At 71.8% G+C, this 113675-nt stretch carries 104 protein-coding genes, 1 tRNA gene and 2 pseudogenes (1 of these 107 running past the window's edge); 47 read left to right on the top strand and 60 right to left on the bottom strand.

Annotated features, from left to right (window positions below; all coding sequences use genetic code 11):
* Nucleotides 1–43: the final stretch of a hypothetical protein gene (locus tag ACIGNX_RS15365; RefSeq protein WP_396540339.1), read on the top strand. The gene continues 764 nt to the left of window position 1, outside the view; the window shows 43 of its 807 coding nt (coding positions 765–807); its start codon lies off the left edge, out of view; it ends in the stop codon at nt 41–43.
* A 200-nt stretch (nt 44–243) separates the two neighbouring features.
* Nucleotides 244–3690: a hypothetical protein gene (locus tag ACIGNX_RS15360; RefSeq protein WP_396540337.1), complete on the top strand. Its 3447-nt coding sequence runs from the start codon at nt 244–246 to the stop codon at nt 3688–3690.
* Between the two features lie 68 nt (nt 3691–3758).
* Here ACIGNX_RS15360 and ACIGNX_RS15355 read toward each other — a convergent pair whose 3' ends face one another.
* The 11 genes from ACIGNX_RS15355 to ACIGNX_RS15305 form a co-directional block, all read right to left on the bottom strand.
* Nucleotides 3759–4541: a diguanylate cyclase domain-containing protein gene (locus ACIGNX_RS15355; protein WP_396540335.1), complete on the bottom strand. Its 783-nt coding sequence runs from the start codon at nt 4539–4541 to the stop codon at nt 3759–3761.
* 66 nt (nt 4542–4607) lie between these two features.
* Nucleotides 4608–5492, bottom strand: coding sequence for an exonuclease domain-containing protein (locus ACIGNX_RS15350; RefSeq protein ID WP_396540333.1), 885 nt, complete (start codon nt 5490–5492; stop codon nt 4608–4610).
* A gap of 25 nt (nt 5493–5517) precedes the next feature.
* Nucleotides 5518–6075, bottom strand: a complete 558-nt coding sequence (locus ACIGNX_RS15345) for a TetR/AcrR family transcriptional regulator (RefSeq protein WP_396540331.1) — start codon at nt 6073–6075, stop codon at nt 5518–5520.
* 101 nt (nt 6076–6176) lie between these two features.
* Nucleotides 6177–6365 carry a helix-turn-helix transcriptional regulator gene (locus ACIGNX_RS15340; protein WP_396540329.1) on the bottom strand — a complete coding sequence of 63 codons (189 nt, stop codon included), beginning with the start codon at nt 6363–6365 and terminating at the stop codon, nt 6177–6179.
* Between the two features lie 85 nt (nt 6366–6450).
* Nucleotides 6451–6861, bottom strand: a complete 411-nt coding sequence (locus tag ACIGNX_RS15335) for a VOC family protein (protein WP_396540327.1) — start codon at nt 6859–6861, stop codon at nt 6451–6453.
* A 49-nt stretch (nt 6862–6910) separates the two neighbouring features.
* The gene (gene dnaB / locus ACIGNX_RS15330) at nt 6911–8272 is read right to left on the bottom strand and encodes a replicative DNA helicase (protein ID WP_073897890.1); all 1362 of its coding nucleotides are present in this window, start codon (nt 8270–8272) and stop codon (nt 6911–6913) included.
* Between the two features lie 417 nt (nt 8273–8689).
* Nucleotides 8690–9148, bottom strand: coding sequence for a 50S ribosomal protein L9 (gene rplI / locus ACIGNX_RS15325; RefSeq protein WP_396541043.1), 459 nt, complete (start codon nt 9146–9148; stop codon nt 8690–8692).
* Nucleotides 9149–9161: 13 nt separating this feature from the next.
* The gene (gene rpsR, locus ACIGNX_RS15320) at nt 9162–9401 is read right to left on the bottom strand and encodes a 30S ribosomal protein S18 (protein ID WP_015805710.1); all 240 of its coding nucleotides are present in this window, start codon (nt 9399–9401) and stop codon (nt 9162–9164) included.
* Nucleotides 9402–9452: 51 nt separating this feature from the next.
* A complete protein-coding gene (locus ACIGNX_RS15315) occupies nt 9453–9947 on the bottom strand; it encodes a single-stranded DNA-binding protein (RefSeq protein ID WP_396540324.1) in 495 nt (164 codons plus the stop codon).
* Between the two features lie 13 nt (nt 9948–9960).
* Nucleotides 9961–10293, bottom strand: a complete 333-nt coding sequence (gene rpsF, locus ACIGNX_RS15310; protein WP_396540322.1) for a 30S ribosomal protein S6 — start codon at nt 10291–10293, stop codon at nt 9961–9963.
* Nucleotides 10294–10408: 115 nt separating this feature from the next.
* Nucleotides 10409–11419: a hypothetical protein gene (locus ACIGNX_RS15305; RefSeq protein WP_396540320.1), complete on the bottom strand. Its 1011-nt coding sequence runs from the start codon at nt 11417–11419 to the stop codon at nt 10409–10411.
* A 156-nt stretch (nt 11420–11575) separates the two neighbouring features.
* Here ACIGNX_RS15305 and ACIGNX_RS15300 point away from each other — a divergent pair, with 156 nt between their 5' ends.
* The 3 genes from ACIGNX_RS15300 to ACIGNX_RS15290 are packed head-to-tail and all read left to right on the top strand — an operon-like array spanning nt 11576 to nt 15379.
* Nucleotides 11576–12346, top strand: coding sequence for a deoxyribonuclease IV (locus ACIGNX_RS15300; RefSeq protein WP_396540318.1), 771 nt, complete (start codon nt 11576–11578; stop codon nt 12344–12346).
* A complete protein-coding gene (locus tag ACIGNX_RS15295; protein WP_396540316.1) occupies nt 12343–13740 on the top strand; it encodes a glycosyltransferase 87 family protein in 1398 nt (465 codons plus the stop codon). Before ACIGNX_RS15300 ends, ACIGNX_RS15295 begins: the two co-directional genes overlap by 4 nt.
* 34 nt (nt 13741–13774) lie before the next feature.
* A complete protein-coding gene (locus tag ACIGNX_RS15290; protein WP_396540314.1) occupies nt 13775–15379 on the top strand; it encodes a hypothetical protein in 1605 nt (534 codons plus the stop codon).
* Here ACIGNX_RS15290 and ACIGNX_RS15285 read toward each other — a convergent pair.
* From ACIGNX_RS15285 to ACIGNX_RS15275, 3 genes are all read right to left on the bottom strand, one after another.
* A complete protein-coding gene (locus ACIGNX_RS15285) occupies nt 15367–16950 on the bottom strand; it encodes a glycosyltransferase family 87 protein (protein ID WP_396540312.1) in 1584 nt (527 codons plus the stop codon). The two genes, ACIGNX_RS15290 and ACIGNX_RS15285, sit on opposite strands and share 13 nt — an antisense overlap.
* A 128-nt stretch (nt 16951–17078) precedes the next feature.
* On the bottom strand, nt 17079–19745 hold the full coding sequence (locus tag ACIGNX_RS15280) for a transglycosylase domain-containing protein (protein WP_396540310.1): 2667 nt from the start codon (nt 19743–19745) through the stop codon (nt 17079–17081).
* A 382-nt stretch (nt 19746–20127) separates the two neighbouring features.
* Nucleotides 20128–20532, bottom strand: coding sequence for a DUF5318 domain-containing protein (locus ACIGNX_RS15275; protein ID WP_396540308.1), 405 nt, complete (start codon nt 20530–20532; stop codon nt 20128–20130).
* Nucleotides 20533–20697: 165 nt separating this feature from the next.
* On the opposite strand from ACIGNX_RS15275, the gene ACIGNX_RS15270 reads away from it, so the two are divergent.
* Both ACIGNX_RS15270 and ACIGNX_RS15265 read left to right on the top strand, forming a co-directional pair.
* Nucleotides 20698–21243: a PadR family transcriptional regulator gene (locus ACIGNX_RS15270; RefSeq protein ID WP_396540306.1), complete on the top strand. Its 546-nt coding sequence runs from the start codon at nt 20698–20700 to the stop codon at nt 21241–21243.
* A 43-nt stretch (nt 21244–21286) separates the two neighbouring features.
* Nucleotides 21287–22378: an inositol-3-phosphate synthase gene (locus ACIGNX_RS15265; RefSeq protein ID WP_396540304.1), complete on the top strand. Its 1092-nt coding sequence runs from the start codon at nt 21287–21289 to the stop codon at nt 22376–22378.
* Between the two features lie 83 nt (nt 22379–22461).
* Here ACIGNX_RS15265 and ACIGNX_RS15260 read toward each other — a convergent pair whose 3' ends face one another.
* Together ACIGNX_RS15260 and ACIGNX_RS15255 are read right to left on the bottom strand one after the other, a co-directional pair.
* A complete protein-coding gene (locus ACIGNX_RS15260; RefSeq protein WP_396540302.1) occupies nt 22462–23190 on the bottom strand; it encodes an SDR family NAD(P)-dependent oxidoreductase in 729 nt (242 codons plus the stop codon).
* An 11-nt stretch (nt 23191–23201) separates the two neighbouring features.
* Complete coding sequence (locus ACIGNX_RS15255; protein ID WP_396540300.1) at nt 23202–23843, bottom strand: HAD family hydrolase; 642 nt, start codon at nt 23841–23843, stop codon at nt 23202–23204.
* 65 nt (nt 23844–23908) lie between these two features.
* Between ACIGNX_RS15255 and ACIGNX_RS15250 the strand changes: the two genes are divergently transcribed.
* The 4 genes and pseudogenes from ACIGNX_RS15250 to ACIGNX_RS15235 all read left to right on the top strand — a co-directional run bounded on the left by ACIGNX_RS15250 (nt 23909) and on the right by ACIGNX_RS15235 (nt 28774).
* The gene (locus ACIGNX_RS15250; RefSeq protein ID WP_396540298.1) at nt 23909–25072 is read left to right on the top strand and encodes an MFS transporter; all 1164 of its coding nucleotides are present in this window, start codon (nt 23909–23911) and stop codon (nt 25070–25072) included.
* A gap of 14 nt (nt 25073–25086) precedes the next feature.
* Nucleotides 25087–25692 (top strand): annotated as a pseudogene (locus ACIGNX_RS15245) (PhoX family protein); the annotation flags it as partial.
* A gap of 163 nt (nt 25693–25855) precedes the next feature.
* Nucleotides 25856–27937, top strand: coding sequence for a PhoX family protein (locus tag ACIGNX_RS15240; RefSeq protein ID WP_396540296.1), 2082 nt, complete (start codon nt 25856–25858; stop codon nt 27935–27937).
* A 150-nt stretch (nt 27938–28087) separates the two neighbouring features.
* Entirely contained in the window at nt 28088–28774 is a 687-nt protein-coding gene (locus ACIGNX_RS15235; protein WP_396540294.1) for an SDR family oxidoreductase, read from the top strand.
* A 3-nt stretch (nt 28775–28777) separates the two neighbouring features.
* Here ACIGNX_RS15235 and ACIGNX_RS15230 read toward each other — a convergent pair whose 3' ends face one another.
* A complete protein-coding gene (locus tag ACIGNX_RS15230; protein ID WP_396540292.1) occupies nt 28778–30079 on the bottom strand; it encodes an amidohydrolase family protein in 1302 nt (433 codons plus the stop codon).
* A 173-nt stretch (nt 30080–30252) separates the two neighbouring features.
* Between ACIGNX_RS15230 and ACIGNX_RS15225 the strand changes: the two genes are divergently transcribed.
* Nucleotides 30253–31116 carry a hypothetical protein gene (locus ACIGNX_RS15225; RefSeq protein WP_396540290.1) on the top strand — a complete coding sequence of 288 codons (864 nt, stop codon included), beginning with the start codon at nt 30253–30255 and terminating at the stop codon, nt 31114–31116.
* A 34-nt stretch (nt 31117–31150) separates the two neighbouring features.
* Here the strand turns inward: ACIGNX_RS15225 and ACIGNX_RS15220 are convergent, their stop codons facing one another.
* From ACIGNX_RS15220 to ACIGNX_RS15205, 4 genes are all read right to left on the bottom strand, one after another.
* Nucleotides 31151–32311 (bottom strand): sensor histidine kinase, encoded by a 1161-nt coding sequence (locus ACIGNX_RS15220; RefSeq protein ID WP_396540288.1) that lies wholly within the window; start codon nt 32309–32311, stop codon nt 31151–31153.
* A 272-nt stretch (nt 32312–32583) separates the two neighbouring features.
* Entirely contained in the window at nt 32584–33708 is a 1125-nt protein-coding gene (locus ACIGNX_RS15215; protein ID WP_396540286.1) for a nitric oxide synthase oxygenase, read from the bottom strand.
* A 145-nt stretch (nt 33709–33853) separates the two neighbouring features.
* On the bottom strand, nt 33854–34495 hold the full coding sequence (trmB, locus tag ACIGNX_RS15210; RefSeq protein WP_396541041.1) for a tRNA (guanosine(46)-N7)-methyltransferase TrmB: 642 nt from the start codon (nt 34493–34495) through the stop codon (nt 33854–33856).
* A gap of 92 nt (nt 34496–34587) precedes the next feature.
* On the bottom strand, nt 34588–35184 hold the full coding sequence (locus tag ACIGNX_RS15205) for a hypothetical protein (protein WP_396540284.1): 597 nt from the start codon (nt 35182–35184) through the stop codon (nt 34588–34590).
* Between the two features lie 232 nt (nt 35185–35416).
* Between ACIGNX_RS15205 and ACIGNX_RS15200 the strand changes: the two genes are divergently transcribed.
* Nucleotides 35417–36619, top strand: a complete 1203-nt coding sequence (locus tag ACIGNX_RS15200; protein ID WP_396540282.1) for a S8 family serine peptidase — start codon at nt 35417–35419, stop codon at nt 36617–36619.
* 51 nt (nt 36620–36670) lie between these two features.
* On the opposite strand, the gene ACIGNX_RS15195 is transcribed toward ACIGNX_RS15200, so the two are convergent.
* The 4 genes from ACIGNX_RS15195 to ACIGNX_RS15180 form a co-directional block, all read right to left on the bottom strand.
* A complete protein-coding gene (locus ACIGNX_RS15195; RefSeq protein WP_396540280.1) occupies nt 36671–37579 on the bottom strand; it encodes an ABC transporter ATP-binding protein in 909 nt (302 codons plus the stop codon).
* 142 nt (nt 37580–37721) lie between these two features.
* Nucleotides 37722–38480: a hypothetical protein gene (locus ACIGNX_RS15190; protein ID WP_396540278.1), complete on the bottom strand. Its 759-nt coding sequence runs from the start codon at nt 38478–38480 to the stop codon at nt 37722–37724.
* 6 nt (nt 38481–38486) lie between these two features.
* Nucleotides 38487–39407, bottom strand: coding sequence for an ABC transporter ATP-binding protein (locus ACIGNX_RS15185; RefSeq protein WP_396540276.1), 921 nt, complete (start codon nt 39405–39407; stop codon nt 38487–38489).
* 194 nt (nt 39408–39601) lie between these two features.
* Nucleotides 39602–40396 carry an HAD family hydrolase gene (locus tag ACIGNX_RS15180; RefSeq protein ID WP_396540274.1) on the bottom strand — a complete coding sequence of 265 codons (795 nt, stop codon included), beginning with the start codon at nt 40394–40396 and terminating at the stop codon, nt 39602–39604.
* A 50-nt stretch (nt 40397–40446) separates the two neighbouring features.
* Here ACIGNX_RS15180 and ACIGNX_RS15175 point away from each other — a divergent pair, with 50 nt between their 5' ends.
* Together ACIGNX_RS15175 and ACIGNX_RS15170 are read left to right on the top strand one after the other, a co-directional pair.
* Nucleotides 40447–41019: a TetR/AcrR family transcriptional regulator gene (locus ACIGNX_RS15175; RefSeq protein WP_396540272.1), complete on the top strand. Its 573-nt coding sequence runs from the start codon at nt 40447–40449 to the stop codon at nt 41017–41019.
* Nucleotides 41019–41930, top strand: a complete 912-nt coding sequence (locus tag ACIGNX_RS15170) for an SDR family oxidoreductase (protein WP_396541039.1) — start codon at nt 41019–41021, stop codon at nt 41928–41930. Before ACIGNX_RS15175 ends, ACIGNX_RS15170 begins: the two co-directional genes overlap by 1 nt.
* Before the next feature lie 95 nt (nt 41931–42025).
* Here ACIGNX_RS15170 and ACIGNX_RS15165 read toward each other — a convergent pair whose 3' ends face one another.
* The 3 genes from ACIGNX_RS15165 to ACIGNX_RS15155 form a co-directional block, all read right to left on the bottom strand.
* Nucleotides 42026–42682, bottom strand: coding sequence for a response regulator transcription factor (locus ACIGNX_RS15165; RefSeq protein ID WP_106616155.1), 657 nt, complete (start codon nt 42680–42682; stop codon nt 42026–42028).
* 28 nt (nt 42683–42710) lie between these two features.
* A complete protein-coding gene (locus tag ACIGNX_RS15160; RefSeq protein WP_396541037.1) occupies nt 42711–43874 on the bottom strand; it encodes a sensor histidine kinase in 1164 nt (387 codons plus the stop codon).
* A 109-nt stretch (nt 43875–43983) separates the two neighbouring features.
* The gene (locus ACIGNX_RS15155; RefSeq protein WP_396540270.1) at nt 43984–44472 is read right to left on the bottom strand and encodes a hypothetical protein; all 489 of its coding nucleotides are present in this window, start codon (nt 44470–44472) and stop codon (nt 43984–43986) included.
* Nucleotides 44473–44558: 86 nt separating this feature from the next.
* Here ACIGNX_RS15155 and ACIGNX_RS15150 point away from each other — a divergent pair, with 86 nt between their 5' ends.
* The 4 genes from ACIGNX_RS15150 to ACIGNX_RS15135 all read left to right on the top strand — a co-directional run bounded on the left by ACIGNX_RS15150 (nt 44559) and on the right by ACIGNX_RS15135 (nt 49064).
* The gene (locus ACIGNX_RS15150; protein ID WP_396540268.1) at nt 44559–46091 is read left to right on the top strand and encodes a dynamin family protein; all 1533 of its coding nucleotides are present in this window, start codon (nt 44559–44561) and stop codon (nt 46089–46091) included.
* Nucleotides 46088–46480 (top strand): nucleotide exchange factor GrpE, encoded by a 393-nt coding sequence (gene grpE, locus ACIGNX_RS15145; RefSeq protein ID WP_396540266.1) that lies wholly within the window; start codon nt 46088–46090, stop codon nt 46478–46480. The genes ACIGNX_RS15150 and grpE overlap by 4 nt, the downstream gene beginning before the upstream one ends.
* Nucleotides 46477–48294, top strand: a complete 1818-nt coding sequence (locus ACIGNX_RS15140) for a dynamin family protein (protein ID WP_396540264.1) — start codon at nt 46477–46479, stop codon at nt 48292–48294. The genes grpE and ACIGNX_RS15140 overlap by 4 nt, the downstream gene beginning before the upstream one ends.
* A gap of 77 nt (nt 48295–48371) precedes the next feature.
* The gene (locus ACIGNX_RS15135) at nt 48372–49064 is read left to right on the top strand and encodes a hypothetical protein (RefSeq protein ID WP_396540262.1); all 693 of its coding nucleotides are present in this window, start codon (nt 48372–48374) and stop codon (nt 49062–49064) included.
* 58 nt (nt 49065–49122) lie between these two features.
* Here the strand turns inward: ACIGNX_RS15135 and ACIGNX_RS15130 are convergent, their stop codons facing one another.
* The 3 genes from ACIGNX_RS15130 to ACIGNX_RS15120 all read right to left on the bottom strand — a co-directional run bounded on the left by ACIGNX_RS15130 (nt 49123) and on the right by ACIGNX_RS15120 (nt 50908).
* Nucleotides 49123–49785 carry an esterase/lipase family protein gene (locus tag ACIGNX_RS15130; protein WP_396540260.1) on the bottom strand — a complete coding sequence of 221 codons (663 nt, stop codon included), beginning with the start codon at nt 49783–49785 and terminating at the stop codon, nt 49123–49125.
* Nucleotides 49786–49862: 77 nt separating this feature from the next.
* Nucleotides 49863–50045, bottom strand: a complete 183-nt coding sequence (locus ACIGNX_RS15125) for a DUF397 domain-containing protein (protein ID WP_396540258.1) — start codon at nt 50043–50045, stop codon at nt 49863–49865.
* Nucleotides 50042–50908: a helix-turn-helix domain-containing protein gene (locus ACIGNX_RS15120; RefSeq protein WP_396540256.1), complete on the bottom strand. Its 867-nt coding sequence runs from the start codon at nt 50906–50908 to the stop codon at nt 50042–50044. The genes ACIGNX_RS15125 and ACIGNX_RS15120 overlap by 4 nt, the downstream gene beginning before the upstream one ends.
* 101 nt (nt 50909–51009) lie before the next feature.
* On the opposite strand from ACIGNX_RS15120, the gene ACIGNX_RS15115 reads away from it, so the two are divergent.
* Complete coding sequence (locus tag ACIGNX_RS15115) at nt 51010–51273, top strand: hypothetical protein (RefSeq protein WP_396540254.1); 264 nt, start codon at nt 51010–51012, stop codon at nt 51271–51273.
* 658 nt (nt 51274–51931) lie between these two features.
* On the top strand, nt 51932–53743 hold the full coding sequence (locus ACIGNX_RS15110) for a phosphoenolpyruvate carboxykinase (GTP) (RefSeq protein ID WP_396540252.1): 1812 nt from the start codon (nt 51932–51934) through the stop codon (nt 53741–53743).
* 387 nt (nt 53744–54130) lie between these two features.
* Here the strand turns inward: ACIGNX_RS15110 and ACIGNX_RS15105 are convergent, their stop codons facing one another.
* Entirely contained in the window at nt 54131–54961 is an 831-nt protein-coding gene (locus ACIGNX_RS15105) for a septum formation family protein (RefSeq protein ID WP_396540250.1), read from the bottom strand.
* A gap of 4 nt (nt 54962–54965) precedes the next feature.
* On the bottom strand, nt 54966–56252 hold the full coding sequence (locus ACIGNX_RS15100) for a hypothetical protein (RefSeq protein WP_396540248.1): 1287 nt from the start codon (nt 56250–56252) through the stop codon (nt 54966–54968).
* 362 nt (nt 56253–56614) lie between these two features.
* On the opposite strand from ACIGNX_RS15100, the gene ACIGNX_RS15095 reads away from it, so the two are divergent.
* Both ACIGNX_RS15095 and mctP read left to right on the top strand, forming a co-directional pair.
* The gene (locus ACIGNX_RS15095; RefSeq protein WP_396540246.1) at nt 56615–56881 is read left to right on the top strand and encodes a DUF3311 domain-containing protein; all 267 of its coding nucleotides are present in this window, start codon (nt 56615–56617) and stop codon (nt 56879–56881) included.
* Entirely contained in the window at nt 56881–58515 is a 1635-nt protein-coding gene (gene mctP / locus ACIGNX_RS15090; protein ID WP_396540244.1) for a monocarboxylate uptake permease MctP, read from the top strand. Before ACIGNX_RS15095 ends, mctP begins: the two co-directional genes overlap by 1 nt.
* 58 nt (nt 58516–58573) lie before the next feature.
* Here the strand turns inward: mctP and ACIGNX_RS15085 are convergent, their stop codons facing one another.
* From ACIGNX_RS15085 to ACIGNX_RS15060, 6 genes are all read right to left on the bottom strand, one after another.
* Complete coding sequence (locus ACIGNX_RS15085; protein WP_396540242.1) at nt 58574–60754, bottom strand: hypothetical protein; 2181 nt, start codon at nt 60752–60754, stop codon at nt 58574–58576.
* Between the two features lie 54 nt (nt 60755–60808).
* Nucleotides 60809–61573, bottom strand: coding sequence for an amino acid ABC transporter ATP-binding protein (locus tag ACIGNX_RS15080; RefSeq protein ID WP_396540240.1), 765 nt, complete (start codon nt 61571–61573; stop codon nt 60809–60811).
* Complete coding sequence (locus tag ACIGNX_RS15075; protein WP_396540238.1) at nt 61570–62394, bottom strand: amino acid ABC transporter permease; 825 nt, start codon at nt 62392–62394, stop codon at nt 61570–61572. The genes ACIGNX_RS15080 and ACIGNX_RS15075 overlap by 4 nt, the downstream gene beginning before the upstream one ends.
* 75 nt (nt 62395–62469) lie before the next feature.
* A complete protein-coding gene (locus tag ACIGNX_RS15070) occupies nt 62470–63288 on the bottom strand; it encodes a transporter substrate-binding domain-containing protein (protein WP_396540236.1) in 819 nt (272 codons plus the stop codon).
* Between the two features lie 156 nt (nt 63289–63444).
* Nucleotides 63445–66126 carry an MGH1-like glycoside hydrolase domain-containing protein gene (locus tag ACIGNX_RS15065; protein ID WP_396540234.1) on the bottom strand — a complete coding sequence of 894 codons (2682 nt, stop codon included), beginning with the start codon at nt 66124–66126 and terminating at the stop codon, nt 63445–63447.
* A gap of 195 nt (nt 66127–66321) precedes the next feature.
* Nucleotides 66322–67734 (bottom strand): M20/M25/M40 family metallo-hydrolase, encoded by a 1413-nt coding sequence (locus ACIGNX_RS15060; protein ID WP_396540232.1) that lies wholly within the window; start codon nt 67732–67734, stop codon nt 66322–66324.
* A gap of 441 nt (nt 67735–68175) precedes the next feature.
* On the opposite strand from ACIGNX_RS15060, the gene pdhA reads away from it, so the two are divergent.
* The 4 genes from pdhA (at nt 68176) to ACIGNX_RS15040 (ending at nt 72815) form a co-directional block, all read left to right on the top strand.
* Nucleotides 68176–69369, top strand: a complete 1194-nt coding sequence (gene pdhA / locus ACIGNX_RS15055; RefSeq protein ID WP_396540230.1) for a pyruvate dehydrogenase (acetyl-transferring) E1 component subunit alpha — start codon at nt 68176–68178, stop codon at nt 69367–69369.
* Entirely contained in the window at nt 69369–70400 is a 1032-nt protein-coding gene (locus ACIGNX_RS15050; RefSeq protein WP_396540228.1) for an alpha-ketoacid dehydrogenase subunit beta, read from the top strand. The genes pdhA and ACIGNX_RS15050 overlap by 1 nt, the downstream gene beginning before the upstream one ends.
* Before the next feature lie 10 nt (nt 70401–70410).
* A complete protein-coding gene (locus ACIGNX_RS15045; protein ID WP_396540226.1) occupies nt 70411–71802 on the top strand; it encodes a dihydrolipoamide acetyltransferase family protein in 1392 nt (463 codons plus the stop codon).
* A 104-nt stretch (nt 71803–71906) separates the two neighbouring features.
* On the top strand, nt 71907–72815 hold the full coding sequence (locus ACIGNX_RS15040; RefSeq protein ID WP_396540224.1) for a MerR family transcriptional regulator: 909 nt from the start codon (nt 71907–71909) through the stop codon (nt 72813–72815).
* A gap of 3 nt (nt 72816–72818) precedes the next feature.
* Here the strand turns inward: ACIGNX_RS15040 and ACIGNX_RS15035 are convergent, their stop codons facing one another.
* The 4 genes from ACIGNX_RS15035 to ACIGNX_RS15020 all read right to left on the bottom strand — a co-directional run bounded on the left by ACIGNX_RS15035 (nt 72819) and on the right by ACIGNX_RS15020 (nt 75698).
* Entirely contained in the window at nt 72819–73187 is a 369-nt protein-coding gene (locus tag ACIGNX_RS15035) for a VOC family protein (RefSeq protein ID WP_396540222.1), read from the bottom strand.
* 31 nt (nt 73188–73218) lie between these two features.
* Complete coding sequence (locus ACIGNX_RS15030) at nt 73219–73689, bottom strand: carboxymuconolactone decarboxylase family protein (protein WP_396540220.1); 471 nt, start codon at nt 73687–73689, stop codon at nt 73219–73221.
* Nucleotides 73690–73831: 142 nt separating this feature from the next.
* Nucleotides 73832–75046 carry an acyl-CoA dehydrogenase family protein gene (locus ACIGNX_RS15025; RefSeq protein WP_396540218.1) on the bottom strand — a complete coding sequence of 405 codons (1215 nt, stop codon included), beginning with the start codon at nt 75044–75046 and terminating at the stop codon, nt 73832–73834.
* A gap of 7 nt (nt 75047–75053) precedes the next feature.
* Nucleotides 75054–75698 (bottom strand): SCP2 sterol-binding domain-containing protein, encoded by a 645-nt coding sequence (locus tag ACIGNX_RS15020; protein WP_396540216.1) that lies wholly within the window; start codon nt 75696–75698, stop codon nt 75054–75056.
* 101 nt (nt 75699–75799) lie between these two features.
* Here ACIGNX_RS15020 and ACIGNX_RS15015 point away from each other — a divergent pair, with 101 nt between their 5' ends.
* Nucleotides 75800–76483: a TetR/AcrR family transcriptional regulator gene (locus ACIGNX_RS15015; RefSeq protein ID WP_396540214.1), complete on the top strand. Its 684-nt coding sequence runs from the start codon at nt 75800–75802 to the stop codon at nt 76481–76483.
* Nucleotides 76484–76486: 3 nt separating this feature from the next.
* Here ACIGNX_RS15015 and ACIGNX_RS15010 read toward each other — a convergent pair whose 3' ends face one another.
* Nucleotides 76487–77413: an alpha/beta hydrolase gene (locus ACIGNX_RS15010; protein ID WP_396540212.1), complete on the bottom strand. Its 927-nt coding sequence runs from the start codon at nt 77411–77413 to the stop codon at nt 76487–76489.
* A 127-nt stretch (nt 77414–77540) separates the two neighbouring features.
* Here ACIGNX_RS15010 and ACIGNX_RS15005 point away from each other — a divergent pair, with 127 nt between their 5' ends.
* On the top strand, nt 77541–77972 hold the full coding sequence (locus ACIGNX_RS15005; protein WP_396540210.1) for a MarR family winged helix-turn-helix transcriptional regulator: 432 nt from the start codon (nt 77541–77543) through the stop codon (nt 77970–77972).
* Here ACIGNX_RS15005 and ACIGNX_RS15000 read toward each other — a convergent pair.
* Both ACIGNX_RS15000 and ACIGNX_RS14995 read right to left on the bottom strand, forming a co-directional pair.
* Entirely contained in the window at nt 77962–78774 is an 813-nt protein-coding gene (locus ACIGNX_RS15000; protein WP_396540208.1) for a MaoC/PaaZ C-terminal domain-containing protein, read from the bottom strand. The genes ACIGNX_RS15005 and ACIGNX_RS15000 overlap by 11 nt on opposite strands.
* A complete protein-coding gene (locus ACIGNX_RS14995; RefSeq protein WP_396540206.1) occupies nt 78774–80090 on the bottom strand; it encodes a 3-oxoacyl-ACP reductase in 1317 nt (438 codons plus the stop codon). Before ACIGNX_RS14995 ends, ACIGNX_RS15000 begins: the two co-directional genes overlap by 1 nt.
* Before the next feature lie 86 nt (nt 80091–80176).
* Here ACIGNX_RS14995 and ACIGNX_RS14990 point away from each other — a divergent pair, with 86 nt between their 5' ends.
* Complete coding sequence (locus ACIGNX_RS14990) at nt 80177–81445, top strand: acetyl-CoA C-acetyltransferase (protein WP_396540204.1); 1269 nt, start codon at nt 80177–80179, stop codon at nt 81443–81445.
* A gap of 152 nt (nt 81446–81597) precedes the next feature.
* Nucleotides 81598–82641, top strand: coding sequence for a hypothetical protein (locus ACIGNX_RS14985; protein ID WP_396540202.1), 1044 nt, complete (start codon nt 81598–81600; stop codon nt 82639–82641).
* A 6-nt stretch (nt 82642–82647) separates the two neighbouring features.
* Here ACIGNX_RS14985 and ACIGNX_RS14980 read toward each other — a convergent pair whose 3' ends face one another.
* Nucleotides 82648–83268 carry an SIMPL domain-containing protein gene (locus tag ACIGNX_RS14980; protein ID WP_396540200.1) on the bottom strand — a complete coding sequence of 207 codons (621 nt, stop codon included), beginning with the start codon at nt 83266–83268 and terminating at the stop codon, nt 82648–82650.
* A 352-nt stretch (nt 83269–83620) separates the two neighbouring features.
* Between ACIGNX_RS14980 and ACIGNX_RS14975 the strand changes: the two genes are divergently transcribed.
* Together ACIGNX_RS14975 and ACIGNX_RS14970 are read left to right on the top strand one after the other, a co-directional pair.
* Nucleotides 83621–83767: a hypothetical protein gene (locus ACIGNX_RS14975; RefSeq protein ID WP_170191759.1), complete on the top strand. Its 147-nt coding sequence runs from the start codon at nt 83621–83623 to the stop codon at nt 83765–83767.
* Between the two features lie 441 nt (nt 83768–84208).
* Nucleotides 84209–84586 (top strand): NTP pyrophosphohydrolase, encoded by a 378-nt coding sequence (locus tag ACIGNX_RS14970; RefSeq protein WP_396540198.1) that lies wholly within the window; start codon nt 84209–84211, stop codon nt 84584–84586.
* A gap of 24 nt (nt 84587–84610) precedes the next feature.
* Here ACIGNX_RS14970 and ACIGNX_RS14965 read toward each other — a convergent pair whose 3' ends face one another.
* Nucleotides 84611–85183: a PIN domain-containing protein gene (locus ACIGNX_RS14965; protein ID WP_396540196.1), complete on the bottom strand. Its 573-nt coding sequence runs from the start codon at nt 85181–85183 to the stop codon at nt 84611–84613.
* Between the two features lie 3 nt (nt 85184–85186).
* The gene (locus tag ACIGNX_RS14960; RefSeq protein ID WP_396540194.1) at nt 85187–85663 is read right to left on the bottom strand and encodes a helix-turn-helix domain-containing protein; all 477 of its coding nucleotides are present in this window, start codon (nt 85661–85663) and stop codon (nt 85187–85189) included.
* Nucleotides 85664–85772: 109 nt separating this feature from the next.
* On the opposite strand from ACIGNX_RS14960, the gene ACIGNX_RS14955 reads away from it, so the two are divergent.
* From ACIGNX_RS14955 to ACIGNX_RS14940, 4 genes are all read left to right on the top strand, one after another.
* A complete protein-coding gene (locus tag ACIGNX_RS14955) occupies nt 85773–87608 on the top strand; it encodes an NHL domain-containing thioredoxin family protein (protein ID WP_396540192.1) in 1836 nt (611 codons plus the stop codon).
* A gap of 36 nt (nt 87609–87644) precedes the next feature.
* Entirely contained in the window at nt 87645–87938 is a 294-nt protein-coding gene (locus ACIGNX_RS14950) for a GroES family chaperonin (protein WP_396541035.1), read from the top strand.
* 99 nt (nt 87939–88037) lie between these two features.
* Nucleotides 88038–90254: a VanW family protein gene (locus ACIGNX_RS14945; RefSeq protein ID WP_396540190.1), complete on the top strand. Its 2217-nt coding sequence runs from the start codon at nt 88038–88040 to the stop codon at nt 90252–90254.
* 67 nt (nt 90255–90321) lie between these two features.
* A complete protein-coding gene (locus ACIGNX_RS14940; RefSeq protein WP_396540188.1) occupies nt 90322–91110 on the top strand; it encodes a DUF1206 domain-containing protein in 789 nt (262 codons plus the stop codon).
* Between the two features lie 90 nt (nt 91111–91200).
* Here the strand turns inward: ACIGNX_RS14940 and ACIGNX_RS14935 are convergent, their stop codons facing one another.
* Both ACIGNX_RS14935 and ACIGNX_RS14930 read right to left on the bottom strand, forming a co-directional pair.
* On the bottom strand, nt 91201–93039 hold the full coding sequence (locus ACIGNX_RS14935) for an acyl-CoA dehydrogenase (protein WP_396540186.1): 1839 nt from the start codon (nt 93037–93039) through the stop codon (nt 91201–91203).
* Nucleotides 93040–93168: 129 nt separating this feature from the next.
* On the bottom strand, nt 93169–93858 hold the full coding sequence (locus ACIGNX_RS14930; RefSeq protein ID WP_396540184.1) for a response regulator transcription factor: 690 nt from the start codon (nt 93856–93858) through the stop codon (nt 93169–93171).
* A gap of 267 nt (nt 93859–94125) precedes the next feature.
* On the opposite strand from ACIGNX_RS14930, the gene ACIGNX_RS14925 reads away from it, so the two are divergent.
* The 3 genes from ACIGNX_RS14925 (at nt 94126) to ACIGNX_RS14915 (ending at nt 96572) form a co-directional block, all read left to right on the top strand.
* On the top strand, nt 94126–95643 hold the full coding sequence (locus ACIGNX_RS14925) for a sodium:solute symporter family protein (protein ID WP_396540182.1): 1518 nt from the start codon (nt 94126–94128) through the stop codon (nt 95641–95643).
* A 93-nt stretch (nt 95644–95736) separates the two neighbouring features.
* The gene (locus tag ACIGNX_RS14920) at nt 95737–96186 is read left to right on the top strand and encodes a MarR family winged helix-turn-helix transcriptional regulator (RefSeq protein ID WP_396540180.1); all 450 of its coding nucleotides are present in this window, start codon (nt 95737–95739) and stop codon (nt 96184–96186) included.
* Complete coding sequence (locus tag ACIGNX_RS14915; RefSeq protein WP_396540178.1) at nt 96183–96572, top strand: DUF5313 family protein; 390 nt, start codon at nt 96183–96185, stop codon at nt 96570–96572. The genes ACIGNX_RS14920 and ACIGNX_RS14915 overlap by 4 nt, the downstream gene beginning before the upstream one ends.
* Nucleotides 96573–96843: 271 nt before the next feature.
* On the opposite strand, the gene ACIGNX_RS14910 is transcribed toward ACIGNX_RS14915, so the two are convergent.
* The 6 genes from ACIGNX_RS14910 to ACIGNX_RS14885 form a co-directional block, all read right to left on the bottom strand.
* The gene (locus ACIGNX_RS14910; protein WP_396540176.1) at nt 96844–97419 is read right to left on the bottom strand and encodes a Uma2 family endonuclease; all 576 of its coding nucleotides are present in this window, start codon (nt 97417–97419) and stop codon (nt 96844–96846) included.
* A gap of 771 nt (nt 97420–98190) precedes the next feature.
* Entirely contained in the window at nt 98191–98802 is a 612-nt protein-coding gene (locus tag ACIGNX_RS14905; RefSeq protein WP_396540174.1) for a hypothetical protein, read from the bottom strand.
* Nucleotides 98803–98817: 15 nt separating this feature from the next.
* Nucleotides 98818–100467, bottom strand: coding sequence for a restriction endonuclease (locus ACIGNX_RS14900; protein ID WP_396540172.1), 1650 nt, complete (start codon nt 100465–100467; stop codon nt 98818–98820).
* 7 nt (nt 100468–100474) lie between these two features.
* A complete protein-coding gene (locus ACIGNX_RS14895; protein WP_396540170.1) occupies nt 100475–102814 on the bottom strand; it encodes an ATP-binding protein in 2340 nt (779 codons plus the stop codon).
* 123 nt (nt 102815–102937) lie between these two features.
* A complete protein-coding gene (locus ACIGNX_RS14890; protein WP_396541033.1) occupies nt 102938–103336 on the bottom strand; it encodes a very short patch repair endonuclease in 399 nt (132 codons plus the stop codon).
* A 383-nt stretch (nt 103337–103719) separates the two neighbouring features.
* Entirely contained in the window at nt 103720–105033 is a 1314-nt protein-coding gene (locus tag ACIGNX_RS14885; protein ID WP_396540168.1) for a DNA cytosine methyltransferase, read from the bottom strand.
* A gap of 323 nt (nt 105034–105356) precedes the next feature.
* Here ACIGNX_RS14885 and ACIGNX_RS14880 point away from each other — a divergent pair, with 323 nt between their 5' ends.
* Nucleotides 105357–106232, top strand: coding sequence for a GIY-YIG nuclease family protein (locus tag ACIGNX_RS14880; protein ID WP_396540166.1), 876 nt, complete (start codon nt 105357–105359; stop codon nt 106230–106232).
* 238 nt (nt 106233–106470) lie between these two features.
* Here the strand turns inward: ACIGNX_RS14880 and ACIGNX_RS14875 are convergent.
* Nucleotides 106471–106541: transfer RNA gene (locus ACIGNX_RS14875), tRNA-Gly, on the bottom strand.
* A gap of 70 nt (nt 106542–106611) precedes the next feature.
* Between ACIGNX_RS14875 and dcd the strand changes: the two genes are divergently transcribed.
* Nucleotides 106612–107193, top strand: a complete 582-nt coding sequence (dcd, locus tag ACIGNX_RS14870; RefSeq protein ID WP_396540165.1) for a dCTP deaminase — start codon at nt 106612–106614, stop codon at nt 107191–107193.
* Here dcd and ACIGNX_RS14865 read toward each other — a convergent pair.
* Nucleotides 107190–108173 (bottom strand): cation diffusion facilitator family transporter, encoded by a 984-nt coding sequence (locus ACIGNX_RS14865; protein WP_396540163.1) that lies wholly within the window; start codon nt 108171–108173, stop codon nt 107190–107192. The two genes, dcd and ACIGNX_RS14865, sit on opposite strands and share 4 nt — an antisense overlap.
* A 143-nt stretch (nt 108174–108316) precedes the next feature.
* Between ACIGNX_RS14865 and ACIGNX_RS14860 the strand changes: the two genes are divergently transcribed.
* Nucleotides 108317–108700: a phage holin family protein gene (locus ACIGNX_RS14860; RefSeq protein ID WP_396540161.1), complete on the top strand. Its 384-nt coding sequence runs from the start codon at nt 108317–108319 to the stop codon at nt 108698–108700.
* A gap of 63 nt (nt 108701–108763) precedes the next feature.
* Here ACIGNX_RS14860 and ACIGNX_RS14855 read toward each other — a convergent pair whose 3' ends face one another.
* Nucleotides 108764–111037, bottom strand: a complete 2274-nt coding sequence (locus ACIGNX_RS14855; protein ID WP_396540159.1) for a (Fe-S)-binding protein — start codon at nt 111035–111037, stop codon at nt 108764–108766.
* 139 nt (nt 111038–111176) lie between these two features.
* Between ACIGNX_RS14855 and ACIGNX_RS14850 the strand changes: the two genes are divergently transcribed.
* The 4 genes and pseudogenes from ACIGNX_RS14850 (at nt 111177) to ACIGNX_RS14835 (ending at nt 113584) form a co-directional block, all read left to right on the top strand.
* Nucleotides 111177–111509, top strand: a complete 333-nt coding sequence (locus ACIGNX_RS14850; protein ID WP_396540157.1) for a DMT family transporter — start codon at nt 111177–111179, stop codon at nt 111507–111509.
* Nucleotides 111496–112034: pseudogene (locus tag ACIGNX_RS14845) on the top strand (TetR/AcrR family transcriptional regulator). Before ACIGNX_RS14850 ends, ACIGNX_RS14845 begins: the two are co-directional and overlap by 14 nt.
* 23 nt (nt 112035–112057) lie before the next feature.
* Complete coding sequence (locus ACIGNX_RS14840; protein ID WP_396540155.1) at nt 112058–112627, top strand: hypothetical protein; 570 nt, start codon at nt 112058–112060, stop codon at nt 112625–112627.
* Nucleotides 112628–112795: 168 nt separating this feature from the next.
* Nucleotides 112796–113584, top strand: a complete 789-nt coding sequence (locus tag ACIGNX_RS14835) for a DUF4097 family beta strand repeat-containing protein (protein WP_396540153.1) — start codon at nt 112796–112798, stop codon at nt 113582–113584.
* Nucleotides 113585–113675 lie beyond the last annotated feature (91 nt).

Here is a 113675-nt window from a genome sequence, read left to right as displayed (position 1 = left end):
CCACGTGATGCCCGGCAAGCAGCCCGGCATCACGCCCGACTGACCACAGCGCGCGGTCCGCGGCAGCTCATCGTCGAGCTGACCCGGTAAGTCGACCGTCGCGCTGCTTCCGCGTGCGCTCCGACCCGGTCGACACACCGCGCCTGCGCCCCCTGAAGAACCGGGTGGTCGTCGTCTCCCACGCGGCAGCCGCGTCCGACCACCCCACCACCTCCCGCCAGGGAACCGGAAGAAGGAGATCCCATGCAAACCTGGGCCAAGCGCGGTTTGAAGACCGCACTTGTCACGGGTGGTCTGCTGATGCTCGGCACGGGCATCGCTTCAGCCCAGGAGAACGTCAACCCCGACGCGCCGCCGAACCCGCTCGACGCGAGGCTGCGCGTCCCGGTCGACGTCGACCACAACAACCTGGGCACCCCGGTCGGCAACCACGACCTGCCGACCCTGCACCAGGAGATCGGCACGCCGAGCGCCACCGACGGCCCGCTGCGCGACCTCGACCTCCAGGGCAACCCGCTGGTCCGCACCACGCACGAGCGGCTGACCGGCGTCGACGCCTCGGGCCTGGCCCGCGGCAACACCGCCGACGCCGACGTGGTCGTGCCCGTCAGCGCGTGCGGCAACGCCGTCGGCGCGGGCGGCAACGCCTACAGCGACGGGCTCTGCGCCCAGTCGGCCACCAGCTCCGGCGACATCCGGACCGACGGCTCCTACGGCCCGCTGGCCGGCAACGTGGCGCACGGCGCCGCCGCCGTCTCGCCGCAGGTCAACGGCAACGCCATCGCCGCACTGGCCAACGCCGAGTCGCGTTCGGCCTCCTACCAGCGCGCGGTCGCCGGCGACAACATCGAGACCTCGGGCCGCGACGGCTCGCTGTCGGGCAACATCGCCGCCGTCCAGGGCGCGGTGCCCGCCCAGGTGACCAACAACGCCGTCGCCGCCGGCGGCAACGCCCACAGCGAGGCCACGTCGTCCAACGACGCGCAGGCCACCGGGTGGCTGAGCACCACCGGCGACCGCAGCACCGGCGGCGGCAACGTCGTCGGCGTGCCGGCCGCGCCCGTCGTCGCGGTCACCGGCAACGGCATCGGCGCCGCCGGCAACGCGGACGCCGCCACGGAGAACCAGGCGAGCGCCGACGCGGGCACCACCACCCGCGAGCGGACCGACCTGCCGATGTGGACGGTCACCTCGGGCAACGACGGCACCGCCGCCGGCAACGTCGTCCAGCCGGCGTTCGCGGGCCCGGTCGCCGCCGGCGACAACACGCTGACGGGCCTGGGCAACGCGCGGGCCACCAACGCGATGGCCCACGACGCGGAGGCGGGCGGCAACAGCTTCACCTCCAGCCAGGACTCGGTGCTGTCGGGCAACTACGCCGACACCCCGGTCGCCCTGCCGGTCTCCGGCGCGGGCAACGCGCTGTCCGGCCTGGGCAACACCTCGTCCCGGCACGCCAACGAGGCCACCGCGGTCGCGGGCGGCGACACCTACGCCAACGGCGACCGGTCCGTGCTGTCGGCCAACTCGGCGAACCTGCCCCCGGCGGGCGCGGCCGACCTGTGCGGCAACGGCGTGACCGGCGGCGGCATCGCCGACGCGGAGTGCCGCAACGACGTCCTCGCGGACTCCGGCGGCTACAACGGCACGACCGGCAACGACGCGGTCGGCTCCGGCAACATCGCCCAGGCGCCGCTCGGCCTGCCCGCCGAGGGCTTCGGCAACGGCGTCGGCGCGGCGGGCACGCCCACCGGCCGGGCCACCGAGAACAAGTCCGTGCGCTCCGGCCGGGTCGCGAACAGCGTCGACGACAACGGCACGGTGTCCAGCAACGTCGTGTCGACCCCGACCGCCCTGGGCGGCCAGGTCTTCGGCAACGCGGGCGGCGCGGTCGCCAACCCGACGTCGCAGACCGACAGCGACACCGAGATCGACCTGGGCAACCCGCCCCGGGCCAACGGCAAGCACGGTTCGGCGTCCGGCAACATCGTCCACGTGCCCACCTCCAACCCGGCCCAGGTGTTCGGCGACTCCGCCGTCGCGGTCGGCAACGGCTCGTCCGACACCGACAGCAGGCTCGACTCCCGCTCCGGCGGCTCGGCGATCACCACCGGCGACGAGGGCTCGCTGTCGGGCAACGTGCTGTCGGTGCCCGAGGCGTCCTCGCCGCAGGTGTTCGGCAGCGCGGTCGGCGCGGGCAGCAACGTCGAGTCCGAGAGCCGCAACCAGTTCGGCTCGTACTCGGGCGGCGACGTGCAGACCTCCGGCGACGACGGCTCGTTCTCGGGCAACGGCATCGGCACGCAGCACTCGGTGCCGCTGCAGGTGTTCGGCGACGCCGTGACGGCCGCGGGCAACGGCCAGTCGCAGACCGACAACCGGACCGGCCTCGTCGCGGGCGGCGGGCACCTGACCTCCGCCGAGGACAGCGCGTGGTCGGGCAACCTGCTCACCGCGCCCACCGGCGTCACCCCGACGCTGCACGGCGACGCGGTGACCGTCGGCGGTCTCGCGGACGCCGCGAGCGGCAGCCGGTCCACCAGCGAGTCCGGCGGCGTGACGACCACCGAGGGCCGCGGCCCGGTCAGCGCGCACGACGTCGAGGTGCCGACCGAGGCGTTCGCCCGGCTGTTCGGCATCCCGGTGGACGTGCTCGGCACCGCCACCGCGAACGCGCAGGACCACAACGACGTGCGCACCGGCGACGACCGCGGCGACGACGCCAAGGTCACCGAGGCGAACCGGGGCATCCAGCTCCCGGCGAGCGTCGACAGCCTGCTGCGCGCCACCGAGCTGCCGGACCTCGGCCTGGTGAGCCGGCTGGGCCAGTACACCGTGCCGCTGGGCACGCCGGGCCTGGACGAGCTGCGCGGCCTGCCGATCCAGGGCGTCCACCGGCTCCGGCTGCCGGGCAGCGGCCTGCTCGCCCGGGCGGTCCCGACGCCCGACGCCCCCGACCTGGACGCCCCCGACTTGGACGCCCCCGACGCGGCCGCGCCCCTCCACGCGCTGTCGCAGGCCCGCACGCCCGAGGCCGGAGGCCCGATCTGGGCCCTGTCGCAGGCCAAGCTGCCCAGCGCGGAGGGCCCCGTCGGGGCGCTGTCGCAGGCCAAGCTGCCCGCGGCGGTCAGCGGTCCCCTCTCCGCGTTGGCGCAGGGCGACCTGCCGACCCAGCAGCTCCCGAGCCTGGCCGCGGTGTCGTACCTGACCGAGGAGCTGCCGGTGGTCGGCGGCGTCGAGCAGGCCCGGCGCGTCCTGCCGCCGGTCGCCGGCGCCGTCCGCGCGGTGCCGGTCGTCTCGACCGTGACCCGCGCCGCGCGGTCCGACGTGGACGAGCGCTCGTTCGGCGGCACCCTGCCGGTGGCCGGGGACCTGGCCACCACGCAGGGCATCCCCGCGGTCGACGACGTGCCGGTGCACAGCCTGGGCGGCGGTCGCACGGTGTCGTCGCTGCCCGTCGCCGCGCCGGCCGGGCTGCCGTTCGTGCTGCCCGTGCCCGGTGTCGCGCAGCCGCGCAGCGAGGCCCCGCTGGTGCCGCCGATGGCGTTGAGCGGCCTGAACGTCAACCCGCTCCAGGGTGCGGCCGGCCCCGCCCGGTTCACCGACACGCAGGCCCCGGCCCTGGCCGACATGGACGCGCGCACGCTGTTCACGGCGCTCGAGGACACCGCCGTGCTGCCTCGCATCTGATCCGCCCCGCACCCCACCACCGGACCCCCGGCGCGCACCGCGTGCCGGGGGTCCGGTCGCGTCCGGGGTCAGTGGCGCAGCAGGTCCTCGACGTGCGCGACGACCGAGTGCACCGGCGCCTCGCCGTCGCTGGTCACCCAGCACACCCGCACGCCGGTCCGCACGCGCTCGCCGCCGAGCCGGACCGCCCGCCCGGCCAGGTCGCGCACCCGGGCCGCGACCTCCTCGCCGCTGCCGTCGGCGTGCTCGGCGACCACGGCGAACGAGTCGCCGCCGTACCGCGCCACCGTGTAGTCCGCGCGCAACCCCTGCCGCAGCCGCTTCGCCAGCACGGTCAGCATCTCGTCGCCGCGGGCGAAGCCGTGGGCCGCGTTGACCGCCGCCATCCGGTGCACGTCCGCCAGCACCAGGGACGCCAACGTGCCGTGCGTGCGGGCGCGGGTCAACGCCTGGTCCAGCCGGTCGAGCAGCAGCGCCCGCCCCGGCAGGCCGGTCAGCGCGTCGAGCAGCCCGGCGCTGTGCGGCACGTCCGCCTGCACCGGCCGCAGCAGCACCAGCACCTGACCGCGCACCACGATCGGGTAGTACTCGGCCCACACCTGGGCGTGCGGCAGGACCACCGGGATCGTCAGCGGCGACCCGGTGCGCAGCACCTGCGCGGCCAGCTCGGCGCAACTGGGCAGCAGCGCGCCCGAGTCGTCGCGGGCGCGGGCCGCACCGAGCAACGAGGACGCCATCGGGTTCGCGGCGAGCACCGTGCCGTGCTCGTCCTGCAGCAGCACCCCGACCGGCAGCCCGGTGACGAACTCGTCCCACACCGCGCGGGAAGCCGTGGTCTGCCCGGTACTCATAGGACTCGTGCCCTCCGCTGAGGCATGGCCTGTCCGTGAAGAGCCTCCCCGCGGGTAGCGGGCATTTCAATAGGCCCGACGCCACCCGGTCCGGTGATCTTTGGCCGGTGGTGTAACGCCCAGCCGGTCCAGCATCCCGGCGAAGTCCTCTTCGGACACGATCGGCACCCGGTACGCCCGCGCCCGCCGCGCCTTGGTCGACAGCGTGAACGGGTCGGCGGCCACCACCACGCGGGTCGCCCTGGTCACGTGGCCCTGGCTGACGAGACCCGCCGACGCGGCCCGGTCCACCCACTCCTCGCGCGGTGCGGCCATGCGCCCCGTGAACACGACCCGGTCGCCGTGCGCCAGCGCCACCGACCCCGGCCGCCACGACACCGGCACGGCCGACCCGCGCCGCACCTCCACCACGTCGTCGGGCAGCGGCAACCGCGGCGCGGGCTCCGCCTCCGGCACGCCGAACCCCAGGTAGTGGGCGAACAGCCGGGCCGTGGCGCGGGCGTCGTGCAGCGCGGAGTGCGCCGAGTCGAGCACCACCCCGGCCGCCTCGCAGCACGCCCGCAGCGACCGGCCGGCCAGGCCCGGCAGGTACCGGTCCGCCAACCGCATGGTGCACAGGCCCGTCACCGCCAGGTCGACCCCGGCGCGGGCGAACTCGGCGGTCAGGAACCGGGCGTCGAACGACAGGTTGTGGGCGACGACCACCCGCCCGGCGAGCCGGGCCGCCACCGCGCCCGCGGCCCGGGCGAACGTCGGCGCGTGCCACACGTCGGCCGCGCGGATGCGGTGCACGTGCTGCGGCCCCAGGTCCCGGCCGGGGTTGACCAGGGTGCACCACTCGTCGACCACCCGGCCCGCGCCGTCCAGGCCGACGACGGCCACCTCCACCACCCGGTCCGCCCCGCCCGCGGCGAACCCGGTCGTCTCCACGTCGACCACCGCGTACCCCATGATCGACGAACCCTACCGAGCACGGTCACCGGCCCAGCGCGCGGAGCACGAGGTCCACCACCAGGTCGGCGAACCCACCGGTCAACGGCGCCGCCCGCAGGAACCACCGCTGGTAGACCGGCCCCACCAACAACTCCACCGCCGCCGACACGTCGACGTCGGCCCGCACCTCCCCCGACCGCTGCGCCCGGTGCAATCGCTCCTCCAGCGCCATCCGGCGCGGCACCAGCAGCAGCATCACCAGGTCCGTGCGCTCCTCGTGCACCAGCAACCGGCACACCTGGTCGAACCGCCGTTCGGCCAGCTCCTCGACCACCGCCCGCAGCTCGCGCCGCAGGTCCGCGTCGAGCCCGCCGCCGACGGCGTGGTCCACCGCGGCCGGTCCGAACTCCACCAGCGCGTCGAACAGCAGCGGTCCCTTCGACGGCCACCACCGGTAGATCGTCTGCTTGCCCACCCCGGCCCGCGCCGCGACCGCCTCGACGGTCAACCGCGAGTACCCGAGCGCCTCGACCAACTCCAACGCGGCCACGAGGATCGCCCGCCTCGAACGGTCGCTGCGCCGCGCCGCGTCGGGTGGCATCTTTCGATCGTAAGCGCATTGCCGCGGTCGCAACGACGTGCGAACGAGCGGTGAACGGCTCGTGAGCGCCGTGGTCGGGCGGCCGGGTGGAGCCGTCGGCGTCACGCGGGCGGTGCTCCCCGAGCCCCGACCGGTCCGGCCGCGCGCCGCGCGACGACGCAGGCGTGGGGCGACAGGCCGTACGCGCGGCGGAACTCGCGGCTCAGCAGGCCGGCCGGCACCCCCGCGTCCCGCGCGAGCGCCACCACGTCCAACGGCCGCGCCGGCTCCCGGTCGATCCGGTCCCGCACCCGGCGCAACCGGGCCAGGTCCGCCAGGCGCCGCGCCTCGGCACGGGCGCGCGCCCACCCCGGCAGGCACCTGACCGCGCCCCCGTCAGCCGAGTTCCCGGATCCGGACGAGGTTGCCCGCCGGGTCGCGGACCGCGCAGTCCCGCACCCCGTACGGCTGCCGCGTCGGCTCCTGCACCACCTCGGCGTCCCCCGCCCGCACCCGCTCGAACGTGCCGTCGAGGTCGTGGGTGGCGAGCTGGATCCAGCCGTAGGTGCCCTTGGCCATCATCTCCGCGATCGTCCGCCGCTCGTCCTCGGTGACGCCGGGGTCCGCGCCGGGCGGCGCGAGCAGGATGCACGTGTCCGGCTGCCCGACGGGCCCGACCGTGATCCACCGCATCCGGCCCTGGCCGACGTCGCCGCGCACCTCGAAGCCGAGGGTGTCGCGGTAGAAGGCGACGGACGCGTCCGGGTCGTCGTGCGGCAGCACGCTGGTGTGAATCGTCAGGTCCATGCCGGTCAGGCTAGGTGGGCCCGCCCGGCCGGCGCTTCCCGATCCCTGATCAGCCCTGGGCCAGGTCGGCGAAGCGGCTGTAGTGCAGCTGGTGGGCGACGGTGATGGTGGCCGTCGGGCCGGCGCGGTGCTTGGCGATGATCAGGTCCGCCTCGCCGGCGCGCGGGTCGTCGCGCTCCCACGCGTCGGGGCGGTTGATCAGGATCACCATGTCGGCGTCCTGCTCCAGCGAGCCGGACTCGCGCAGGTCCGACAGCTGCGGCCGCTTGTCGGTCCGCTGCTCGGGACCGCGGTTGAGCTGGCTGATCGCGATCACCGGCACCTCCAGCTCCTTGGCGATGAGCTTCAGGTTCCGGGAGAACTCCGAGACCTCCTGCTGGCGGGACTCGGTGCGCTTGCCCGACGACATCAGCTGGAGGTAGTCGACGACCACCAGCCGCAGGTCGTGGCGCTGCTTCAACCGCCGCGCCTTCGCCCGGATCTCCATCATGGTCAGGTTCGGCGAGTCGTCGACGAACAGCGGCGCCTCGCTGATCTCGCTCATCCGCCGCGCCAGCCGCGTCCAGTCGTCGTCGCTCATCCGCCCACCGCGCATGTCGCCGAGCCGGATGCGCGCCTCGGCCGACAGCATGCGCATGACGATCTCCGTGCGCGACATCTCCAGCGAGAAGATCGCGCTGGTCAACCCGTGCTTCACCGAGCACGACCGGGCGAAGTCCAGCCCCAGCGTCGACTTGCCCACGCCCGGGCGGGCGGCGACGATGATCATCTGGCCGGGGTGCAGGCCGTTCGTCAGCTCGTCCAGGTCCGCGAAGCCCGTGGGGATGCCCAGGGACGAGCCGCCGCGCGAGGCGATCGCGTCGATCTCGTCCATGGTGGGCTGGAGCAGCTCCTCCAGCACCACGTAGTCCTCGGTGGTGCGGCGCTCGGTGACCTCGTAGATCGCCGCCTGCGCCCGGTCGACCACCTCGTCCACGTCGGCGCCTTCCGCGCCGTTGTAGCCGAGCTGCACGATCCGCGTGCCCGCCTCGACCAACCGCCGCAGCACGGCCTTCTCCGCCACGATCTCGGCGTAGTAGGAGGCGTTGGCGGCCGTCGGCACGGTCGCGATCAGGGTGTGCAGGTACGGCGCGCCGCCCACGCGCAGCAGCTCGCCCCGGCGCTCCAGCTCGGCGGACACGGTGATCGGGTCGGCGGGCTCGCCGCGGCCGTACAGGTCGAGGATGCAGTCGTACACGGCCTGGTGCGCGGGCCGGTAGAAGTCGTTGGGCGCGAGGACCTCGACCACGTCGGCGATGGCGTCCTTGCTCAGCAGCATCCCGCCGAGCACCGACTGCTCGGCGGCGAGGTCCTGCGGCGGCTGCCGTTCGAAGCCGGGCTCGGCCATGCCCCGGTCGTCCACCAGCGCCACCGTGAGCTCACCCCAATCTGCTGCCGTGCGGTTTGTTGTACCTCGTGGGTCCGACAATGTCCGCCACGCCACGCCCGTGGTCCAGCGACGCTAGAGCCACCTGGATGGCGTAGGCAAACCCACCTGTGGACAAGCCGGTGGACAGCTTGGGGATGGTCGCGCCGAGCTGACCACAGGGCTGGGGAAAGCTGTGGACAACCTGGGTACAACTCGGGCCCAGACAAAAGTCTGCGCAGCTCAGGGCCTGTGGATAACTTTGTGGAAAAGTCGTTGGTCACACCGTCGGCGTGTCGCGTGTAACCGGCGGCACGGCGTGTCGCGCCCAACGTGTCACAGGAGTTGTCCACAGCCGGACGCGCGAAGGCGCCGCCCGGCCAGAACACCTGGTCGAACGGCGCCTCCGCCGCGTGGTGCGGGTCAGATCGCGTTCGCGACCTCGACCGGCAGCGCCACGGTGACCTCCGGGTGGAGCCGGACGTTCACCGAGTGCCTGCCCAGGGTCTTGATGTGACCCGAGATCTCGACGGCCCGCTTGTCCAGCGTGGGGCCGCCGGCCGCGCGCACGGCCGACACGACGTCGGCCGAGGTGACGGAGCCGAACAGCTTCTTCGAGCCGGCCGCCGCCTTGGCCTTCAGCGTCACGGAGCCGAGGCCCTCGAGCGACGCCTTGATCTCCTTGGCGTGGTCCAGGTCGCGGACCCGGCGGGTCTCCTGCGCCCGGCGGATGACCTCGACCTGCTTGGCCGCGCCCTTGGTGGCGGCGATCGCCAGGCCGCGGGGCAGCAGGTAGTTGCGGCCGTAGCCGTCCTTGACCTCGACGATGTCGCCGGGGCCGCCGAGGCCGGTCACGTCAGCGGTGAGGATGAGCTTCACGATGCCGTCCCCCTTCTCAGCGAGCGGTCGAGGTGTAGGGCAGCAGCGCCATCTCGCGGGCGTTCTTGACGGCGACCGCGACGTCGCGCTGGTGCTGGGAGCAGTTGCCGGTGACCCGGCGGGCGCGGATCTTGCCCCGGTCCGAGATGTACTTCCGGAGCAGGGTGGTGTCCTTGTAGTCGATCAGGTTGGCGTTCTTGTCCTTGCAGAACGCGCAGACCTTCTTCTTGGGCTTGCGCACAGGCGGCTTGGCCATGTGTGGACTCCTGGTATTACGCAGTGAGGTGTGGGTGGACCGGGTGCCGGTCTAGAAGGGGGGCTCGTCGGCGAAGCCACCGGAGCCGGCCGGGGGCGCGGAACCCCACGGGTCGTCGGCCGGGGCGCCACCGCCGCGGGACTGACCGCCGCCGCCACCGAAGCCGCCGCCGCCGTCACCTCGGCTCACCTTGTTGACCTTCGCGGTCGCGTAGCGCAGCGAGGGGCCGATCTCGTCGACCTCCAGCTCGATGACGGTGCGCTTCTCGCCCTCCTTCGTCTCGAAGGAGCGCTGGCGCAGCCGCCCGGTCACGAGCACGCGCGAACCGCGGGTGAGCGACTCGGCCACGTTCTCCGCGACCTGCCGCCACACGTTGCACCGCAGGAACAGCGCCTCGCCGTCCTTCCACTCACCGCTCGCCCGGTCGAACGTGCGGGGGGTGGAGGCCACGGTGAAGCTCGCCACCGCGGCGCCGGACTGGGTGAAGCGGAGTTCGGGGTCGGCGGTCAGGTTCCCGACCACCGTGATCGTCGTCTCGCCTGCCATCGTCGGGTGGCCCCTAGGCCTTGACGGCGGTCTTGGCGGAACCCCGCGCGCCTGCCTTGGCGGGCTCGCGGCGGATGACCTTGGTGCGCAGCACCGTCTCCTGGAGGCCGAGCTGGCGGTCCAGCTCCTTCACCGCGTCGGGGGTCGAGATCAGGTCGAGGACGGCGTAGATGCCCTCGGAGTTCTTGTTGATCTCGAAGCTCAGCCGGCGCTTGCCCCACACCTCGACCTTCTCCACGTTGCCACCCGTGGTGCGGATGACGTTGAGGAACGTGTCAAGGGACGGCGCGATCGTGCGCTCGTCGAGACTGGGGTCGAGGATGACCATCACTTCGTAATGACGCATGAAGACCACTCACCTCCTGTGGACTCGGCGGCCACGGACGTTCCGTGGCAGGAGGGTCGTCGCGTCAGCAACCCGTCCAGGGTAACAGGCGGTGAGAGGTGCCCTTGACCTGGTCTCAGGCGGCGGCCCGGCGCAGCACCCAGGTGCGCACCAGCGCGCCGGTCACGCACGACAGCAGCAGCACCGCCAGCAGCACGGGCGCGGCCACGCCACCGCCCATCCGGCCGGAGCCGGGCAGCGCCTGGGCCCGCCCCGCGGTCTGCACGCCGTCGGAGTCGTCCGCGCCGGGCACGCCGTAGCCGGGCCGGTAGCCGCTCACGCCGCCGCCGTAGCGCACGCCGGGCGAGGGCGCGAACTTGCCGGGCACGGCGAACGGCAGGGAGCCGTAGCCGAACAGCGGCACGCGGCCGAAGTTGCCGCCCCACGGGTTCGAGCCGTACAGCGGCAGGTCCAGCGCGCCGACGCCGCCGGTGGGCCGGTCGGCCGGGGTCTGGCCGGCGGGCTCGCCCGCGCCGGGCCGGGACGTGCCGGGGTCGGTGCCCGGCTGACCGGTCTGCGGCGGCTGGGTGGGCGCGGGCCTGTCCGGCTGCCCGGGCAGGCCGGGCAGCTGACCGGTGGCCTGCCCGGAGGCGTCGGCGAGCGCGCGCGACCCGTCCTGCACGGGCGCCGCGGCGGCGTTCACGCCCTGCACGGTGATGCCGCACAGCTTGGTCAGCTCGGTGCGCACCCCGTTGGAGAGCGTGACGATGATCGGTCCGAGCAGCGGCAGCTTGGCCAGCTCGGCGTTGACCTTGTTCGCGATCTCACCGCCGGTGATCACGCCGGAGCCGGTGGGGATCGCGCCGACCGGGATGGGCGGCAGCGCGGAGAACGCCTGGCGGAACGGCTCGGCCAGCGGCGGGCCGAGCAGCGGGATGGCCCGGATGACCTGCGCGACCGGGTCCAGCACCGCGCCCGGGCTCAGCGCGACCGGGGTGCCCGGCGCGCCCTGCACGGTGGTGGCGCAGCTGCCCACGACGACGGGTTCGGCGGCGGCGGCCGATCCGGAGCCCGCGACGGCGCCGGCCGTGCCGACCGCGAGCACGACGGTCGCCGCGCCCACCAGCCGAGTGAGCCGGATCCGCATGTCTGGACCTCCTGGCCTGGTGCCCGCGCTTCCCGTTTCCTACTTACAAGTAACGAGCGTAGGTGCTGATAGTGACGCGGGCCATCCCCTCCGCTGACAATTTTGTCATCGCCGGCGGTGGGCGGGGCGTTGCAGCGCCCGACTACCCTGCACGGCATGCGCATCGGGGCCCACGTCCGCGACGACGACCCGCTCGGCGCCGCCGCCGAGCGCGACGCCGACGTGGTCCAGTTCTTCCTGGCCGACCCGCAGGGGTGGAAGGCGCCCAAGCCGCACCCCCAGACCGACGGGTTGCTGGCCTCCGACCTGGACGTCTTCGTCCACGCGCCCTACCTGGCCAACGTCGCGTCGCTCAACAACCGCATCCGCATCCCGTCGCGCAAGATCGTGCTCCAGCACGCCGAGGCGGCGGCGAAGGTCGGCGCGAAGGGCCTGATCGTGCACGGCGGGCACGTCACCAAGGGCGAGGACCCCCGGGAGGGCATCGCCAACTGGCGCAAGATGTTCGAGCGGCAGGCGGAGAGCGGCGGCTTCGCGGTCCCGATCCTGATCGAGAACACCGCGGGCGGCGAGAACGCCATGGCGCGCACGTTCGACATGCTCGCCAGGCTGTGGGACGCCGTCGGCGAGTTCGACGCGGGCTTCTGCCTGGACACCTGCCACGCGTTCGCCTCCGGGGAGGACCTGGTCGGCATCGTGGACCGGGTCAAGGCCGTCACCGGCCGGATCGACCTGGTGCACCTCAACAGCTCGCGCGACGGGTTCGGCTCCGCGCGCGACCGGCACGCCAACATCGCCACCGGCACCATCGACCCGGACCACCTCGTCGCGGTGGCCGCCGCCGCGGGCTCGCCGGTGCTGGTGGAGACACCGGACGAAGGGCAGGCGGCGGACATCGCGTTCCTCCGCGAGCGCCTGGGCGGGTGAGCGTGGCGCGGGAGGTGGCGGCCGGACCGGGACGGGCGGGCGCCGGGTCGCCCCCGCCGCGCTTCGGCCGGGCGGCCCTCGCCGCGGTCGTCCTGCTGTGCGGGTTGACGATGTTCGCCGGGTTCCTCAACAAGGACCGCTGCACCGGGCCGGAGTTCGACCAGTGGGGCCGCAGCGCGCCGGACTACGAGAAGCGCAACAAGGCCGACGTCTGCTACTCCGACATCCAGCACCTGTGGATCGGCCGTGACGTCGACCGGCACGTGTTCCCGTACGTGCACGGCGGCATCGACGACCGGGGCGTGCTGGTCGGGGGCGCGGTCGAGTACCCGGTGCTGACCGGGCTGCTGATCTGGGCCGGTGCCGTCCCGGCGCACGACGACGCGCAGTTCCTGCTGTTCTCGGCGCTGCTGCTGGCGCCGTTCGGGCTGGCGACCGCCTGGCTGCTGGGCGGGTTGAGCCGGTGGCGCGCGTTGGTCTGGGCGCTCGGGCCGCCGCTGGTGCTGTACGCGTTCCACAACTGGGACCTGCCGGTCGTGTTCTGCGCCGTGGCGGCGGTGTACGCCGTGCACCGGGGCCTGCGGGACCGACCGCTGGTCGACCGCGCGGTGGTCGCGGCGGTGCTGCTGGGCCTGGGGTTCGCGCTCAAGCTCTACCCGGCGCTCTTCGTCGTGCCGCTGGCGCTGTACGTGCTGACCGGCGGTCCCGGCGGGCGGGAGCTGCCGCGCGGAGCGCGCTACGACGTGGCCGGCGCGGTGAAGGTCGTGACGGCGGCCGTCGTGACGGTGGCGCTGGTGAACCTGCCGTTCATGGTCGCCGGGCTGGAGGGCTGGCAGGCGTCGTTCGCGTTCCAGGGCCTGCGGCGGGTCGACATCACCACGAACTCGATCTGGTTCTGGGGGCTGCGGCCGTTCCTGCCGGAGCCGCAGATGCAGGCGCTGGTCGGCGTGCTGTCGCCGGTCGCGATCCTGGCCTCGTTCGGGCTGGCGGTGTGGCTGGGTTGGCGGCGGCACCTGCGCGAGGGCACCTACCCGTGGGTGCAGGTGTCGGCGGCGATGCTGTGCGGGTTCCTGCTGCTGCACAAGGTGCACTCCCCGCAGTACACGCTGTGGCTGGTGCCGATGTTCGTGCTGCTGCGGGTGCACTGGGGCTGGGTGGTGGCGTACTTCGCGGCCGACCTCGCCATGGGCGTGGGCATCTTCCGCTGGTACTACGCCCTCCAGTTCGGCGAGCCGTCGGGGATCTACGACGGGTTCTCGGCGCAGGCGGTGGTGATCGGCGTGTGGGGCCGGGCGGCGTTGCTGGCCGCGCTGTTCCTGGTATTCCTGAAGTCCGAGGTCACGTTCGTCGACCGCGGGCCGACCCGCCGGCCGGAGCCCGCGCCCGCCGGGTGAGTCGCGGCGGCGGCGCCCGGAGGGGAGGACGCCGGTGGACGACCGGGGGTTCACCGTCGAGCGGGTCGTGGCGGACGCGCTCGCCACGTGGGACGGGATGCGGCGGCGGTCCGGCCGGCGGGCGGGTGACGAGCGCTTCCGGGAGTGGTTCTTCGAGGTCGTGCCGGCGGCGCGGTTGGGCGACGACCGGGACACGCACGCGGTGCTGTCGTTCGAGGTCGCGGTCGAGCTGTTCGACCGGGGACGGGTCCACGACGCGTTCGCGGTGCTGCGGTGGCTCGGGCGGCACTTCGCGGCCGCACCCGACGTCGGCACGCGGGTCCGCGCGGTCATGGCGCTGACCGACACCTGCGCCGAGCGGGCGACCGACCGGGAGGCCCGGGACCTGGCGATCGGCGTGCTGCGCGACGTGGTCGGCTCCGTGCACGCACCGGTGGACGTGCCGGTGCAGGACGCGTTGTGCCGGGCGCTGTCCACCGCCGCGCGCCTGAGCGGCGAGGGCGTCGTGCTCGACCGGGCGACGACCCGGCGGCTCGTCTCGCTGTGGCGCGGGCTCGCGGACCGGTGCCGCGGCAGCGCCGACCCCCGGCTGCGCGACTGGCGGGCGCACGCGCTGGGCAACGAGGCGTTGCTGTGGTTGCAGGTCGGCCGCGAGGACCGCGCCCGCCGCGCGTTCGCGGCGATCACCGCCGAGTTCGGCGCGGACCCGCCCGCGCCGGGGTCGGGCATGCCCGGGTCGGACGTGCCCGGGTCGGATGTGCACCGGTGGGTCACCCGCGCGCGGTACGCGCCCACCGTGCTCGACCGGTTCGACGTGGGCGAGGCGGTGCTGCGGCTGGACTACCTCCGGCGGCAGCGGTACTGGGACCGGCGACTCCGGTTCCGAGGGCTGGGCTTGGCCCACTGGCTGCTCGCGGGCGCGCCGCGCAACCGGCTGCGGCTCCTGGCCCGGCGGGCCCGCGAGCGGCACCGCGCGTCCGTCGGCCAGGTGCGGGCCTGGTTGTGCGCCGGCGAGCCGTTCGTGCTGCTGCTGCGCAACTTCGACCTCACCGAGCGGTCGGGCGTCGCCGACCGCTCCCGGCTCGGGGCGGAGGACGAGCCCGACCACGTGCGGGTGATCACGATGACCGCCGGCGCGGCGGCGCTCGCCGAACTGGCCGCCGGGGTGCCGCTGGTCCTGGTCGCCAGCACGACGGCGGGCGAGCTGGAGGTCGTCCCGGACCCGGGCGGGTTCACCGCGCCGGTGCGGCTGTACCTGCCGGACGAGACGTGGTTCGACACCGTCTCGACGCTCGCCGGGGTGGCCGGGCAGGTGGTCGTCTGGGCCGCCGGGCTGAGCGCCGGGCTGGCCCGCGAGCTCGACGCGCTGACCGCACTCCGGCGCACCGACGACACCCTGGTGGTGCTCGAACACCCGGTGGCGCCCTCGCCCGTGCTGCCGGGGACCCCCGGTGAGCCGCTGACCGCGGACCACCCGGCCCTCGCCCCGTTCCCGCACGTCGTCCCGGCGGAGGAGCTGCGGGGCAGGCGCGTGCCCGAGTGCCCGCCGCTGGTCCGCGTCCTCGACCGGCTCGACGCGGTCCGCCAGGAGCCGGTGGAGCGCCGGCTCGCCCGGCTCACCGGGCGTCAGACCGGCTGAACCTCCTCGGTCCGCCGCCGCGTTGCGGCCCGGCGGCCCGACCCGGGCCACCGCAGCGCGAACCGGTCCGGCGCGGCGTCGAACGCGCCGCCGCACGGGTCGTCGTCACCGGCCTGGCGCACCTTGTCCAGGTCCGGCCGGTAAATCTCGCGCACGATCAACGCGCACAGCACCAGCACGGCCACGTCCCGCACCACCACCGCGCCCAGGAACCAGTCGATCGGCAGGCCCTTGTTCTCCACGCCCAGGTAGAAGAACATCCGCGGCGCCCAGACCAGCGCGTCCACCGCCATCCACGCCAGCAGCAGCTTCCACCGCGGCAGCGCGAGCACCGCCAGCGGCACGAGCCACAGCGAGTACTGCGGGCTCCACACCTTGTTCGTCAGCAGGAACGCGGCCACCACGAGGAACGCCAGCTGCGCGAACCGCGGCCGGCGCGGCGCCGACAGGGCCACGAACCCGATCGCCGCGCAGCACACCAGGAACAGCACGGCGCTGACCGTGTTCAGCACCTCCGGCGCCTGGCCCTGCACCAGGCCGGGGTCGAAGCCCCGCCACCCCGTCCACTGCGCGATCACGTTGTACAGCGAGTCCGGGTCGACGCCCCGCTCGGTGTTGAGCCGGAAGAACTCGCGCCAGCCCGCCGGGTAGAGGTAGGCGATCGGCGCGTTCACCACCGCCCACGTCGCCAGCGCCGCGCCCAGCGTGGTGAACCCGGCCCGCAGCCTGCCCGCCCGCCAGCACAGCAGCAGCAACGGCCCGAGCAGGAACAGCGGGTACAGCTTCGCCGCGCCGCCCAACCCCAGCAGCACGCCCGCCAGCACGGGCCTCTTGCGCGCCCACGCGAGCATGCCGGCGGTGGCGAACGCCGTGGCGAGCGTGTCGAAGTTGGTGAACGCGTGCACGATCACCAGCGGCGAGACGGCCACCAGGACCGCGTCGTACGGTCGTCGCCTGGCCAGCTGCGCCACCGCGTACGCGGTCACCAGCCACGCCAGCGCCAGCCACAGCGCGGTGATGTTGAAGTACACGATCACCGTCATGGGGTTGGGCAGCCACCCGGACGCGGCGATCGCCGTCCAGCCCTGCGCCATGCGCGCGTTGAGCAGCTGGAACATGCCCGTCAGCACCGGGTACTCCATGTACCGCACGTGCGCGGTCGGCTTGCCCTCGTCGTCGACCCACGATGTCTTGTAGGGGAACGTGTCCGGCTTGTCCAGCCGCTCCGCCGTGTACAGCGGCACGGTGTCGGAGTAGCACATCGCGGTGAACTGCTTGCTGCCCCGCCAGTCGAGCTGCGCCACGCCGTTGTCGTCCACGTACTGCTGGACGCACGGCGACTTCTGGAACCACGCCAGCGCCAGCGTCACCACGGCGAACAGCAGCACCACCCGCAGCGGCGTCCAGAACCACTGCCGCCCGACCGACGCGTGCCGCCCGACCGGTCCGCCCAGCGGCCTGCTCGCCGTGCGGGCCAGCGGCTCGGTCCAGGTGGGGTTGACCCGCTCGGCGGGCGTGAGCGAGTCGGTGTCGTCGGCGTTCGCCTGCGTGTGCTGCGAGGGGCTGGCCACGGTGACGGATGCTACGGGCACGGGTCAACGGAAGTTGTGAGGTCGTCTCCGCCACCGGCCCGCCCGGAGCGCGAAGAGGGGCCCGGCACCCGGCCGGACCCCTCTCGACGTGCGTGCGACGCGGGGCGTCACCCCGTCGGCGGTCGCACCGGGTCGGGCTCGTTCTGGTCCGTCGTCGTGGGGGTGGTCGGGCACGCCAGGCCCACGCAGGGCCGGGGCGTCTTGGTCGTCGTCGGCGGGTTGTTCGGCCGGGTCGTGGTCGGCTCCGTCGTCGTCGGCCGGGTGCTCTCCTCTTCCTTCTTCGGCGTCGTGGTCGTCGTCGTGGTGGTGACCACGGGCTTCGGGTCGTCGAACTCGTTCAGCCTCGCGGGCTTCGGGAACGGCTCCGCGGGGGTGCCGGCGAGCGCCCGGTCCATGAACTTCTTCCAGATCTGACCCGGCAGGCCGCTGCCGAAGATCGGCCGGTTCTGCGCGTCCTTCAACGCCACGTTGCCCTCGTCGCGGCCGAGCCACACCGACGTCGACAGCGACGGGGTGTAGCCCACCATCCACGCCTTGGAGTTCTGGCTGGCGTCGTCGGGCAGCTCGTGCGTGCCGGTCTTGCCGGCGCACTCGCGGTCCGCGCACGCGATGCGCGAGGTCTTCGGGATCGGCCGCAGCGCCTCGGTGACGTTGTCGGCGATGTCCTGGTTCTTCTTCGGGTCCGGGTCGAACGCCTGGCGCGTCTGGTCGACGTGCTGGTAGACGGCCTTGCCCTCGGCGTTGGTGATCTTCGAGATGAAGAACGGCTCGTGGTAGGTGCCGCGCGCGGCGAACGTGGCGTACGCCGACGCCATGTCGAACGGCCGGACCTGCGCCTCGCCGCCGCCCAGCGCGATGCCGACGTTCGGCGGGCCGCCGTTCTCGTTGACCAGCAGCTTCTTGCTCTGGCCCTGCACCTCGACCGTCTCCGGGATGCCCGCCGCGTGCGCCGCGTCGGCGACCGGCACGGTGCCGACCTCCAGGACCATCTCGTAGAACACCGTGTTCAGCGAGAGCTCCATGGCCTTGCGGATGGGGCACCGCTCGCCGCACTGGTTGTTCGGGTCGGACGCGTTGCGGATCGTGATCGGCCGGTCGCCGACGTTGTTGAACGTCTTCGGCGAGCGGCCGTCGTAGGTCGACCCGAGTCCCTTGCCCGCCTTGAGCGCGGCCACCAGGTCGAACGGCTTGAACGACGAGCCGGCCTCCTGGAGGGTGTTCGTCGCGTAGTCCAGGCCGGTGCCGTCCTCGCCCGCGTAGTACGCCCGGACGGCGCCCGTCTGCGGGTCGATCGCGGTCAGCGACGACTTCAGCTCCTTGGGCTGCGGGCCCATGACCTCGCGCACCGCTTCCTCGGCCGCCTGCTGCTTGGGCGGGTCGATGGTGGTGTGCACGGTCACGCCGACCGACTGCGCCTTCTTCACGTCCCACTCGACCTTGGCCATCTCCTGCAGGACCTGGTCGCGGATGTGCATCCGCGGCCCGCTCAGGCCGGAGTTGTCGGTCTGCTCGATGGGCGTGGGGAACTGCTCCGAGTCGCGGTAGGCCTGGTCGATCCACTTGTACTCGAGCATCTGGTTCATCACGTAGTTCCAGCGCTCTTGCGTGTACGCGGGCTGCTCGGACCGGCTCGGGTTCTGGATCATGCCCGCCAGCAGCGCGGCCTGCGAGTGCGTGAGGTCCTTCAGCTCGTTGAGCCCGAAGTACGCCTTCGCGGCCGTCTTGATGCCGTAGGCGCCCTTGCCGAAGTAGATCGTGTTCAGGTACGCGGTGAGGATGTCCTTCTTGTCCTGCTGCTGGGACATCTTGTACGCGGTGACGGCCTCGGTGAACTTGCGCGTCAGCGTCATGTCGGCCTGGTCGGTGGCCTCCTTGACGTACTGCTGCGTCAGGCCCGAGCCACCGCTCTGCTCGCCCTTGAGCTGGTAGTAGCCCGCGCGGGCGATGGCGGTGAGGTCGAAGCCGACGTTCGTCTCGAACGTCGGGTCCTCCGCGGCGAAGACGGCGTGCTTGATCGTCTCCGGCAGGTCCTCGTACTTGACCATCGTGCGGTTCGCCTCGCCGGGGGCGTACTTGGTCATCTCGGTGTCGTCGGCGTAGAGGATCGTGATGGCCTTGCCCTGGTCGGCCGCCACCGCCTCGGGGTTGGGCACCTCGACGACCTGGTAGGCGATGGCGAACGCGGCGACCGGTGCCAGCAGCATCAGCCCGAGGGCGATGTAGCTGATGCGGCGCACGCGGCGCCAGACCTTCTTGCGGCGCACGACGCGGGCCTCCTCCTCGGTCAGCTCCTCGTCGTACTCGTCGTCGTAGAACGGCTCCAGCTCGACCTCGTCCTCGCGGTGCGTGAGGAGCTCGGGCTCGCGGGGCGCGGTCTGGTAGACGGGCGGGAGCAGGTCCGTCGGCTCCTCGCCGGGGCGCCGCTGCGGGCCGCCGGGCGGACCGCCGGGTCGGCGCGGACCGCCGGGGCCACCGGCCGGGGGGCGTCCGCCGGGCGGCACGGGGCCGCCGCCGGGAGCGCCGGGTCGGCGCTGGCCACCGGGAGGCGTGGGACGGCCGGGCACGCCGCCCGCGGCCGCCTGGGCGTCCTGGGGCGTGCCGGGGCGGCCGGGCACGTGGCCCGCCTGGCCGTCACGGGGAGCGGTGGGGCGTCCGGGCGCGTTGCCCGCCTGGGCGTCCTGGGGCGTGCCGGGGCGTGCGGGCGCGTTGCCGGCCGGGCCGGGCGGGGGTCCGCCGGGCCTGCCGCCGGGGGTGGGGCCGTTCGGCCCGGCCACCCGGCGCGGCGGCGGACCGCCGCGGGGCGCGCCGCCGGGCGGGGGGCCACCCGCCCGCGGGATGCCGCCGGGGGGCGTGCCGGGCCGGGCGGGGCCGCCCGGCGGGGTGCCGTGCCCCTGCCCGGGGCCGTCGACCGGAGAGCGCGCGAAACCACCTGGTGGGGTGTTCGGACGCTCCGGCTGATCCCCGGCGCCGCGGCGCGGCGGGTGGCCGCCGCCGTCCGGGTCCTCCCCGGTCGGCCATTGCGGCTCCGCGCCACGGTGCCTGTCGTCATGCTGGTCGTTCACGAAATGGCCTCCCAGACCGGCGTGCCGGTGCACGCGGTTCGGTGGTCGTACGCCGCTGCTCCAGGCCGGAGCGGCGCCCGCGGTCGGAGCAGGTTCACTCCGCCGCGGTCCTCCTGCGCGGCTTGCGAGCGTTCCGGCCGCGCGTACCCAGGACGTATGACTGCACCAGGTGGTTCCAACTACATGTGCGGCAAACCTCGACCACGTACACGGTGAACTCCTCGTAGAGGGTCGCCATGCGGGCCAGCTCGTCGGTGGTGCGCGCGGACCCGGCCGCGTGCTTGAGCTCGTCGCCGTAGACCCAGGACACGAGGGTCAGCGGTTCCTTGCGGCACACCGGGCAGGTCACATCGCTCGGCCGGCCGTGGAACTTCGCGGCCCGCAGCAGGTACGGGCTCGCGTCGCAGACCTCCATCGTGCCCACTCGGCCCGCGTAGACCTCCGCCAGCAGCGCACGGCGCTGCAGGGCGTAGTCCACGACCTGGCGTTGGGTCGACACGACGACCAGAGTACGTGCCGCTCCGACGGCGACGATGGGCCGTTCAGGGCAGTGGGCCGAAGGCAGGGGTCGCGGTGTGGGAAGCGACACGTCACCACTCAGCGCGGATGTATCGCACCGATATACTGGCCACACCCATCGGCGCTCATCGCGAGGAGGTGCTACGTGCTGGAGTTCGCGGTCCTGGGCCTGCTGCACGAAGCGCCCATGCACGGCTACGAGCTGCGCAAGCGCTTGCACGAGTTGCTGGGGGCGTTCCGCGCGTTCTCCTACGGGACGCTGTACCCCACGTTGCGCAAGTTGCAACGCGGCGGCCTCATCGTCGAGGAAGCGCCCCAGGAGGACTCGGCCCGCTGGGGCCGGCGCGCGCGCAAGGTCTACAAGCTCACCGCGGAGGGCAAGGAGAGGTTCGCCGAACTGCTGGCCAACGCCGGCCCCCAGACGTGGGACGACGACTCGTTCGGCGTCCACCTGGCGTTCTTCTCCCGGACCCCGGCCGAGATCAGGATGCGCATCCTGGAGGGCCGCAGGCGCCGCGTCGAGGAGCGCCGCGAGGGGCTGCGCACCTCGTTATCGGCCACCAGCGAGCGCATCGACCGGTACACCCGGGAGCTGCACCGGCTCGGGCTGGAGAGCACCGAGCGCGAGGTGCGGTGGTTGAACGAGCTGATCGCCCACGAGCAGGCCGAGCAGCGCGAGCGGGATCGATAACCCCCCGAATACGAGCACGGAAGAAACATAAGGAGGACTCGGCATGGGCGACAACCGCCGCACTGTTCGAGTGGCCATTGTCGGGGTCGGCAACTGCGCGGCGTCGCTGGTGCAGGGCGTCCACTACTACCGCGATGCCGACCCGAGCACCCGCGTGCCCGGTCTGATGCACGTCCGGTTCGGCGACTACCACGTCAGCGACATCGAGTTCGTCGCCGCGTTCGACGTGGACGCCAAGAAGGTCGGCACGGACCTGTCCGAGGCCATCGGGGCGAGCGAGAACAACACGATCAAGATCGCCGACGTCCCGCCGCTCGGCGTCGTCGTGCAGCGCGGCCACACCCTCGACGGCCTCGGCCGGTTCTACCGGGAGACCGTCGAGGAGTCCGACGAGCAGCCGGTGGACGTGGCGCAGGCGCTGCGCGAGGCGCGGGCCGACGTGCTGGTGTCCTACCTGCCCGTGGGGTCCGAGGAGGCCGACCGCTTCTACGCGCAGGCCGCGATCGACGCCGGTGTGGCGTTCGTCAACGCGCTGCCGGTGTTCATCGCCTCCGACCCGGAGTGGGCCGAGAAGTTCCGCGCGGCGGGCGTGCCGATCGTCGGCGACGACATCAAGTCGCAGGTCGGCGCCACCATCACGCACCGCGTGCTGGCCAAGCTCTTCGAGGACCGCGGCGTGCAGCTCGACCGCACGATGCAGCTCAACGTGGGCGGGAACATGGACTTCCTGAACATGAAGGAGCTGGAGCGGCTGGAGTCCAAGAAGGTCTCCAAGACGCAGGCGGTGACCTCGCAGGTCGACCGCGACCTCGGCAAGCGCAACGTCCACATCGGCCCGTCCGACTACGTGGCGTGGCTGGACGACCGCAAGTGGGCGTACGTGCGGCTGGAGGGCCGGGCGTTCGGCGACGTGCCGCTGAACCTGGAGTACAAGCTCGAGGTGTGGGACTCGCCGAACTCGGCGGGCATCATCATCGACGCGGTGCGCGCCGCGAAGATCGCCCTGGACCGGGGCATCGGCGGCCCCATCCTGTCGGCGTCGTCGTACTTCATGAAGTCCCCGCCCGTGCAGTACTCGGACTCCGAGGCGCACGAGGCGGTCGAGGCGTTCATCCGCGGCGACGTGGAGCGCTGAGTCCCACCCCACTGGGTCCCACCCCACTGGGTCTTACCCCCGCCGGCCCCCGCACCCGAGGTGCGGGGGCCGGCGCGTCCGGGTCAGCGCTTGGACAGCCGCAGCGACTGCCACGACCCGTCGGCCGTCCACCCGCCGTCGACGGGCAGGGCGACGCCGTTGACGAAGCCGCTGCGCGCCGGGTCGGCCAGGAAGGCGACGGCCTGCGCGATGTCGTCCGGCACCGCGAACCGGCCCATCGGCACGTGGTCGGTGATGTCGGCGTCGCCGTAGTGCCCGCCGGCCTGCGACTCGACGTCCATCTCGGTCTTCACCCAGCCGGGGCACACCGCGTTGACCCGCACCCCGCGCCCGCCCCACTCGACGGCGAGCGTGCGCGTCATCCCGATCAGGCCGTGCTTGGTGGTGTTGTAGGCGGCCCGGTCGGCGACCCCGCGCAGCCCGGCCACGGACGCGATGTTGACCACCGAGCCCGCGCCGCGGGCCAGCATCAACCGGCCGAGCGCCTGCGTGAGCAGGAACGGCCCGGTGAGGTTCACCGCGAGCATCCGGTCCCACTGCTCCACCGACGTGTCCTCGAACGGCACGATCCCCGCGATGCCGGCGTTGTTGACCAGCACGTCGACCCGCTCCCCGACCCGCTCGACCACCCGGCCGACGTCCGCGGGCGAGGACACGTCCCCGACCACGCCGCCCTCCGTCTCCACGAGGTCGAACCCGACCACCTCGTACCCGTCCTCGCGCAGCACCTCGGCGACCCGCGCCCCGATCCCCTGCGCCGCACCCGTGACCACCGCAACTCGTCGCTCCATGGTGGGCAACGCTAGGGCGTCGGCAGCGCCGCGGGCAGGTCCGAGAGCTCGCGCAGGACCGTGACGCGCGCCAGCACGGCCGGGTCCGGCGGGAAGTGCGGGTTCGGGACGGCGTAGACGGTCAGGCCCGCGGCCAGGGCGGCGCGCAGGCCGTTGGTCGAGTCCTCCACCGCGGCGCTGCGGGTCGGGTCGACGCCCAGCCCGGACGTGGCCAGCAGGTACACGTCCGGCGCGGGCTTGCCGGCGCCCGCCTGCTCGCTGGAGACCGCCACCCGGACGACGTCGGTCAGGTCGGTGGCCGCCAGGAACGACTCGATCAGCACCGGCGGCGAGGAGCTGGCGATGGCCACCGGGCAGCGCGCCGCCACCTCGCGCACCACCTCCACCGCGCCGGGCAGCACCGGAGGTCCCCCGGCGTAGCGCTCGGCCATCTCCCCGATCACGCCGGACGCCGCCTCGGCCGGGGTCAGGCGCACGCCCACCTCGGTGACCAGGTAGTTCGCCCATTCGGGTGTGCTCATGCCCTGCATCGCCCTGGTCGCGGCGGGCAACCAGGCGCCGCCGTGCCGGGCGGCGAAGGACCGGCGCACCTCGTCCCAGGTCCGCTCGGAGTCCACCAGCACGCCGTCGAGGTCGAACACCACCGCATCCACACCCGTGACCGTAGTGTGAGTGGTCTTACTTCGCCATGCTAAAGAAAATCGGTTAGGCTGGCTAAGTGAAATTCCTGGACCAACCCCGTCAGGTGTGGGTCACGGCGTTCGCCGCGGTGATCGCGTTCATGGGCATCGGGCTCGTCGACCCCATCCTGCTCTCCATCGCCGAAGGCCTGCACGCCACTCCGTCGCAGGTCACCCTGCTCTTCTCCTCCTACCTGGGCGTCCAGGTGGTGGCCATGCTGTTCACCGGCGTCGCCTCCGCCCGCTTCGGCGCCAAGCGCACCCTCGTCGGCGGCCTGGCCCTGATCGTGCTCGCCACGGCCCTGTGCGCGCTCGCCGGCAGCATCGGCCAGCTCGTCGGCCTGCGCGCCGTCTGGGGCCTGGGCAACGCCTTCTTCATCGCCACCGCGCTGTCGGTCATCGTCGGCGCGGCCACCGGCGGCCAGAAGGGCGCGATCCTGCTCTACGAGGCCGCGCTCGGCCTGGGCCTGTCCGTCGGGCCGCTGCTCGGCGCGCTGCTGGGCAGCATCTCGTGGCGCGGCCCGTTCGTCGGCACGGCCGTGCTGATGGCCGTGGCGCTCGTCCTGTGCTCGGTCTTCCTCGCCAACGACAAGCCCCAGCACGAGATCCGCCTCCTCGACCCGCTGCGCGCGCTGCGCCACCCCGGCCTGCTGCGCACCGCGATCGGCTCCGCCCTCTACACCGCCGCGTTCTTCGCCGTGCTGGCGTGGTCGCCGTTCGTGCTCGAATGGGGCGCGGTGCGGATCGGGCTCGTCTTCTTCGGCTGGGGCGTGTGCGTGGCCGTCTCCAGCGTCTGGCTCGCGCCGCGCCTGGCCGACCGGTTCGGCGACCGCCGCACGACGGTCGTCGCGGTGCTCGCGTTCGCGGTGCTGATGCTCGTCATGGCCGTGCCCAGCAAGCCGCTCCTGGTCGTCGCCGTGATCGTCAGCGGTGTGGTGTCCGGCCTGCTCAACACCCTGTTCACCAGCGCCGCGATGAGCGTGAGCCCCGCGCCGCGCCCGGTCGCCAGCGCTGGCTACAACTTCCTGCGCTGGCTCGGCGGCGCGCTGGCCGCGACGTTCGTCGGCCACCTCGCGCAGCCGTTCGTCGTCGCCGCCGCCTGCTGCGCCCTGGCCGCCGGCCTGCTGACCCTGGGCCGCCGCGCGTCCCGGCACGCCGTGCCGACCGAAGCCATCCTGGTCGGTGAGGACCTCGTGGGTTGACGACGGGTGAACGTCGGCCTACTGCAGTTGGTCCGGACCGACTGCAGGAGGTCTACTGCGCCCTGAGCAACGACGTCGACTGCGGCAAGCCGGGCGAGGAGGGCGCGACCGAGCCGAACCCGCGCCTGAACAACAAGCACGGGCAGGTGCTGGAGCTCACCGAGCGCGGCGGCGACGCCCTGGCCCTCGCGTTCTCCTGGGACCTCATGCTGGTCTGCGGCGACCCCGCGTCGCCGGACACGGACTTCACGGGCTACGACAAGAGCCGCGTGTCCCCCATCTCCAGCGCGGACGACGTGGCGTTCGACCGGCACGGCGACCTGTGGATCTCCAGCGACTCGGCGGGCGCGCTCGGCGGGAACAACGACGGCCTGTACGCGGTGCCGGTGCCCGGGGCGCAGCGCGGCCACCTGAAAGCGTTCCCCACCGTGCCGCGCGGTGCGGAGACGTGCGGGCCGGTGATCGGCGAACGCGTGGTCACGGTGTGCGTGCAGCACCCCGGCGAGGTGGCCGGCGCGAGCGCGGACAACCCGGCCTCGCACTGGCCCGACGACGGCGACTCGCCACCGCGCCCGGCCGTCGTGGCGGTGTGGCGGGACGGGCGGCGCATCGGGCGGTGACCCGGTCGCGGTCCGCACCCGGCCGGCGACGCGTCGTGCGGCCGGGTGGTCCCCTTCCGCCGCCGGTCGAGGTGTTCGCCTCTCGTTCACCTCGAAGTCCGCTGGACGAGGAGTTGCCCTCTTACGGTCGCCCGGTTCCCACTGAGCGATCTCGGAGGTCCGCGTGTCCTCGTCCACCGATCGAGGGCGGCGCCTGCTGCCCCTGCTGCCCAACCACCCGCTCGGACGTTCGGCGATCACCTGCAAGTACCGCTGCGGCGACGCGTGCGCGCACGAAGCGCCCAACACGTCCGACAACGCCTACTTCGGTGACGTCGTCAACGAGGTCGTCCGCCGGCGCGGCCTGCTGAAGGCCGGCGCGGTCCTCGCCGTCGCGGGCGCGGGTGCCGGGTTGGTCGGTGTCGGCACCGCCGCCGCGAAACCCGGCGTCGAGACCGACGCCGACCTCGGTGGCGGCCGCCGCCGCGACGGCCTCAACTTCGCCGCCGTCGCGCCCAACACCGAGGACCGCCTCGTCGCGCCCGAGGGCTACGAGCAGGGCGTCGTGCTGCGCTGGGGCGACCCCGTGGTGCCCGGCGCGCCCGCGTTCGACTTCGACCACCAGACGGCCGAGGCGCAGGCCAAGCAGTTCGGCTTCAACAACGACTTCCTCGGCCTCGTGCCGCTGAACGGCCACGACGAGTGGCTGCTCGTGGCCAACCACGAGTACACGACCGAGGAGTTCCTGTTCAAGAACTGGGACGCCAACAACCCCACCCGCGAGCAGACCGAGATCGCGTGGGCCGCGCACGGCCTGTCCGTCGTGCGCGTCGAGCGGGACCGGCGCAGCGGCAGGCTCGTGCCCAAGCCGGACCGGCGCTACAACCGCCGCATCACCGCGACCACGCCGTTCAAGGTGACCGGTCCCGCGGCGGGTTCGGCGCTGCTCAAGACCTCCGCCGACCCGACCGGCACGAGGGTGCTGGGCACGCTGAACAACTGCGCGGGCGGTGTCACGCCGTGGGGCACGATCCTGTCCGGCGAGGAGAACTTCAACCAGTACTTCGCCAACGCGGGCGCCGTCACCGACCCGGTGGCCAAGGCGCGGCTGGCCCGCTACGGCCTGTCCGGCGCGGCCACCACCCGCAAGTGGGAGCGGTTCGACAAGCGCTTCGACGTCACGCAGGAGCCCAACGAGGTCAACCGGTTCGGCTGGGTCGTCGAGATCGACCCGCTCGACCCGGACTCGACCCCGGTCAAGCACACCGCGCTGGGCCGCTTCAAGCACGAGGGCGCGAACGTCATCATCGCCCGCGACGGCCGCGCGGTCGCGTACATGGGCGACGACGAGCGCTTCGACTACATGTACAAGTTCGTCTCCGATGAGAAGTACAAGCCCGGCAACAGCAAGTTCGCCCGTGAGCACAACAAGAAGCTGCTCGACAAGGGCACGCTGTACGTCGCCAGGTTCACCGGTGACAGCCCCGTCGCCGAGATCGACGGCACGGGCAAGCTGCCCGCCGACGGCGAGTTCGACGGCAGCGGCGAGTGGATCCCGCTGGCGGCGGGCGACCGGTCGTTCGTGCCCGGCTTCACCGCCGAGGAGGTCTACGTCTACACGCGGCTCGCGGCGGACGCCGTCGGCCCGACGAAGATGGACCGCCCCGAGGACGTCGAGCCGAACCCGCGCAACCGCCGGGTGTACGCGGCGCTGACCAACAACACCGACCGCGGCAAGGCGGGCAAGGAGGGCGCGACCGAGCCGAACCCGCGCCTGAACAACAAGCACGGCCACGTGCTGGAGCTGGAGGAGCGCCGGGGCGACAACACCGCCACGGCGTTCTCGTGGAAGCTGCTGCTCGTCTGCGGTGACCCGAACTCGGCCGACACGTACTTCGGCGGCTACGACAAGAGCCAGGTCTCGCCGATCTCGTGCCCGGACAACGTCGCGTTCGACGCGCGGGGCAACCTGTGGATCGCCACCGACGGCAACGCCCTCAAGTCCAACGACGGCCTGTTCGCCGTGCCGGTCGAGGGCCCGTACCGCGGCCGGGTGAAGCAGTTCCTCACCGTGCCGAGGGGCGCGGAGACGTGCGGCCCGGTCGTCGAGGACGACTTCGTGCTGGTGTCCGTGCAGCACCCGGGTGAGATCGACGGCGCGTCGGCGGCCAACCCGCTGTCGCACTGGCCGGACGGCGGCACCTCGCAGCCGCGCCCGTCCGTCGTCGCCGTGTGGAAGAAGGACAAGGGTCGCATCTGCGGCTGACCCGTGTGTCGAACCTCCAGGTCCCGTGTGTCGAACGCCCAGGACCCCCGAGTTCCACGTTCGCGTCCCTTTTGAACGTGGAACTCGGGGGGCGCGAGCGTTCGACACACGGGACCTGAGCGTTCGACACACGGGGGTTAGGGTGCGGGCATGGAACGAGCCGTAGCCCTGGTCACCGGAGCCTCGCGCGGCATCGGCGCGGCCGTCGCCCGCGCCCTCGCGCCGACCCACGAGCTGCTGCTCGGCGGGCGCGACGAGGCCGCCCTGGCGGAGCTGGCCGGCACGCTGCCCGCGGCACGCCCCTGGCCCGTCGAGCTGACCGACCCCGACGCCCTGGCCGCCGCCACCGGGGGCCTCACCCGCCTGGACGTCCTGGTGCACAGCGCGGGCGTCGCCGAACTCGGCCCGCTCGCCGACGTCACCGCGGCCACCTGGCGCCGCACGCTCGACGTCAACGTGGTCGCCGTCGCCGAGCTGACCCGGCTCGCGCTGCCCCTGCTGCGCGCCGCCCGCGGCCACGTCGTGCTGATCAACTCCGGCGCGGGCCTGCGCGCCAACCCCGACTGGGGCGTGTACGCGGCGAGCAAGTTCGCCCTCCGCGCCTACGCCGACGTCCTGCGCGCCGAGGAGCCCGACCTCCGCGTCACGTCCGTCCACCCCGGACGCGTCGACACCGACATGCAGCGGGGCGTCCGCGCCCAGGAGAGCGGCGACTACCAGCCGCACCTCTACCTGACCGCGGACTCCGTGGCCCGAGCCGTCGCCACCGCCGTCACCGCGGCCGACGACGCGCACTTCACCGAGGTCGTCGTCCGACCCCGGCCACGCCTCGGGTGACGGCTACCGCAGCCGGGCCGCCACCTCGCGCACGCCCGCCTGCGCCTCCCGCCGGTCGACGTTCGTCGTCTCGCCGTCGGCCACGACCTGCCTGCCCGCCACCCACACGTCCTTGACCCGGCGCGTGCCCGACGCCCACACCAGGTTCGCCAGCACCTGCTCGTCGGGCGCCTCCAACCCGGTGGCGAACGCCGGGTCGTCCACGTCGACGTGCACCACGTCACCCCACCGGCCCGGCTCCAGCGCGCCGAGGTCGTCCCGGCCCAGCGCCGCCGCACCGCCGCGGGTGGCCAGCAGCAGCGCGTCCGCCGCGCGCATCGCCGTCGCGTCACCCGTCGTCACGCGCGACAGCAGCGCCGCGAGCCTGGCCTCCTCGAACAGGTCGAGGTCGTCGTTGGACGCGGGCCCGTCCGTGCCGAGCCCGACCGCGACGCCCGCGTCCAGGTAGGACCGCAGCGGCGCGATGCCGGACGCCAGCTTGGTGTTCGAGCCGGGGCAGTGCGCGATGCCGACCCCGTGCCGGGCGTAGATGGCGACGTCCTCCGGCGACAGGTGCACGGAGTGCGCCGACAGCACCCGGCCGCCCAGCACGCCCGCCTGCTCCAGCAGCCGCGGCACCGAGCCGTGCGACTCCCGCTGCGCCAGGTCCTCCTCGGGCGACTCGGCCACGTGCACCTGCACGAGCGCGCCCCGCTCGCGCGCCTCGCCGGCGATCTCGCCGAGCGCCTCGGGCGACAGGATGTAGGCCGAGTGCGGCCCGTAGCTCAGCTCGACCCGCTCGTCGGGCCCGAACCGCAGCCCGTCGGCGTCGATCCACCGGGTGATCTCGTCCGTCATGGGGCGCCAGGGCAGCCCCGGCAGGTCCATGATCGCCGCGCCGAACAGCACCCGGGACCCGGCCGCCAGCACCGCGTCCGCGAGCTGCTCGCCGTGGAAGTACATCTCCGCGCTGGTCGTCACGCCGTTGCGCAGCATCTCGACCGCGCCGAGCAGCATGCCGACCCGGATGTCCTCCGGCTTCATCCGCGCCTCGGCCGGCCACATCGCCTCGCGCAGCCAGCGCAGCAGCGGCAGGTCGCCGCCCATGCCGCGCAGCAGCACCATCGGGCTGTGCGCGTGCGCGTTCACCAGGCCGGGCAGCAGGATCCCGGTCAACCGGCGCACCTCGCCGGTGAACTCCGGCGCGTCGGCCGCCGGGCCGACGTGCGCGACCCGGCCGTCGACGACGTCGACCACGGCGTCGCGCAGGACGGTGCAGGCGGGATCGCAGGGCAGGACCACGGGGGCGTGCAGGCGCAGCGACATGCCCTGATCCTGCCGCACCCGAACGAGCGACACACAACGTGGCCGGGCACGCCTCGCGGTGTAACCCGAACAGTGGGTTTGACCTTTTGGGGCGGTGTTCACCCGCAGGTCGGTCGTAATCTCCGAAAAGTTGGGAGAGGTGGTGGTCCCGCTGATCCGGCGAAGGAGTGACGGTGGCTCGTAACGGTGCTAGTGCCCAACCCGTCGAGCGGCGCGGCAGGGGGGAGCCCGCGGCGGCGGTCCTGCGATCGGAGGCGGACTTCGCCGAGCCGGGCCTGTCCCGGGAACGGCGGTGGCTCGCGCTGTTCCTGCTGGTGCACCTGGTGGACGAGCACGGCCGGTTGGGCACCGCGTACCGGCGGGTGCTGCGGCGGGCGGCGCGGAACCCGGAGCACTGGGCGCACGGCCGGTCGCTGGGCTCGGTCCGGGCCGAGGTGACCCGCTGGATCGGCGTGCAGGCGCGGCCGGACAGCGTCCCGCCGTGGGACCGGGTGGTGAGCCTCGTCGACGCCGCCGTGCACCCGGCGAGGGCGCCGCAGGTCCTGGCGACGGCCCGCCACCTGCACCGCCTCGTCACGGGCGAGGCGCCGGACGACCCGCGGCCGCGCTGGCTGGACCCGTCGGTCGACCCCATCACGACCTCGATGATCGGCGGCCCGGAGTGGGCGCGCCGGCACGGCCTGCCGGTGCCCGAGGGCGTCGGGTTCGACGTCGAACCGGAGCCGGACGCGCTGCCGGACCGGGAGTCGAGCGCGTACGAGATGCTGTGGACGGTGGTGCGGGTGCACCGCGACGCGGAGGCGCGCATCGCGGAGCTGGAGCACCAGGTGCGCCAGCTGCACGCCGAGAACGCCAGGCTCACCGGGGACGTCACGAGCTGGCTGGGCGACTACCGGCCGACGATCCCCGACCAGGACCGGGGCCCGCGCGCCCGCCGCCCCGTGGCCGACCGCCACCTCGACCCGGACGACCCGGCGCACGCGTTCACCTACCCGCTGCCCGTCGAACTGCCCGCGTCCCACCCCACCGCGGGATGAACCGGCGCGCGGTGCGGTCGGGCGGTGCGGCCGGTCAGCGGACCACGGGCAGGGTGGCGCGGACCTCCCAGCCGCCGCCCGGCCGGGCACCCGCGCTGAACCGGCCGCCCAGCAGCTCGACCCGCTCCCGCATGCCCACCAACCCGTAGCCGCCGGACCCGCCGACCGGCGCGGCCTTGCGCGCGCGCCCGTCGTCGGCCACCACGACGTGCACCGCACCGTCCGAAACGGACACCGAGACGTCGACCGCGGACGCGCCCTCGGCGTGCTTGCGCGCGTTGGTCAGCGACTCCTGCACCAGCCGCAGCACCGAACGGCCCAACGACGGCGGCACGGACCCGGGCAGGTCGACGTGCAGCCGCACGGGCTGCCCGGACCGCTCCACCACCCCGCGCACGTCGTCGGCCAGGTCGCTGGACGCGGTCGGCGCGTCGGCCTCCGTGCCGCGCAGCGTGCCGACCAGCCGGCGCATCTCGGCCAACGCCTCGTTGCCGCTGCGCACGATGATCGGCAGCGCCTCGCCCGCCGCCGCCGGCACGGCCTGCGCCGCCTGGGCGTGCACGACCATCCCGGTGACGTAGTGCGCGACCACGTCGTGCAGCTCGCGCGCCAGCGCCATGCGCTCGGCGTGCTGCGCCGCCGCCACCTCGGCCCGCACCGCGGTCGAGCGCTCCCGGTCGCGGGCGCGGAAGTACAGCCCGGTGCCCAGCGAGAGCGCCAGCAGCACCGCGCCGCCGACCACCTGCTCCCACGGGCCCGGGCCGGCGTAGGTCTGCGGCCAGTACCGCGACCAGTAGTCCGGCCGCACCACCCCGGTGGCGGCGGACACCGCGACGAGCACGGCGACCGCGACGGCGGCGCGCCCCAGTGGCTCCTGCCGCACGACGACGGCGACGACCGCCATCACCGCCGCGGCCTCGGAGATGACCAGGCCGCCGATCGCGGGCACCACGGGGGCGACGTCCAGCAGCCGCAGCACGACCGAGGTCACGGCCACCGCGGTGGCCGCGGTCAGCGCCGCGTCGAACGGGCGGCGCGGCGCGAGCACGGCCAGCGCGCACACCGCGGCCGTGCCGGGCAGCTGCCACCAGGCGGCCTCGCCGAGCACCTCGCCGCCGAGGAAGAAGAGCAGGGCGCACGCCAGCGGCCACTGGCGGCGCAGGAGGGTCCGCCAACCGAGGTGAGTGCTCTCCACGGGACCTCACCGTAGGTGGTCGTGGTGCGGGGCGCGTCCAACCCCGGTCGGGTGGTCCGTCAACCGCCAGGCTGACCCGAACGCGCACCGAAACACACCAGTGGCCGATGTCGGATGACGAATCCCGGGGTGACTCTGGAGGGGCGAGTCGGGGAACGGGAGGACACCATGTTCGGAGTGGTAGCCACGTGGGCGGGTGCGGTGCTGGGCCTGCTGGTGCTGGTGCTGATGGCGTTGGCGGGCGTGTTGGTCGACTCCCAGCGCTGAGGGGGTCAGCCGCCCTCGGCGCGGCGTCGGAGCAGTTCGGCGAGCCGGCCGGGTTGGTGGGGCCGGGTCGTCTCCTCGGGGGTGGGTGAGAAGCGGGCGGGACCGCCGGCGCGGGCGCGGCGGGCCGCCACCGGGTCGAGCCGGAACGCGGGCCGGTTGCCGGAGTGGCGCTGCCGCGAGCGCAGCCACGACAGCCGGTGCAGCGATTCCGCGTGGTGGTCGGTGATGGTGACCGACGCGAGGTCGAACGAGTGCAGCACGGCCCGGTTCAGCTCGACCACGGCGCGGTCGCGCCACAGCGAGCGCTCCGCGGACGTGTCCAGGCCCAACGCCTCGGCGACGGGCCGGGCGGCGCCGTAGGCGTGCTCGTCGGCGAGGCTCCGGGCGCCGATCTCGGAGCCGACGAACCACGAGTTGAACGGCGCGGCGGGGTAGGTGACGCCGCCGATGACCAGGCGCGTGTTGGTGATCACCGGCACGGCGTGCCAGCGCAGGCCGAGCCGGCCGAACCAGGGCAGCTCGGGGTGCTCCAGCAGCACCTCGTGCACCACGTCCGGCGGCACCGCGAACAGCCGCACGCCCTCGTGCGCGGTCTCGACGACCAGCGGCAGCAGGTCGAAGCGACCGGGCGGCGCGGGCGGGCGCCACCCCATCCCCCGCACGGCGTCGGTGAACCCGCGGTAGCGGCGGTCGCCGGAGCCGTCGGCATGACCGGCGTAGCGGACGAGCTGCTCGTTCCAGATGCACGGCCCGGACGCGGTCGGCGCGTCGGGCGCGAACACCGTCACCAGGGGGCGGATCTCGCCGCCGTTGGTGGCCAGGCGCAGGTGCTCGACGCACTCGGCGGCCACGGCGGCGGCGTTGCGCAGGCCGCGCAGGTCGCGGACCTTGAGCCGCCGCCACGGCACGCCGCTGGTGCACCAGCCGGAGTCGCGCAGCGCGACCCGGGCGCCGTAGGCCAGTTCCTCGGCGGTGTGGCGGTAGGTGCCCGTGTCGGCGATCTCCTCGCGCACCCGGGCCAGCCGGCCGCCGACGGGCCCGGCCTCGGGGTGGGCGACGTGGAACATGCGGAGGAACCCCTCCGCCGCGTCCACGTCGAAGGTGGTCGGTCCGTTGTCCACTGCGGTCACGGACGGCAACCGTAGTTGCGGAGCCGGGTCACCCGTCACTGCCAGACGGGGCACATCGGGTGATCGACAAATCGCACTCGATCCGGTGACGAATCCACGCGGAGTCGTCGCGTCGACCCGGTGGAGCCGGGACTTTATGCCACGGTCAGGTGAGTTCCACCCGCTCGAACATCAGGTCGTGGCTGACCCGGTCCTCCTCGACGGCCCGCTGCTCGAACTTCGTCACCGGGCGCCACGGCGGTCGCGGCGCCCACCCGTCGTGCCGGTTGCGCAGCAGCGGCTCGGCGGAGCACACCTCGAGCATCTGCTCGGCGTACTCCTCCCAGTCCGTGGCCAGGTGCAGCGTGCCGCCGACCCGCAGGCGGGTGGCGACCAGGCGCACGAACTCCGGCTGCACGAGCCTGCGCTTGTGGTGCTTCTTCTTCGGCCACGGGTCGGGGAAGTAGATCCGGACCTCGGCGAGCGCGCCGGGCTCCACGTGCTCGGTGAGCAGGTCGACCGCGTCACCGCGCAGGACCCGCAGGTTGGTCACGTCGAGCGCCTCGGCGCGCAGCAGCAGCTGCGCGAGGCCGGGCTTGTAGACCTCGACGGCGACGTAGTTGACGTCGGGCGCGGCGGCGACGAGCTGCGAGGTGGTCTCGCCCATGCCGGAGCCGATCTCGAGGACCACCGGGGCTTCGCGCCCGAACCACTCGTCGAAGCGCACGGGACCGGCCGGGAGCGCCTTGACCTCCTGGCCCAAGCGCTCCCAGTGGCGGTCCCATGCGCGCTGCTGCCCCACGGTCATCCGTTCGCCGCGTTGCACGTAGCTGACGACGGATCGGTGGTGCGGCGGTCGCTGGTGGCTGGACGTCACGGGCGTACAGCCTAGGTGGTGCGCTAGGCGATGCTCTCCAGGTCCTCGATCTGCTCGCGCAGCTCGGCGGGGGTGAACTCGATGGGTTGGCGCCGACCGGGTCCCCGGTGCGCCGGGAGCAGGTCCACGAACCCGGGGTGCCGGTCGGTGAACTGCACGGTGGTCGGTTCCGCGGGCCCGTACACGCCGCTCTCGGACGGCACGAACTCCCAGTAGCCGACCTCGCCCTCGCTCGCCCACGGGACGAACACCCAACCCGGTCGGCTGCCCAGCAACCGGGTCACCTCGTCCTCCAGGGCGAACGCCTCCGCGCGCGAGGCGATCCTGCCCCGGTCCAGGGCCCTGAGCCACCACGGCGCGGGTGCGTCGGGGCCCACCGCTCGGAACATGGCGAGCACTTGCTGCTCGTCGGCCCGGTGGATCCAGGCCCGACGGCTCTCGGCGGGCGAGTCGGCCAGGCCGACGCCTCCCGCGGCTTCGATGGCGTGGGACCATTCCAACGCCAACAGCGGTTCGACGCGAAGGGTGTGGTCGCGTTGACTGGGCAGGCCCTTGCCGGGCAGCTCGTTCGACCCGGTTGCCGAGTCCTCGGCGTTCAGGTCCGGATCAAGCACCGTCACGGGTTCACCTCCGGGGGGTTCCTTGACGGGGGGTATCCGAATTCGCGTGCGGGCAGGGGCGCCCGCCTCACGATTCGCGCTTTCCATCTGACCCGTTTCAGAAGCTTTTGTCATGGGGCTGTGCCGGAGTTCACGACGTCTTAACGAGAGGCTTACTCCGACTGCCGGAATCCTGAACTGTGAAACACGAACGACATGGAATATCTGTGATGCCGAACACAGGGGGAATTGGGTGACGGGGAGAGCGGCGGTCGTCGCCGTGCTGGTCGCGCTGGCGCTCCCGGGCACGGCCCGGGCGCAGACGATCGAGGAGCAGCAGTGGCACCTGGCCGCCTTGGGCATCCCGGCCGCGCACGCCACCAGTCGCGGTGACGGCGTCGTCGTGGCGGTGGTCGACTCGGGCGTGGACGACACGCGCCCGGACCTCGCGGGCGCGCTGCTGCCGGGCGCCGGGTTCGGCTCCGCGAGCGGCACGGACGGCACCGAGGACAACGACGGACACGGCACGGCCATGGCGACGCTGATCGCCGGCCGGGCCGTCGGCGGTGGCGCGCTCGGTGTGGCACCGGCCGCGAGGATCCTGCCGGTGTCGGTCGGCGCGGACGGCGACAAGTTCACCACCGCGTCCGTCGCCGAGGGCGTGACCTGGGCCGTCGACCAGGGCGCCGACGTGGTCAACCTGTCCCTGACCTCGCTCGCCACGCTCACGCCCGACCTGCTGCGGGCGGTCAACTACGCGTTCGACCACGACGCCGTGGTGGTCGCGGGCACCGGCAACGACGGCGACGAGCACGTGGGCGCGCCCGCCAACATCAAGGGCGTCATCGCGGTGTCCGGCACGATCGAGGGCAACGGGCCGTGGCCGGAGTCGAACACCGGTCCGGAGACCGTGCTGGCCGCGCCCGCGCGCCGCATCGTGACCGCCGTGCCGCCGAAGGTCGTGGACAGCGGCTACGCCGAGGTGGACGGCACGAGCGCGGCGACGGCGCTGGTCTCGGGCGCGGCGGCGCTCGTGCGCGCCCGCTACCCGGAGCTGGACGCGGGCAACGTGGTGAACCGGCTGGTCGCCACCGCGACCGACCTGCTGGCGCCGGGCCGGGACACCGTGACCGGGTTCGGCCTGGTCAACCCGGTCGCCGCGCTGACCGCCGACGTGCCGCGGGTGGAGCACAACCCGCTCGCGCCGCCGCGCGCGCCCTCGTCCGAGCCGGCACCGCCGCCCGCGCCCGGCGACGACCGGGCCGCGCCGCCGACCGGGACCGACGGCGGCACGCGGTTGCTGGTGGCGTTCGGCGGGCTGACCGCGGTGGGCGCGGTGGTGGCCGTGGCGGGCGTCCTGCTGGCCCGGCGGAGTCGAATGAGGCGACCGCACGCGCCGGTCGTCACGGAAATCCCGCCGCCGTCCGACGACTTCTGGCGCGGCGACCGGCACTGACCCGGGTCGCGGCCCGGGAATCCGTTTCCCGGGCCGCGGCGCGAGAACCGGTCACTCGGTCGAGTGGTATTCCACCGATTCCTTCGTGAGTTGCATGAACGCCTCTTCGAGGGAACCGAGTTGCGGGCTCAACTCGTGCAGCGTGACGCCGTTCGACGCGGCCAGCTCGCCGATGAACGACGGCTCGACCCCGTGCACGACGAGCGCGCCGTCCGACGTCGCCGCCTCGGTGACGCGGGCGTGGCCCGCCAGCAGCTCCCGCAGCCGGTCCAGGTGCGGCGAGCGGACGCGGACGGTGTCCTCGGTGGCGTCGGCGATGAACCGCTCGGTCGTGGTCTGCGCGATGAGCCTGCCGCGCCCGATCACGATCAGGTCCTGCGCGGTCTGGGCCATCTCCGAGAGCAGGTGGCTGGACACGAAGACGGTCCGGCCCTCCTCGGCCAGCCGGTGCATGAAGTGGCGGATCCAGAGGATGCCCTCGGGGTCCAGGCCGTTGACCGGCTCGTCGAACAGCAGCACCTCCGGGTCGCCGAGCAGCGCGCCGGCGATGCCCAGGCGCTGCGACATGCCGAGCGAGAAGCCGCCCGCGCGGCGCTTGGCGACCTGCGTGAGGCCGACCACCTCCAGCACCTCGTCGACGCGCCGGTCCGGGATGCGGTTGGAGCGGGCCAGCCACTGCAGGTGCGCCCGGGCCGACCGGTTGGGGTGCACCCACTTCGCGTCCAGCAGGGCGCCGACCACGCGCAGCGGCTCGCGCAGCGACCGGTAGTCCTGCCCCCGCACGGTGACCCGGCCGCGGGTCGGGCTGTCCAGGCCCAGGATCATCCGCATGGTGGTGGACTTGCCCGCGCCGTTCGGGCCGAGGAAGCCGGTGACGCGCCCGGGGCGCACTGTGAACGACAGGTCGTCCACGGCCGCGGTCGTGCCGTAGTGCTTGGTGAGGCCGCTCGCTTCGATCATGACATCTCCCGTCCGATCAACCGCACGTGCCGAAACGTAGGGCAGGGGAGCCCGGGCCACCTCCCCGAAGGGTGACCCGGGCTCCCCCTTCCCCGGCCGCCCGCGCGCCGGTCCCCGTCACCGGCGGCGCGGGCTCCCCTCGTCAGGCGTCGCGCCGCTTCACCACGACGAGCGAGATGACGAAGATCACCAGCGCGATGCCGGCGAAGTAGGCGAACGAGCCCCACGGGCTCAGCTCGCCGACCGCGAGCGGGCCCGCGCCGTCCGGGATCGGGCTCGGGTCCGGGTCGCCGAGCACGAACTTGCCGGCCACGGTGAACGGCATCCACTTCTGGATGTCGTCGCCGATGTTCGGGATGAACCCGACCACGCTCTCGATGACCAGCGCGAACACCAGGATGATCGACACGGCGCCCGCGGTCTGCCGCACCAGCGCGCCCACGCCCAGGGCGAGCAGCGCGCCCGCCGCGTAGACCAGGCCGACGCCCGCCACGTGCCGCCAGTCGTTGGCCGTGGTCAGCGCGAGCTGCGAGGTGTCGTCGGCGAGCAGCCAGCTCACGCCCCAGGAGCCGAACGCGGCGGCCTCGCCGACCAGCCCGGCCAGCAGCATCACGACGACGGCCTTGGCGATCATCGGCGAGATGCGGTCGGGCACGGCCTGGAACGTCGCCTTGATCGTGCCGAACCGGTACTCGGTGGTGACCGCGAGCGCCGCCATCACCATCACCACGTACAGGCCGAACGTGTGGGTGAACACCGCGCCGACCACCGGCAGCGGACCGGTCCAGTTGGCCGAGATCAGCGCGGTGAGGCCGATGGTCAACCCGAGCGCGAGGAGCATGCACCACCACGGCGAGCGGGTGGTGAGGAGCTTGATCCGTTCAACGGCGAGCAGAGTCATCGGTGGTCACTTCCCCGTCTCGGCGAGTTCGGCGTGGTACTCCACGGAGTCGCCGGTGAGCTGCATGAATGCCTGTTCGAGCGAACCGCGCTGCGGGCTCAGCTCGTGCAGCACCACGCCACCGGCCGCCGCGATGTCCCCGATCTCGTCGCTGAGGGCGCCCGACACGGTGAGCGAGCCGTCGGCGTCCTCGCGGACGGTGAAGCCCTTGTCCACGAGCATCGCGCCGAGCCGGTCCGCGTGCGGGCTGCGCACCCGGACGGTGTTCTCGGTCGACCGCTCGACGAACTCGGTGGTGGTGGACTGCGAGATCAGCTTGCCGCGGCCGATGACCACGAGGTCCTGCGCGGTGAGGGCCATCTCCGACAGCAGGTGGCTCGACACCAGCACCGTGCGGCCGTCGGCGGCCAGGCCCTGCATGAACTGGCGGATCCAGAGGATGCCCTCGGGGTCCAGGCCGTTGACCGGCTCGTCGAACAGCAGCACCTTCGGGTCGCCGAGCAGCGCGCCGGCGATGCCCAGGCGCTGCGACATGCCGAGCGAGAAGCCGCCCGCGCGGCGCTTGGCGACCTTGGTCAGGCCGACCATGTCGAGGACCTCGTCGACCCGGCGGTCGGGCAGGCCGTTGGACTTGGCCAGCCACTGCAGGTGCGCCCGCGCCGAGCGGTTGGGGTGCACCCACTTGGCGTCGAGCAGCGCGCCGACCGTGCGCAGCGGGCGGTCCAGCTGCGCGTACGGCTTGCCGTCGATGAGCACCCGGCCCGAGGTCGGCCGGTCGAGGCCGAGGATCATGCGCATGGTGGTGGACTTGCCCGCGCCGTTCGGGCCGAGGAACCCGGTGACCCGACCGGGCTCGACGGTGAAGGACAGGTTGTCCACCGCCACCGTGTTCCCGTAGCGCTTGGTGAGGCCGACAGCCTCGATCATGGTTTCTCCCCTGGACGACATCCCCCGGAACTGTGGTGAACCTTGCCCGATCCGGGAGCCGCGCACATCGGTCTGTAGTTGACTCGTCGGTGCGACTTCAGTCTTATCGTCCTCGCTACCTCGGTTGTAGTAATCCGTGTTCACCCTGAGTCGTCCCCGGTCCTGCCCCGGGTCGTCCTCGGGGTCGCGGCCGGCTAGGCGCCGAAGTACCGGTCCAGCACGGCCGCCGCGCCGTCTTCCAGGATCGTCCCGGTCACCGCGTCCGCCGCTTCCCGGACGCCGACCGGCGCCTGGCCCATGGCGACGCCGTGCGCGGCCCACCGCAGCATCTCCACGTCGTTCGAGCCGTCGCCGATGGCCAGCGTGTCCTCCCGGGCCACGCCGAGCGCCACCCGCAGGTCCTCCAGCGCCGCGCCCTTGGTCACGCCGGGCGGCGTCAGCGTCAGCCACGGCTCGGTGTGGTCGCACGACGCCGTCACGCCGGGCAGCTCCACGTCCAGCAGCCGCAGCGCCAGCTCCTCGGGCGTGCGGCCGCCCCAGCGCACGACCAGCCGGGACGTGCGGGTGGCCACCAGCTCGGCGCAGGGGACCTCGCGCACCTCGCCCCACAGGTCACCGTCGGGGAACCGGCCGAACGACAGGTTCCCCACCCCGGTCAGCTCGACCGCGAACACCGCGCCGGGCAGCAGGGCGCGCAGCCGCTCGACCGACGGGCCGGGGTCGAACTCGACCTTGCGGACCACCTCGCGGGTGCCGGTGTCCCACCAGACCGCGCCGTTGGAGCAGAGGGCGGTGGTGTCGCGCAGGCCGAGGTCGTCGAGGACGGGTCGGGTGCCGACCAGGCTGCGCCCGGTGGAGAGGACCACGTGCGCGCCGCGGTCGACGGCCCGGCCGATGGCCGCGCGCACGGCCGGTGCGACGTCCTCGCGACCCACGGGGGTGATGGTGCCGTCGATGTCCAGGGCGATGAGGCGGGGTCTCCAGGTCACTGGTGTCACCCTACTGGGCGAGGGTTATTGAACCGTGGTTCAATAACCGGGTGGCACGACCGAAGACGATCACGGACGAGCGGTTGCTGGCCGCGGCGGCGGAGGTGATCGGCCGCCGGGGGCCGGGGTTCACGATCGCCGACGTGGCCGAGCGCGCCGGCGTCTCGGTGGGCACGGTGGCCGGGCGGTTCGGCTCCAAGAGCGGCCTGCTCCGGGCGTTGACCCGGCAGACGTCCGACGCGAACGTGCGGCGGATGCGCGAGGCGGCGGCCGCGGCGGCGGACCCGGTGGCGGGGCTGCGGGCGGCGCTGCTGACCTGGTTCGAGGACCTGACCGACCCGGTCGAGGCGCAGCACCACCTGGCCCAGCTCGGCGTCGACCTGATCGACCCGGAGCTGCGGGCGCTGCTCGCCGAGCTGTACGGGGCGACCGAGCGGACCGTGCTGGAACTCGCCCGGGGGGTGGAGCTCCCGCGCGGTCCGGGACCGGAACGCGCGGCGCGGGTGCTCACCGGGTTGCTCTACGGCGTGTCGATGGACTGGTCCGTCCGCCCGCGCGGCGAGCTGGCCGACCGGCTGGCGGAAGACGTGGACGCGGTGCTGGACGCGTGGAAGGGGAGATGATGTCGGCGTTGCGGGGCAGGGTCGCGGCGGTCACGGGGGCGACGCGGGGCGCGGGGCGCGCGATCGCGGTCGAGCTGGGCGCGGCGGGCGCGACGGTGTTCGTCGGCGGCCGGTCGACGCGCGGGCGCAAGTCGCCGATCGGCCGGGACGAGACGATCGAGGAGACCGCGGAGCTGGTCACGGCGGCGGGCGGGCGCGGTGTCCCGGTGCGGTGCGACTTCACCGTGCCGGAGGACGTGGACGCGTTCCGCGCCCGGATCGAGGCCGACGGGGGCGGTCGGCTGGACGTCCTCGTGGACGACGTGTGGGGCGGCGAGGCGGACACCGAGTTCGGGGTGTTCTGGGAGCAGGACCTGGACAAGCAGCTGCGGATGTGGCGCAACAGCGTGGAGGCGCACTTCGTCGCCCTGCACCGGCTGCTGCCGCTGCTGGTGCGCGAGCCGGGCGGGCTGCTGGTCGAGGTGACCGACGGCGACAGCGACGAGTTCTACAGCGGGTCGCTGGCCTACGACTCGGTGAAGGTCGCGATCCGGCGCATCGGCACGGTGATGGCGAAGGAGCTGGAGCCGTTCGGCGGCACGTCGGTCGCCGTCACGCCCGGCTTCCTGCGGTCGGAGCAGATGCTGGAGCACTTCGGCGTGACCGAGGAGAACTGGCGCGACGCGATCGCCAAGGAGCCGCACTACGCGATGTCCGAGACGCCGCGCTACGTGGGGCGCGGCGTGGCGGCGCTGGCCGCCGACCCGGACCGCCACCGGTTCACCGGCAAGGCGCTCGCGTCCTGGACCCTCATGCGAGAGTACGGCTTCACCGACCTGGACGGTTCCCGACCGGACTGGGGCCGCTGGTACGAGGAGGTCTACAAGGCGGGCGTCGACCCGACGACGGCGGACGCGTCGAAGTACCGCTGACCCGGTGGCCCGCGGTCCGGCCCGGTCGGACGTCGCCGGTCGGACGTCGCCGGTCGGACGTCGCCCGTCGGACGTCGCCCGTCGGACGTCACCGGTCAGACGTCACCGGGTCGGACCAGTCCCGTCTCGTAGGCCAGCACCACGGCCTGCACCCGGTCGCGCAGCTCCAGCTTCGCCAGGATGCGCCCGACGTGCGTCTTCACCGTGGCCTCGGACAGGAACAGCTTGCGCGCGATCTCGGTGTTCGACAGCCCTTTGGCGATCAGCACCAGCACCTCGCGCTCCCGCTCGGTCAGCGCCTCCAGCACCGCCGCGTCGCGCAGCTCGCCGCCGCCCTCGCCGAGGAACCGGCTCAGCAGCCGCTTCGTCACCGACGGCGAGACCACGGCGTCGCCGCTGGCCACCGCGCGCAGCGCCGACACCAGGTCACCGGGCGGGGTGTCCTTGAGCAGGAACCCGGACGCGCCGTTGCGCAGCGCCGACAACGCGTACTCGTCCAGGTCGAACGTGGTCATCACGAGCACCTTCGCGGTGCCCGCCTCGGCGATCCGCTTGGTCGCCTCCACGCCGTCGAGCACCGGCATGCGCACGTCCATCAGCACCACGTCGGGCCGCAGCCGGTCCGCCAGCTGCACGGCGTCGAGCCCGTTGGCGGCCTCGCCGACTACGTCGACGTCCTCTTGCGCGCCGAGCACCATCCGGAAGCCCATCCGCATGAGCTCCTGGTCGTCCACTAGCAGTACGCGGATCACGCCGTCCCTTCCGTAAGCCACCCGCACCCTATGACGGGACCAGCGGCAGCACGGCGCGGACCCGCCACCCGCCGCCGGGGTTCGGCCCCGCCTCCAGCGTGCCGCCGAGCACGCCCGCGCGCTCGCGCATGCCGATCAACCCGTTGCCGCCGGACACCGCGACCAGGTCGTGCGGCGTGCCGAACCCGTCGTCGGCCACCTCCACCTCGACCCGGTCGCCCGCCTGCGCGACGCGGACGGTCGCCGTGGCGCCCGCGCCCGCGTGCTTCAGCGTGTTGGTCAACGCCTCCTGCACGATCCGGTAGACGCCCAGCCCGAGGCCCGCGGGCAGCGCGGACAGGTCGCCCGCCGTCTCCAGCCGCACGGGCAGCCCGGCCGCCCGGCAGTTCTCGGTCAGCTCGTGCAGGTCCCCCGCGTCGGGCTGGGGCACCCACTGCGTGCCCGACTGGTCCTCCGACCGCAGCACGCCCAGCAGCCGCCGCAGTTCCGTCAACGCCTGCCGGCCGGTGTCGGCGATGGTCCGCACCGCCGCCTCGGCCAGGTCGGGGTTCGACCGGATCGCGTAGCCCGCGCCGTCGGCCTGCACCACCATGACGCTCACCGCGTGCGCGACCACGTCGTGCAGCTCGCGCGCGATCCGCGACCGCTCCTCGCCCACCGCGATGCGCGCCTGCTGGTCGCGTTCGGTCTCCAGCAGCTTGAGCCGCTGCTCCAGCTCCCTGTTGTAGGCGCGGCGGGCGCCGACGAACTCGCCCATCGCCCAGCTGAACCCGAACACGACCGCGATCACGAACACCATGAACGCGGCCTCGGTGCCCGCGCCCATCGGCCACAGCGCCCACACGAACGTGCCCAAGGCCAGCCAGATCGCGTAGACCAGGCCCTGCCGCCTGCCGACGTAGGCCACCACCGTGTACAGCGCGACGGCGAGCGCGAAGTCCGCCATCCGGATCGGCAGCCCGGTCCGCAGGTCGCCGTGGGTGAGCAGTTGGAGCACGCCGCCGAACAGGATCGCGTACGACGAGCCGAGCGGGTGCCTGCGCCGGAACACCACGGGCACGATGAGCACCGCGCCGACGAGCACCAGCGTCGTCCCGGCCACGTTCGACCAGCCGGACGCCAGCGACGCCAGGTCGGCCAGCAGCAGCAACCCGGCCATCAGGGAATCCCCGAAGACCGGGTGCGCTCGCATCCACAGGCTCAGCCGCCGCACGTGACCAAGGTTAGGTACCGCTCACGGGCCGCGCGTCGCGCCACGGGCTGACCCCCGCCTAGTCCTCCAGGCGGACGACCCCCGCGACCTACCGGATGGTCTTGACCTGCGTGGGGTCGACCTCGGCCTCGGCGACCCCGACGCGCGGCGCGGGCGCACCGTGCACGGGGGCCTCGACGCGGGTCTGCGGCGGCACGGACCGCTGCTGCTCGTACTGGCGGTGCTCCTCGGCCATCTCGTCGGCCAGCTGCTGCTGGAGCTGCCGGTCGCGGATGCGGCCCAGGATCATCATGGTGACCGCGTGCACCAGCGCCAGGACCAGGAGCATGACGCCGAGCTTCACCACGACGTCCTTGACCGGGTCCCCGGTCTGGACGGTGATGATCGACACGATGGCGAGCAGGCCGAGCACCACGAGGTGGAACAGCACGGTCGCCAGGCGCGTCATCGACCTCGCCGCCTCGGGGTCGCCGTACGCCCGGCTCATGTACCCCCTGCCGCTGCGATAGATCAGCTGACCGTCGATCAGCACCAGCACCACGCCGAGCAGCAGGAACACCGCATATCCCTGTTCCATGGCGGACCTCCCTCGTCGATCGCGGAAATACCCGCGTCCCCGCGTTCGCAAACCGGACGTCACCCTGACGTGGCACGATCTCCGGCGTGACGACGCAGGCCAAGCAGCTCGCCGGTCCGCTCTCGGCGGCGGTGGCGAACCTCTGCGCCGGCCTGCGCCCGCAGGTCTCGCCCGCGACCGCGGCCGGGTTGGGCGAGGTGCTGCGCCGGTTGTCCGCGCCCCTGCAGGTCGCCGTCGCCGGTCGGATCAAGTCCGGCAAGTCGACGTTGGTGAACGCGCTGATCGGGCGGCGCGTGGCGCCGACGGACGTGGGCGAGTGCACCCGCCTGGTGACCCGCTTCCAGTACGGCACGGTCGACCGCGTCGAGGTGGTGTTCACCGACGGCCGCAAGCAGGTGCTGCCGTTCGAGGCCGACGGCTCCATCCCGCCCGACCTCGGCGTGGAGGTCGACCGCGTCTCGCACGTCGAGGCCTACCTGACCAACGCGGTGCTGCGCGACCTCACGGTGATCGACACGCCGGGCCTGGGCTCGCTGGACGCCGCGTCGGTGGCGCGCACCGAGGCCCTGCTGGGCGCCGCGCCCGACCCGGACGGCCTGGACCCGGTGTCCCGCAACGCGGTGGCCGGCGCGGAGGCCGTCCTCTACGTCGTCACGCAGGGCGTGCGCGCGGACGACCAGCAGGCGCTGGCCGCGTTCACCGCCGCCACGGCGAGCCGCGAGGCGGGCCCGGTCAACGCGATCGCGGTGCTGAACAAGGCGGACACGATCGCCGCCGAGACCGTCGAGGGCTCCGGCGGCGACACGTGGCGGGCCGCCGTGCTGCTGGCCGAGCGGCAGGCGCTCACCCTCAAGCCGCGCGTGGCCGACGTGCTGCCGGTGATCGGCCTGGTCGCCGAGTCGACCGAGACCGGCGGCTTCACCTCGGCCGACGCCGACGCGCTGCGCAGGCTGGCCGAGCTGGACGAGGCCACCCGCGAGACGATGCTGATCTCGGCCGACCTGTTCGCGAGCTGGGAGTGCGACGTGCCGGTGGGCACCCGCTCCCGGCTGCTGGAGAAGCTCGACCTGTACGGCATCCGCAAGGCGCTGGAGGCCGTGGACGCCGAACCGGGCATCACGGCGGGCGCGCTGCGCCGCAAGCTGCTCGACGCCTCCGGCCTGGACGGCGTGCGGGCCAAGCTGAACGCGGTGTTCCGGTCGCGGGCCGACGGCATCAAGGCCGCGGCGGCGCTGGCGTCGGTGACCGCGCTGGCCGCCGCCTCCGGCGACCCGAACGAGCGGCAGCGCGTGCACGACGCGATCGAGGTGCTGCTGGCCAAGCCGGAGGCGCACCAGCTCCGGCTGCTGGAGGCGTTGACGCTCGTCGCGTCGGGCGCGGTGGCGATGCCCAACGACCTGGTCGAGGAGGTGCTGCGGTTCGGCAGCTCGCCCGACGTCGCCGAGCAGCTCGGCCTGCGCGGCAGACCCGCCGGGGAGCTGATGGCCTACGCCCTGGAACGCGCCGGCTGGTGGCGCTCCTTCGCGTCGTTCGGCGCCACGCCCGCGCAGAGCCGCGTGGCGCACGTGGTGCACCGGGCGTACTTCCTGATCTGGCAACAACTGCGGGGACGGCGATGAGCGGAACGGAACCGGGCGGCACGGCGTCGGACCACCCTGTGGAGACCCACCCGGGAGCGGCGACGCTGGAGACCACCATCGCCGACGAGCTGCTGGACCAGGCGTTGGCCGAGCGGCGCGCGCTCGTGCAGCTGTGCCTGTACGCGCTGGACCGGGCGCGCAGCGCCGGCGTCGTGGAGCGGCTGGAGGAGGGCCTGGCGGCCATCGGCGTGACCGCGCTGCGGCCCGACGGCGAGCGGTTCGACCCGTCGCGGCACGAGGCGGGCGGCACCGTGCCCACGGGGGACGCGTCGCTGGACGGCGTGGTGGCCGAGACCGAGGTCGTCGGCTTCGCCGATCGCGGCCGGACGCTGCGCGCACCCGTCGTCACCGTCTACACCGCGCGATGACCGGCCTGCCGCAGCTCGTCCGGCAGACCAGGGAGAAGCTGACCGCCCTGGTCCGCGCGATCGACCCGTCGGCGGCGTCGTTCGTCGAGACCCGGCGGGCCGGCCCGGCGTCGGTGGTGGTCGTCGGCGAGACGAACCGGGGCAAGAGCTCGCTGGTCAACGCCCTGCTGGCGACGCCGAACCTGTCGCCGGTCGACGCGGAGGTCGCCACCGCCACCTACCTGGTGTTCCGGCACGGCGCGCAGTGGTCGGCCCGCGCCTGCTACGCCGGGTCGATGTCGCCGGTGCCGTTCGACCGCTCGGAGATCGTGAACTGGGTGTCGGCGGCGCACGAGCTGCCCGAGGGCATGCTGCCGCCCCGGTACGTCGAGGTGGAGGCCCCGATCCCGCTGCTGGAGCGGCTGTCCGTGGTGGACACCCCGGGCGTGGGCGGCTTGGACTCGGTGCACGGCGAGCTGGCCGCCGAGGCCGCCGCCACCGCGACCGCGCTGCTGTTCGTGGTCGATGCCTCGGCCCCGTTCACGCGGGGCGAGCTGGACTTCCTGCGCACGGTCGGGGAGCGCGTCGAGACCGTGGTGTTCGCGCTGACCAAGGTCGACCAGTACCGCGGCTGGCGGCAGGTGCTGGAGGCCGACCGGGCGCTGCTGGCCGAGCACGCGCCGAGGTTCCGGGACGCGACCTTCCACCCCGTGTCGTCGCGGATGTTCGAGCTGGCCGCCCGGGCGCCGAACCCGGACGCGGCGGCGATGCTGCGCGAGCGGTCCGGGGTCGGCGCGCTGCAGTCGGCGTTGCAGGACCTCGTGGTCGGCCGGGCGGCGATGCTCGGCGAGGCCAACGCCCTGCGCGCGCTGGCGACCGTGCTGGACGAGCTGATCGCGCGCAACGAGGCGGACAAGCGCGCGTTGTCGTCGGGCGAGGAGGAGGCCGAGGCGCTGCGCGGGCGGCGGGACGAGCTGAACTCACAGCGCCGTTCGTCGACGCGCGGCTGGCAGGTGCGGCTGCGCGGCGAGGTGCAGCGGGCCCGGGTCGAGGGCTCGCACGAGGTCAGCCGCCAGATGCGGGACGTGCAGGCGTGGTTCCGCACGGCCGTCGACTCGGCGTCGCGGGAGCGGCTGGCCGCGCTGCCGCAGGAGGTCGACGCGGCGCTGCAGGTGGTGTCCGGCCGGATCAGCGCCGGGCTGGCCGCGCGGCTGGGCCGGGTGGCGGACGCGGCGCTGGCCGACCTGTTCTCCCCGGAGGAGCTGGCCGTGATCCGGGGCCAGTTCGCGCGCGGCGCGACGCCGCCGGTCGTGCTGCGACCGCCGGAGAAGCGCGTCCCGACCGCCGAGGACAAGCTGCTGGTGTTCATGGGCGTGTCCGGCGGGCTCGGCGCGGGCAGGCTGGCCGCGCTGCCGCTGGCCGGGCTGGGCGTGGCGGCGCTGAACCCCGTCGTGCTGCCGGTGACGATCGTGCTGGGGCTGGGCGCGGGCTGGTGGATGGCCCGCACGCGCAAGCACTCGGCGGACAAGCAGCACGTCAAGCAGTGGCTGTCGGACGCGATCGCGGACGCCCGGTCCACCGTGGACCAGTTGGTGGCGGAGCAGCTGATCGAGGCCGAGCAGCAGCTGTCCCTGGCGCTGGACGAGGCCCTGGGCAAGCGGGTCGAGGCGATCGAGGCGGAGCTGCGCGAGGTCGACAAGGCCCTGCGCATGGAGGCCGGCGAACGCACCAGGGCACTGCAGTCCGTCACCAGGCGCCTGACCGAACTGACCGCGGGCCGCGCGAAGGTCGACGACCTGCTGTCCCGCATCCGCGCCCTGCGCGACCGGGCCTGAACCGGAACTTCCCCGGTGGAACCGAACAGGCATAACGTGAGTCGAACCGGCACAGAGCACGCAGGAGGGCGGGAACGGTGTACATCGACGAGACAGGCGCGACCGACGGCGAGCTGAAGGTCACGGTCGGCGACGAGGAGTACACCGCCGAGGCGAACTACGACCTCGACCAGGACGGTGTCGAGGAGAGCGTGGTCATCGAGACCGACGACGGCGGGCACCTCGCGTTCAGCGACACCGACGGTGACGGCGACGCGGACCTCATGAGCTCGTTCGACGAGGACGGCGACCTCACCGGGCAGGCGCGGTTCGACGAGGGCTCCGGCGAGTGGGTCGCCGTCGACCCGTCCGACGACCACACCGGGCAGACCAACACCAACGCCGGCAAGTCCGTCGTCGTGGACGTGGAGGGCGGCGCGGACCAGAACGTCGGGCCCGCCACCGAGGACACCGACAACGACGGCCGGGCCGACACGGCGGTGGTGAAGGACGAGGACGGCGACACCTGGCTGTTCACCGACGCCGACGGCGACGGCACCGCCGACCTGGCCACCGAGATCACCCGGGACGGCGAGGTCACGGTGTCGCGGCACACCGGCGAGGACGAGTGGACGCAGGTCGAGCACGGTCGCATCGGCGAGGACGGCAAGTACGCGCCCGACGGCGACGAGGCGTGGTCGAACGGCCTCACGGGCTCCGAGGAGAAGGTCACGGTGTCGGGCGTGGTCCGCATCGACTCCGTCACCGGCCAGTGGATCAGCCCCAACTGACCCCGCTCGCGCGCCGGCGCGCCACCCCCGTCGCGGAGGTGGCGCGCCGGGGTGCGGCTCAGGACTTGACGAAGGCCGCGATGTCGGCCAGCACGAGCGTGTCGGCGAGGAAGCCGATGTGCGTCTGGCACAGCACGTAGTTGTTCGTCGCACCGCTGAGCGGGGTGCTCGTGTAGGGCAGGATCACCCCGTCGCACGGCGAGTACCACGTGGCGTAGCGGGTGCTGCCGGGCGTCTCGTCGCCGCTGCTGATCTGGTTGATGAACGACGAGCCCGGGAACATCTGCTGGCAGGTGACGAACACCAGGCACGAGCCGGCGGCGGTGGTGCCGTGGTTCGCGCCCGCGATGGACGCGAGGTGGCTGACGCTGGTGTTGCCGCCCAGGACCTTCAGGTAGTACTGGCTGACCAGGCCGCCCATCGAGTGGTTGACGATCGCCACCTTCGACTGGCCGGTCTGCGACTTCACCCGCTCGACGAACGTGGCCAGGCCGCGGGCATTGGTCACGTTGTCGCCGTAGGAGTTGTACTCGTAGGCGAACAGCCGGGTGCTCGACCACCCGGCCGCGCGGAACACGGTCTCGGCCGCGACCCAGTTCGAGGCGTTGCCGGTGTAGCCGTGGACGAACACGACCGGTGTGCTGGTCGCGGCGTTGGCCGCGGGGACGGGCGCGAGCAGGGCCAAGCCGAGTGCCGCCAAGACTCCGATGACTCGACGCACGTGGTCACCTCCGGGTGCAGGGGAAAAGCCTGTGCCTCGGAGCGTGGCCCTTCACCGACGGCCCGACATCGGTGCAATCACTTGTCGAGGGAGACCAGGAATGCGCGCCAAGCGCTTTTCCGGACATTCAGGGCGGGCCCGTCGGCGTTCTTCGAATCCCGAACGCCCACCGTCGTCCCGCGGAACCGCACCTCGACGCACGCATTGCTGCCGCCGGAACTGCGGCTGCTCTTGATCCACCCCGTGTCGCGCGCGATCACGTGCCCTCCTCGATCCGCCCGATCAACAGCGCCCGGGTGTCCGCCCGGCTCAGCGCCAGCTCCCTGACCCGGTCGAAGATCCGCTGCATCGGCTCGACGTCCTCGGGTTGATCGTAGTAGGGGGCGGGACCGTGCAGGCTCGTCGCGAAGCTCACCGGTGTGGACTGGGCGAAGTCGAGCACCACCAGGCCACCGCCCAGCGCCGGGTTGTCCGCGGTGCCCGCCGGCACCACGGCGATGTCGAGGTCGGGATGGCTCTCCAGGAGTTGGAGCAGGTGCAGCACCTGACCGCGCATCACCGACTCGCCGCCGATGACGTGGTCGAGCGAGTCCTCGGTGAAGACGACTTCGATCCGCTTCGGGCTACCGGTCTCCAGCACCCGGCGCTGGTGTTCGAGGCGGAAGGCGGTGCGCTCGGCGGTCTCCGTCTCGGAGTCGGGCCAGTGGATGGAGTTGGACACCGCCATGATCGCCCGGACGTAGTCCTTGGACTGGACCAGGCCCGGGATCACCCCGCACTCGTACCAGCGGACCCTGGTGGCCGCGGCCTGCAGTTCGGCCAGGCGTTGGAAGGGCTCCGGGAGGTTGTCGACGTATCCCCGACGCGGTGCCCGTCGCCTCGCCGCGGCACCGAGGGCCAGGATGGTCTCGCGCTCGCGTCCCCGCGCGCCGTAGAAGTCGAGGAGCTTGGTCAGCTCGTCGACCCCCAGCCCGCCCTTGCCGTTCTCCACCTGGCTGATCCGGCCCGCGGTGCGGCCGATCGCCGCGCCGGCCTCGCCCTGGGACCTCTTCGCCTGGTTGCGCAGCCGGGTGAGGGCGAGCCCCAGTTGGAGGCGCTCGATGGTCTGCCGCGCCAGCGCCATGTGTCCACTCCATCGAGTTATCGCTAACGGGCTATCTGAACCCTAATCTATAGGGGTTACTCGGCGTGTCCGGTGATATACAACCAGGTAGGAGGAGAGGTATGGCGCAGAGGGTGATCCGCAAGGAGCGGGAGCGGCGGGAGTGGTTGCTGCGGTGCCAGGACGACCGGGGTGAAGCGGCCGTGTGCACGATCAACGTGAACAACGGCGTCCTGGAACTCCTCGGCTCCGGCGACGAGTTCTGCTTCCAGCTCGAGGACACCTCGATCGCGGACTTCCGGGCGGCGCTCGACGCGGCCATCGCCCGCGCCGAGACGGACCTGGCCGGGAATCCGGGTGCGGAGGTCGTGCCCCTGTCGCGATGATGCGCGCACGGTCATCGGCCCAGTGACGGCGAGGGCGGCGACGGCGAGGGCGGCGCGAGCCGCGAGGACGTGACGGCAGTGTGGGTGGCCGACCGGCCGGACCGCGTCGCGGTTCGAGGTCGAGGACGGCGGGATCCACGTGCTGGTGCCCTTCGCGCGGGTCGCCGCGGACCGGGAGCGGGCGTCCGACCACCCGCGGGACAGGTGGTGTGCGTGTTCGGCGAACCCCTTGTGGTGCAGGTGGAACAGCCGTCGACCGCGTTGCCGGGATCGCCGGCGCGCTGTTCCTGAAACGGTTGAGAAATCCGGCATTGTGGCGCGGCAATTTTTCGTCACGTTGTGAGAGCGCTCTCACGATCACCCCGGTTCAGTCACCTGAACGTGTGGCGATCGACGCACTCGCGACCCTTGCATTCCACCGACTAAAGCCCAGGTCACAGCCTGATTTGTGGTGATCGGGTGCTGAATCGATTCCAGAATCGGTTTTGTGAGCCAGCCGACAGGTCGGATGTGCGTTACCCGGGATTAACCCGGCTAACCTCCGTCTACCCCTTAAACGGCACGCCCTCCACCGGGCGGGCGGTGCCATTCCCGAGGACGTCCCACCAGGACAACGGCGTCCGCCGTGGGCTGGCGCTCAGCTAGGAGACGAGACGAGATGACGGCAGTGACCATTCCCGGTCTCGACCACGCACCGACCAACCACGCGCGCCTGGTGTCCTGGGTGCGCGAGGTCGCCGAGCTGACCTGCCCCGATGAAGTGGTGTGGGCCGACGGCTCCCAGGACGAGTGGGATCGGCTCACGGCCAAACTCGTGGACGCGGGCACCTTCGTCCCGCTGAAGAAGAAACCCAACTCGTTCTGGGCGGCCTCGGACCCCACCGACGTGGCGCGGGTCGAGGAGCGCACGTTCATCTGTTCGGTCGACCCGCGGGACGCGGGCCCCACGAACAACTGGATGGACCCCGCCGAGATGAAGTCGATCATGACCGAGCTGTACCGCGGGTGCATGCGCGGTCGGACGATGTACGTGATCCCCTTCTGCATGGGCCCGCTCGACGCCGAGAAGCCGATGCTGGGCGTGGAGATCACGGACTCGGAGTACGTGGTCGTCTCGATGCACATCATGACCCGCATGGGCACGAAGGCGCTGGCGCGGTTCGGCGAGGACGCCGACTTCGTGCAGGCGCTGCACTCGATCGGCGCGCCGCTGGAGCCGGGCCAGGACGACGTGCCGTGGCCGTGCAACGAGACGAAGTACATCACCCAGTTCCCCGAGGAGCGGATGATCTGGTCGTTCGGCTCGGGGTACGGCGGCAACGCGCTGCTGGGCAAGAAGTGCTACTCGCTGCGCATCGCCTCGGTGATAGCCCGCGACGAGGGCTGGCTGGCCGAGCACATGCTGATCCTCAAGCTGACCTCGCCGGAGCAGAAGTCGTACTACATCGCGGCGGCGTTCCCCAGCGCGTGCGGCAAGACCAACCTCGCCATGCTGGAGCCGACCATCCCGGGCTGGAAGGTCGAGACCCTGGGCGACGACATCGCCTGGATGCGGTTCGGCGAGGACGGCCGGCTGTACGCGGTCAACCCGGAGAACGGCTTCTTCGGCGTCGCGCCCGGCACCGACTACCACACCAACCCCAACGCGATGCGCACCATCGAGAAGGGGAACTCGCTGTTCACCAACGTCGCGCTGACCGACGACGGCGACGTCTGGTGGGAGGGCATGGGCGAGCCGCCGGCGCACCTGACCTCGTGGAAGAAGCAGGACTGGACGCCCGGCGGCGAGGAGCTGTCGTCGCACCCGAACTCCCGCTACTGCACGCCGATCGCCCAGTGCGACATCAAGGCCCCCGAGTGGGAGGACCCGAAGGGCGTGCCGATCTCGGCGATCTTCTTCGGCGGTCGCCGGGCCACCACGATCCCGCTGATCACCGAGTCGCGCGACTGGCAGCACGGCGTGTTCATGGGCGCGACGCTGTCCAGCGAGACGACCGCGGCGGCCGTCGGCAAGACCGGTGTCGTGCGGCGCGACCCGATGGCGATGCTGCCGTTCATCGGCTACCACGCCGGTGACTACTTCCAGCACTGGATCGACACCGGCAAGTCGGCCGACGCGGACAAGCTGCCGAAGATCTTCTACGTGAACTGGTTCCGCCGGGGCGAGGACAAGCGGTTCCTGTGGCCCGGGTTCGGCGAGAACTCGCGCGTGCTGAAGTGGGCCGTCGAGCGCATCGAGGGCAAGGCCCCTGCGGTGGAGACGCCGATCGGGCACGTGCCGACCGCCGACGCGCTGGACCTCGACGGCCTCGACGCGCCGACCGGGGACGTCGAGGCCGCGCTGCGGGTCGACGCCGAGGAGTGGCGCGCCGAGATCCCGATGATCGAGGAGTGGTTCGCCAAGATCGGCGAGAAGGTGCCGACCTCGCTGCGCGACGAGCTGGAGGCGCTCAAGCTCCGCCTCGGCTGAGCCCGCACCCCCGAGGTGTTCTCGGCGTGAGACCCGGTGGCCAACGGCGTCCACCGGGTCTCTTCTCGTTCGCCCCGGGGTCCCCGCTCGGGCGCGGTCCGGTGGCGCCGGGGGAGCTGTCCCCAGCCGCGCCGCCGACCGCGAGGGTGATCGAAAAGGCCGGTTCGATGGTGTTCGAACCGGGTACCCCACCCCTTCGTCCGTGCTCAGGCCCTTGATCGAGCGCGGCGGACCGGTTCCGGTGTGCCCGGTGTCCGCGGTGCCGCCCCGGCGGCGGTACGAGTTGTCCACAGGGTGTGGATGGAACTGTGCACAGCCTGTGGGTCGGTGCGTCCAACCGGTGGACGGGCCGACCGGTGGTGGACGGGCAACCGGGCGGCGGGTGGGTCAGGCCGGCAGCGGGTTGCGGCCCAGGCCCCACAGCCGACCGCTGAACGGGCGCGTCGCCTCGGCGTAGCAGACCGCCGACGTCCACCCCTCCGACCACGCCTGGCTGCCGAACGCCCGCCAGGACGCGAAGACGTCCTCCCGGTCCGCGCCGACGTAGTTCCGCACGGCCCGCGCGCAGTGCTCGGCCGCCCGCGCGTTCACCTGCTCCAGGGCGGGAGCCGGGTCCCGCGGATCGCCCAGCGTGAGCACGCCCGGCACGGCCTCGGCCCGGTGCGGCTGGTCGCAGGTGGTGATCCCGGCGTCCTTGGCCTCGCCCGGCGAGGCGGTCGCGCACAACTGCACCGTGCCGAACCCGGCGGCCTTGAGGAGGTCCTTCGCGCCGGCCTTGCGCCGCACCCGGCTGCCGTCCGGCTTCAGCTCCACCACCGCGCACACGCGCCAGCGGTCGCCCCTCGCCCAGCCGTCCCGGCTCGGCCACCACGCGTGCGCCTGCAGGCGGGTGGCGTCGTGGTCGGCGCTGCCGAGGTAGGCGGTGAGCGCGGCGCGGCACGCGGGCAGGGCGGCCCGGCGCAGGTCCCGGTCGCCGGGGTAGTCGGCACCCAGGCCGTCCAGCACGCCGACCTCGGTGACCTCGGCCTCGTGCTCGGTCGCGCAGTCGAGCACCTCCAGGCCAGTGTCCGTGCACTGGCCGGCCTGGGGCAGCCGGTCGACGGTCGGCGTGAGCGAGGGGCGGACGACCTCGGCGTCCGGCACCCCCGGCACCGGGGTCGTGCAGGCGGCGAGCGACAGCGCGGCCAGTGCCACGACCGCCGCCCGCCAGCCCTCCACGCGGTCAGACTACTGACACCAGTGCGACCACCTGGTCGACGATGGCCCGGCGGTCCGCCTCGAAGGCCGCGTCGGTGAGCGCGGCCTGGTCGGCGGGCTGGCCGAGCACCGGCGTGTGCAGGTGACCGCCCGCCGTCGCCGTGGCGCCCAGGCCCAGCCGGAGCCGGTTCGCCCGGTACATCGACTCGTTGGACAGGTAGTCGCCGCCGCTGCCGCTCGCCGCCGCGGCACCCGGCGTCGGCTCGTCGGTGCGGCAGCTCGGCGTGCCCGTGCCGGGGGTCGTGCCCAACGGCCACTCGCAGAACTCGCGGTTGTAGAGCACCGGGAACGGCGTGGTCCCGGCGTCGACGAGGCGCTGGTGCGGCAACGTGGTCTCGATGAACTCCAGCGCGGGCTGCGGCCACCCGGCCGCGTCCGGCACCACGCCGCGCACGGACACGTCGTCGTTGTCGGGGAACCCGCCGCGCCACCGCCCGGCCCACCGCTCGACGTCGAACCGCCCCGGCCTGCCCTGGCTGATCGTGACCACCGCGGCGGGCCGCGCCGCCAGCGCCGTGCCGTAGAACCGCTCCACGACGCCCCGGTCGAACGCGCCCCACAGCACCGGCAGCACCGCCGCCTCCACCACGACCGGTCCGGACGGCGTGTCGAGCACCCGGCCGTCGAGCCGCAGCGCCGCCGCGCCCGCCGGGTTGCTGCGGCGCACGGACGTGCCGCTGAGCTGGAACGGGTCGAACCCGGTGACCGCCACCCGCCGCACCCCGCCGGTGAACCTCAGGTCGTGGACGCCCCGGGAGGCGCGGTCGAACGACTCCACCAACCGCGCCCGGTCGGCATCGCCGAGCCGCCACCCCCGCGGCTGCCACTGCCGCAGCGCCCTGGTCCCGAGCAGCCGCGCCCAGTACAGCGGCCGGTCGTCGTAGGAGTCCCACCCCTGCTGCTCCTGTGTTCGCTGCTCCTGTGTTCGCTGCTCATGGGCACGCTCCACCGCAGCCCGCCACAGCTCCGCGCCGCCGGTCAACGCCCACGCGGTCGCCTGCGCGCGGGTCAGCGGCTCGCACAGCCGGGCGGTGAACCGGCCGACCTCGTCGTCCAGGCCGGCCAGGCGGACCAGCTCGGGCCCGACCTCCGGCCCGTCGGGCGCCAGCCGGTCGACCAACCGACCCTCCTCGACGGTGAGGGGCGCGGCCGGGTCGAAGCAGGGCGCGGGCTGCGCGTGCGCGACGCCGGGGAGGGCGAGGAGGGACAGACCGAGGAGGAAGGCGATCACTGCGCGGAGTCGTCTGGTCACCCACCGATGCTGGCCGACCGCGGTCGGGTGGAGGAACCCGCCGAACGGCCGCCGCACCCACCGGCCACCGTTTTCACCCGTTCGGCCACGGAGGGCGGCAGGTCCACCAGGGGTCCACCGGTCCCCCGGGGACCGTTCGACGATCACGCCCCCGGGTCGGGTTCGGCAGGCCGAAGAGGCGTTGCCCGACCACCTCGACCGCGCCGGGCGGCAGGTGGGTCGGGGGCCTGCGCCTCACGCGGTAGTTGGTCACGATCCAACTACGTCATCCGTCGGTTACCCACCCGACATGGTGACGGCTGTCCCCCTGTCGACCTACCATGCGCGACACCGCGTCACCGGGCCGCCGTACGGAGGGGCACATGCCGTCTGCTCGAAAATCCAGCCTCCGCTGGAGCAACTGGAACCTGCTGCTGCTGGTTCCGCTGCTCATGCTCGTCACACCCTGGTTCAACTCCGACGAGCCGAGGGTGCTGGGGTTGCCGTTCTTCTACTGGTACCAGTTCGCCTGGGTGCCCGTGGGCGTGCTGTGCGTCGGCCTGGTCTACGTGAAGACGAAGGACCAACCCGTCGTCGAGGGCAAGCCGGACCTGCTCGGCGTTGACGACCTGGACGAGGGGGCCAAGTGATGCAGTGGACCGAGTTGGTGGTGTTCAGCGCGCTGTTCCTGCTGGTCACCGTCCTGGGCTTCGTCGCGGCGAAGTGGAAGGCGGGCGACACCCTCGACCACCTGGACGAGTGGGGCCTGGGCGGGCGCAAGTTCGGCTCGTGGATCACCTGGTTCCTGGTCGGCGGTGACCTCTACACCGCCTACACGTTCGTCGCCGTGCCCGCCCTCGTCTTCGGCGCCGGCGCGCTCGGCTTCTACGCCCTGCCCTACACGGTCGTGCTGTACCCGATCGTGTTCCTGCCGCTGGTGCGCATGTGGTCGGTGTCCCGCGTGCACGGGTACGTGACGCCGGCCGACTTCGTCCGCGGCCGGTACGGCTCGCACTGGCTCGCGCTGCTGGTCGCGATCACCGGCATCGTCGCCACCATGCCCTACATCGCGCTCCAGCTCGTCGGCCTGGAGGCCGTGCTGCGCACGATGGGCCTCAACGGCTCCGGCATCCTCGGCCACCTGCCGCTGTTCATCGCGTTCGTGATCCTGGCGCTCTACACCTACCAGTCGGGCCTGCGCGCGCCGGCGCTCATCGCGTTCGTCAAGGACACGCTGATCTACATCGTCATCCTGGTCGCGGTGATCTACCTGCCCGGCAAGTTCGGCGGGTGGGGCGCGGTCTTCGACAGCGCGCAGGCGAAGTTCGCGGCGACCGAGAACAAGGCCGACGGCATCCTGCTCACCGCCAACAACCAGCTCCAGTACGCCACCCTGGCGCTGGGCTCGGCGCTGGCGCTGTTCCTGTACCCGCACTCGCTGACCGGCATCCTCGCCTCGCGCGGCCGCAACGTGATCAAGCGGAACATGGTCGCGCTGCCCGCGTACTCGCTGCTGCTGGGCCTGCTGGCGATGCTGGGCTTCGTCGCCATCACGGCGGGCGCGAAGCCGATCACCAACCAGGCCACGGGCCGCCCGGACACGAACACGATCGTGCCGGTGCTGTTCGGCCAGGAGTTCCCGAGCTGGTTCGCCGGCGTCGCGTTCGCGGCCATCGCGATCGGCGCCCTGGTGCCCGCGGCGATCATGTCGATCGCGGCGGCGAACCTGTGGACCCGCAACATCTACAAGGAGTACCTGAAGAAGGACGCCACGCCCGCCCAGGAGGCCAAGCAGGCCAAGCTGGCGTCGCTGGTGGTGAAGTTCGGCGCGGTCGCGTTCATCGTGTTCATCGACCCGCAGTTCTCCATCGACCTGCAGCTCATCGGCGGCGTGATGATCCTGCAGACGCTGCCCGCGGTGGCGATCGCGCTCTACACGCGCTGGTTCCACCTGTGGGGCCTCGTCGCCGGCTGGGTCGTCGGCATGGGCTACGGCATGTGGCTGCTCTACAACATCGGCAACCCGGCCGTCGGCAAGGCGCACTTCGCCGGTTCCGCGCTGCCGCTGGACAAGCTGTCGCTGTTCGGCTGGCACCCGTTCGCCGGCTCCACCGTGCAGGTCTACGTCGGCGCCGTGGCCGTCGTGGCCAACCTGCTCGTCGCCGTCGTCGTCACGCTGATCGCCAAGCAGACCAAGGCGTTCAACGGCACCGACGAGACGCGGGCCGAGGACTACCACGTGGACGAGGACAGCGACCGGGTCAAGCCCGTCGCCGTCCACTAGCCCGCACCACCGCGTCGAGCCCGTCCGGCCACCCGCCGGGCGGGCTCGACGCGTCCGGTCAGCGCTTCAGCATCCGGGTCACGCCCGCCGCCACGGTGGTCGCCAGCACCCAGCCCATCACGATCAGCCCGGACGCGACCCACTGCGCCCCCTCCGGGGTGTGCCAGCGGTTCTTGTTGCCGAAGTCCACGATCGGGACCACCAGGTCGATGGTGAACAGCCACGGGTTCCACGTCAGGTGGTCCTGCTCGTTGATCTCCGACAGCGCCGGCCCCGCCGCGAAGTACAGGCTGCCCACCAGCCACGTCGCCACTAGCCACGCCAGCGCCCGCGCCGGCCGGTAGCCGTAGCCCACCATCGCGCGTTGCAGCCAGCTCCACAGCAGCACGAGCGGGCGCAGCCCGCGGCGGCCCTCGGCGACCGCCCGGTACCGCAGCCGCTGCTTCTCCACCAGCACGGTGGCCGCGTGCTCGTCGTTGCCGCCCGCCCGCAGCATCTCGGCGAACTGGTCGTACGGCCCGGGCCGGTACGTGCGCCGCATCGCTTGCCGCAGCCAGCGCAGCCGCCGGTCGACCTCCGCGTCGTCACGCAGGTCGATCGGGTGCCGCAGCGAGTCGTAGCGGAACTCCTCCAGGTCGATCCACCCGGTCGCGCCCCAGAAGTGCTCGTTGTCGTCCAGCACCGTGCAGCGGACCTGCCGCAGCGTCACGTCGCCACGCGGCGGGCCGATCGGCGTCAGCTCCAGCTCCGGCACCGCCATCCCGAGCAGGTTCAGCGCGTGCGCGTCCAGCTTGTCGCCGAGGACCGCGCCCGCGAACGTGGCCATCCGGCCCACCTGCGCCCGCCTGGCCCGCACGCCGCCGTGGGCGACGAACTCCTTCGCGCCCCGCGCGCAGATCAGGTCGCGCCCGATGACCGCGCCGCCCACGTCCAGCGACGGCTTGCCCGCCGGCTGGTGCCGGTACCGGCCCGGCTCGGTGATCCGGCTGCCGCGCAGGTCCAGGTTCGCGCCCACGTGCACGCCCCGCAGCTCCAGCCCGCCGGTCACCTCGACCTCGCGCGCGGCGAGGTTGCTGCCGACGTGCGACCGGTTGCCCAGCACGGCGTCCGCCCGCGGGTTGTCCAGGGTGGACCGGTCGAGGATCAGGCTGCCCTTGGCCCGCAGGTCGACCATCCGCAGCTGGCCGCGCACGGTCGCCTGCCGGCCGATGAGGTCGCCGCCGATCGTCGTGCCGTCCAGGTGCAGCGCGCGCCCGAAGCCCGTCGGCTCCGCGGTCTCGCCGGCCAGCGCGCGGCCGTAGCCCGTGGGCTCGCCGTCCGCCGCGCCCATCGCGTCGAACGCGCCGCCGGACAGCGACAGCGTGCCGCCGAGCGTGGCGTTGACCATGCGCACGGTGCCCGCGCTGGTGAAGCCGCGGTCGAGCTGCACGTCGCCGTCCACCGCGATCCGGTCGAACACGAGGGTGGCGTCCGGGTCGGCGTGCGGGTCCAGCGCGTCGTCGTCGGCCCGGCCCTCGGCGGCGGTGGTGCCGCGCAGCGTCAGGGCCGACTCGACCCGCGCGCCGGCCAGCAGCACGGTGCCGCGCACCGCGCAGCCGATCATCAGCAGGTTGCCGCCCACGTGCAGCCCGGTGCCGTTGACCGCGTGGCCGCGCGGGTTGGTCAGCGAGCCGCCGCTGAGGTTGCAGTAGCCGCCGACGTGCGCGCCCGCCATCCGCAGCTCGCCGGTGACGCGCACCCGCTGCGCCAGCAGCCCGCCCGCCACCCTCAACCGGTCGGCGTGCAGCGCGATCGCGCCCGGCACGAGCAGGGCGCCGTCGCGCAGCGTCAGCGAACCGGCCAGGTCGGCGTCGACCAGGTCCACCAGGCCCTCGACCGTGCTGCCGGCGAGCGAGACCTCGTTGGCGCAGCTCAGGTTGCGCGCCGACAGGCCCGGTAACCAGCAGTCGGCGAACTCGATCCCGGCGAGCTTGCCCTGCCGCAGGTCGGGCGGCTCCTCGAACCGGCAGCGCACGAACTCCAGCAGGTACGGGAACTCGACCGCGCGCAGGTCCAGCGCGCCGGTCACGAACCGGTCCGCCACCCGCACCACGGGCGGCACGCCCGCGCGCCGCCGGGGCAGCCGCCACGTCCCGTCCGGCTCGCCCGGGCCGCGCAGCACGTCGGCCGCGGCGACCCGGGCGGAGCGCGGCGGGCTGGGGTCGAACACGTCCAGCCCGCGCGCCCCCGACTCCGTCATGTGATCGACAATGCGGGGTGCGCCGCCACCTTGGCAAGCGATCCGCACCGGGGATCAGGAGTCGCGCGGCCCCTGGTGCGTCGGGTCGAGCACGCGCGCCAGGAACGACTGCGTGCGCTCGTGCCGCGGCGCGCCGATGACCTGCTCGGCCGGGCCCTCCTCGACCACGTGGCCGCCGTCCATGAACAGCACCCGGTCGGCCACCTCGCGGGCGAACTGCATCTCGTGCGTCACGACGAGCATGGTCATGCCCTCGTCGGCGAGCTGCCGCATGACGCCGAGCACGTCGCCGACCAGCTCCGGGTCCAGCGCCGAGGTCGGCTCGTCGAACAGCATCACCTCCGGGTCCATCGACAGCGCCCTGGCGATCGCCACGCGCTGCTGCTGGCCGCCGGAGAGCTGGCCGGGCATGGCGTTGACCTTCTCCGACAGCCCGACCCGCTCCAGGTTGCGCAGCGCCACCTCCTGCGCCTGCTTCGCGTCGCGCTTGAGCACCTTGCGCTGCGCCACGGTGAGGTTGTTCAACACGCTCAGGTGCGAGAACAGGTTGAACGACTGGAACACCATGCCGATCTTCGTGCGGGCGGCGTCGATGTCCACGTCCGGGTCGGTCAGCTCGACGCCGTTGACCACGATCCGGCCGCCGGACGGCTCCTCCAGCAGGTTCACGCAGCGCAGCAGCGTGGACTTGCCCGAGCCGGACGGCCCGATGACGCACACCACGTCACCGCGCTCGACCCGCACGTCGATGCCCTTGAGCACCTCCAGCGAGCCGAACGACTTCTTCAGGCCGGTGATCTCGACCGCCACGTCGCTCATGCCGACACCCCCAACCCGGTCGATTCCGGCGTGCTGATCTTCTTGCCGCCCGTGCGCCGCTCCAGGTACCGCGACAGGTGGCCCAGCGGCAGGGTGATCAGCAGGTAGCACAGGCCGACCACCAGGATCGGGGTCAGCGACGGCGACCGGCTCAGCGTCTCCCGGCCGAACTTGGTCAGCTCGTACTGGTCGCGCGCCAGGCCGATGATGTAGATCAGCGACGAGTCCTTGGTGAGCAGGATCAGCTCGTTGGTCAGCGGCGGCAGGATGATCCGGAACGCCTGCGGGATCACCACGGTCACCAGCGTGCGGCCCGACGACATGCCCAGGGACCGGGCGGCCTCGATCTGGCCCTTGGGCACCGCCTGGATGCCCGCGCGGATCGTCTCGGCCATGTAGGCGGCGCCGACGATGCCCAGGGCGAGCATCACCGTCGAGTAGATGTCGAACTGGATCTGGAACGCGAGCGGCACGCCGAAGCTCAGCGCGATGAACACCAGCAGCGCCGGGACGCCCCGGAAGAACTCGATGTAGACGGTGGCCAGCCACCGGTACGGCGCGACCGGGGACAGCTTCATCAGCGCCAGGACCAGCCCCAGGACCAGGCCGAACGCGAAGCCGAGCGCCGTGTAGGCGAGGGTGTTCTTCAACGCCACCGTGATCACGCCGGGGAACATCTCCGCGGCGATGTCGAGGTTGAAGAAGCTGCGCTGGATCTCGCTCCAGTCGGCGACGACCGCCAGGACGGCGACCACCACGACGAGCAGGACGTACTGGCTGACGCGGAACGCCTTGGCCCGTTGTCGCTTGGAGAGTGCCATGTGGGTTACCTCGTGGGTGGGGTGGACAAGGCGCGGGGCCGGTGCTGTGGCAGCACCGGCCCCGCGGTCAGCCGCTTACTTCGACTCCGGCTTCTTGCCGAACCACTTCTCGTAGATCTTGTCGTACTCGCCGCCGTCCTTCGCCTTCTTGAGCACGTCGTCGACCTTCGTCTTCAGGGCGCTGTTGCCCTTCTTCAGGCCGATGCCGTAGCTCTCACCCGTGTCGAACTCCTTGGTGACCTGGGTGTCGGGGAATTCCTTGGCGTAGTCGTAGAGCACGCCGTTGTCGTTGATGGCCGCGTCCACCGCGCCGGTGCGCACGGCGGTCTCCATCAGCGGCAGGTCCTCGAACTGGACCACGGTGTAGCCGAACTTCGCGGCGTTGTCGTTGGCGTACTTCTCGCCGGTGGTCTCGAGCTGCACGCCGATCTTCTTGCCCTTGAGGTCCTCCAGGGCCTTGACCCCGGAGTCCTTCTTGACCAGCAGCGCCTGCGAGGCGTCGAAGTACGGCTCGGAGAAGTCGATGACCTGCTTGCGCTCGTCGGTGATGGTCATGCCGGCGGCCGCGAGGTCGCACTTGCCGGTGTTGAAGACCTCGCCGGAGGTGATGGTCTCGAACGGGGTGTCGAAGATCTCCTGCGTGACGCCCAGTTCCTTGGCCACCAGGTCGACCAGGTCGACGTCGAAGCCGACCGTCTTGTCGCCCTCCGAGAACTGGAAGGGCTTGTAGGACAGGTGGGTGCAGGTGACCAGCTTGCCGCTCTGGACCAGGGAGATACCGGACCCGTTGTCCTGCGAGCCGGTGTTGACCTTGGTCGCGCACGCCGTCATCGTGGCCGCCAGGGCGAGCACGGGGAACAGGGCGAGCGCAGCGTGCCTGGTACGACGGGCCACGGCGTCACTCCTCGTAACTGTGTCGGTCGAGTGTCCGGCATACTGCCACTTGGGTGACGGGGTGGACAGCACGTGCTTGTTACAGCACGCGAATGTGCATGAATCTTGCGTCACACGCGTCCGAAAGCCGCAAATCATTCAGACGTTTGGTCTTACTCACACAATTGATTCACCGAGAGCGCCCGTTTGGCGACGATCCGTCAACAGGCTGGCGACCAGCGCCGTCCACCCGGTCTGGTGGGTCGCGCCCAGGCCCTCGCCGGTGTCGCCGTCGAAGTACTCGCTGAAGGTGACGTGCTCCCGCCACAGGGGCGAGTCGGTCGCCTCGATCCGCTTGCCGTCCGCGGGCCGCCGCCCGTCGTGGTCGGGCAGGAACAGCGACACCAGCCGCCTGACCAGCTCGTCCGCCGCCTGCCCCGCCGTCACCTGCCGCCGGCTGCGGGTGGGAAGTTCCACGTGGAACCGACCGTCGTGGAACTCCTCGATCGTCCGCAGGGCCTCCACGAGCAGCGCGTTCGTCGGGAACCACACTGGGCCGCGCCAGTTCGAGTTGCCGCCGAACATCGGCGTGCGCGACTCGCCCGGCTCGTAGCCCATCCGGTGCTCCTGGTCGGCGACCTGCACCTCCAGGCCCTCCCGGTGCGCGGCGGACAGGCTGCGGATGCCGTGCGGCGAGAGGAACTCGCCCTCGTCCAGCATCCGGCTCAGCACCCGCCGCAGCTTGCGCTCGTCCAGCAGGCTCAGCAGCGCGCCGCCGCCGCTGCGGCTGAGGAACTGCTGCAGCTCCGGCCGCTTGGCCAGCAGGTGCTCCAGCCGCCGCGCGAAGTCGGGCAGCTCCTCGAACACCCACGGCTCCAGCACCGCGCACGCCAGCACCGGGATCAGCCCCACCATCGAGCGCACCCGCACCGGCTGCGACTCGACGCGCCCGTCGGGCAGCCGCCGCGACACCACGTCGTAGCAGAAGCCGTCGGTCTCGTCCCAGATGCCGCGCCCGCCCGAGCCGAACTGCGTGGACGCCTCGGCGATGCTCAGGAAGTGCTCCACGAACTTCGTGGCCACGTCCTCGTACGACTCGTCGTGCCGCGCCAGCTCCAGCGCGATCTGCATGAGGTGCAGGCTGTAGGCCGCCATCCACGACGTGGCGTCGGACTGCTCCAGCCGCCACTGGCCAAGCATCGGCTCCGACCGGTTCACCGGGCCGATGTTGTCCATGCCGAGGAAGCCGCCCTCGAACAGGTAGCTGCCGTCGGCGTCCTTGCGGTTGACCCACCAGGAGAAGTTCAGCAGCAGCTTGTGGAAGACCTTGGCCAGGAACCGGCGGTCCTTGACCTCCTCGGACCGGTAGACCTGCAACGCCGCCCACGCGTGCACCGGCGGGTTGACGTCGCCGAACTCCCACTCGTAGGCGGGCAGCTGCCCGTTCGGGTGCATGAGCCACTCCCGGCACAGCAGGAGGAGCTGCTCCTTGGCGAACGCCGGGTCGACCTTGGCGAACGGCACGGTGTGGAACGCGAGGTCCCACGCGGCGAACCAGGGGTACTCCCACTCGTCCGGCATGGAGATGACGTCGGCCACGTCGAAGTGCCGCCAGTGCGCGTTGCGGGCGCGCATGTCCTTGCGCGAGGTCGGCGCGGCGGGCTGCGCCGGGTCGCCGTCGAGCCACTCCGCGGTGCGGAAGCGGTAGTGCTGCTTGGTCCACATCAGGCCCGCGAGCGCCCGCCTGACCACGGCCGCGCGCTTGGGGTCCAGGTCGGTGCGGTGGAACTCGTCGGCCTCCGCGTGGCGCTGGTCCAGCGTGTCGGCGAAGCTCGGGCCGAACGCGTCGAGGTGCCCGTCGCCCTCCACCAGCCGCAGCCGCACGGTCACCGACTCGCCCGGCTCGACCGGGTCGAACGAGTACCAGGCGGCGACCTTCGTGCCCGGCTCGCTGGTGTCGTCCGGGCCGACGACCTGGCACGCCGTCGTGTCCCGGCCGACGACGTAGCGGTCGATGCCGTCCTTGGTGTGGCGGGTCGGGTTGCGCTGGGTGCCGAACAGCTCGACCTCGTTGGTCTCGTTGTCGGTGACCAGCAGCGTCGGCGAACCCTCGACGTGCAGCGTGTAGCGGCCCAGCGCGCCGTGCTCGGCGGTGATCCGCCGCCAGCCGTCCCGGGTGCAGGCGCGGAGGACCGGCCTGCGGTCGTCGCGACCCCACGCCCACGTGTTGCGGAACCAGAACTGGGGCAGCAGGTGCAGCGGCGCGGCCTCCGGGCCGTGGTTGGTCGCGGTCAGCTCGACGCAGATGTCCCGCGGGCCGGCCTTGGCGTAGGTGACCCGGACGTCGAAGAAGCGGTTCTCGTCCAGCGCGCCGGTGTCGGACAGCTCCGGCTCGCGCTCGTTGCGGCCGGCGCGCCCGGCCATCTCGCGCAGCTCGGCGTAGGGGAACCGGCACTGCGGGTACCGGTAGACGACCTGCATCCACGAGTGCGTCGGCGTGCCGTCGGTGACCCACCAGTGCTCTTTGACGTCCTCGCCGTGGTTGCCCTCGTTGTTGGTGAGGCCGAAGTAGCGCTCCTTGAGGAACGGGTCGCGGCCGTTCCACAGCGCGACGGCCAGGTTGAGGAAGCCGTGCACGTCGCAGATGCCGGCGATGCCGTCCTCGCCCCAGCGGTAGGCGCGCGAGCGGGCGTGGTCGAACGGGAAGGACGTCCAGGCGTCGCCACCCGCCGAGTAGTCCTCGCGCACGGTCCCCCACTGCCGTCCGGCCAGGTAGGGGCCCCAGAGCCGCCAGGGTGCGGTGGGGGAGTCGGACTCCGCCAACCGCGTCCGCTCGGCTTGCCGGCTGTGATCGGTCACTCGGCCAGTGTGCGGCATCGGTTCAGTAAACCGGTTACCGGTGGGTTCGGGTCACAGGTCGGCCCTGTGTCGGGCGAGGCTCGCCCGGTGGTCTGAACGGCGTTCACCGGGTGCTGCCGAACGGCGGAACGGCCGCCGTCGGGCAGCACCCGGATGGACGCAGGGGTCCCCCGGTCGAACGGTCCGGTCGGCGACTCAGCGGCGCGCGTGCGCGTCCAGCACGACCGCGACCGCCTCGGTGACCCGGGCCGCGTGGCCCAGGTGCAGCCACTCGTCGGGCACGTGGCAGTTCGAGTCGGGCCCGACCGCGCCCGTGACCAGGAACTGCGCCTGCGGGTACGCCCGGTGCAGCAGGCCCATGAACGGGATCGAGCCGCCCAGCGCCACCGTGCGCCAGGGCGCGTCGAACACCTCCTCGCCGACGTCGTCGAGCGTCTCGCGCAGCCACGGCGCCAGCTCCGGGGCGTTCCAGCCGTCCGCGGACTCCACGCGCGACAGCTCCACCGAAGCGCCGTAGGGCACGTCGGTCGTCAACGTCCGCTTCACGGCTTCGATGGCGGCCTTCGAGTCGGCCGTCGGCGGCAGCCGGAAGCTGAGCACGAGCGTGGTGTACGGCCGCAGCACGTTGCCCGCGTCGTCCGGCTCGGGCAGCCCCGACGCGCCGGTGACCGACAGCGTCGGCCGCCACCCGGCGTTGAGCGAGAGCTCCACCTCGTCCTCGACCACCGGGCGGGTGCCCCCGGCCCACGGCACGCTGCCGACCACCACGCCGGGCACGCTGGCCACCGCGTCGCGCACCTCGGCCACCCGGTGCTCCGGGATGTCGACGTGCATCTCGCGCACCAGCACCTCGCCGGTCGCGGAGTCCTCCAGCCGGTCGAGGAGCTGCCGGGCGATCCGGAACGACGACGGCACGATCCCGCTCGCCATGCCCGAGTGCAGGCCGCTGCCCAGCACCCGCACGGTCATCGTGACCTGCGCCAACCCGCGCAGCGAGGTGGTCAGCCACATGCGGTCGTAGTCGTTGCCGCCCGAGTCGAGGCACACGACCAGCGACACCTCGCCCAGCCGCGACCTCAGGTGCTCGACGTAGGCGGGCAGGTCGGGGCTGCCGGACTCCTCGCCGGTCTCCAGCAGCACGACGCACCGCGAGTGCGCGCCGCCGGACCGCCGCACGCCCTCGATCGCGGCGATCGCCGCGTAGCCCGAGTAGCCGTCGTCCGCCGCGCCCCGCCCGTAGAGCCGCCCGTCGCGGACCACCGGCGTCCACGGGCCCAGCCCCTCGGACCAGCCGCCGACCGGCGGCTGCTTGTCGAGGTGGCCGTACAGCAGGACGGTGTCCGACGTCGGCGCGGTCGCGGGCACGTCGACCAGCAGCAGCGGCGTCCGGTCGGGCAGCTGGACGACCTCGACGGTCGCGCCGGGCAGGTCGCGGTCGGCGAGCCAGGCGCGCACGTGCTCGACCGCGGCGGCCAGGTGGCCGTGCTCGGCCCACGCGGGGTCGAAGATCGGGGAGATCGCGGGCACCGCGACCAAGGCGGACAGGCTCGGGAGGATGTCGTCGTCCCAGAGCCCGCGAACGGTACGGGTCAGTGCTGAACGGTCCACGCCCCGATCCTGTCACGGCGCGGGTGCCGATCGCGGGTTTCGCGTGGTGGAAATGGCCCGGGAGGCCGAAGGTCGGTCGTCCATCCACCGCGGACCGGCCGACGTGGGCCGTTCCGGTCGACCTTGCGTGTCGGAAACCCCACGGACCGTGGTTAACGAACGGTAACCGGGACACGGCCGTTCGGCATGCGAACACGCTACTCGGACTGCCGAAGATTGGCCGTCCAACCGTTACCGCACGTCAGGAGGGTGCGTCGGAGATTACGAAGTGGGACGGGGCTCACCATCTCGGGTGACGCCATGTCAGGATGTGGATGAGAACACCGTCAGCGCCGACGGTTGCCCGACCCCCACACCCCGGGGGTGGCGGCGACTGGCGGTGCAGCCGCGCACGGTCGCCACAAGCGACCGGGCGGCCTCGTAGACGAGGAGACAAGGCGCATGTCGTCCCCCGAGAAGTGGACCCACCCAGGGCCGGATGCCGCGCCGGCCACTGCTGCCAGACCGACGGCGGAACAGGTGATCGCAGGCTTGCGAGCGACAGACGAGGGCGGCGCCGACCTGGTGCAGCTGCTCACCCCCGAGGGCGAGCGCGTCCAGCACCCGGACTTCGACATCGACATCACGGCCGAGGAGCTGCGCGGGCTGTACCGCGACATGGTCCTGGTCCGCCGGGTCGACCGCGAGGCCAACGCGCTGCAGCGCAAGGGCGAGCTGGGCATCTGGGTGCCGCTGCTCGGCCAGGAGGCCGCGCAGATCGGCGCGGGCCGGGCGCTGCGACCGCAGGACATGGCGTTCCCCAGCTACCGCGAGCACGGCATCGCGTGGACGCGCGGGGTCAAGCCGACCGACCTGCTCGGCATCTTCCGCGGCACCGACAACGGCACGTGGGACCCGGTGGAGCACCGCTTCCACCCGTACACGATCGTCATCGGCAACCAGGTGCTCAACGCCGCCGGGTACGCCATGGGGCAGAAGTTCGACGGCAAGGTCGGCGACGCCGACGGCGAGGCCACCATCTGCTTCTTCGGCGACGGCGCGACCAGCCAGGGCGACGTGCACGAGGGCTTCGTGTGGGCCGCGGTCTACGACGCGCCGCTGGTGTTCTTCTGCCAGAACAACCAGTGGGCCATCTCCGAGCCGACCGAGCGCCAGTCCCGCCTGCCGCTGTACCAGCGGGCGCGCGGCTACGGCTTCCCCGGCATCCGGGTCGACGGCAACGACGTGCTGGCCACCCTCGCGGTCACCCGCTGGGCGCTGGAGGAGTGCCGCCAGGGCAACGGCCCGATCCTGATCGAGGCGTTCACCTACCGGATGGACGCGCACACCACGTCCGACGACCCGTCGCGCTACCGGCTGTCCGACGAGCTGGAGCTGTGGAAGCTCAAGGACCCGATCGAGCGGGTCAAGGTGCACCTGGTCAAGCAGCAGTGGGCGGACCAGGCGTTCTTCGAGTCGATCGAGGCCGAGGCCGAGCAGATCGCGATCGAGCTGCGCGACTACTGCGTCTCCCTGCCCGACCCGCCCGCCGGGCGGATCTTCAGCGAGGTCTACGCCGAGGGCAACCCCGTCCTGGAGGCGCAACGCGACGAGTTCCTGGCCTACCACGCCGGGTTCGCCGGAGGTGAGCACTGATGGCCGCTCCGACCATGGACCGCCGCTCCGCGGCCGACGGCACCGGCGCACCCGCCGTGCAGACGCTGACCATCGCCAAGGCGCTGAACAACGGCCTGCGCGCGTCGATGGAGGCCAACCCGAAGGTCATCGTGATGGGCGAGGACGTCGGCAAGCTCGGCGGCGTCTTCCGGATCACCGACGGCCTGCAGAAGGACTTCGGCGAGCAGCGCGTGCTGGACACCCCGCTGGCGGAGTCCGGCATCATCGGCACGGCCGTCGGCCTCGCGATCCGCGGCTACCGCCCGGTGTGCGAGATCCAGTTCGACGGCTTCATCTTCCCCGGCTTCGACCAGATCGTGTCGCAGGTCGCCAAGCTGCACTTCCGCACCCAGGGCCGGATCAAGGTGCCCATGGTGATCCGGGTGCCGTTCGGCGGCGGCATCGGCGCGGTCGAGCACCACTCCGAGTCGCCCGAGTCGTACTTCGCGCACACCGCCGGCCTCAAGGTCGTCGCGTGCTCGAACCCGGCCGACGCCTACTGGATGATCCAGCAGGCCGTCGACTGCGACGACCCGGTGCTGTTCTTCGAGCCGAAGCGGCGCTACTACGAGAAGGGCGAGGTCGACACGACCGCCGCGCCCGGACCGCTGTTCGCCTCCCGCACGCTGCGCGCCGGCCGCGACGTCACGCTCGTGACGTACGGGCCGATGGTGCGCACGTCGCTGGACGCCGCCGCGGCGGCCGAGGAGGAGGGGCGTTCGCTGGAGGTCATCGACCTCCGCTCGCTGTCCCCGCTCGACCTCGCGCCCGTGTACGAGTCGGTGCGGCGCACGGGTCGGCTCGTCGTGGTCACCGAGGCGCCGAGCGAGTCCTCCATCTCCAGCGAGATCGCGGCCAAGGTGCAGCAGGAGTGCTTCTACTCCCTGCAGGCGCCGGTGCTGCGGGTGACCGGGTTCGACACCCCGTACCCGCCGTCGAAGCTGGAGGAGGAGTTCCTCCCCGACCTCGACCGGGTGCTGCACGCCGTCGACCGCTCGCTGGCCTGGTAAGGGGATAGCCGTGCCGCAGTACAAGCAGTTCCCCCTGCCCGACACGGCGGAGGGGTTGACCGAGGCCGAGATCCTCACCTGGCACGTCAAGCCGGGTGACGCGGTGAAGGTCAACCAGGTGTTCGTCGAGATCGAGACCGCCAAGGCCGCCGTCGAGCTGCCGTGCCCGTGGGACGGCGTGGTGACCGAGCTGCTGGTCGAGGTCGGTCAGACGGTCGAGGTCGGCGTCCCGATCATCACCATCGACGTGGACCCGTCCGGGTCGGCGCCGGCGCCCGCGCCCGCGGCGGCGGCCTCGTCGAACGGCAAGATCGGCGAGGAGATGCCGGGCGGCCGGATCGCCACGCTGGTCGGCTACGGACCGCGGGCGGGCTCGGCGAAGCGCCGCCCGCGCAAGGACGCACCCGTCGCGCCCGCCCCTCCCGCGCCCGTCGCCGCCGCCCCGGCTCCTGTCGCGCCGGCTCCCGTCGCGCCGGCCCCCGCGCCTCCGGCTCCCGCGCCGGTGGTCGCCGAACCGGTGGCGACCCCGGCGGGCGGCTACGTGCCGCTGGCCAAGCCGCCGGTGCGCAAGCTGGCCAAGGACCTGGGCGTCGACCTGACCGCGCTGGCGGGCTCCGGCCCGGGCGGCGTGATCACCCGGGAGGACGTCGAGCGGGCCGTGGCGTCCCCGGTGACCGCCGCGCCGGCCGCGGTCGACACCGGGTCGCGGGAGCGGCGCGTGCCGATCAAGGGCGTCCGCAGGGCGACCGCGCAGGCGATGGTGGACAGCGCGTTCACCGCGCCGCACGTCACGGAGTTCCTGACCGTCGACGTGACGCCGATGATGGAGCTGCGGGCGCGCCTGAAGAACGCCCCGGAGTTCCGCGACGTCAAGCTCACGCCGCTGGCGTTCGCCGCCAAGGCGGTCGTCCTGGCCGCCCGCCGCACGCCCGACGTCAACGCGACGTGGGACGAGGCGGCGCAGGAGATCGTCTACAAGGACTACGTCCACCTGGGCATCGCCGCCGCGACCCCCCGCGGCCTCGTGGTGCCCAAGGTCCGCGACGCCGACCGGATGTCGCTGCGCGAGCTGGCCGCGGCCCTGGACGAGCTGGCCACCACGGCCCGCGACGGCAAGACGTCGCCCGCGGACATGCTGGGCGGCACGATCACCATCACCAACGTCGGCGTCTTCGGCGTCGACACGGGCACCCCGATCATCAACCCGGGCGAGTCGGCCATCCTCGCCCTGGGCGCGATCCGGGACATGCCCTGGGTGGTGGACGGCCAGGTCGTGCCGCGCAAGGTGTGCCAACTGGCGCTCAGCTTCGACCACCGCGTGGTCGACGGCCAGCAGGGCTCGCGGTTCCTGGCCGACGTCGGCGCGCTCCTGGCCGACCCCGGCGTGGCGATGACCTACTGATCGACCGATCCGCCCGGAACGGGCCGGCGCCCACCCGGGCGCCGGCCCGTTCCGCGTTTTAATCGCTGGAAGTTCCAGTGGCTGGAAAGTCCAAGGTGGTCCCCGTGACGCACTACTCGATCGGCGAACTGGCGCGGCTGACCGGGCTGTCCACGCGGACGATCCGGTTCTACTCCGACTCCGGCGTGATCCCCGTGGCGGGGCGCACGGCGGGCGGGTTCCGCACCTACGACGTCGACGGGTTGGCGCGGCTCAAGCTCCTGCGGACCCTGCGCGACCTGGGCGTGGACCTGCCCACGGCGCAGCGGGTGCTCGCGCGGGAGGTGTCCGTCGCCGAGGTGGCGCGGACGCACGCGGAAGCCATCGACGCGCAGTTGCGCACGCTCCGGTTGCGCCGGGCCGTGCTGCGGGTCGTGGCGCGGAACGGGGAGGTGGAGATGGTGCACGAGTTGGCGCGGCTGTCGGAGGAGGAGCGGCAGGCGATCCTGGACGACTTCTTCGAGGAGGTGTTCGGCGGGTTCGACCTGGACCCGGCCTTCGAGCAGCGGATGAGGTCGGTCCGGGTGGAGCTGCCCGACGACCCGTCGCCCGAGCAGCTGGAGGCGTGGATCGAGCTGGTGGACCTGGTGCGCGACCCGGACTTCCGGGCGTCGATCCGGCGGATGTCGCGGCGGCACGAGGAGCTGCGGGCCGAGGGCGCGGACCTGTCGCCGAGCACGCCGGCGCAGGTGGAGGCGTTCCAGCACGCGTTCGCGCAGGCCCGGGCGGCGCTGGACGCGGGCGTCGACCCGCGCTCGCCCGAGGCGGTGGCGATCGTGGCCCGGATCAACGAGCGGTGGGCGTCCACGCTGGACGTCCCCGGAGTGGGCCCGGAGCTGTCGCGCCGCATGGAGGAGTTCGGCGATCCGAGGGCCGAGCGCTACTGGCAGCTGATCGCGAAGGTCAACGGCTGGGAGGCGCAGATCCCCGACACCACCGCCGAACGGGCGTGGCTGGTCGAAGCGGGCCGCTGACGGTCACTCCCGGACGAGGCAGAACGGGTGGCCGGCGGGGTCGGCGAACACCCACCAGACCTCGTGGGAGTCGTCGAGCAGCGTTCCGCCCGCGTCGAGGGCCTCGGCCTTGGCCGAGCCGAGGTCCCCGACGCCGATGTCCAGGTGGAACTGCTGGGGCTTGCGCGGGTCGGGCCACTCCGGCGGCACGTACTCGACGGCCCGCTGGAACGCGAGCACCACGCCCCCGGCGTGCAGCGTGGACCAGTCCTCGTCCACCGACCACCGCCGGTCGGGCCGGTCCACCTCGCCGCCGAGGAGCCGCTGGTAGAACGCGGCCAGCGCCCGGGGTTCCGGGCAGTCGAGCACGACGCACTGCAACACCCCCGCCATGCGCCGAGCCTAACCCGCGGCGGTCACCCGTTCAGCCGAACTGGCCGGGCCGGTAGTCCCCGGCGGGCTTGCGCACGATCACGTTCACCCGGTTGAAGGCGTTGATGACGGCGATGGCTCCGACGAGCGCGGCGAGCTGCTCCTTGTCGTAGTGCTCGGCCGCCTTCGCCCACACCTCGTCGGGCACCCCGGCCGAGTCCGCGAGCCGCGTCCCGGCCTCGGCCAACTCCAACGCCGCCCGCTCGGCCTCGGTGAACACGGTGGCCTCCCGCCAGGCGGCGACGAGGTTGAGCCGAACCTGCGTCTCCCCGGCGGCGGCCGCGTCCTTCGTGTGCATGTCCACGCAGTACCCGCAGCCGTTGACCTGGCTGGCGCGGATCTTGACGAGCTCCTGCGTGGCCACGGGCAGGGCCGACTGGTGCACCGCCGTGTTGGCGGCGACGAGGTGCTTCACCACCTTGGCCGACACGGCGTCGCGGAGGACGTCCAATCGAGCTTCCACGGTCTCTCCCTGTTCGTTCGCGGTTGTACGAACAGGACGACTCCCCTTCGCCGACTGTGACATCGCAGTGGACGGGGTCTTCCGCGTCCCGAAGACCCCGTCCGCTTCCCGGGCGGCCTGAGGAGGGCCCGGGAAGATCACCTCACTTGATGTGCATGCCGGAAATGGCCCGTGCCACCACCAACCGCTGGATCTCCGACGTCCCCTCGAAGATGGTGAAGATCTTGGCGTCGCGGTGCATGCGCTCCACCGGGTGCTCGCGCGTGTACCCCGCCCCACCCAGGATGTGGATCGCCCGCTCGGTCGCCCACACGGACACCTCGCCCGCCTTGAGCTTCGACATCGAACCCTCGCCCGCCGTGAACGGGACTTGGTTGCGGCCCATCCAGGCCGCCCGCCACACCAGCAGCCGGGCCGCGTCGATCTCCATCTTCATGTTCGCCAGGTCGAACGCGATCGACTGGTTCTCGATGATCTTGCGGCCGAACGCCTCGCGGTCCTTCGCGTACTCCAGCGCGTACTCGTACGCCGCGCGCGCCACGCCCACCGCCATCGCGCCCACGGTCGGCCGGGTCGTCTCGAAGGTCGCCATGGCGGCCTGGCCACCGGCCCGCTGACCCTCCCGGGCCCGCGCGAGCCGCGCCTCCAGCCGCTCCCTGCCTCCCAGCAAGCACCGCCCGGGCACCCGCACGTCGTCCAGGAACACGTCCGCCGTGTGCGACGCGCGCATCCCGTGCTTGCGGATCTTCCCCGGCGACGACAGCCCGCGCGTGCCCGGCGGCACGACGAAGCCCGCCTGGCCGCGCGCGCCCAGCGCCGGGTCGACGACGGCGGTCACGACGTGGACGTTGGCGATGCCCCCGTTGGTCGCCCACGCCTTCTGCCCGTTGAGCACCCACTCGTCGGTCGCCTCGTCGTACACCGCCCGCGTCCGGTACCCGGCGACGTCGGAACCCGCCTGCGGCTCGGACGCGCAGAACGCCGCCAGCTTCGGCTCGTCCTCCGTGCCGAAGCACTCGGGCACCCATTCGGCGAGCTGCTCGGGCTCGCCGGACGCGAAGATGCCCGCCGCCGCCAGCCCGGTGCCCATCAGCGCCAGCGCGATGCCGGCGTCACCCCAGAACAGCTCCTCCGTGGCGATCGGCAGCGACAGGCCGACCGGGTCGGCGAACCAGGTCGCCAGCGACTCGAACCCGTAGAGGCCGATCTTGGCGGCCTCCTGGATCACCGGCCACGGCGTCTCCTCGCGCTCGTCCCACTCCGCCGCCGCGGGCCGGATCACGTCCTTCGCGAAGCCGTGCACCCACTCGCGCAGGTCGACCTGGTCCTCGTTCAGCTCCAGCGAAAAACCGCCCATGGTCCCCTCACGCCTTCGGGATGTCGAACAAGGTCATGAACCCGGCCGCGAAGCCCAGGTCGCCCTTGACCTTCAGCTTCCCGGTCATGAACAGCACCGGGGCGGACGCGTTGCCGGTCGCGAGCTTCAGGAACTCCACCGGTCCCAACGTGACGACGGCCCTGGGGTCACGGGTCGCGCCCTTGCCGATCGCGCACGCGGCGTCCTCGATGACGACCTCGTACAGGTCGTCGCCGTCGAACCCGCCGGTCAGCCGGAAGTGCACGACGGCGCGCGTCGCGCCCGCGCGTTCGCTGCGGAAGTGGACCTCCATGCGCCGGAACACCTCGTCCAGCACGCGCTCGCGCAGGCCCGGCCGCGCCGTGACGGCCTCGACCTGGTCCTTGGACGCGCGGGAGATGATGCGCGCGAAGTTCTGCGCGTCCATCTTCGCCAGGTCGAGGTCCGCGCCGCCGTCGGCCAGCGCGCCGAGCGCGTCCAGCAGGTCGGCGAACTCGTCCCTGCCGAGCTTCTTGGGGTCGATGCCGCGCGCGATGACGTCGATGTCGACGTCCTTGAGCGCGGGGTCGCCCGGGTCGACCCGCCGGAGCGTCGAGATCAGCTCCCGCGGGTCGAGCTTCGCGATCGCCTCGGTGGTGAGGTCGATGGTCATGTGTGGCACCTCCGCTACCTACTGGCAGGTAAGCCTACTGGCGAGTAGGTAAGGCGGCAAGGGGCCCGGAGTAATCTTGTCCCAGCCATCCAGGGGGTGCGATGCACGCAGAGCAACCGGTCCGTGCCGGTCGGGCCAAGAGGCTGCCACGCGCGGTCCGCGAGCGCCAGATCATGGACGCCGCGGTGGACGTCTTCTCGCGCCTGGGCTTCCACGCCGCGTCCATGGACGAGATCTCCGAGGTCGCGGGTATCTCCAAGCCCATGCTGTACGCCTACCTGGGCTCGAAGGAAGAGCTGTTCGCCACCTGCATCCGCCGCGAGGCGACCCGGATGATGGAGGCGATCGCGCACGGCGTCGAGGCCGAGGAGCCGCCGGACGTCCAGCTGTGGAGCGGGTTGCGGGCGTTCTTCGGGTTCGTCGGCGAGAACCGCGCGAGCTGGCAGGTGCTGCACCGGCAGGCGTCCTCGCAGGGCGGGCCGTTCGCCGAGGAGCTGGCCGACATGCGCGGCCGGGCGATCAGCCTCGTGGCCGCGCTGCTGGTGCACTCCTCGGACTTCGCCAACGTGCCGCGGGCGGGCGACAAGGAGGCCGAGTCGCTGGCCGCGGCGCTGGTCGGGGCAGGCGAGTCGCTGGCCGACTGGTGGCTCGACAACCCCCAGGAGCCGGCCGGCGTCGTCGCCGCCCGGCTCATGAACCTGGTGTGGATGGGTTTCGGGGACCTGGTGGCGGGTGACGTGTGGCACCCGCCGTCCCGCAGGTCCGCCCCGGGGGGCGACGCCTAGGCGTCAGGCCAGCGCGGCCTTCAGCACGGCCGCGGCCTGGGCGATCGCGGCACCGGCGGCCGGGGTCTCGCGCAGCGCGTTGAGCATCACGAAGTCGTGGATCACGCCCTGGTAGCGCACGGCCGTCACCGGCACGCCCGCCTCGCGCAGCTTGTTCGCGTACGCCTCGCCCTCGTCGCGCAGCACGTCGGCCTCGGCGGTGATCACCAGCGCCGGCGGCAGCCCGGTCAGCTGCTCCACCGTCGCCCGCAGCGGCGACGCGGTGATCTCGGCGCGCTCGGCCTCGGAGGTCGTGTACTGGTCCCAGAACCACTGCATCGCGTCGCGCCGCAGGAAGTAGCCCTCGGCGAACTCGTGGTACGACGGCGTGTCGAACGACGCGTCGGTCACCGGGTAGAACAGCACCTGCTGCTTGAACGCCACGTCGCCGCGCTCCTTGGCCAGCAGCGTCAGCGCCGCGGACATGTTGCCGCCGACCGAGTCGCCCGCGACGGCCAGGCGCGAGGCGTCGAGCCCGCGCGAGGCGCCCTCCGCGACGACCCACCGCGCGACCGAGTAGCTCTCCTCCAGCGCCACGGGGTAGCGCGCCTCGGGCGAGAGGCTGTAGTCGGGGAACACCACGGCCGCGCCGGCGCCGACGGCCAGCTCGCGCACCAGCCGGTCGTGCGTGCGGGCGTTGCCGAACACCCAGCCGGCGCCGTGGACGTAGAGGACGACGGGCAGCGCGCCGGTCGCCCCGGCCGGCCGCACGACCCGGACGGGCACCTCGCCGACGGTCACCCACTCCTCGTCGACCTCGGGCTTGGGCACGTCTCCCGACTGCACTTCGTCCACGGCCTTGCGGCCCTCGACCGGGCCGAGGTCGAACAGGTACGGCGGGTTGGCGGTCGCGGCGGCGAACTGCGCGGCGGCCGGCTCCAGGACGGTCATCCGGACTCCTCGATGTGGTGCGGTCGAACCTGACGCCAAGAACATAGCTCGCAATTACATCGTGCACAACTTAAGTGGGTGCGGGTGTATCGTGGTTCGGGTCACGAGGGGTGAGGGGGCCACTGGCATGCGGGACTTCAGCCTGGAGCTGGACGACCAGCTCTGCTTCGCGCTCTACGCGGCTTCGCGGGCCGTGACCGCCCGGTACCGACCGCTGCTGGAGGACCTGGGCCTGACCTACCCGCAGTACCTCGTGCTGCTGGTGCTGTGGGAACGCGGTCCCGTCCCGGTCAAGGACGTCGCGGCCGCGCTCCGGCTCGACTACGGCACGCTCTCCCCGCTGCTCAAGCGGTTGGAGGCGGCCGGCCTGATCCGCCGGGAACGCCGCCCCGACGACGAGCGGTCGGTCCGCCTGGTGCTCACCGAGGAGGGTGACCGGCTGCGCGAGCGCGCGAAGGACGTGCCGCCCGCGATGGGGGCGGCCATGGACCTGGGCGAGGAGGACACGGAACGGCTGCGCGCCCTCCTGCGCACGTTGGCGGACAACGTCAGCCGGTGATCACGCCCTCCAGGTGCGGCCGGTCCGACCACAGCGCGAACCGCCACCCCTCCTCGGTGGGCCCGGACGAGAACCCGGACGAGAAGCCGACCTCTCCGGGCAGCAGGACCGGCGCCTTGAACCGCACGTCGACCTCGTAGGCGTCGGGCAGCCGCCCCTCGAACGCGGCCACGCACCGGGCCTTGGACCACATGCCGTGCGCGATGGCCCGGGGGAAGCCGAACGCCCTGGCGGTCAGCCGGCTCAGGTGGATCGGGTTGCGGTCGCCGGACGCGTCGGCGTACCGCCGGCCGAGGTCGCCGGGCAGCCGCCACCGGGCCGACGGCGCGGGCGGTTCGGCGCGCGGTGCCGGCTCCTTCGCCGCACCGCCCTCCCGGCGCAGGTAGGTCGACACGTCGACCCACACCTCCTCGCCGTCCACCGACGCCGTCGTGACCACGTCGAACTGCCGGCCGCGCTCGTGCGGCCGCAGGTCGGCCAGGGCCACGTGCAGCGACAGCGGTTCGGCGGCGCGCAGCGGCCGGTGCCGCCTGATCCGGTTGGCCACGTGCACCAGGCCGGGCAGCGGGAACGGGAACCCCGGCCCGGTCATCAGCCGGACCTGGAGCCCGAACCCGAGCACGTGGGGGTAGGTGATCGGCAGCTCGTCGCCCACGCGGAACCCGCACACCCGGGCGTAGCGGGCCAGGTGCCCGGGGTCGACGGTCACCTCGGCGTCGAGGGAGGCGGCCGGCAGCTCGTCGCCGCGCCGGGTGAACCCGGTCAGCGCGGCCTTGGCGTAGAGCAGGCTCAGGTTCGCCATCACGCCCCCAGCAGGCTCTGCCCGCACACCCGCACGACGTTGCCGGTCACCCCGGCCGACGCCGGGTGCGCGAACCAGGCGATGGTCTCGGCGACGTCGACCGGCAGGCCGCCCTGCGACAGGCTGTTCATCCGCCGCCCGGCCTCCCGGATGACCAGGGGCACCGCGGCCGTCATCCTGGTCTCGATGAACCCCGGCGCGACCGCGTTCACGGTGGCGCGCCCCGCGAGCCGCCGCGACAGGGAGTCGACCATGCCGATCACGCCGGCCTTGGTGGTGGCGTAGTTGGTCTGGCCGACGTTCCCGGCGATGCCCGCGATGGACGACACGCCGACGACCCGCCCGTTCGGCCGCAGGGCGTCGGCGGCGAGCAGGGCCTCGTTGACCCGTTCCTGCGACGCCAGGTTCACCGCGACCACGGCGTCCCACCGGCCCGCGTCCATCTTCCCGAGGGTGCGGTCGCGGGTGATGCCCGCGTTGTGCACGACGACGTCCACGCCGCCGTGCCGCGTGACGAGGTGCTCGACGATCCGCGTCGGGGCGTCCGGGGCGGTGACGTCGAGCTGGAGCGACGTGCCGCCGACCCGGTTGGCCACCGCGGACAGCTCGTCGCCCTGCGCCGGCACGTCGAGGCACACCACCGTCGCGCCGTCGCGGCCCAGCACCTCGGCGATGGCCGCGCCGATGCCGCGCGCGGCACCGGTGACCAGGGCGACCTTCCCGGCCAGGGGCCTGTCCCAGCTCCCGGGCACCTCGACGTCGGCCGGGCCGATCCGCACGACCTGGCCCGACACGTACGCCGACCGGCCGGACAGCAGGAACCGCAGCGTCGACTCGACCGCGCCCTCGCCGCCGGGCGCGACGTACACCAGCTGGGCCGTGCCGCCGCGCTTGAGCTCCTTGCCGACGCTGCGGGTGAAGCCCTCCAGCGCGCGCTGCGCGACCTGCGACGCGGCCTGGTCGGGCGGCGTGCCGAGGACGACCACCCGGCCGCACGGCGCGAGCGAGCGGATCACCGGGTGGAAGAACCCGTGCAGCTCGCGCAGCCGCTCGACCGAGTCGATCCCGGAGGCGTCGAAGACCAGCGCGCCGTACTTCACGCCGTCGGCCGCGCTCGTCACGACGTCCAGGCCCATCGACCTGGCGACGCCGGCCGCGGCATCCGCCGACCGGCCCCCGCCGCCGAGCAGCACCGGCCCGTCGAGCGGGGGTTTGCCGGGCGAGTGCCGGCGCAGCGGGTACGGGTCGGGCAGGCCGAGCCTGCCCACGACGAACCGCCCGAGGCCGGACCTGGCGAACGACTGGTATCGATCCATGCGGACATCACACTCCCTACTCGATAGTAAGTCTACTGATGAGTAGGTAACATTGAGCGCACCTGCCCACCACCCTGGAGGACGACATGGCCCGAGTAGCCATCCTCGGCGGCAACCGCATCCCGTTCGCCCGCTCGAACGGCCCCTACGCCACGGCGTCCAACCAGGACATGCTGACCGCCACCCTCGACGGCCTGGTCAGCCGGTTCGGCCTGCGGGGCGAGCGGCTCGGCGAGGTGGTCGCGGGCGCGGTGCTCAAGCACAGCCGCGACTTCAACCTGGTCCGCGAGGCCGTCCTGGGCAGCAGGCTCTCCTCCGACACCCCCGCGCACGACCTCCAGCAGGCGTGCGGCACCGGCCTGCAGGCCGTCATCGCGGTGGCCAACAAGATCGCGCTCGGCCAGATCGAGGTCGGCGTCGCCGGCGGCGTGGACACCACCAGCGACGCGCCGATCGGCGTGAACGAGGACCTGCGGGGCGTGCTGCTGGAGCTCAACCGGGCCCGCGGCGCCGGGGCGAAGCTCAGGGCCGCGCTCAAGCTGCGGCCCCGGCACGTGGTGCCGGACATCCCGCGCAACGGTGAGCCGCGCACCGGCCTGTCCATGGGCGAGCACGCGGCGATCACCGCCCGCGAGTGGGGCATCGGGCGCGAGGAGCAGGACGAGCTGGCCGTCGCCAGCCACCGCAACCTCGCCGCCGCCTACGAGCGCGGGTTCTTCGACGACCTGGTCACGCCGTACCTCGGGCTGACCCGCGACCAGAACCTGCGCCCGGACTCATCGGTGGAGAAGCTGGCCCGCCTCAAGCCGGTGTTCGGCCGCGGCGAGGGCGCGACCATGACCGCCGGCAACTCGACGCCGCTGACCGACGGCGCGTCGGCCGTGCTGCTGGCGTCGGAGGAGTGGGCCGCGCGGCGCGGCCTGCCGGTGCTGGCCTACCTGACGTTCAGCGAGACGGCGGCGGTCGACTACGTGCACGGTGGCGAGGGCCTGCTGATGGCGCCCGCCTACGCCGTGCCGCGGATGTTGGCGCGCGCCGGGTTGACGTTGCAGGACTTCGACTTCTACGAGGTCCACGAGGCGTTCGCGTCGCAGGTGCTGGCGACGTTGAAGGCGTGGGAGGACGCGGACTTCTGCAAGGGCAGGCTCGGGCTGGACGCGCCGCTCGGCGCGATCGACCGGTCGAAGCTCAACGTCAACGGCTCGTCGCTGGCCGCCGGGCACCCGTTCGCCGCGACCGGCGGCCGGATCGTGGCGACGCTCGCGAAGCTCCTCGCGGAGCGCGGGTCGGGCCGGGGGCTGATCTCGATCTGCGCGGCCGGTGGTCAGGGCGTTACGGCGATCGTGGAGCGGTGACGGCGTGCGTTAGGCCGAACGGGTGTTACGAGTAACACTCCGCGTTTCCGTTCCGTTTCCCAGGCATGAACCACTCACGGCTCTTCGCCGCAGTCGTGCTGGTGGCGGCATCCTGTGCCGCCTGCGGGGACTCCTCCCGGGAAACCACCACCGTGCGCATAGGGGCGACCGCGTCGGCCAACGAGCCGCGGGTCGCGCTCACCAGGACCGTGGTCGACCGCCTCGCGGAGGCGGTCGACCGGGGCGTGACCCGGGTCGTCGTCTACCGGCAGGGCGAGGCGTCCGGCGGCGCGTACTCGGACGAGGACTTCACCGTCCGGGACGGCAACGAGGTGGAGGGCGACGCGGCGATGCGCGAGCTCGGCTTCGAGGCGAACCTGAACCGGCTGACCGGCCGGCTCAGCGGGCTCGGCGGCGACAGCGCGGAGCTCGACCCGCTGTCCGTGCTGGCGGACATGGCGTCCGCGGCGGGGCCGGCGGTGCTCGTGCTGCAGAGCAGCGGCCTGCAGACCACCGACCCGCTCGACCTGACCCGGCTGGGGCTCGACCTCGACGTGCCCGCCGCGGTGGCGTCGGTGCCCGACGACGCCCTGCCCGAGCTGACCGGCAAGGACGTGATCTTCTCCGGCCTGGGTCAGGTGGCGGGCGACCAGCGGCCGCTGCCGCCCGCCGCGCGGGAGGCGCTGGTCTCGGTGTGGCTGGGCATCTGCGCGAAGTTCGGCGCGAAGAGCTGCACGCACGACGCGGAGCCGGTGCCGGGCGGCGCGTCGATCGGTCGGGCCGACGTGCCGACCGTGGACGTCGGCGAGGTCGTGCACGAGGGCACGTCGGTGCGCCTGCCGAACTCGGTGCTGTTCCGGGCGGGCGGAGACGAGCCGGCGGAGGGCGCCCGGGAGGCGCTGGCGGAGGTGGCCGGGAAGTTCGGCGGCCGCACGACCGCGCGGGTGGTCGCCCGCACGGCCAGTTCGGCGTCCCCCGAGGCGGCCGTCAACCTGACCCAGCGGCGCAGCCGGCGGGTGGTGTCGGTGCTGGTGGAGCTGGGCGTGAGCCGGGCGGCGTTCACCGAGGTCGTGGGCGCGGGGTTCGCGAACCCGCTCGTGCCCGACCTGGACCGCGCCGGCGACCTGATCCCCGACGCCGCCGCCCGCAACCGCTCGGTCGTGGTCGAGCTGGCCGACCCGGAGTCCAGCAGCTGAGGCGGTTCAGTCCAGCAGCGCCCACGAGGCCGTGCAGCGGACCGTGACGGTGATCTGCTGCGCTTCGAGGTTCAGCTGGTCCATCTGCGGCGGCGCGCCCGGCGCGCCGCCGTAACCCGCCGCCATCCGGTGCGACTCGACCGCCCAGCCCTCGGCGTCGCCGTCGGTCAGCCGCTGCAACGGCCCGAGCCGCGAGCCGAGCGCCCCGGCGTACCCCTCGGCGCGGCGGCGGGCGTCCGCCACGGCCTCGCGCTGGGCCTCCAGGACGGCGTCCGCGTCGTCCTTGAGCTGCCACGTCGGCCCGTTCAGCCACGTCGGCTCGGCCTCGACGAACGCGCCCAGCAGGCCGTCCAGCTCGGCGACGTCGTCGACGCGCAGCACGTAGTTCTGCATGGCGCGGCTGCCGGAGCGCCGCTTGCCGTCCCAGTTGTCGTGCACGTTGAGCTGGCGCGACCGCACCTGGACCCCCGGTCGCCCCAGCGCCGGCTCCACCCCGGCGACCCGCGCGGTCAGCCGGTCCACCGCCTCGTTGCGCGTCGAGCCCACCGTCTCGAAGCTCACGTGCACCTCGGCGCGGTCGGCGGTCCGCTCGACCTTGCCGACGCCCTTCGTCACCACCTCAGCCATGCGACCGACGCTACCGGTGGTGGTGATCCACAGCGCTATGCGGCTTTCTCACCGGATCGACGAACACCGGGCGGCACGGCTGTGAGCCGGTGCGCAACCCGTTCGCCTCCGCCGCGGGGCGGCGGCCGCCCGAACCGGCGGGGTGCGACGCCGGGGAGTCGGCTCGTCACCATCCGGCCAAGTAGGTTTCGTTCAGGGGAATCATCGGGTCTAGACCCGTGTGGACCGACGAATCATCGGCATGTGCGGCACCTCACCGGATAATCGGGTGCGAAGGCGCGCTGGAAGGTGCATACTTGAAGCACGCACCGAGGAACACCCGAGAGACACCTTTGAGAGGGATGAACCCCCGATGAACTTCACTGCGAAGCTCCGCGCTCGTCGTGTCGAGGCTCGCAACCGCAAGGCCGTCGCCCGCGCGATCGACATGGCGCCCACCCCGGCCATGCGCCACGAGCTGATGGCGATCGCCCAGGCGCAGGTGAGCTCCCTCCGCTGAGGAGGGGCCTTCCTCCGGCACGCGTGACGACCACCCGATCGACACCGGGTGCGCGCCCCGTCGTCCGCGTCCCGCCCACCGGGTGAGCCCAGGGGGAACGAACGGCGAAGCCCTGCCGCACCTCCCGCGCGGCAGGGCTTCGTCACGTCATAATGTGATTCCCGCCACACCCAATAGGGAATGTAACGGTCCCCGATCGTGTATCGATGTTCTTGATGACCCCGCGGTGCTGTCGGACCCCCGACCTGGCAGCACCGCGGGGTTTCCCATGTCCGGCTACTTGGCCGTGGCCGAGCCGTTCCAGGTCTCGTCCGTCGTCCTGCGGGCGCGCCTGATCATCACTATGTCCCCCTGCGTGTTCATGTCTGTCCCCCAATGGACCACTCCATGGTGCCATCGGGGTACGACAGTTTCATCAGAGTTTGCTGAGAGCATGATCCGGTGACGATCCCGCTCCTGGTCGTGGACGCGGCCAACGTCGTCGGCTCCGTCCCGGACGGCTGGTGGCGCGACCGCGCGGCCGCCGCCGCGCGCCTGCGCGACGACCTCGTGCGCGTGGCCGCGGAAGGGCTGCCGACCCTCCCGGGCCCGCTGGAGGTCGTGCTCGTGGTGGAGGGCCGGGCGAAGCACGTCGAGTCTGTCCCGGGCGTCCGCGTCGTCCCCGCCCCGGCCTCGGGCGACGACGCGATCGTGGACGTCGTCCGCGCCAACCCCCCGGACCGCCCGTGCGCGGTCGTCACCGCCGACCGCGCCCTGCGCGACCGCGTCACGGCCCTCCACGCGACCGTCCTGGGCCCCCGCACCGTCCGCCGCGCCTGACCGGTGTTGTGCGGAGCAGCCCTCTCAGTCGGAGTTCCGCAACAGGCCGAAGTCCCGCCGGCATGCTGCGGCGAAGCCCGGGCACCCGTGGCCTTCACCGGCCAGTACGTCGAGCAGGTCGCCGACCGAGCGCGGTGCGCGTCGGTAGCGCGACGCCTGTCGGCGCAACGCCGAGTGGATCGCCCCTGGGAACAGCTCGAGCTGGTCCTGCAGGAAGTCGTCCTGGTGGACCGCCACGACGTCGTACCGCTCCAGTGCCGCCGCCGGGAAGTCCTTGAGGTTCTCCGTGACGAGCACCTCGGCTGCGCCGCGCACGGCCGCGGCCAGTACGTGCCGATCGTTCGGGTGGTTCTCCATCGAGTCGATCAAGTCCTCGTAACCGGCGACCCGGGCGTCGGGGAAGTGGCGGCTCATCTGATCGATCCGGTGAGCCACCTGGTCGACCGATGCTCCGCGCTTGAGCAGGTTGCGCTCAAGCTCGGCGAGCACGCCGGCCGACCACAGCGGCCGGTAGATCCCGCTTTCGGCGATGCTGAGCAGCGTGTCGCACAGGTACGGCTTGAGCAGGACGCAGGTGTCGAGGAAAACGGGGAACAAGGATCACCTGTGCTCTTCGCGGGGCATCCGCTCGAACGGCGTGTCCATCGGCAGGTCGTACAGGCCGTCGTCCTCGCCGTCCCGCACCATCTCGTCCAGCCCCGCCGCGCGTGCCCGGCGAGCCCGTTCCCGGTAGGCGAGGAGGTCGGCGAGGCGCACCCGTCGATGGCGGTTCGGCTGCTCGTACGGGATCTCCCCCGCTTCGAGCAGGCGCACGAGGGTCGGCCGGGAAACGCCCAGCAGGTGAGCAGCCTCGCTCGTGGTCAACACGGTGTGCTGGGGTGCGACGGTGATCGCCAGGCCCTGCGACATCGCGACCACCACGCCGCGGAGCACGTCGAACACCTCGGTCGGGAGGTCGAGCCGGGTGCCGTCGGGGGCCAGCAGCGCGGCGCTCCCCACGCCCGGACGGGTCAGTGCCGCGACCCAGGACGACAAGCTCTCCAAGCTCGCCGGTGGCAGCAGTGTTCTTTCACCCATGATCGCCGTCATGACTCAAGGGTAGTCGGAAACGAACAAAACGAAAGTCAGGTAATCCACATGGTGGACGTCGGAACAGACGGCCCTTGACATCGTGTTGGATCCCAGCGTGACGACCGCACAACGACGCCGCGCCCGTGTCCGCGCCCCCGAGCTGGTGGGTCGCGGCTGGCTCAACACGGGTGGGCGGGAACTCAGGCTGGCCGACCTGCGCGGCAAGGTGGTGCTGCTCGACTTCTGGTCGTTCTGCTGCATCAACTGCCTGCACGTGCTCGACGAGCTGCGCCCGCTCGAGGCCGAGTTCGCCGACGTCCTGGTCACCATCGGCGTGCACTCGCCGAAGTTCGTGCACGAGGCGGAGGCGGCGGCGCTGGAGGCGGCCGTCGAGCGGTACGAGGTGGAGCACCCCGTGCTGGACGATCCCGAGCTCACGACGTGGCAGAACTACGCGGTGAAGGCGTGGCCCACGCTCGTCCTGGTCGACCCGGAGGGCTACGTCGTGCACGTGGCCTCCGGCGAGGGCCACCTCGACGCGCTGCGCCAGATCGTGTCCGAGGTCGTCGCCGAGCACGACGCGAAGGGCACGCTGCACCGCGGCGACGGCCCGTACGTCGCCCCGCCGCCCCGCGAGACGGAGCTGCGCTTCCCCGCCAAGGCCGTCCTGACCCCGCGCGGCACGCTGCTGGTCAGCGACTCGGCCCACCACGGCCTGGTGGAGCTGGAGGCCGACGGCGAGACCGTGCTCCGGCGCATCGGGACGGGCGAGCGCGGCCGCCGCGACGGCCTGTCGCCCACCTTCTCCGAGCCCGCCGGCATCGCGCTGCTGCCCGCCGACGTCGCCGCCGAGGTCGGCTACCACGCGGTCGTCGCCGACACGGTCAACCACCTGCTGCGGGGCGTCGACCTGGACACCGGCGAGGTCACCACCGTCGCGGGCACGGGCGAGCAGTGGCGCGACGGCGCGACCGACGGCCCGGCCGACGCGATCGACCTCACCAGCCCGTGGGACGTCGCCTGGTGGGAACCCGCCGGCGGCGTCGTCATCGCCATGGCGGGCAACCACACGCTGGGCCTGTTCCGGCCGCGCGAGCGGCGGGTCGAGCGCCTGGCCGGCACCACCGTCGAGGGCCTGCACGACGGCCCCGCGGCGGAGGCGTTCTTCGCCCAGACCTCGGGCCTGGCCGCGGCGGGCGACCGGCTGTGGCTGGTCGACTCGGAGACCTCGGCGCTGCGCTGGCTGGACGCCGACCGCACCGTGCACACGGCCATCGGCAAGGGCCTGTTCGACTTCGGCCACCGCGACGGCCCGGCCGACCAGGCGCTGCTCCAGCACCCGCTGGGCGTCACGGCCCTGCCGGGCGGCCAGGTCGCCATCGCCGACACCTACAACGGCGCGATCCGCCGCTACGACCCCGCCACCGGCGAGGTGTCCACGCTGGCCACGGACGTCGCCGAGCCGTCGGACGCGGTGCTGGTCGACGGCGAGCTGGTCGTCGTGGCCTCCGCCGCGCACCGCCTGGAGCGCCCGGTCGCGCCCGGCGCGAAGCTGGTCGGCGGGCAGGCGCACCAGGTGCGCCGGCCGCCGTCGGTGATCGCGCCCGGCGAGCTGGAGGTCGTCGTCGTCTTCACGCCGCCGACCGGCCAGAAGCTCGACGACCGGTTCGGCCCGTCCACCCGCCTGGAGATCACCAGCTCGCCGCCGGAGCTGCTGGAGGCGGGCGCGGGCGTCGGCACGGACCTGGTGCGCGCGCTGCGCGTCGCCGAAGGCTTCACCGAGGGCGTCCTGCACGTCGTCGCCCAGGCGGCGAGCTGCACGGACGACCCGGGCGTCGAGCACCCCGTGTGCAAGCTGGCCCGACAGGACTGGGGCGTGCCGATCAAGGTGGAGCCGGGCGGCCCGCGGCGGCTACCCCTGATGATGGGTGGTCTCGACGAGGGCATCTAGACTCTGCTGGTGCCCGATGTCAAGCTCGAAATCCAGATGCTGCACGACCGCGTGATGGTGCGGATCTCGCCGGAGGACGGAGAACGCCGCAGCAGCGGTGGCATCGTGATCCCGGCGACCGCCCAGATGGCGAAGCGCCTGGCCTGGGGCGACGTCCTCGGGGTCGGCACGAACGTGCGGCACGTGAAGGTCGGCGACCGGGTGCTGTTCAACCCGGAGGACCAGTACGAGGTCGAGGTGCAGGGCAACACCTACCTCGTCATGCGCGAGCGGGACGTGCACGCGACGGCCACGGAGCGGACGGAGCACGGGACCGGCCTGTACCTGTGACGAGCGCGGCGAGACCTGTGAACCACCCGAACGTGATCGTCGCGTGACGACGCTCGGGTAAGCAGTCCCAGAACCTTGCGAGAGGCAAGAGGGGGAGCGGTGCCGGAGAACCAGCGACCGGAGTACGACGCTGAGCGGACCACGGCCATGGAGCCGGTCCGCCCGTCGGGCACCGCTTCGGAGCGGACCACGAAGATCACCCAGGGCGGCGAGGCGCAGTGGCCGCAGGACCAGTGGCCGCAGGAGGAACCGGACGCGGACCAGGACGCCTCGGCGACGGTCCGCAACGTGACGCCGGCGGCCGGTGCCAACGCGAACGCCCCGACGAGCGTCTCCTCCCCCGTGACGCAGTACCCGCCGCAGCACCAGAACCCGCCCCGGCGCGCCGAGGCCACCCAGGCGATCACGGCCGCCGACCGCACCCGCGCCCTGACGCCGCCGGGGTCCGAGGAGCGGACGCAGACGATCCACACGCCGCCCGGTGGCTTCGACCGGCCGCCGTCGCCGTCGGAGGCCACCACGGTCTTCGCCACGCCGGTGTCCGCGCCCGAGCCGGAGGCGACCGTCCACGGCCCGGTGATGGTCGAGGGCGACCCGGAGGGCGACGAGGCGCAGGTCCGCCGCAAGCGCCTGCGCAAGGGCGGCCTGGTCGCCGCCGCGGTGCTGGGCGTGCTGGTCGTCCTCTACGGCCTGGACCTGGTGCTCTCCGGCGGCAACGTGCCGCGCGGCGTCACCGTGGCGGGCGTGGACGTCGGCGGCCTGAGCCACCCCGAGGCCGAGCAGAAGCTGCGCGACGAGATCGGTCCGCGCCTGGCCGCGCCGGTGAAGGCGCGCGCCGGTGACGTGGAGACCGCCGTCGACCCGAAGTCGGCCGGCCTGGAGCTGGACTGGGAGGCCACGCTCGACCGGGCGGGCAGCCAGCCGCTGTCGCCCGTCACCCGCGTCACCTCGTTCTTCACCTCCCGCGAAGTCGGCTTCGCCACCCGCAGCGACGACGCCAAGCTCGCCGCCGCGGTGGAGGGCCTGCGCGCCGAGACCGACCACGAGCCCGCCGAGGGCACGATCCGCTTCGAGGGCGCGACGCCGGTCGCCGTCGAGCCGAAGCAGGGCCAGAAGCTGGACCTGCCCGGCGCGACGGACAAGCTGCTGGCCGACTGGGCCGGTGGCGGCACGGTCGAGCTGCCGGTGGCCACCACCCCGGTCAAGACGACCAAGGAGGGCGTGGAGAAGGCGCTGGCCGAGGTCGCCAAGCCCGCCACCGCCGCCCCGCTGATCATCAAGGGCGAGGGCAAGGACGCCACCCTCACGCCCGAGCAGCTGGCCACCGTGCTGGTGTTCGAGCCCGCCGACGACGGCGGCCTGACCGCGAAGGTCGACAACGGCAAGGTGGTCGAGCACGCCGGGCCGCAGCTCAAGGACACGGAGAAGGAGGGCAAGGACGCCCAGATCGTGTTCGAGGGCGGCCGGCCGGTGGTCAAGGAGTCGGTCGACGGCCTCGGCGTGGACTGGGACAAGTCCCTGGCCCCAGCGCTGGACGTGCTCAAGCGCGACAACGAGCGCGTGATCAAGGCCGAGTACAAGCACACGCCCGCGAAGGTGACCACCGAGCAGGCGAACAAGATGGGCATCAAGGAGGTCATCGGCGAGTTCCAGACCGGTGGCTTCGTGGCCGCGTCCGGCACGAACATCCGCGTGGTGGCCGAGAAGGTCAACGGCGCGATCGTGAAGCCGGGCGAGACGTTCAGCCTCAACGGCTACACCGGCCCGCGCGGCACGGCGCAGGGCTACGTCGAGGCGGGCATCATCGAGAACGGCGTGCCCGGCAAGGCGGTCGGCGGCGGGATCTCGCAGTTCGCCACCACGCTGTACAACGCGGCCTACCACGCGGGCATGAAGGACGCGGGCCACAAGGAGCACAGCTACTGGATCTCGCGGTACCCGAAGGGGCGCGAGGCCACGGTGTTCATGGACAGCGCGGGCAACAGCCTGATCGACATCAAGTTCACCAACCCGGACGAGACCGGCGTGGCGATCCAGACGATCTGGACCCCGTCCACGATCAAGATCGTGCTGTGGGGCACCAAGAACTACGACGTGACCGGGTCGACCAGCGCCGAGTTCGACCACACGCAGCCGCAGGAGCGCAAGGTCAACAAGCCGGACTGCCAGCCCAGCGCCGGCGCGCCGGGCTTCTCGGTGACCGACACGCGCACCATCACCGACCGCCGCACCGGCCAGAGCCGGCAGGAGAGCCGGACGGTCCGGTACGACCCGCAGTTCAAGATCGTGTGCGAGCCGCCGCCCGCCGGGGGCTGACCTCGGCGCGCGGTTCGGGGCAGCCCCGGCGGGGTATCACCCGATCGTGGCTACCACCGGGCAAGAGGTGCGAAGACATCCCGCCGTGCAGGTCCTCGGGCGCGCCGGGATGGTCTGTTACGGGCTCGTCCACGTGCTGCTGGCGGCGTTGACGGCCCAAGTGGTCCTCGGTGACACCGGGGAGCGGACCGACCAGAAGGGCGCGGTCGGGTCCCTGGCCGAGACCCCCTTCGGACCGGTCCTGCTGTGGGTGCTGGCGATCGGCCTGTTCGCGTTCGCGGTGTGGCAGCTGACCATGGCCGTGTCCGGGTACGGCTGGGTGACGAAGAAGCGCAAGCGGATCTTCCGCCGGTGCGGTTCGGTCGGCCGCGCGATCACCGGCACGGCGATCGGCATCGCGGCCATCGGCTACGCGACGGGTTCGTCGCAGAGCAGCTCCACCGAGCAGTCCCAGACGTGGACCGCGCGCCTGCTCGCCCTGCCGTTCGGGCAGGTCCTGGTGGGCCTGGTGGCGCTGTTCGTGCTCGGCCTGGGCGTGGCGGTGGCGCGCAAGGGCGTGAAGAAGTCGTTCGAGGACGACTTGAACATGTCCGAGCTGCCGGCCGCGACGCGGCTGTGGGTCGAGCGGCTGGGCCGGATCGGCTGGATCGGCAAGGGCGCGTCCTACGTCCTGATCGGCGTGCTGGTCGGGCTCGCCGCGATCAACGCCGACCCGCAGGAGTCCGGCGGCATGGACAAGGCGCTGCACACGCTGGCCGCGCAGCCGTACGGCGTGGTCGTGCTGGCCGTGATCGCGATCGGCTTCCTCGGCTTCGGCGTGTACTGCTTCGCCGCCGCCAAGGCGCACAGGGGCTGAGGCCCCACCGGCCCGCCCGGCTCGGCCCGGTGAGAGGAAGGGCGGCCACCCGCGCGTGCGGGTGGCCGCCCCTCGTCGGTTCGCGCCGGGTCAGAACGAGGCTTCGTCCACGTCCATCAGGGCGTTGTCGGTGGCCTCGGCGATCTTGCGGCGGGCGGTCAGCTCGGGCAGCACGGTCTTGGCGAAGAACGACGCCACGGCGACCTTGCCCTCGTAGAACGCCTTGTCCTTGGCCGAGACCTCGCCGGCGAGCCTGGTCAGCGCCACGTCGGCCTGGCGCAGCAGCAGCCAGCCCACCAGCACGTCGCCCGCGGTCATCAGGAGGCGGACGGTGTTCTGGCCGACCTTGTAGAGGTTGCGGACGTCCTCCTGGGAACCGGTCAGGAAGCCGATCATCGCGCCCAGCATGCCCTGGAGGTCCTCCAGCGCCCGCTTGAGCAGCGCCCGCTCCTCCTTCAGCCGGCCGTTGCCGCCCTCGTTGTCGAGGAACGACTGGATCTCGCCGTTGAGGAAGCCCAGCGCCTGGCCCTTATCCCGGATGATCTTGCGGAAGAAGAAGTCCAGCGACTGGATCGCCGTGGTGCCCTCGTACAGCGAGTCGATCTTGGAGTCCCGGATGTACTGCTCGATCGGGTACTCCTGCAGGAAGCCGGAGCCGCCCAGGACCTGCAACGACTGCGCGAGCTGCTCGTAGGCGCGCTCGGAGCCGACGCCCTTGACGATCGGCAGCAGCAGGTCGTTGACCTTCTCCGCCAGCTCCTTGTCCGGGCCGCCCAGCGCGATCTTGTCCTGCTGCGTCGCGGTGTAGAGGTAGACCGCGCGCAGGCCCTCGGCGTACGCCTTCTGCAGCATCAGCAGGCGGCGCACGTCCGGGTGGTTGGTGATGGTGACGCGCGGCGCGGTCTTGTCCGTCATCCGGGTCAGGTCGGCGCTCTGCACCCGCTCCTTGGCGTAGGCCAGGGCGTTGAGGTAGCCGGTCGACAGGGTGCCGATGGCCTTCGTGCCGACCATCATCCGGGCGTACTCGATGACCTGGAACATCTGCGCGATGCCGTCGTGCACCTCACCGAGCAGCCAGCCCTTGGCCGGGACGCCGTGCTGGCCGAACGTCAGCTCGCACGTGGTCGAGACCTTGAGGCCCATCTTGTGCTCGACGTTGGTGACGAAGGCGCCGTTGCGCTCGCCGGTCGACTCGCCGGTCTCCGGGTCGAAGTGCCACTTCGGCACGAGGAACAGCGACAGGCCCTTGGTGCCGGGCTTCGGCTCGATGCCGGGACCCTCGGGGCGGGCCAGCACCAGGTGCATGATGTTCTCGGTCATGTCCTGGTCGGCGGACGTGATGAACCGCTTCACGCCCTCGATGTGCCAGGTGCCGTCGTCCTGGAGGGTGGCCTTGGTGCGGCCCGCGCCCACGTCGGAGCCGGCGTCGGGCTCGGTCAGCACCATGGTGGCGCCCCAGCCGCGCTCGATCATGAGCTCGGCCCAGCGCTTCTGCCGCTCGGTGCCGTTGCGGTGGACGACCGAGGCGAAGTTCGGGCCGGCCAGGTACATGTAGATCGCCGGGTTCGCGCCCAGGATCAGCTCGGAGGCCGCCCACTGGACCGACGGCGGGATGCCGAAGCCGCCCAGCTCGTTGGGCAGCGACAGCCGGTACCACTCACCGTCCCAGACCGCCCGGTAGGACTTCTTGAACGATTCGGGCAGCGTGGCCGAGTGGGTCTTCGGGTCGAAGACCGGCGGGTTGCGGTCGGCGTCGGCGAAGGACTCCGCCAGCGGCCCGACCGCCAGGTTGTTGAGCTCGGCAAGCACGCCGCGCGCGGTGTCCTCGTCGGACTGCTCGAACGGCCCCGTGCCGAGGTGGTCCTGCACGTTGAAGACCTCGAACAGGTTGAACTCGAGGTCCCGGACGTTGCTCTTGTAGTGACCCATCTCGTCGCTCACTCCATGCTGGTCGGGGCGGTCCCCTACTGACCGGTAACAACAGGGTATTACCTGTCGGTAACCCCGGCAAGGCCGGTGGTTCGGGTGTGGTGGACCAGACTGGGTGGCACGCCGCCGTCAGACCGGCCGGACCGTCCCGCCCGAGAGCAGCCCGGCCTGGTAGGCGAGGGACACGGCGTGCGTCCGGTCGCGGGCGCGCAGCTTGCGCAGGATGTTCTTCACGTGCGTGCGCACGGTCTCGACCGAGACGTACAGCTCGTTGGCCACGGCCTGGTTCTCCATCCCGTCGGCGATGAGCTGGAGCACCTCGTACTCGCGGCGGGACAGCGACCGGCGCGAGCCCGCCTCGGCCGTGGGCGTGAACCCGGCCGCCAGCGGCGCGAGCGTCGGGTCGAGGTAGGTCCGCTCGGCGTGCGCGCGGGCGATGGCCTGGAGGACGTCGGTGATCCCGCCCTCCCGCGGCACGAGACCGTGCACGCCCGCGGTCAGCGCGGAGCGGACGAACTTCGCCGTCCGGTGCGGCTCGCGCACCAGCGCCACCACGACCAGCGACGGGTCCGCGCCGGTCAGCAGCGTGGCGAGGTGGCCCCGCGGGTCGAGCAGGGAGTCGACCAGCAGCACGTCGGGCCGCAGCCGCTCGTGCAGCCGGACGGCGGTGTGCAGGTGACCGGTCGCGCCCAGCCAGTGCATGGCGGGCGTGCGGCGGACCACCGCGGCCACCCCCTCGCGGAACAGCGGCACCGGGTCGACCAGCGCGACCCCCGGACCGGGGGCGCGCCGGTCCTCGCCTGGGACGAGTGGGCGCAAGTCGACACCGGTTCGCATATGTGTGCGACCACGCCCGCGACCAGCCATGACGCGGATTTCGCCCACTACTTTCGGTGAGAACGCGAGCCATCCTTGGTCAAGGATGTGAACAACAATCACGAATGTGACTCAATGACCGGGTGTGACCTTCCGCACCGCGCAACGGCTCCGTAAGACGTACGTCACACACCCATGTGTGACGCCGCGCGACGCCGCCCCCGAAGAACACGCGCTGCCACCCGTGGGCCGGACACTTGTGGAGGCCACATGGAAACCCTCGACTGGGTCGTAGTCGGTGGGTACTTCTTCGTGATGGTGGCGATCGGCTACTGGTCACGCGGGCGGGTCAAGAACATCGCGGACTTCTTCACCGCGGGCGGCAGGATGCCCTGGTGGCTGTCCGGCATCTCGCACCACATGTCCGGTTACAGCGCCGTCATGTTCGTCGCCTTCGCCGCCGAGGCGTACCGCCTGGGCCTGACCGTCTACATCTGGTGGGCGCTCACGATCGGTGTCGGCGTGGGCATCGGCGCGTTCCTGTGGGCGGGAACGTGGAACCGGCTGCGCTCCAAGCACGGCGTCAAGTCGCCGCTGGAGTACCTGGCCCGGCGCTACGACGTGCCGACGCAGCAGGTCATGGCGTGGGCGGGCGCGGCGCTGAAGGTCGTCGACATCGCGGCGAAGTGGGTCGCGGTCGCCGTGCTGCTGCAGGGCTTCGCGGGTGTCCCGGTGTGGCTCGGCATCGCGCTGGTCGGCTGCGTGACCATGGTCTACTCGGTGCTGGGCGGCCTGTGGGCCGACGCGCTGACCGACTTCGGCCAGTTCGTCATCCAGGGCCTGGCGGGCATCGGGATGTTCGTGGCGGTCGCGGCGCACTTCGGCGGCATCGACTTCATGTGGACCATCTGGGACGAGCTGCCCGAGTCGCACTCCGAGCCGCTGTCCGGCCAGTACACGCTGATCTTCTTCATGGCGCTGTTCCTGATCAAGACGCTGGAGTACAACGGCGGCATGTGGAACCTGGCGCAGCGCTACATGGCCGCGCCCTCCGGCGCCGCGGCCAAGCGGTCCGCGCTGCTGTCCAGCGTGCTGTGGCTGGTGTGGCCGCTGGTCCTGTTCTTCCCGATGTGGGCCGCGCCGCTGATCGTGCCGGGCATGGAGGGCAACGCCGAGCAGGCGTACGTCGAGATGGGCAAGGCCATGCTGCCCGCCGGGATGGTCGGCCTGGTGCTGGCGGGGTTCTTCTCGCACACCATGGCGATGGTGTCCTCGGACGCCAACGTGATCTCCGCGGTGATCACCCGGGACATGCTGCCCAAACTGTGGAAGGGCGTGGGGCGGCTGAGCGAGGCCGCCCAGCTCCAGCTCGCGCGGGTGACCACGTTCGCGTTCATCGGGCTGAGCATGACCATCGCGCTGACCGCCGACACCAAGGGCTTCGTGCTGAAGGTCGTGATCGCCCTGGTGGCGGCCACGATGGGCCCGATCGCGATCCCGCTGATGCTCGGCATGCTGCCGTGGTTCCGGAAGGTCGGCCCGACCGCCGCGAAGTTCTCGGTGATCGGTGGTCTGGGCACGTGGGCCGTGCTGTACGTGCTGCAGCAGTTCTCCAAGGTCGAGTTCGTCACCCAGGCGGTGATCGTCTCGTGGCCGCTGCTGCTGTCCCTGGTGCTGTACCTGGTGGTCGGCCTGCTGATCAAGCCGGAACCGTCGCCCGACCGCGACGCGCTGGTGGAGTCGCTGCGCACGGACCCCGACGAGGAGAAGGTGCCCAGCCGGGCGTGACGCCCCCCGGACCGGCCGCCGTGCACCCGCACACGGCGGCCGGTCCGCTTCGTCACACCTCGTCGCGGTCGTCGTGGGGTAGTGTGGGTACTAATGATTAGTACACAAAACGTCGAGGACCCGCTGGCCCTGGAACGGCAGGTCTGCTTCGCGTTGTCGGTGGCGTCCAGGAACGTGGTCGCCGTCTACCGGCCGCTGCTGGAGCCCATGGGGCTGACGCACCCGCAGTACCTCGTGATGCTGGCGCTGTGGGGCCGCGCGCCGCTGTCGGTGAAGGAGCTGAGCCGGTTGCTGGCCCTGGAGCCCGCCACGCTGTCGCCGCTGCTCAAGCGGCTGGAGGCGATCGGGTACGTGACGCGGTCGCGTGACGCGGCGGACGAGCGGCAGCTCGCCGTGGCGCTGACCGGGGCCGGTGCGGCGCTGCGGGAGCGGGCGCTGGAGATCCCGCCCGCGGTCGTGGAGCGGCTCGGCATGTCGTTGGAGGAGCTGCGCGACCTGCACGCCGTGCTGACCAGGGTGATCGCCGCGACGGAGCGGTCATGACGGGGCCGTCGCTGCCGCTGCGCGCGTGGTACCTGCTCGGCGGCAGGCTGCCGGTGCGGCACCGGGAGTGGGTGTTCCACCAGGCCACCAAGCCGACGTGGCTGGTGTGGTTCGGCGTGCGGATGTTCCTCCAGGTGCTGCCGCTGACGCTGGTCATCGTGCTGGCGCTGGTCCTGGGCCTGGGCTCCCCCCTGCCGCTGGCGATCGCCTGCGGGTCGCTGGGGCTGGTGGTGGGCGTGTACTTCGGGGTGTCGTACGCGATCGAGAGCACGGACCACCGGCTGACGAAGTACGGCTACCCGTCAGGTGCGGCGGCGGCCGTGCGCAAGGAGCGGGCGGCGCGGGACCAGGAGCGGTACGAGCAGGTCTGGCGCAGCGGTTCCTGAGTGGCCGCGAGCGGTCGCGCGGTCGCACCGGATGTGGCGTCCGCCCACGTCGGAGGGCACTTGGCCGGTCAGCACCCGAACCGGTCGCGCGAAGACCGGCGTCTGCGCGACCACTTCTCCGACCAACCCGACGACTTGGACCACGCGCCTCCGCCGGCTGCCCGGGCCGGTGCGGTCGGGGCGCGTGGACACCTCGGCCCTCCAGCGACGGGCGGTCCGTCACAACCCGAACACGGCGAGCCGGCCTGAGGGCTCGTGTCGCCGGATCCGATCACGTTCCGGGACGACGGGAGCCGACCAGGTCGGCAGGGTCGAACGTGACGGTTCCACCGCCGGGGACGTCGATGGTGCGTGCGGTGCCCGCCTGGAGCGTCACCGTTTCCACGTACGCGCCCTGGTCCAACCGGTAGCAGTAGATGACCGGCCCGCCCTCGCGACCGACTTCCACCCGCCAGAAGGCGGGGACCCCCGCGGCGGCGAAGGCGGCGGGCTTCTCCAGCCGATCACGGCGAGCTGTGGACGGGCTCACCACTTCGACCGCGAGCGCGACCAGCTCGACCTCCACGGTGGTGGTCTCCACCAACTCCGTGCAGACCACGACGTCCGGGATGTAGCCCAGCCCGGGTGCCACGCGAACGCCGACCGCCGTCACGGCTTCCATGCCGCCGTCGGCGACCGCGTCGTCCAGCAGTCGGCAGAGCCGATCCGCGACGCGTTGGTGCGCGACCGCCGGGGCGGCGCTCACCACGAACCGCCCGTCGACCAGCTCCACGCGGTGGCCCTCCACAGGCTCAAGGCGCTCCCAATCCTCCAACGTGTAGCCGTCCAAGCGGCGTGCACTGGTCATGGTGGCCTCCGAGGCGCTGCTGCCGGTGAGCCCGTCCTGCGCGCAGGAGGAAGATCCGTCGACCTGGCTCACGAGCCTGCCGAGTGCCTTCCCGCGCACCCCTGGAGGTGCGGGCCAAGTGCGGATCATCCCCGTTGTCGTGGGGCGGACCTGAGGCAACGATACGGCAGAGGAGGGGGCTCCCCCACGCGTACGGGGAAGCGGACAACCTCGAACATCACGAAGGCCCAGGTCGGGTGACCTGGGCCTTCGCTCACTTGAGCGGGTGACGGGAATCGAACCCGCCTCTACAGCTTGGGAACCCGATCAGCGCGTCATGGCAGACCGATCGACCTGCGGCGGGTGTCGGTCAGGGGTGTCCGCGGTTGACCGCGCTCGACCAGTGCGTATCGCACGCTGGTCGCACTGGAGACTGAGCTGACGTCGCTGGTCTGGTTCGTGGTCCGCGTGCTCCTTCAAGTCCTGCCTCTCACCATCCTGATCACCCTGGCCCCGATCTGGGGCCGGGACTCCCCGCTAACCCCAGCCATCGCCTGCGGTTCCCTTGGCTTGGTCGTCGGCGTGTACTTCGCGGTGTCGTACGCGATCGAAGCACCGACCACCGCATGACGAAGCTCGGTTACCCCGAGCCGCCGCCAGCACGTACCGCGACGAACAGGCCACCGAATCCGACCGCGAACGTCAACGCCGCTATGACGCGGCTTGGTGCTCGGAGTGGTGAGTGCGACCACAGCCGTGACCGCGCCGCCTGTGCCTCAGGATCAGGTCAGATCACCCGACGTAGTCGGGGTTGTCCAGCATCTCACGGTGTAGGTACGTCAGGTCGATGCCGCAATGCTTCGCGATTCGGAGATCTTGGCGGCGTTCGGCCTCTGGGACGAACTCGCCGTCGCGCGTCGTCACGACCACGCAAGGCCGATCCCCTCGTTCGACCGCTTTCGTGATCGCCGCCCACACGAGGTCGCGAAAAGTGCCGATGCGACCCCAGCACACATACCGCGTCTCCTCGTCGCGCACCGCCAGGCAATGGTGTGGTTTCTCGCCGAGCGAGTCGTCGAGGACTGTCCAGCCCGGACCAAGCGCCGCGTCGACCACTTCCTGCGGCCCTCGGAACCTGCGCACCACGTACCGCACGTAGGGACCGATCCCCTCCTTGGCCCGCGCGTACTCCTTCATCGGAACGTCCTTCAGCCAAACTCGGGCCCGCCGGACATCGACGTACCGCCGCAACTCACCGCCGACGGCCGGGTCGTCCATCCACCGCAGGTACTGCGCGGTCTTATCGGGGTTACCGAGGAACTCCCAATCCATCTTGTCCGCTTGGCGGTAGATCTCGAGCAGCAGGCGTTGACGGGTCTCCGCCGGGATCTGAGGTCTAGGCACATTTCCCCCTTGAAGTCACAGCACGGCCGGGAACTGGAGGCGGTGTTCATCGTATGCCGTTTCCAGACTCGCCGCATCCTTGATCCACTCTTCCATCAACCCCCCTACCCCCTGGTCGCTGAAGGATATGGAAGAACGGGAGACCTGGTCCAAGGTCTCGATTTCGCCGCCCGTCTCGAGTGCCCTCTTGATGCCTAGTACGGCCGCGATCCTCCTCAAGTCGCTCACGAAGTCGAGTACCAGGACGCGGTCCTTACCCGGCCTCAGTCGTAGGCCGCGTCCCAGCTGCTGTACGAAGATCCTCCGTGAGTGAGTGACCCTCGCGAAGCAGAGGATGTTCACGTCCGGGATGTCAACACCTTCGTTCAAGATGTCGATGGCGGTGAGTACCGGTACGTCTCCAGACCTGAACGCCAAGAGACGCCGCCGCCGCTCTTGCTTCCCGAGTCGGGCGTGCAGCGCTTCGGCTCCGGACCATAGCGGGGTTCGCCGCAACACGTCCGCCATCCGCTCCGCATGTTCGACGGTGCGGCAGAAGACGATCGCGCGTGGTGCGGTCACGCGCGTCCATGCGGCGGCGATTTGGTCCCTGATCGCTTCATCGCGTTGTGGAAGGAACAAGCGGGCGTTCAGCTCACCCAATCCGTACGCGTGTTCACTGGCCTGCCGCACGACATCCCAATCGACATTGTCCACGAAGATTTGGTAGTCGACCTGGGCGAGGTAGCCGCGTCGCATCCCCTCCTCGATGTCGAGGGTGAAGCACGCGAGACCGAACTGGTGACTGATGTCATGCGCGTCACCGCGCCAGGGTGTCGCGGTGACACCGAACTGGCGTGCTCGCTCCAGCAGTCCGAGCAGCTCGACATATTGGCCGTCGGCACTGAGGTGATGCGCCTCATCGACCATCACCAGCGCGGGGCGGTACCCGAACCGGGCCGCGTTCAGTGCTGATCCGACAGTGGCGCAAGTCAGCCCTGACAGATCGTCTGGGCGAGTGTCCCCGGTCAGAAGGCGGGTGGGCACGGTTTTCGGCAGGTGTCGCCACAACGCCCTCTCCAACTGATGGACTAGGTCCTTGGCGTGTGCCACGACCAGCACCTGGTCGTCTGGGAATCGTGCCAGGTGACCTGCGATGACCTCACCCGCGACGACGGTCTTACCTAGTCCTGTGGCGAGGACGAGCAATGCCCGCCCTATCGCGTCCAAATCCGCTTCTACCGCATCGCGGGCATCCGACTGGTAGGCCCGAAGTCGAAGACCTCCGAACGTGTCCGGCACCCGGTCGAATGCGGCGCTGAGGTCGCTACCGCTCCACAATGGCACAGGCGGTCCATACGCGCCGAGGCTGGCCGCGCGCCTACGTGCCTCTGGACTGAACCTGGAGTTCGTCACCACGACTGCGCTATGGGCCCGGTACTTGTCTCGGGCGCGGGCGACTTCGTCGACGGCGTCCATCCCGACCGCACCGCGACGCTTCCACTTGCACTGGACGACCCACTCCTGGCCGTTGCGCCTGGCCAGGATGTCGCCGCCGCCGTCGCCCGGGCCGTCGATGTTCACCACGTCGGTGAACCCCAGGTGCCAGAGGAGGCGCTCCACCTGCCTGGGGAACTGCGTCGGACCAGCATCCAGCAGGGACGCTCGTGCCAAGAACCCTTGCACCAGTCACCTACTGGAGTTCTGTGAGGTCACGGCCTATGAGGCGGCAACTGAGCCGGATCCTGGTCAACTCGTCCTGGTCCAGTTTGGGGCGATGCTCCTCCAACAGGGCCAGGTCGCTGAGCGGGTTGACGAGGCGTTCGACCACCAAGTCGCGAACGCCTTGGTCTTTGAGGCTCGCATACGGGCGTCGGAACACCTGTCCGTCGAGGAACGCCTCGGGGCGTCGCTGGACCAACCGGACCAGAGCACTGGCTGGGGCGAACGTGATGAACTCGCCGCTCCGAAACGCCTCGTCCCACGCGGCACCGGTCATGGCCTCGACCGCGAACCGCCGCTCGACGTCGACGCGCTCGCTCAAGGTCAGTAGCTCCCAGAAACCCTCCGGCTCACCGGAGATCGGCACGACCATCAACTGGCGAACTTGTTCGAGGAGCCGCTCAGCTTCTTCCGCCATCGCGCCCGGCGTGAGCCGCGGGCTGGTGGTGCGATGTCTCAACTCCGAGATGATCGCCGCCAAGGGCCGGGTCGACCGCGCTCGGTTCCGCAAGAAGTCCGCGGCTTCCACCAACGCGAGGTCGCGAACGTCGGCACCGTGCTGGGTGAACAGGTGGTCCGAGGCGTTCACGAAGATCTCCAAACGCGGGGCTCTCACCATGAATGACACGACGGGCGCCGCGTTGCTCATCGCGTTGACCAACGGCGCGGAGGCGTTGACAACCCACACGTTCAACTCCACCTCACCCAGGTCGGGCACGTGGTAGCGACCGGAGAGGTCAACCAGTCGGGTTCCCTTCGTCCGGTAGGCGCTCAGCCGCTTGTCGAGCGACTCTTCGGGTCTCTCGACGACCGGCGGTTCCTCCGCCGAACCCGTGCCGCGGGCGTCGGGTGGCTCGTCGAGCGGTGATGTGCCGCCGATCGGTCCTGTCCCGAGACCCGGCAGGATCTCTCCCGGCTCGGCCGGCACGTCGTCCGAGTCGTTCTGATGGTCGTGGGAATAAGCAGCTTCGTACCAGATCTGGTCCGACTGGTACTCGAGCTCCCCGGCGCGGAACTTGTTGGCCCACTCCCTGGCTTTATCGTGGAGGGCGACGTGGCCGTCGCCCGGGACCAGGTAGTTCAGCCCGGGGTCTTGCCGGCGAAAACCTGCGTACAACCGCGCCAATGGGCTGTCGTTCTCGGGTAGTTCGCGTTTCTTCGCAACCTTTGGGCGCAAAGGGCTCGTCCCGCGAACCGCCCGCAGAACCTGATTCCATTCATGGGTCTCGAACTCGAACGCGTTCTTCTGGTAATTCGGGTTGACGTGGTCGCAGTGAATCTCTCCCACAATTCGTCCCACTGCGGTCTTCGCGTCAATGGGGTATTCGAGCTCAGGCTCGTCCAACCCGTCTTCGTCGCTCCAGTAGAAGACGCGCTTGTCCTTCAGGAGAATTTTACGACCGTTTCGTAGAAAATCTATTCCATAGTCGGTCTTGTGGAAGTAGCGCTGCACGCCGATCCAGCCCCAGATGCGTCGTTGACGAAGTGCGAGGTCGTTCGAACCGCATTCCTCGCAAATCTCTGATCCGACGGCGCTCCAATGTCCGCACGACATGCAGGCCAGCTTGTCGGTGAGCGGTACGTCGATGTGTTGAACCGCGTTGATGTCGACACCCTGCCTCGTGACCACGCGCTTCTCGTCCCATATGCAGGGAAGTCGCGGCTTTACGGGCTTGCTGTTGATGAACAGCGAGAAACCTCGCTTCGACAGCAGGTAACTGTAGACATCACCGAGCTTCTGTCTGATCACGTTCTGCGTTTGCACGCGCTTGAGTGCGTCGTACTGCTCCGACTTGAGGTCGGATATCGTGATAGTGGTGCCATGTTCGGTCGGATTGGTCTTCGGTGTCAGTCGGTATGGTGCCTCGAAGCGCTTTGACTCCGTGATCGCCTTGAGGTCGAGGTCGACCTCGATCCAGTCCGCATCGCCAGCGCGGCTTGTCCGCACGGTCGTCCGCCGCCCCAGTCGCGCGGTGCTGATGTTGAAGCCCATGCCGAACAGTCCGAGGGCGCCGTGCCTACCGTTGCTGCTCCAGCCAGCGCTGACTGCTTTCGCGACGGCGTTGAGACTCATCCCGCGACCGTTGTCCTTGACGGTGATCGTCGCTTCGGAACGCGAGTGGGTGGCAGCGGGGAGTGTGATGGAAACCGTCGGTCGGTGTAGTTCGTTCCTGGCCGTCTGGAACTCGTCGAACGCGTTGTCGACCAGTTCTGCGATGCATTGCCAATGTGCGAACTCGATATCACCGAGGACCGCGAGGATCTTGGTGTGGGGTGTGACGTCTATGAATCGCCGGTCGTTCACATGCACTCTCCAAGGGTGCCGTCCGCTACGGGATCGTGCACCGACAGCCCGCAAAAGTGCGGATTCGACGGGTTGTGAGTCGGCTTCTCCGAGAAGAGCATGGCCTCACAGTAGTGCGCGTCCGGCGCATCATGTAGCCCGAGCACGAGGTGGCCCGGAGGCGGCCTCGACCATCCGGACGATTCGTTCGGCGACCGCCTGTGAGTCTTCGTGCTCCCAGACCCGGAGCACCGTCCAGCCCGCTTCGTCGAGTGCCGCGTTGGTCTCCTGGTCTCGGCGGCGATTGTCCTCGATCTTGGTCCGCCAGAACTCCTCGTTCGCCCGGGACGCTCGATAGTGCTCCGGACAGCCGTGCCAATAGCAACCGTCGACGAGCACGGCCAAGCGCACCTTGGTGAACACCACATCGGCGGTGCGCCGAAGTCCCGGAACGGGCCTGATCCCTACTCGGTATCGGAGCCCGCGTTTATGCAGGATCCTTCGTAGCTTCATCTCCGGGCCGGTGTCACGAGCCTTGTTCCTCCGCATCACTGATCGCACGGACGGTGAAGCCGCCCAGGATTCCGAGGGGAGTGGGCGCTCATCGAGAAGGCCCTTCTCCCGAGCGATGCGCCAACCCTCCACGAGGTTGTCGAACCGCCGACTGCGATCGACCTCACCCAGGTACCTGGCTGGAGACCGCCCATCCTCATACCACCGAAGATAGGCGCGGATCCGCCTGGTCTTGGGTAGCAGTTTCAACTCGACCGACGCGCGGGCGAAGCGTCCGTCCTTCAAGCCGATCCAGCGTCGGTCGGACCCGCCCGCCGCGCGATCCTGCTCGCGAGCCGCCGTCGCCCTCGTTCGTCCGGCTCTCGCCTTCCACGCCCGGTCGGGAGGCGGTCGATCGCTCCACCCCCCGCAGGCGGCCGTCATCGGTCCTCCGCCGCGTCCAAGGCGTCCGCCACCGCCCTGGCGAACACCTCCCCCAGCAGTACTGGAACGGCGTTGCCGAGCTGGCGCATCTGCTCACCTCGAGGTCCGCACAGGACCCGATCGTCGGGAAAGGTCATCACCCTCGCCGTCTCCCGCACGGTCATGTACCGGTGCAGGTAGCGCCATCCTGTGGGCGAATCCTCATCGCGTACCCGGTCGTCGGTCAGCATCACCGACTCGCCACCCGGTACACCGTGCACACCGGCCTTGACCGTCTTCGCCGGTCGGTCCAGGTAGTTCGGGGTGTGTCCGGGATAGATCCGCGCGTCCGGCCAACCGATGTGGTCTGAGAACCCGTTGGGCTTCCGGTCGACACGGTCCAGTTCGTCCCACGGCACAGGGGGCAGGGGGGCGCGAGGTTGACCGTGTTCGTCCACAACGCCGTAGATGGCGTCCCTCAGCGTGCGCCAAGGCTTCATCCCGTCGTCGAGTGGCATTGTCACCGGGAGGCGGGCCATGACGACCTTCCGAACGTGGTCGGGCACCTTGGGGTGTGCCGACCAGTACCGGCCATCGATCATCGACCGGATCAGCGCGATCTCCGAGTAGCGTGGACGCACAGCCGCCTTGAACGCCTCAAGGTCGACCTTCAGGTCGGACCGGAAGGCGACGATGATGATCCGGTGTCGGATCTGCGGAACTCCGTAGTCAGCGGCGTTGACCTTGGTCACAACGACGTTGTACCGCTCATGCGGATCGACCGAGTCGGTTCGCAGGCGCTCCTGGAGCTGTTTGTCGTGGACCTCCCAGCTGGTGTCTTGCCGTTCCTCGAAGGGCAGTTCCAGTTCGCGGAGGATGTAGTCGAAGTACGGCCTGAATGACGGCCGCAGGAGACCCGTGACGTTCTCACAGATGACCGCTTTGGGGCTGATCTCCCTGATGGCCCGGAACATCTCGGGGAACATGTTGCGCTTGTCCTCGTCGCCCTTCGCGACGCCGCCGAGGCTGAACGGCTGACACGGCGGGCCTCCCGCGACCACGTCCACCAAGCCGTTCAGGTACTTCATGCTCAAGCCGCGAACGTCGCCCTCGACGAGGGGCACCTTCGCTCCCGGTGGAGGTACCCGCTCGGAGTCGCCCCGCGGTTCGGCGCCACCGGCCTCCAAGGTGCGGCAGGCGTGCTTGTGGAACTCGTTGAACAGCAGGGGGCGGAAGCCGGCTCGGTGAACCGCCATGGCGAGACCGCCGCCTCCCGCGAACAACTCCACGGCGGTGCGATCCCTGTCGGTGTTTCCGGCCTGTTCAGACATGGTGAAAGTGTACCGCGGAAAGTTGATCTTGAAGGCTGTTTGGGCACTGTGACGACCGCGTGTCGTGAGTGATGCGCGAACCGGTCCGGCACTGTGAACGGCGGCCGTCGGCGTGCGCGGCCGACAGGACCACGGTCTACCCGCCCCGAACGGTCAAGCCCGCATGGCCGCTAGACGCACTCAGCCTTCGGGTCGCCTGATCGATGGTCAAGGGATCGGCGAAATGGAGGATGGCGGCGAACCTTCGCGTACCAAGAGGTGCGTCAAGCGTGGTCGAATCGCCCGTCGGGGCGATCAAGCGGATGTGAGCTAAGTTGCCGACCGTGACGGAACAGCTCCCACTGGCGGTCCCCGGCACCGCACCGAGACCGAGCGCTGAGTTTCAGCTGAGCATCACGCGAGCGATGAGGGACCAACTGGCCGAAGGGCTCAACGGGCTCGAGGCGGCCAAACTGAATCGGGACGAGCTCGCGAGATTGTCGCCTCGCCCCGGCATCTACGAGCTCTACTTGAACGGCGGTGAACCCGAACACCGCGTATACGTGGGGAAAGCCACCAACAACCTGCCCGAACGGCTTGGAGATCACCTGAAGAAGTTGTCGGGACGAAGGGGACTCGACATCGACGAAGTGCGCTTCAAGTGCCTCTATGTCAACGAGGACCTCGACGCGGCGTCTCCCGAAAAGATGCTCATCAAGCTATATCGAGCGGACGGCACCGCTCCGTGGAACAACTCGGGTTTCGGAGGTCGGGACCTCGGAAGGAACCGCGACCACACCGTTGTCGAGGCGAAGCACTTCGACGCCCGCTATCCGATCGACGTGAGCCAGCCGATCGGAGGTCTGACGGTTGGTGCCCAACAGGTTCGCGCGCTGTTGAGTCGAGCGAAGAAGAATCTGCCGTATCTTTTCCGATACGAGACGAAGGGACACCTTCGTCGAGACCTGGACGCCAATGTCACTGTGCCGTCCAGCACCTTGCCCTTCATCGATGTCATCCGGCTGGCGCTGGCGGCCTTGCCCGAAGGGTGGCAGGCCACCGCCCTGCCAGGTTACATGATCCTCTACAAAGAGTCCGTCGATTACCGCAGCGCCAGCGCGTTCTGGCGTAGGCAGGGCGATCTGGTGCTCGAGACCAAGGGTGAGGGCTTCCTGTCGGATGGTGACGTCGACACCGATGAGGACGAAGAACAGCAATGACCCCGCACGTCTGGGTGGCGGCATGCGCATCGCCGCCACCCAGACGTGATGAGATCAGCTAGACGTCGGACCCAGGAAGACGTGCGACGTCTCGCGAGGATGAGGTCTGTGAAGCACGGACGCCTGTCGGAGTATCCGAGGACACGTCCGTCAGCCGCCGTCAGCCGCTGACGCCTCTGCCCAATCACGACGAAGGCCCAGGTCGCGGAGCTCGCGATCTGGGCCTTCGTCGTAGAAGAGCGGGTGACGGGAATCGAACCCGCCTCTACAGCTTGGGAAGCTGTCGTTCTACCAATGAACTACACCCGCGTTGCGCGCTCGATCATACACACAGCCCGTGGTGTCGGGGCGCAAGGGGCCGTCACCTACGCTGTGCCCCGTGCTGCTGAGTGACCGTGATCTGCGCAAAGAGGTCGAGTCCGGCCGGTTGGTGCTGGAGCCGTTCGACGACGTCATGGTGCAGCCATCCAGCATCGACGTGCGGCTGGACCGGTTCTTCCGGGTCTTCAACAACACCCGGTACACGCACATCGACCCCGCCGTGCAGCAGGACGACCTCACCACGCTGGTCGAGCCGGTCGACGACGAGCCGTTCGTGCTGCACCCCGGCGAGTTCGTGCTCGGCTCGACGTTCGAGCTGGTCACGCTGCCGGACGACCTCGCGGGCCGGTTGGAGGGCAAGTCGTCGCTGGGTCGCCTCGGCCTGCTCACGCACTCGACCGCGGGCTTCATCGACCCCGGTTTCTCCGGCCACATCACGCTGGAGCTGTCGAACGTCGCCAACCTGCCCATCACGCTGTGGCCGGGCATGAAGATCGGCCAACTCTGCCTGTTCCGGCTCAGCAGCTCGGCCGAGCACCCGTACGGCTCGACGCAGGCGGGTTCGCGGTACCAGGGGCAGCGCGGCCCGACGCCGTCCCGCGCGTACCTCAACTTCCACCGCACGGACACCCGCCGCTAGAGCTTCAGGTCCCCGTACCGGGCCAGCACCCGCGACCGCAGCTCCGGGTCGTTGCGCGGCACGGGTTCGAGGAACACCTCGTCCACCTCGGGGTGCGCGGCGCGCAGTTCGGCGTCGATCCGGACGCACGCGCGTTCGAGGTCGGCCGCGCCCAGCGCGTCGTCGAAGTCGAGCCGCGCGCACACCAGCACCCGGTCGGTGCCGACGGCCATCGTCAGCAGGTCCACGACCTGCTCGACCTCCGGTTCGGCGCGCAGCCGCTCCCACACCGCCCGCACCAGCACGGGGTCGGCCTGCCTGCCGATGAGCAGCCCCCGGTTGGTCGCCGCCAACGTGTACGCGGCGAACGCGAGCAGCACGCCGATCGCCAGCGACGCCACGCCGTCCCACACCGACGACCCGGTCAGGTGGTGCAGGCCCAGCCCGCCGAACGCGAGCAGCAGCCCGACCAGCGCGGCCGAGTCCTCGAAGAACACCGTCTTCACCGTCGGGTCGTCGGAGATCCGCAGGAACCCGAGCATGGACCGGCCCTCGGCCCGCGACTCGCGCCGCACCTGCCGCGCGGCCTGCGACCAGGACACGCCCTCCAGCACGAACGCCAGCGCCAGCACGATGTAGCCGACGACGGGGCTGCCCTGCTCCTCGGGCGCGCCGAACACGGTCCGGAACCCCTCGTAGAACGCGAACACCGCACCCGACACGAAGATCGACACGGCGGCGAGCAGCGACCAGAAGTACCGGTCCTTGCCGTAGCCGAACGGGTGCCTGCGGTCCGCGGGGCGGGTCGACCGGCGCAGCGCGGTCAGCAGCAGGGCCTCGGTGAGCGTGTCGGCGACGGAGTGCGCCGCCTCGGACATCATCGCGGCCGACCCGGTGATCACCCCGGCGATCGCCTTCATGATCGCGATGGCGAGGTTGACCCCCAGGGCGATGAGGACGGTGAGGGTGCTCTCGCCGCCCTTCGACTCCTCAGCTGCCATACCCCGAACTTAAGCCGCACGGGCGCGGTCCGCGCGGTGTGATCGCGGTCGGGAGGGTCACACGCGCGCGTTGGTCCCATCGGGGGCACGCGGGCGTCGTCGTGCCTGAGCCGTTCGGACGACCACCCCCGCTAGCCTGCGGCATGGGCATTTTGGTGCGGGTACTGCTGACGGCGGTGGCGGTCTGGGTGGCCACGCTCATCCCGGGCATCGACCTGGAGGCGGGCGCGTCGACGTCCGCGAAGATCGGCACGCTGATCGGGGTGGCCCTGCTGTTCGGCCTGGTCAACGCCGTGGTCAAGCCGCTGGTGAAGTTCTTCGGCTGCCTGTTCTACCTGGTGACGCTGGGTTTGATCGGCCTGGTGGTGAACGCCCTGCTGTTCTGGCTCACGGGCTGGCTGGCCAACGAGCTGGGCCTGCCGTTCGAGGTGAGCGGCTTCTGGCCGGCGTTCTTCGGCGCGATCATCGTCGCCCTGACGAGCTGGCTGCTGACCATCGCCTACGACCGCGTCACCGAGCGCGGCTGACCCGCGGACGACGACGCCCCCCGGTCCGGTCGGGACCAGGGGGCGTGCGCGCGTCCCGAGCGGCTAGTTCGACGCGGCCTTGTCCTCGTCCGGCAGCGGGGTGCCGGTGGACGACTCGTCGGTCGGCACGTCCTGGCGCTCGCGGTCCAGGCCGCGGCGCACCGAGGTCAGCAGCAGCTGCGCCACGTCCACGACCTCGACGTGCGAGCCGGCCGAGCCCTCGTTCTGCCGGGCCGTCACGCCGTCGGTCAGCATCACGCGGCAGAACGGGCAGCCCGTCGCGATCTTCGACGGCGCGGTGCCCAGCGCCTCGTCCACGCGGTCGAGGTTGATGCGCTTGCCGATCCGCTCCTCCATCCACATGCGGGCGCCGCCGGCGCCGCAGCACATCGACCGCTCCTCGTGGCGGGGCATCTCGCGCAGCGTCGCGCCGGACGCGCCGACCAGCTCGCGGGGCGCCTCGTAGACCTTGTTGTGCCGGCCCAGATAGCACGGGTCGTGGTAGGTGACGTCCTCCGCCACCTCGGCGACCGGCACCAGCCTGCGCTCGCGCACCAGCCGGTTGAGCAGCTGCGTGTGGTGCACGACCTCGAACTGGCCGCCGACCTGCGGGTACTCGTTGGCCAGGGTGTTGAAGCAGTGCGCGCACGTGACGACGATCTTGCGCTGCCCGGCGGGCCGCCCGTCGAACACGGCGTTGAGCACCTCGACGTTCTGCTGCGCGAGCATCTGGAACAGGAACTCGTTGCCCGCGCGCCGCGCCGGGTCGCCGCTGCAGCTCTCCTCGGGCCCGAGCACGGTGTACTTGACGCCCGCGGTGTGCAGCAGCTCGGCCACCGCCCGGGTGGTCTTCTTCGCCCGGTCCTCGAACGCGCCCGCGCAGCCGACCCAGAACAGGTACTCGGCGTCACCCAGTTCGCCGTCGAACACCGGCACCTCGAACTCCAGGCCCTCGGTCCACGCCAGCCGGTCCTTGGCGTTCTGGCCCCACGGGTTGCCCTTGTTCTCCAGGTTCTTGAACATGCCGCCCAGCTCGGACGGGAAGTTCGACTCGATGAGCACCTGGTAGCGGCGCATGTCGACGATGTGGTCGACGTGCTCGATGTCCACCGGGCACTGCTCGACGCACGCGCCGCAGGTCGTGCACGACCAGAGCACGTCGGGGTCGATGACGCCCAGCTCGTCCGCGCCGCCGACCAGCGGCCGCTCGGACTCGGCCAGCGCCAGCACGTCGATGGACTCCAGGCGCTTCTTGTAGTCCTCGTACTTGTCCTCGACCAGGCCGACCTCGTCGCCCGCCATGTCGCGGGAGCCGCCGGCGAGCAGGTAGGGGGCCTTGGCGAACGCGTGGTCGCGCAGCTGGGTGATCACCAGCTTGGGCGACAGCGGCTTGCCGGTGTTCCACGCGGGGCACTGGGACTGGCAGCGCCCGCACTCGGTGCAGGTGCTGAAGTCCAGCCAGCCCTTCCAGGAGAAGTCCTCGACCTTGCCGACGCCGAACACGTCCTTGTCGGGGTCGGCCTCCTCCAGGTCGAGGACCTTGCCGCCGCTCATCATCGGCTTCAGCGCGCCGAGCGCGACGCCGCCGTCGTCCTCGCGCTTGAAGTAGATGTTGAAGAACGCGCTGAACCGGTGCCAGGCGACGCCCATGGTGAGGTTCTTGGACACGACGATCAGCCACACCATGCCGGACAGCAGCTTGGTGATCGCCATGATCGAGACCCAGTCGGGGTTCGCGGGCAGGATCGTGGACAGCGGCGCGGTGACGAACGACGTCCACAGCGGCGGGTCCTCCAGGCCGGAGGCCTGCTTGAACGCCTTCACGCCGAGGATGCCGAGGCCCTCGATGACGACGACGGCTTCCACGAAGTAGGCGGACTTGAAGTCCGAGCCCGCGAACCGCGAGACGCGGTCGGCGCGGCGCGGGTGGTTGAGCTGGCGGATGACCGCCAGGGCGACGCCGCCGACGACGGTGCCGATGCCGAGCAGCTCGACCAGCAGCAGCCAGATCGACCAGGTGCCGATGACGGGCCAGTGGAAGCCGGGGTCGAAGACCTCGCCGTAGGCCTCGAACAGCACCGCGGAGCCGATCAGGAAGCCCCACATCACCATCCAGTGCCAGGGCGCGACCTTGCGGAACTTGGCCATCCGGGTGTGCGCGACGAACTCGACGACCAGCGTGCGCAGGCGGGGCAGGAACGGCCCGGTGCGGGTCGGGTCCGGTTGGCCGAGGCGGATGATCCGGATCATCCGCAGGACACCGGCGACGAACAGACCCCAGGCGAACACGCTGACGGCGACGCCGATGGCGCCGAGGGTGAGCTGGAGGGCTCCCATTGTGGTGGCGGCCTTTCTCGTCCGTTCTCCTGGCTGGGCAGCCTACGCCCGATTACTGGCCGGTAACCACTTGGACGTGGCCGATCGCATAGGGTCCGTACAGTAGTGGAACAGGTGTTCCACTACTCGGGGGTCCGACGTGCTCGTCTACCTGGTGCTGGCCGTGGCGATCATCGGCGAGGTCACCGCCACCGTGTCCCTCAAGCTCTCCGAGGGGTTCTCCAAGCCGGTGCCCTCGGTCGTGGTCGTCATCGGGTACCTCGTCGCGTTCGGCGCGCTGAGCCGGGTGCTGCAGCTCGGCATGCCGATCGGCGTGGCGTACGCCATCTGGTGCGCCTTCGGGATCGCGGCGGTCGCGAGCATCGGCGTGCTCGTGTTCAAGGAGCCGATCAACGCCACGATGGTGGTCGGGCTGCTGCTCGTGATCGCGGGCGTGGTGGCCATCGAGGTCGGCAGCGGTGCCGCCGCCTGACGGCCGGCGGGCCCGCGGCGACCGGCGCAGGCGCGAGATCCTGGCCGCGGCGCCGCGGCGCCGCGGGTCGTGGAGCGCGACGGCGTGGCCGGGGTGAGCCACCGGTCCGTGGCGCGAGGCGGGCGTGCCGATGACGTCCACGACCTGCTACCACTCCACGCTGGACGAGCTGCTGATCGCCACCCTCACCTGGTCGGCGCAGGAGATGGCCGCGAGCTTCCGCGAGGTGCCGCCCACGCCCCCGGCCGTGGCCCGGTTCCTCGCCGACGCCGCCGGGCCGCACCGGGGCCGCACGCCGGCCGAGTACGAGCTGTACCTGCCGGCGGCGCGGCGGCCGGAGCTGCGGACGGCGGCCCGGCGGTGGACCGCCCCCTGGCCGAGGCGGCGGGCCGGCGAGACCCGGTGGCGCTGCGGGCGGTCCTCGCGGGCCTGGACGGGCTGCTGATCCAGGCGTTGATCGCGGATTTCCCCCCAATGGCGGAGGAATTGGAACCGGTCGTGTCCCTTCTGATGCTCGGCGGATGACCTTCGCGCGGGACACTGGTGGCATGAGGTTCGCCGGGCGTGAGTCGTGGCAGGTGTCGCACGGGACGAATCACGCGGTCAACACCGCGCTGTTCGTCCGGGACACGCTCGCGCTCTCGGTCGAGACCGTGCCCGAGCTGCCGGGGCTGGACCCGTCGGTGCCCGTCGTGGTGCCGCCGGGCGTGGACCGGGCGGCCTCGGCCGAGGAGTGGCTCGGCTGGTGGGCCGACGTGCTCGACCACGCCCGCGCCGAGCTGCCCGGCGGCGCGCCCGACGACCCGGCCGGCCCGTCGCTGCGGGTGAGGCCCGCGCTGCGGGCGGCCGTGCTGGCGCTGCGGCAGGCGGCGGTCGAGTACGGCGAGCGGTACGTGGCGTCGCGGGGCGCGTTGCCGATCGGCGAGGTCGTGCGCGGGGTCGAGGGCCGGATCGGGCGGTACGTGCGGCCGTTCCGGCTGGTGATCACCGAGGTGCCGGTGCAGGGCCTGGTGTGGGAGCGGATGACCGGGACGCACGTCATCGCCTCGCAGCGGTTCCTGGACGACCCGGCCCGCTCCGCGCCCGCCCTGCGCGCCGTCGTGGAGTCCCTGGCCTGACCGACCGCCCGCCTGCGGTCAGCTTGCCGACCGACCGCCCGCTGACGGCTCGCTGACCGCGGGGGTAGGGCCAGCCCCCGTATCGGGTCGGGGGTCTTCCCGGTGGGCCGGCCGGCCCGGTACTCCTACCGTTGAGGTCGACGGCCTTGACGCCTGAAGGGGGCAGCGGTGGTTCAGCGGATCGCGTTGGCGGCGGGGGTGGCGGTGGTCGCGGCGCTGGCGCTCACCTCGTGCGTGCGGCTGGTGCAGAACGGCTTCGACGACCGGAACACGGTCTCCGACCAGGTGACCGAGGTCCGGTTGCAGAACGGCTCGGGCAACGTCGTGGTCCGCGGCAGGGAGGGCGCCACCGAGACCGAGGTCCGCCGGCGCGTCGAGTACCCGAAGGACGCGGACAAGCCCGGTGGCGTGTCCCACCGCATGGAGGGCTCCACGCTCGTCCTCGACGGCTGCGGCAACCGCTGCACGGTCAACTACGAGGTCACCGTCCCCGGCAAGGGGGTGCGGATCACCGGCGAGAACTCCTCCGGCGACGTGCGGCTGGAGGGCGTGGCCAGCGTCGAGGTCGAGGTCGGCTCCGGTGACGCGACCGTCCGCGACGTGGCGGGCGCGGTGAGCGTCGACAACGGCTCCGGCGACCTGGACGTGGCCGACGTGGGCGGCGACTTCGCGGGCAAGGTCGGCTCCGGCGCCACCAGGCTGACCGGCATGCGCGGCGCGGTGGCCGTCGACAGCGACTCCGGCGACGTGACCGTGAAGCTGGCCGCCGTCAACTCCGTGCGGGCCGACGCGGGCAGCGGCAACGTGACCGTCGACGTGCCGGAGGGCGCGTTCAAGATCGACGTGGACGCGGGCAGCGGCGAGAAGGACATCAAGGTCAGGAACGACCCGAACGCCGCCGCGGTGCTGACCCTGCGGGCGGGCAGCGGCGACGTCACCGTGCGCACCGCCGCCTAGGCAGTGTCCTGTAATTCGTCATCGCAGCCATAAGACGATGGCGGCGATGGTGAGTTCGGCCTGGTAGTAGGCGGCTCGTTTGGCGTAGCGG

The organism is Actinosynnema sp. NPDC053489 (genome assembly GCF_044544865.1).
Classification (GTDB): domain Bacteria; phylum Actinomycetota; class Actinomycetes; order Mycobacteriales; family Pseudonocardiaceae; genus Actinosynnema.
The sequence above is the reverse complement of the archived record's forward strand: the minus strand, read 5'-3'. Positions and strand labels throughout refer to the sequence as shown.

Bases quoted from the DNA above. Each gene is read 5' to 3' on its own strand.
- ACIGNX_RS15075 (WP_396540238.1), bottom strand. From the start codon at position 62,394: ATGGCACTCTCCAAGCGACAACGGGCCAAGGCGTTCCGCGTCAGCCAG.
- ACIGNX_RS15115 (WP_396540254.1), top strand. From the start codon at position 51,010: ATGGCGCAGAGGGTGATCCGCAAGGAGCGGGAGCGGCGGGAGTGGTTG.
- ACIGNX_RS15305 (WP_396540320.1), bottom strand. From the start codon at position 11,419: ATGCGGATCCGGCTCACTCGGCTGGTGGGCGCGGCGACCGTCGTGCTC.
- ACIGNX_RS14950 (WP_396541035.1), top strand. From the start codon at position 87,645: ATGCTGCACGACCGCGTGATGGTGCGGATCTCGCCGGAGGACGGAGAA.
- ACIGNX_RS15035 (WP_396540222.1), bottom strand. From the start codon at position 73,187: ATGGCGGGGGTGTTGCAGTGCGTCGTGCTCGACTGCCCGGAACCCCGG.
- ACIGNX_RS15020 (WP_396540216.1), bottom strand. From the start codon at position 75,698: ATGACCATCGACCTCACCACCGAGGCGATCGCGAAGCTCGACCCGCGG.
- rpsR (WP_015805710.1), bottom strand. From the start codon at position 9,401: ATGGCCAAGCCGCCTGTGCGCAAGCCCAAGAAGAAGGTCTGCGCGTTC.
- ACIGNX_RS15335 (WP_396540327.1), bottom strand. From the start codon at position 6,861: ATGGACCTGACGATTCACACCAGCGTGCTGCCGCACGACGACCCGGAC.
- ACIGNX_RS15160 (WP_396541037.1), bottom strand. From the start codon at position 43,874: ATGCGAGCGCACCCGGTCTTCGGGGATTCCCTGATGGCCGGGTTGCTG.
- ACIGNX_RS14910 (WP_396540176.1), bottom strand. From the start codon at position 97,419: ATGACCAGTGCACGCCGCTTGGACGGCTACACGTTGGAGGATTGGGAG.
- ACIGNX_RS15085 (WP_396540242.1), bottom strand. From the start codon at position 60,754: ATGACGGAGTCGGGGGCGCGCGGGCTGGACGTGTTCGACCCCAGCCCG.
- ACIGNX_RS15235 (WP_396540294.1), top strand. From the start codon at position 28,088: ATGGAACGAGCCGTAGCCCTGGTCACCGGAGCCTCGCGCGGCATCGGC.
- ACIGNX_RS14935 (WP_396540186.1), bottom strand. From the start codon at position 93,039: ATGGGTCACTACAAGAGCAACGTCCGGGACCTCGAGTTCAACCTGTTC.
- ACIGNX_RS14920 (WP_396540180.1), top strand. From the start codon at position 95,737: ATGATTAGTACACAAAACGTCGAGGACCCGCTGGCCCTGGAACGGCAG.
- ACIGNX_RS15345 (WP_396540331.1), bottom strand. From the start codon at position 6,075: ATGCCACCCGACGCGGCGCGGCGCAGCGACCGTTCGAGGCGGGCGATC.
- ACIGNX_RS15230 (WP_396540292.1), bottom strand. From the start codon at position 30,079: ATGTCGCTGCGCCTGCACGCCCCCGTGGTCCTGCCCTGCGATCCCGCC.
- ACIGNX_RS14925 (WP_396540182.1), top strand. From the start codon at position 94,126: ATGGAAACCCTCGACTGGGTCGTAGTCGGTGGGTACTTCTTCGTGATG.
- ACIGNX_RS14860 (WP_396540161.1), top strand. From the start codon at position 108,317: ATGGGCATTTTGGTGCGGGTACTGCTGACGGCGGTGGCGGTCTGGGTG.
- ACIGNX_RS14865 (WP_396540163.1), bottom strand. From the start codon at position 108,173: ATGGCAGCTGAGGAGTCGAAGGGCGGCGAGAGCACCCTCACCGTCCTC.
- ACIGNX_RS15185 (WP_396540276.1), bottom strand. From the start codon at position 39,407: ATGATCGAGGCTGTCGGCCTCACCAAGCGCTACGGGAACACGGTGGCG.
- ACIGNX_RS15095 (WP_396540246.1), top strand. From the start codon at position 56,615: ATGCCGTCTGCTCGAAAATCCAGCCTCCGCTGGAGCAACTGGAACCTG.
- ACIGNX_RS15195 (WP_396540280.1), bottom strand. From the start codon at position 37,579: ATGATCGAAGCGAGCGGCCTCACCAAGCACTACGGCACGACCGCGGCC.
- ACIGNX_RS15120 (WP_396540256.1), bottom strand. From the start codon at position 50,908: ATGGCGCTGGCGCGGCAGACCATCGAGCGCCTCCAACTGGGGCTCGCC.
- ACIGNX_RS15300 (WP_396540318.1), top strand. From the start codon at position 11,576: ATGCGCATCGGGGCCCACGTCCGCGACGACGACCCGCTCGGCGCCGCC.
- ACIGNX_RS15190 (WP_396540278.1), bottom strand. From the start codon at position 38,480: ATGACTCTGCTCGCCGTTGAACGGATCAAGCTCCTCACCACCCGCTCG.
- ACIGNX_RS15000 (WP_396540208.1), bottom strand. From the start codon at position 78,774: ATGGCGAACCTGAGCCTGCTCTACGCCAAGGCCGCGCTGACCGGGTTC.
- ACIGNX_RS15350 (WP_396540333.1), bottom strand. From the start codon at position 5,492: ATGGGGTACGCGGTGGTCGACGTGGAGACGACCGGGTTCGCCGCGGGC.
- ACIGNX_RS15170 (WP_396541039.1), top strand. From the start codon at position 41,019: ATGTCGGCGTTGCGGGGCAGGGTCGCGGCGGTCACGGGGGCGACGCGG.
- ACIGNX_RS15080 (WP_396540240.1), bottom strand. From the start codon at position 61,573: ATGAGCGACGTGGCGGTCGAGATCACCGGCCTGAAGAAGTCGTTCGGC.
- ACIGNX_RS15155 (WP_396540270.1), bottom strand. From the start codon at position 44,472: ATGGAACAGGGATATGCGGTGTTCCTGCTGCTCGGCGTGGTGCTGGTG.
- ACIGNX_RS15015 (WP_396540214.1), top strand. From the start codon at position 75,800: ATGCACGCAGAGCAACCGGTCCGTGCCGGTCGGGCCAAGAGGCTGCCA.
- ACIGNX_RS14885 (WP_396540168.1), bottom strand. From the start codon at position 105,033: ATGTCTGAACAGGCCGGAAACACCGACAGGGATCGCACCGCCGTGGAG.
- ACIGNX_RS14890 (WP_396541033.1), bottom strand. From the start codon at position 103,336: ATGCGGAGGAACAAGGCTCGTGACACCGGCCCGGAGATGAAGCTACGA.
- ACIGNX_RS15260 (WP_396540302.1), bottom strand. From the start codon at position 23,190: ATGGAGCGACGAGTTGCGGTGGTCACGGGTGCGGCGCAGGGGATCGGG.
- ACIGNX_RS14855 (WP_396540159.1), bottom strand. From the start codon at position 111,037: ATGGGAGCCCTCCAGCTCACCCTCGGCGCCATCGGCGTCGCCGTCAGC.
- ACIGNX_RS15010 (WP_396540212.1), bottom strand. From the start codon at position 77,413: ATGACCGTCCTGGAGCCGGCCGCCGCGCAGTTCGCCGCCGCGACCGCC.
- ACIGNX_RS15140 (WP_396540264.1), top strand. From the start codon at position 46,477: ATGACCGGCCTGCCGCAGCTCGTCCGGCAGACCAGGGAGAAGCTGACC.
- rpsF (WP_396540322.1), bottom strand. From the start codon at position 10,293: ATGCGTCATTACGAAGTGATGGTCATCCTCGACCCCAGTCTCGACGAG.
- ACIGNX_RS14975 (WP_170191759.1), top strand. From the start codon at position 83,621: ATGAACTTCACTGCGAAGCTCCGCGCTCGTCGTGTCGAGGCTCGCAAC.
- pdhA (WP_396540230.1), top strand. From the start codon at position 68,176: ATGTCGTCCCCCGAGAAGTGGACCCACCCAGGGCCGGATGCCGCGCCG.
- ACIGNX_RS14995 (WP_396540206.1), bottom strand. From the start codon at position 80,090: ATGGATCGATACCAGTCGTTCGCCAGGTCCGGCCTCGGGCGGTTCGTC.
- ACIGNX_RS15355 (WP_396540335.1), bottom strand. From the start codon at position 4,541: ATGAGTACCGGGCAGACCACGGCTTCCCGCGCGGTGTGGGACGAGTTC.
- ACIGNX_RS14915 (WP_396540178.1), top strand. From the start codon at position 96,183: ATGACGGGGCCGTCGCTGCCGCTGCGCGCGTGGTACCTGCTCGGCGGC.
- mctP (WP_396540244.1), top strand. From the start codon at position 56,881: ATGCAGTGGACCGAGTTGGTGGTGTTCAGCGCGCTGTTCCTGCTGGTC.
- ACIGNX_RS14840 (WP_396540155.1), top strand. From the start codon at position 112,058: ATGAGGTTCGCCGGGCGTGAGTCGTGGCAGGTGTCGCACGGGACGAAT.
- ACIGNX_RS15025 (WP_396540218.1), bottom strand. From the start codon at position 75,046: ATGGGCGGTTTTTCGCTGGAGCTGAACGAGGACCAGGTCGACCTGCGC.
- grpE (WP_396540266.1), top strand. From the start codon at position 46,088: ATGAGCGGAACGGAACCGGGCGGCACGGCGTCGGACCACCCTGTGGAG.
- ACIGNX_RS14990 (WP_396540204.1), top strand. From the start codon at position 80,177: ATGGCCCGAGTAGCCATCCTCGGCGGCAACCGCATCCCGTTCGCCCGC.
- ACIGNX_RS15005 (WP_396540210.1), top strand. From the start codon at position 77,541: ATGCGGGACTTCAGCCTGGAGCTGGACGACCAGCTCTGCTTCGCGCTC.
- ACIGNX_RS15360 (WP_396540337.1), top strand. From the start codon at position 244: ATGCAAACCTGGGCCAAGCGCGGTTTGAAGACCGCACTTGTCACGGGT.
- ACIGNX_RS15110 (WP_396540252.1), top strand. From the start codon at position 51,932: ATGACGGCAGTGACCATTCCCGGTCTCGACCACGCACCGACCAACCAC.
- ACIGNX_RS14980 (WP_396540200.1), bottom strand. From the start codon at position 83,268: ATGGCTGAGGTGGTGACGAAGGGCGTCGGCAAGGTCGAGCGGACCGCC.
- ACIGNX_RS15265 (WP_396540304.1), top strand. From the start codon at position 21,287: ATGGGCGACAACCGCCGCACTGTTCGAGTGGCCATTGTCGGGGTCGGC.
- ACIGNX_RS15050 (WP_396540228.1), top strand. From the start codon at position 69,369: ATGGCCGCTCCGACCATGGACCGCCGCTCCGCGGCCGACGGCACCGGC.
- trmB (WP_396541041.1), bottom strand. From the start codon at position 34,495: ATGACCGTGGGGCAGCAGCGCGCATGGGACCGCCACTGGGAGCGCTTG.
- ACIGNX_RS15315 (WP_396540324.1), bottom strand. From the start codon at position 9,947: ATGGCAGGCGAGACGACGATCACGGTGGTCGGGAACCTGACCGCCGAC.
- ACIGNX_RS14960 (WP_396540194.1), bottom strand. From the start codon at position 85,663: ATGGGTGAAAGAACACTGCTGCCACCGGCGAGCTTGGAGAGCTTGTCG.